Source organism: Blautia sp. An46, from assembly GCF_002161645.1.
GTDB lineage: Bacteria > Bacillota > Clostridia > Lachnospirales > Lachnospiraceae > Blautia > Blautia ornithocaccae.
Genome location: NZ_NFIF01000012.1, coordinates 1 through 106381, shown reverse-complemented (window position 1 = coordinate 106381; position 106381 = coordinate 1). Strand labels below are relative to the sequence as shown.

Genomic DNA, 106381 nt, shown 5'->3' with positions numbered 1-106381 from the left:
GGATTTGGTCTTTTGCTACTGCCATAAATAAACTCCTTTTCGATAAGAATTGTCATATCTGTAATTCTTACCAAAAAGGAGCCAGGTTTTACCAAAGCCACAAAGTTTTTTACACTACCGATCCAGGCAGGAAGGACAGGGCAGCATTTATTTCCCCTCAAACAAACCGCCTGATTTTGAAAGTTCAAAAGTAAATCCTGCAAACGAACCTTTTTCCAGAAAAGGTTTATTAAAGTTCGCCTTTTTAAAGAAATAGAATGAAAGAAGAGAATATTTCGCCTTAAAAACAGCAAAAAGATGCTGCCGCATCTATGATTTCCTAATCATTGGTGCGACAGCCCCCTACTCTTTATCTATATACGATTTCTTTCAATATAATCTCCTCCGTACAAACCCGAATATTATTCATTCTCCTAACCCATGCCATCTGATCCTGCATCTTCAATTCTTCTGTCACTCCCTGCCTTTCTTTCACCTGCTCCACCAATCTGTCCATCATCTGATTACAATCCTCATCAATCTGATGCAGATGCTCATTTAACTTTCCAGCAAGCACCAGCTCCAGATATAGTCCTTTCCGATGCTCCTGCAAATATGACTTTCTCAGCATTCCATACTTTCCAATCGGATACTCTGTCTCTTCCGGGAGGTATAGGTCTGGATAATACAGACCGTCCTCTCCTAAAGTATAACTGATTCCGTTTTCCCCCATAATGTGTTTCTCCATGATTATCCTCCTATCTTGCTCCCCGATCTTTATTCTGACTACGGGTATGCTGTTTATTTTTCTGTTCATTCTGTATTCCTTGTTTCTTTTCTGCCAGCTTCGCTCTAATACCATGTGCTACTGGCTCTTTGCCAGTTTCTTTCTTCCATTTTGCTATTGCAGTTCGATACTCGCTATACTCAGTTTGAGAAGCCTTAAAATCTTTTAAAAAATCCTGTACACTTCTATAACCGATCTTCTGCACAATCCTCGGAAGGTAATCTTTCATATCTCTGATCTGACTTTTCAGTTCATCAATTTCTTTCTGCAATTCTTTTTTCTTTCTTCCTTTAAACCATCCCGTGACCTCTGACAGTTCTTTCTTCTTTGCAGAGAGCTGTTTTTGTTTCTGTTGAATAGCACCGTTTTGATCTTCCAGTTCTTTATTCACTTTAAATAGTTTCGGATACTTTGATGCAAGCCTCGTCATTTTAGGTTGTTCCGGTTCTGCCTTTTCTTCTTTTGTTGCCTTGACTGCTGCCGTGCTATTTTCAGCAACATGCTCTGGGTGTTCTGTTTCCGTTTGCTCTGTCTGTTTTGGCACTTCCCTGGGTTTCTTAAACAGCACACTTGCTATCAAAAACTCCAATGCCTCAACAGCCACTGTTACAACTCTGGAAAATAATCGTGGTCTGTTTCCACGCCGAGCAATTGATTCCCTGATCGGCTCCGTGATTTCTTTCCGCTTCACTTCCATTATCTTCGGTTCTGGCACTCCACTAATCAATGCCATATCAACAGCTCTGTTCCATTCCCGGCGTTTTTGGTTATCTGCTTCTATTTCCTGTGCTTTTGGATTATTTTTTCCGATTTTCTTTGTTGCAAGATAAACACTGCCACGCTCAAATACCTGTAGTTTCTGTTTCTCGTCCTGCACATAAATATTGATTAAATCTGTATAAGAATGCTTTACCTCATCCAAAAATGAATTGCTCTTGAAGCGTTCATCTTTCGCAGTAAACAGCTTCTTCTCATAGACTTCTCCTTTCTTCACAATACTGCAGCCTTCTCGGATCTCGCCATCTTCTCCTAATATCTCTTTCTTGGTTCGGACATGTTTTCCATTTTCATCATAAAACATATTTCTGCTGGCAATCTTAATGATTGGTTCATCTAATAGTTTCCGTTCTGCAAATATCAAATGAATGTGATAATTGGTCTTTCTTTTATTGTGGTGCAAAGCAGCAATGCACTCTGTTCCATAATTCTGTTTAAAATGATTTGTAAAAAGCTGTAGCAATCTATCCGGCTGATATTCTGTAAAACTCTCTGGCAAAGCAATAATCAATTCCCTTGCTTCAATGCATTTGCCCTCCGTCCCACTTTTTACAAATTCTTCCTGATTACATTTTGCAAGTTCCCGCCAGAATTTCCGTTCTGTGGTTTCATAAACTGCATAGAGGTTTTCCTGTTTTACATGACTAGAAATATAAGTGATTCTGCCTTTTACATTGCTTAGTTTTGTCATTTGAATAAATGAATTTCTTCCGATAGGCACTCCCTCCTTATCTTCGGCAAAATAAATTCTGCCATATCATTTGTGAGTGGATGTATTGGCATCCGTTTACGAACTATCCGCCTGTCGGCGGAACAGCTCCCGGCAGGGCGAAATATCCTGAGTACAAATCTTTGATTTGTGCGATGGGTGTATTTCGCTCTCAAACGCCGAGGGCTTTGTGAGATGCTTCTTACATCTACCACAACTTGGCTTTCGCTTTTCATTTTGGGCGTATCCGCCCTCTTTTTCTGCCCGTATCCGGGCTTATTTTTTTCACTAACAACAAACCGACTATTACTCTTCCTGTCTGCTTTATTCCCGTATCCTTGCCCGTACATACTCCAGATCTCCACAATACGGTGTTCCAACCAAATACCATTCTCTCGCCAGATTCATTTCCATTCGTGTCTTTACCCACTGATCATCAACTAGAACTTCCAGACATTCTCCGCAGTGAAATCCTGGATCAATCCATAAGTCTGATGACAATAATCCATATCTTTTGTTATAACTGTTGTAACCTAATCTTCCTTCTCTCATGGTGTCACTCTCCCTTCATTTATCATTTCCGCAGGGACGCCCTGAATCAGGGCCCCCTTTTGAAAAGTTTTTTCTTCGCCAATCAACTACCGGCTACACCTTACAGACCTTCTCTTTGTTTGCTATCTACAGGTGCGTGCCACGCTCCTGTCATTAGGTAATCAAGCAGAACCTTTACCATCGAAAATCTTTATGCATTCCGCACTTATCCAAATATTCTTGTCTTGCCTTTTCCCGTTCTTCCTCGGTTGGTGCTGTTTTGAATGTTGTATATAACTGACGTTTTACCATACTGTCTAATTTTTCCATCAATGCTTTTTCTATCTCCGGCAAATATTCCTCATTCCCGGCAAGATGATACTGGAACAATGCCAGTAATAAATCTTTGGGTATCTGTACCTGTGATTTTCTTTCCATGTTTCTCCTTTCCGTGACGGTTGTGACGATAGTGACGATATTTTCACTACCGGCACGCTATATAAAATACCGTCACAACCGTCACATATCGTCACGCTTGTTTTCCAACAAAAGTTAATCTGATCTTTCTTCCATCATGTCCTCGTTCTGTTTTATACTGAATTCCATATTCCAGAATCAGACGTTCCAGGCTGGCATTTAATTTTCGTGATAATGCGTTCGGCTGCATTTCCACCTGCAATACTTCCACAAGCTCTGTTGCTGTTCCTGCCCACTCTGGCGTAATCTCTGTTACAAGTTCTTTGATTTTTTCCAACACTGGATCTTCTGGTTCTTTCCAAAGTTCTGTCTCTGTCTTGGTAAGTTCCCAGACACATCTCTCCCGGTTAAAGTTCAACCATAGTTTCTGATCCTGCTGGTCACGCCCTGCCACTTCCAGAACTGCTTTATTATCTGTCCGTTTTTCTTTCTGCATGACGAATGCTCCATCCGCAGCTCCAAGCAATCCATTCGTGCCAGAAATCATATCAAAACTATCTGAAGATTCCATTTTCCTTGTATGATGCACAACCAGAAAACAGATACCATATTTATCACTGAATGCTTTCAGCTTCGTTACAATCTCATAATCACTGGCGTAACTGAATTTATCTCCACCAACTTCACGCACTTTTTGAAGAGTATCAATGATAATCAATCTTGCGTCTTTATGCTCTGTCACAAACGTTACAAGCTGTTTTTCCAGTCCGTCATTGAGCGATTTGGATTTTGTAGCGAAATAAAAATTCTCACTACCTTCCATTCCAAACATCTGTGATAATCGCTTCTGCAACCTTGCATAATCATCTTCCAATGCCAGATAGAGAACCGTTCCCTGTCTGACTGAAAAGCCCCACAATGGAAGTCCTTTACTGATGTGATACCCGATCTGTGCCATAAAGAATGATTTTCCAATTTTCGGTGAACCGACAAACAGATACGTTCCGTTATATAGAAGTCCATCTACAATTGGCAGTTTTGGTGGATATGCGGTATCGTATAATTCCATCATAGAAACTGTTTCCAGATCATCTGGATTCTTTTTATTTGCTGATTTTGCTGTATTTTCCGCATTATTTGTGGCTTGCAGATTGCCCTTACCGGGCAAATCTGCTATACTTTGGTTGGTTAATTTATTACTGGATGGCTGTTCCACATCTGCGCCAACAGATGCAATCGGAACAGTCATTTTTTCTTTTACTGTCATTCATTATCCCCTTTCAATCCATACAATGTCTCTGCGACCAATCTCAGGATACTCAACAACTCTTCATTTTCCTCACTGCATTTTTCCAGACGTTTCAATTCTTCATAAATCTCTGCCATCTGATTTCGCAATGCTTTATACACTCTTGGATTTCCCTGTACCACAATTTCCCGATCAGTTAATCGTTTTGTGATATAGTCCTGCTTGCTAAGTCCTGACAATCGAACACATGCATCAATCTGCTCTACTTCTTCCGGTGATACCCGGAATGCTACGATTTTGTTTCTCCATCTTCCTTTACTGTCCAGATTTTTCTCCATTTGATTTTTCCATCCTTTCAATATCCAACTGTTCTGCCATTTGTGTCTGCTCACTTGGAAACAGATGTGCATATCGATAAGTGATATCAATGCTCTCATGTCCCATTCGGTCTGCGATTGCTAATACCGTAAATCCCATATTGATCAATAACGATACATGGGAATGTCTCAAATCATGCACTCGAATTCGTTTCACACCAGATACTTTTGATCCTCTGTTCATTTCATGATGCAGATAAGATTTGGAAATTGTGAAAATTCTTTCGTCTTCCTTCAGACCGTAAAGCATTCCCATATAATCCTGCATCTCATCACATATAAATTGTGGCATCTTGATAAATCTGTTACTTTTAAATGTCTTTGGTGGGGTAATCACATCTTCCCGGTTTAATCTTTGATATGATTTGTTAATTCGCAGTGTATGCGTTGTAAAGTCAAAATCCGCTGGTGTCAGGGCAAGCAACTCTCCTTCACGGATACCACACCAGTAAAGCATTTCAAAAGCGTAGTAAGAAACTGGTTTATCCATCATCACATCTGCAAATTTCAAATACTCTTCTTTCGTCCAGAACAACATTTCCTTATATTCCTCTATTGCTATATTTCCAGCTTTCTGTGCCGGATTAGAAGGCAAATGATAAAAATCAACTGCATGATTGAAAATGGCACTTAACTGGCTGTGGATTTTCCGCAGATATGAAGCAGAATACCCTTTTCCATTCGCTCTCTTAAATGCAAGCAAATGATTCTGCCATGCAATCACATCTTTTGGTTCAATTTCTGCAATCTTTCTCTCCCCAAAGTATGGAAGAATTTTTGTTCTGGCAATATTATTCTTAGTTCCCCATGTGTTATCCCGGATTCGTTCCTTTTTATCTTCTACATAGATTTCATAAAAACTTGCGAAAGTCATATCCAGTTTTGCATCATGCTTTAACATTTGTTCGTGTTCCCACATCTGAGCTTCTCGCTTCGTAGGAAATCCTCGTTTTGAAGTCTGTTTCGTTTTCCATGTCCAGTCGGTATACCGATAAACCACTCGCCACTTCCCAGTGACATTATCTTTGTAAATACTCATACAAATTCTCCTCTCTCTTACACTTCGCTGTAACATACTTTTTTACGGAAATAATTGGTGTTTACTCTGCCAGCTACCGTAAGATAACCCAGCTTCTGTAATTCATCATTTAACTGTTTGACAATCTTATAAGCATAAGACTTGGAAACTCCCAGTTCCGCTGCAACTTCTTCTACTGTCATAAAAGTTCTGTTCGTCACATCGCATCTCTCCTCTCTATATTAACGTAATTTGTTTAAGTTATTACATTCGCATGATACTAAACATTTTAATTTAAGTCAAGTGATTTTATGAGAATATTAAATTTTTTTGTTTAAGTTCTTCTTGCTATCCGAAATTGCTCATGCTATACTGAACCTAAACAGAATTGTTTTATTTTCTATCACAATTAATTATGACAACACGAATGACTACTATAAGGAGGCAAACAAAAATGGCAATCGGACAACGTATCAAATATTTTCGTAACCGCATCGGCATGACACAAAAGCAACTCGGAGAACAACTGGGATTCATGGGAAAAACCTCAGATGTCCGCATGGCTCAGTATGAATCTGAAGCCAGAGTTCCTAAGATTGATCTTGTAAAACAAATGTCTCAGATCTTTGGTGTCAACACACATGCTTTAACCGTGCCCGATATTGATACCCATATAGGTCTGATGCATACACTATTTGCACTGGAAGATATGTATGGTCTGAAGGTAAAAAATGTAGATGGACAACCTCATCTCTGCCTTGACTCTTCCATATCTGCTCCCGGTTCATCTGTCGATGAAATGTTTCGTGCATGGATGGAACAAGCTGACAAACTGGAAAACGGTGAAATCAGCAAGGAAGAATATGATGAATGGAGATATAAGTACCCGGAACTGGATACTTACCAGAAACGTGCCAAGGTACCATCTCAGGAACTGAGTGATTACCTTGTAAAAGAATTGACTAAAAAAGAAAAATAAGAAAAAAGAAAACCTTACCGATATTCAGTTTTTTACTTCTGAAAATCAGTAAGGTTTCTTTATATACGTTATGAAATAAAATTCTTATCTTTTGAATAATCACAAAATGTTGCCATTTCGTTGCCAATCACTAAACAAATTTGTTTGCAACCCGCATAAATACTGACTTTATCAAATTGTGTGGATTATTCAAACTCCAGACAGACGGTAAGCGATATAAACAAAGATTGGCTTATTTACAGGGGTTTTAGCGATTATAAAACGCTATAAAACAATAAAACAAAATTTAAAAATGCAATAAAAATGCAATGGAGTGTGTCAGACCGGAGGAGACCAACTGGCTTCTGCACTCTCTCAATACCTACTGACAAATCATATCATTTTGACGGGCTGACATTCGTTGTCAGCCTTTTTTATTAGGAGGCTTACTTATGGAATACCAATTAGAACTCAAACAAATCGTAGATTTTCCACGCTGCCGGATCTACCGCAACTTCATACAGACTTTATTAAATGACAGGAGCATCCGAACCACCGGAGGCTCTTTTCTTTTCTGGTATCTGATTCTTTGCTCCTACGCCAATTACAGCAATTCAAACCGGCGCATAGAGCAGCTCACTTATACGCTCTCACCGGGCGAATGGATCTGTAGTATCTCAGAACTGCAGGATTGGTTTCGTTGCCGGTTCCAGCATCAGGCCATATCCATCCTGAAGCATCTCCAGGAGGAAGGCTGCATTACCTATTCCCTGCTGGAGAAAAACCGCCTGGTCAAATTCCGGATCACTGACTGGCAGGATGATAATACTGCCCTGAAATACAATTATCCCTGTAAAAAGGATACCGGCTTTTTCTTTTTTCCAATTGGAAAAGCCCATAAATTGATCCAGGCAGGCAAATGCTCGGAAATGGACATTCTGCTCGACCTGTGGATCCACGCTGTATACAATGATCCGTCTGTCCTCTGCTCTGACACCGGCCCTGTCGTCTATTATCGGAATAATACCGGTTCCCCTCTGACCAGCTTCCAGACACTGGGAGAACGGTGGGGACATTCCAAACCTACTGTCTCCAGACTATTAAAAAAGCTGGAGAAGATGAACCTGATCACCCTGGTATCTTTCCGTGGTAATCACGGGAGCATGATTTACCTGAACAATTACCTTTCCATTATGTTTAACATCAGCGACGTACTGATTGACAAGGAGGAGATTGCTATGAAAATGAAACTGCCGATTTACATTCCAAAAGAAACACCTGCAGAGGAAACTGAAGAACCAGAGACTGTGTGCGTACCAGAAACAGTGACGGATGAGCAGATTACTGTTTCAAAACCGATTCCCTGCGTTCCAATTTCGCACATCCGCTACATGGTCAAAAAAGTCGCAAAACTCCTGGATACACAAGGGATTTCCTGCTGTCACTGCCCCCGGACCAGGTATATATTATCTCCCTTATCAGACTGCAAGGATAGTATACCTGTAATTGGTCTAAATATTATCTGCCCCTTTGGAGCCGCAAACTATCGGTTTGAGCTGAACATAGAACCCAGGCCGGAGTCTGCAAAGCTGGAGCCTGAAAAGAAGGCTGGACAGCAGCGCCGAACCGTACTGGCGAACACTCCCCTTCCGAAAGAGGGCAGGATAGGACAGCGGGCTAAAAGGATGCACAGGATGGAGCCACCGGAAATCTTACTGCCAGATCTATCCCCGCAGATACCGGAAAATGCGGGAACTGGAAGTCAGGAAGGAGGTGATCTGTATGCCGAAGCGTAAAGGACAGGACTTCCCAACACCGGAAGAAAATCCCCGGTTTCATGATACGTACCAGTTCCTGCGCCGTTACCGGGATGCTACATACAGTCTGAAAGTGGTCGTTCACCAGATGGAGAACCAGTTCAAGGTGCAGTACGGTTCCAGCATTGATGAATTCCTGGACTCCATTTATGCAGCCGGGGCAGATCTGGCCGGAAGCGACATTGCGGAACGTGCCAAAAGCATTGAGAGGAGCAACCGGATGCTGAAGCTGCTGGAGTCTTCCGTAGATCTTCTGCGGAATAACCACAAATACGGGGAGCAGTATTACTGGATCCTCTACTATGCCTTTCTCTCGCCGCAGCAGCTGAAGAACACGGAAGAGATCCTGGAAAAGCTGGAGCAGCACATTCCCAATATCTCCTACCGTACATACTACCGGAAACGCCACCTGGCGATAGAAGCTCTGAGCAGCATCCTCTGGGGCTATACGGCAAAGGAAACCATAGACACCCTGAATAAATTCTTCCCGGAGTAGGAAGTGGCACACCTCCGGCACAGGATTGTCCCGGTTCTGCGATTGCAGGGTAAATTTACCCATGCTACAATAGGTATTGCTTATAGTTTTCTTTTTACAGCACCCTCGGCGGTGCTTTTTTTGTACCCATAAACCAACGCTGACTGCTGTACGTACAGCCTACGTATATAATAAGTAGATATTTCTACGTATACTCTACGTACAGCACACGCACATTCTACTGAACGGAGGAAATCCGGCATGAAAACAAGAGATCAGATATACCACAGGGAAGGAGAAAAGCTCCTGCGCTTCCTGACCACCTACCATGCCCTCAAGTATGAGCAGGTAATGAAGATGTTTGGTAATCAGGACTCCATCAAGTCGCTGATCACCAGCCTGGTCAAGCAGGGAAGGATTTATCATGATAAGGAAGCCGGCCTGTTATGTGACAGCCCGGAGGCTGCCAAAAACCCGGATCGAGGCACGATTGCTGCCTTCTGGGTTTTACTGGATTTTGAAAAGCCCATCGTATTCCATACCAGCGGGGATTTTCCTGTTAAACTTCACTTCTTTTCAGAGAATGAGGAATATGAAATCCTCTATGTGCCGCTGGAACAGGAAATTTTGGTGGATCATGTGATGAAGTCCATTCCCCGCCACGATGTGTTGCGTCTTGTGGTGCTGGAAAATATCCAGCAGGCGGCGAAACTCTCGATTGAAGGGGTGCTTGCTTTCTGTGTCGTGGATGACTCCGGCTCTGTCAGCTACTACGGAAGGAGGTAATACACCATTTCAAACCAGAAAATTCTCTATGAACGGCTTGCGAAGCTGGAAGGAGAGATCCAGAAACTTAACAACACGGTTTTTGCACTGAAAACCACCGATATCCGTGCATATCCGGAAAACTACGGGGATCTGAGTATGAATGCTGCATTGCGGGCGGAACGGATCGCCTGCCAGATGCGGAACCTGGTCTGTCTGGCCGCCCCGGAAAAACGGAGCGGATACTTAAAAGAAGCGGCAGATGCCCAGGGGATTGAGATCCGGCAGGACGAAGATCTGATCTCCATTACGCTTCCGGGCCTGCTTCCCAAAAGAAAGCAGCACGTCAACGCTGCCTTTCTCCATGAGCCGCTAAACTATGCGCTGCAGAACTACCTGACGGTCCATTCCCTTCCCCTGTACCGGGAATGTGTGGTCTGCTTCAGCCAGATCTATGACCGGAACGGCCCATTTGACCGGGTACGTGATTACGATAACCTGGAGTTCAAACAGCTTCTGGACACGATTGCCACCTATATCATGGTGGATGACAGCGGGCTTTACTGCGACTCCTACCACACCACGGAGCTGGGAGATACGGATCATACTGTCATCTATGTGATGGGAAAATCCCGGTTTCCCCAGTGGCTGAAAGGACGAAAAAACGAGATTGAAACCATATCGGAAATTTCATGATTTTTCCGTCATTTTATCCGACATTGGTAAAACATCCTTTGAAAGCAGGAAATCCCTGCTTTTTTTGTTTGCCGGGAAGCACAACTTTTTACCCAAGTACAGACTTACATGGGTAACTACCGGAAGGAGGGGTGACTGATTTTGTATCCTTCTACCTCCCAGAAATACAGGCTCCTGGAAATGGTCGCTCTTTGCGGGGAATTTCCTGCTGACCAGCTTACCCGTCTGATCCCAAGCCCCTCTTATGGAGAAAAGCTCATTACAGAGTTAAAGGCACAAAAACTGCTGCGGACTCACTATCGGGATCATTTAAGGGGCTATCGCCTGACCGGACGGGCTAAACAGATGCTCCTTGCTCAAAATCCGGAGCGTTTCCGTGACTTCCTCACCGGGAATACCGAAACCAATCAGGTCCGAAGCGAAGTAACCCGTCGGCTGCGTCTGTACCAGAAAGCAGAAACCTATCTGACTCTCCTAAGCGCCGGCATCCCGTTCTTTGCTGACCAGAAACCGGATATTTTCAGGGAAGGCCGCGAAGCCGGTATCCTCACTATGGGAAACCTGCCCCTTTTTTACTCATCACGGGAGTTTAAGCACATCGGTTCAGAGGCAACCAAGATCAGAAATTCCCGGAGCATGGGGGTGCTGCTTGCTCCCCACTGTGCCTATGCACTGTATAACACCGGTGACCATGTACTCAAGTGGGAATACCGGACAGAGGTACGGCTGAACGCCTTCCTGCAGCATTACCTGCAGGATTTCCCCTATACGGGACATCCGAAAGTCCGGGCAATCCTGACCGGGAAGGACATGGACACCGCTTACCAGCTCCTGACCAGTACCGGCGGATACAAAAAGAGTCTGTTTGTAGCGGATACATCCTATGAACACTTTCACTATCTGCCAAACACACCGGAAGGTGAAACGCTTTTGAAACTGCTGGTCCGGCCACGGCTCATGAAACAGCTGGACCAGTTACTGTTATCCGATTTAGGTTCCCGGCAGCCAGACCTTCCCATCGACCATGATGGGGTGGACGCTTCCGGGAACCCTGCGGTTCTTGCATATGATTTTGACTTACACCGAATTAACCGATTCAATACCGGACTGAATGTATACGGCAGAAAGGGGGTGATGATCTGCTTTGATTTCCAAATCCCCTGTCTGAAACGATATCTGACCGCCGACATTCGGTTCTCCAGTATTGACCTCTCTAAATTCAGAAAGGGGTTTTTGCATGAACCGTAAATGGTGGAAGCTCATTTATCTGCTTCCCATCAGCCTCTGCACCTTATATGCAGGCGGCTATATCGCTCAGTTTATCCGAAACTATCGCATCTGGACTGCCGCCGGTAACACGCCGGGCAATGGCAGTTCCCCACAGATGCCATCCCCGCATCCGGCAGCCTGTTTCCAGGCAGTCACCGATTTTCCGTATAACCTGTATGGGATTGGGATCTGCCTTGTGGTATTTGGGCTGCTGATTTTTTTGCTCATGCGGATGGGCTATGACCGCAACGGCGAAGTCGCAGACCGGGAACGGAACCTGAACTACTCGACCAAAGGCACCTATGGCACCTCCGGGTTCATGACGCCGGAGGAGATGCATAAAGTCCTGGAGCTGACTTCTGATGTAAAGAAAAGCAAAGGCACCATATTAGGCAAGCTGAACGGCAAGGCCGTCTGCCTGCCCTACCACACCTATATGAATCGGAATGTGGCAGTCTACGGCTCCAGCGGCTCCATGAAGAGCCGTGCCTATGTCCGAAATGCTATCTTCCAAAGTGTTGCCCGCGGAATTGACGGACCAGGAGAAAGTCTCATCATTACCGATCCGAAATCCGAACTCTATGAAAGTATGTCCGTGTATCTGGAGAATGAAGGCTATACCGTCAAATGTTTCAACCTGGTCAACCCGGAAAACTCCGACAGCTGGAACTGTCTTATGGAGATTAACGGGTCTGAGACAATGGCTCAGGTCTTGGCGGATGTCATCATCCAGAATACCGGCTCTGCTAAAGGGGATCATTTCTGGGATAATGCGGAAATGAACTTGTTAAAAGCCCTGGTTCTGTATGTGGATCAGGGCTTTCCGCCGGAAGCCAAAAATATCGGGCAGGTGTACAAGCTGCTGACTATGAGTTCCGAGAAAGAATTGAACAGCCTGTTTGACCTGCTTCCGGTATCCCATCCGGCAAAAGTGCCTTACTGCATCTATAAGCAGGCCAGCGACACGGTGCGCTCCGGTGTCATCATCGGGTTAGGTGCCAGGCTGCAGGTGTTCCAGAACAAGATGATCCGGCAGATCACCTCCTATGACGAGATCGATCTGACGCTGCCGGGCAAACAGAAATGTGCGTATTTCTGTATCACCTCAGACCAGGACAGCACCTTTGATTTCCTCTCCTCCCTGTTCATGACTTTTATCTTTATCAAGCTGGTCCGTTTTGCGGATAAAGAAGGGGAGGACGGAAAGCTGCCGGTTCCGGTACATATTCTGGCGGACGAGCTGGCCAATACCGGCGCCATCTTGGAGCTGAACAAAAAAATTTCCGTTATCCGGAGCCGAAATTTAAGCATTTCCTGTATTTTCCAGAATTTGCCCCAGATGCAAAACCGGTATCCACTAAACCAGTGGCAGGAAATTATCGGGAATTGTGACAGCCAGTTATTCTTAGGCTGTACCGATGAAGTGACCGCCACCTTTATATCCAACCGGTCCGGAGATGTGACGGTTGGAGTCAGCAGCGAAGCCAAACAGCTCAATTCCTGGCGGGTGTCGGACTACACGCCGGAGTACCGGCAGACCAGATCCATCGGGAAGCGCAAGCTCTTAACGCCGGATGAGATTCAGCGGCTGCCCTTAAATAAGGCGCTTATCATCCTGCGGGGACAGAAAATCCTGGAAGTGGAGAAATACGATTATACGCTCCACCCGGATTCCAAAAAACTGATTCCAAGAAAAGCAGCAGACCACGTTCCCCAGTGGCGGGCGATGGCCGAGCAGGAAGAATACGACTATACACCGACTCTTGCGGAGAATTTAAAGAAAAAGCCCCGGCCTGGCCGCAGCGGCAGACGCCCTGCCTTTCCCTCTCAGGAGAAACCGCTTCGACGGGAACCGGACAAACACGCTTACCCTTCCGGGCAGCCGGAAGAGCTTAGTGACCTGCCGGAAGAATTTCCGGAGTTTCCAGAGGAGATTGTTCCGCTGGATAAAGATTCCATAATGTCTTGATTTATGAAAGGAGGCAGCTTATGCCAAACGAACTGAACCATGCAACATCTATCCTTACCCTGGACGCCGATGCTCAGCTGGAAACGCCGCAGTCCAAAGCGGATCTCATCTGGCACGAGATCCAGAACGCCTACCGCACCCGGAAAATCCTCACCGGGAAACTGGGCGGCATTGAAAAAACGGAGGCCGGCAGTCTGATCGCCATTGTCTATTATAAGGACTTCCGTACCGTCATCCCCATCTCCGAAATGATGCTCAATCTTGTCCAGGATAACGCCCACGATTACGGGGAGCTTTCCCTGCGGCAGAATAAAATCCTCAATAATATGCTGGGGTGTGAGATTGATTTTCTGGTGAAAGGATTAGATACCAAGACACGCAGCATTGTGGCAAGCCGGAAGGAAGCCATGCTGAAGAAACGCCAGATTTTCTATCTGGATACCGATGCATCCGGAAAGCCCAAGGTCTGCGAAGACCGCATCGTGCAGGCCAGAGTGATCGCTGTGGCAGAAAAGGTTGTCCGTGCTGAAATTTTTGGCGTGGAAATTTCCATCCTGGCAAGGGATCTATCCTTTGACTGGCTGGGAGACGCCAGGGAGCGGTTCCGTGTGGGGGATCACATCCTGGTACGGATCCTGGATGTAAAAGCAGAGTCTCCGGAGCAGATTACCGTCCATGCAGATGTCAAAAGCGTAGAAGGCAATACCAGCAAGGAAAATATGAAGAAATGCAAGGTGCAGGGCAAATATGCCGGTGTTGTGGAAGATATCCACAAAGGCACCGTATTCGTCCGGCTCTCGATTGGCGTCAACGCCATCGCCCATTCCTGCTATGATCCCCGTACCGTAGGGAAAAAGGATGAGGTATCCTTTGTCGTTACGCATATTGATGAGGAGCGCAATGTGGCGGTGGGGCTTATTACCCGGATTATCCGGCAGAACCTGTAAAAAAGAAAACGGCAGCACTGTAATATTCGTCTGCAGAGCTGCCATTTCCTACAATATATTTATTGTCAGTGGCTATATGCCATGATATACTATTCCGGTATAATTGAACCAGAAAGACGGATGCTTTTCGATCTTGCCCTCTAGTGAAAAAGGAGGGTGATGCCCATGACTATCACAGAAGTCCTGACTTTACTGTTAGTTATTTTTGCGGCTTTGACTTACATAGATAATCGACATAATAAGAAATAGCATCCTGTACCGTCCAAAGTCAAGGATGCTATCTCTGTATTACTTATAAATTGACTGAGGGCATCAGATTTTGCATCTGATTACCTTTCTGAGTTCATTATACACTGGGGGATGCGAGAAATCAAGTCCCCCAGTTTTATATTTATCCACGCCCCTGGCGAACCTGGCAATTCCAATTTTCTGCACTACAACTTAGGATTTATCATATAAAATATGCAAATCCCCGTCAACAAACCCAATACCAACCGCTAAGTATTCTTTTAATTTGCTTGCATATTTGCCAGAAGAAAGATATTCATTTACTAAATCAATAAAAACCGTTTCCATTGATTTCCAATCACTTTCGCACTCTATCACGAAAGGATTATCTCTTGTAGCAAATACTTCATCACAAGCCCAATCATCATCATCTTTATTGAAAGAAAATGTACCGACTAACTCAATAGACCATTTGTTATCAGCATCTTCATATAGGTTAAAGTTAATCGCTTTTACATCATTATTCAATTCGTCCTTTAAAATCGAATCCAGCCATACAAAAAAATCTTTATTGCCTTTATCCAATTTTAACTTATCAAATAATCCCATACTAAGACCTCCACAACTTCCAATTTTCTGCTCTACAACTTAGAATTTACTGTTTCAAATTAATTCTCATTTAATGATTGTTCAATAAAATCCTTTACTGCATATATATCTTTAAATTCCTTGTACTTTGGAAATCCGTCTATGTTATTATCCACCGAATACGTCAGCGAAAAAATATAATAAATGTCTTTCCCATTTTCACTTCCGGTAACATACAATACATCCCCATTCCCTTCGCACTTTGCCACTGCCCATATCCTTCTATTATACAGAAAATGATTATTTCCAATTTCTTTTTTTAATTCTTCAACCAAAGTTCCGTTTGATTGCGATAACGGTATCATGTGCCAAGTAAAATCTTTACCATATTTATCATACAAATCACAAAACACTTCTTCCGCTGTCATAAAAAAATTTCTCCTTATCACTTCAAATTATCTGGACTACAAATTAGGATTTTATGCTATAAGTTTATATCTGTTATTCACATGTAATTCAAGCAATTCATGCGTAATATATTCTTTATGTCTCCATTCTATCTGTTTATACTCTTCTGAAGAATAATCCGTAATAAAATCAGTCATCTCAGTATAGGGAGCTATTTTTTTAACTTTTATCTTCAGTTGTTCATATATTTTTTTCATACATTCAGGACAATCAATCCTCTTTTCTTGAGCATTATAATATCCTGTGTTTAAAAACAGCCTGCCGCGCGATATTTCTTTTCTATCATGCCATATGCGTGAGAAGTTAGCTTCAATTACAACATTTCCAGATTTGTTATATCCGCCAATTTGTTGCTTATCATCTTGTAACTGAATAAGCACCTTTTCTGTTTCTGGCAAATAGAAAAAATATTTCTTATAATCTGGCTGTACAATATCAACTGAATTGCTGCTAACAATTTTGCCATTTTCTTGTTTACCTACCATACAGCCAATATCCAATGCGTATTGGGCTAACTGTCGAAAATCATTGAACTCCATATAATAGTTTATTTGTTTTCCCATAGCCCAACCTCCTCAAATTGGAATTTGTAGACGAATGCGTTAAAACCAACCTGCTTTTTCGTCTCTGAATTGAGGCTCATTTCCGTGTTCATAAGGATCATAGTGATTGATGTTACAACCGAACTCTTTGAGGAACAAAATGTTGTTGTCACTTGTCCACTCAATAAGGGAAACTCCGTCAAACGCTTCAACCTTTCCATTTTTCATTTGATTTTTAAAGTACCATTCGACTATCGTCTTATTTTCTTTGTGAAAGAACTGTTTTATATCCCATTGAAGAACGGTGCCTCGGGTATTCCATTCGTCAAACCAAAGTTTAATTTTTGCGGAGCCATGATACTCCGGCCCCCAACTTTCAATATAGAGGGAATTGCCTGCAAATATCTCGGAAATACCTAAGTCTTTCTTTTGTAGCCACATATCAAACCATAAACGGATAATCTTTTCTCTTTCATTCATGATTAAACACCTCGATAACTTCCAATTCGACAACTTAGGATTTGTCGTCATCAAAGCAGTAAATTCATTACCGACATAATCGTTCCGGCTTCACATTCTGCGTAATCAAGAGTATTGTCTGGATATAAATATACTTTTGAAAATTCTTTTGCCTTTTCTTTTACTTCGTCGCTAATAATTACCGAATTACAGTTCTTGCAATGTAATACAGGTGCATTTATGACTTTTATACTTTTTCCGTTAATAGCCATAGAAAATTCGCCGGTTTCTGAGTGCAATGTGTTATGACATTTCATACATTTCATTGTAAATCCTCCTTGAAAAATTCCAATTCGACAACTTAGGATTTTCCCTTTAAGGCATCATCCATTTTTGCTATTTCTCTTGATGATTTTTTTGATAATCAATCACCGTACCTATAACAATTCCAATCAATATTCCGATACTTGCACAAATAGGAATGGCAAAAATATTTTGTAAAAACACCCATGCCAACACACCTATGCAGCCACCCACAATAAATCCCGTTAATAAGCCAATAGTTAAATATCTATTGTTTTTCATATTGCTATATCCCCTCTAGCTTAGGAGTTGACGTATTCTCAAAGAAGTTCCAATGCTCTTTTATACAATGGGTCTAATTCGCACCCGCAATTTCCACATTCTTTATCAGCCTGCTTAATTGCTGATACTAAAGCATTTTTATCAGCTTCTCCATCTAACCATTGTTGTGCGGGAACAGCTATTAAATCCCAATCTGACGCAGCAAATTTTTCCATGATAGATTTTAATTCTTCCATAAAGTTCTCCTTTCAGGCTTAAAAATTCCAATTTGTCTCTTCATTCCTCTGCTACTTTCTTCTTCGCTTCCTCCAATGGAAAGTTCGGGATTTCTTCCAACAGTTTCAGACCGATCTGCTGCTTCATGTCCTCATCCACAACTTTTTTCACGTTTCCATCTGGCTGTTCGATTTCTACTGTCGCCAGTTCCTCAATATAATCCGCATAATACGCCAGCACCTTCTCCAGCGCCCATTTCTCCCCGGCGACCGCCGCTTCTATTGTATTCAGATCCAGCGTACATTCCTGTTCTTTCACAAAATCACGCTCCTTTGCTTTCAATAGTCTTATCATACCATAGCCTGAACGGTTAGAACAGCGTATTTCGTCATCCCGCTATGTTCAACGCCCCGCATTATTATTCAGAGTGGAGAATTTTTTTCGGAACCGGCGTTCTTTTATCAAATGTTATTATCAGTTGACAGATTTCCACCCCTTATTGGTGGAATACTAAAGGTAGCTTTTGTTATAATTAATCCACCATAAAAGCAAAAGGGAGTGCAGAATATGAATTTTAATGAAAAATTGATTTCTTTGAGAAAAAGCAAAGGGTTATCCCAAGAAGAACTGGGAGCAGAATTGAATGTGACAAGGCAGACGATTTCAAAGTGGGAAAGCTGCCAGTCCTATCCTGATTTTCAACGGTTGGTATTGTTGAGTGACTTCTTTGGCTTGACGTTAGATGAACTCGTCAAGGACATTGATGTGCAGGAAGTGCGGGAAAAAAACTTAAATAGCGAAAGGCTAAATTCCATATACAGTGATGTGGAAAACGCCAAGAAAATCATAAAATGGGGAGCTATCATCGGAGGCGGTATTGCCGCTGTTCTTCTGATTGTCGTGGTTGTTTTAATTTTTAGCTTTGTATATTGATAGCCATATTTTAAGAAAGGGTATGAGGCATGGGAAAAGACTATTTGTTACAAGTGCAAAATGTAACGAAAAGGTATGGAGATAAAATCGCCTTGAATGATTTTTCTATGGATATATGTCCGGGTGAAATTGTTGCACTAATTGGAGAGAATGGCGCTGGAAAAACAACGCTATTAAATATCATTTGCGGATATAGTAAACCAAGTGCCGGTCAAGTGCAATATAAAGGGAAAAATATCGTTGCAAACCCATTGATAATACGAGAATTTGGCATTTTGATTGAACCGCAATTTTTAGATTACATTTCTGCAGAGGAAAATCTACGTTTGCTTTCACAACTGACTAATTTGAAACAGGACACGCGAATCAAGGAACTGCTGGAAATGACAGAACTTTATAGCAGCCGTAAAAAGAAAGTCAAAGAATTTTCTTTTGGTATGAAGCAGCGGCTCGGTCTATGCCAGTGTTTATTTACAGAAGTCGGTTTTCTGATTTTGGATGAACCCTTTGTTGGCCTTGATCCAATCGGCAAAGAGCTTTTCAAACAGACTATTTTGGATATGGCACATAAACAGAACGTACCAGTATTATTTTCAAGCCATGATTTAGATGATGTAGATGAAATTTGCGATAGAGTGGTCATGATTTCAAAAGGCAACAAGCAGTTAGACCAGCCACTTGAACATAAGCAAACTTATACCGTAAAAATCGAACGCACAATTTCTGATGATATAAAGCGGTCACTTCTTGAAAAATGTAGCGATTTGCGTTTCTTCGAGGATAAAATCATGTTTCAGGACGAAACACTTATTATAGATATTCAGAAGATATTACTGCAAAAAGGGCATTATATTTGTGGTTTCTCCGTCCAGAAAAATAATCTCAAAAGCCTGTTTGGAATGGAGGGATAAGAATGAACACTCTTGCAATTATCACAAAAGTAGAATTAAAAAAACTATTCCAAAGAAAAGATTCGTGGCTCATGTTTGCAATTTTACTTGTGCCAATTTTATATTCTGTGGGTTTAGCTTCTAATTCAGATGTTATCACATATACAGGTACAGGAAATATAACAGCCATAGGCTTTGTCAGCGCAATGTTTCAGATGAGTCAGTCTATGTTCATTTTCAATGTGATTTTATCTGCAATCATTGGAAGAAGTTTGGCATCAGAAATTGAGAATAAGAGTATTCGCTTATACATAAATCAAATCGGTATCCGAAAATTGATATATGGAGGCAAAGAATTAGCACTGTTAATTTTTTCGGTATTCATAGATATTTTATTAGTTCTAACGAGTATCGTATTTTATTATGCTGTGCTTGTTCACAATCCAAATGTTGCAAGCGGCATATTCTATGATAGTAATGTGAGTATGGAAGTCGCTCAAATCATTTGTAATTGTATGTTTTGGCTGATAACGATTTTTCTCGTAATGCTAATGGCAACAAGGTTGAAGACACTTGTATGTGTAGGCGTGTACATGATTCTCTATATCATAATGAATTTAATGTCTTATATAGACGGGATAAAATATCTCTCGCCATTACATTACATAGTTGTAACTTCTTCAAACAGCTCACAAATCGCACTCTCTACAATGCTTTTTCTCCTTTATTCTATTTGTGCGGGAATATTATTTACCCATATTGGTATTCGCAAGATTGAGAAAATGGATTTGTAAAAGAAGTAGCAAAGGCGGCCGAGCCAGTCAACGATCAAGATGAACGCGCATTGGCATTGACATCCTTATTCGCCTTTACAGATAGGCAAGCACGGGGGACAGCACAAAGTGCTGCCGCCCCGCATTATTAATCAGAATGAAATAGCTTTTCGGGATTGGCTTTGAAACATTTCTTTGACTGTTCTGATGCAGCATATCCCCCGTCTGCCCTTTGAAGTTTTGCAGAGGCCGATTGTTTCAGAATCATCATATCCACACTTTCATTTCTTTGCTTCACTTCAAAAAATATCAGAAAAATATGAGAAGCCATAAAGACATGGAATTTTCAAAATGTATCTGCAGGTTCCCGTTACTTTCTTTCCGGCGCATAGACCGCCTCCACCTCCATCCCGTCTTCCGTCTGATCCAGCCGTACATAATAATCCCTGATGTAGTAGCTGGCATGCTGCTCCTGCAGGGAATACAGCTCCAGCGTCTGAAAATCCACCAGACAAAGATCCCTGGGCTTTGGTTCCTCCCCTTCCGGTCCGTAGGTTTCCATGACAGCGAGCAGCTTATCCAGGCAGTCCTGGCAGAGAATGGTTTTTGCCTTCTCCACATCCAGGATGCTATCTTCCCCATAACTGACTTTCACCTTGGAAATCCCACGGGAGGGTGTCTGTGTGCTGGAAAAGAAATCTCCGCCTTCCCCGGTGCCTGTCATGGCAGTCCTGGTGCCACTGGTATCTGCTCCGTCCTCCTCATGAGGCAGGATGCCGAAATCCAGCACATACCACTGGTTTACACTGATAATCCCCAGATCATCAAACTGCCGGAAATATCCCATCAGGCTTTCCTTTGCTGTACCACACAGATAACAGCCCTCCGAATCCGACAATTCCGACTGGACTGCTGGCAATTCTTTATACTCCATAGAAGTGAACTCCTCCTGTTGCAGCATATCTGCCGTATCTTTCATTTTCCCAAAAGCTGTGAAAAAAAGAAGCAGGGCAGCCAGGATGCCCGCTCCCCATACCAGTTCTTTTCTCATCCGGTAATACTTTCCTTTCTGCATCGTCCTTCCTCCCGCTTTATTTATGTCTGTAACAAGCATTATTTGTGTCTGTTATGAGCATAAATAGTATGTGGTTCAGACACTATTTATGTCTTACCATAAAGGCAAACATGGAAAGGGGGTGTAAAGAACATGGAACAATCTGAAATCAGGCGGATCGGCAGGATCCTGAAGGAACGACGGCTCCAGCTCGGATACACCCAGGAATATGCTGCAGAAAAAGCAGGCATTTCCTATTCATACTATACCAAGATTGAACGTGGACAACAACTTCCATCTCTGGAAGTTGCCATGGTCCTTTCCAAAACCTTCAGCCTGTCTATGGATCGCTGGCTTTTATGCCAGGCGCATGATTACAGGATGTCACCGGCTGCCTTAAACCTCATCCAATATGTCAGCTCCCTGGATAACAAAACCATCGAAACGATCCAGGAGCTGCTCTCCAAAGCCTCCCTGGTAGAGAAACAGAACTGACCGCAGGGCCTAAGCCCCTGCGGTTTTGCAATGAATACATTGCAATTATACTCGGAATATCCAGTAGAATCAAGGAAACTGCAATGAATACATTGCAAATTCACGAGATCGGTTTCGGCATACTCCCGGAAACACGAAAAAGGAGGCTTCTTTCATGGAACAAAAACTGAAACAGGATATTCAGATTGGCGAAACCATCCGCTCCCTGCGCATGGAGCGGAAGCTGACACAGGACCAGGTGGTTTCCAAACTGCAGCTTATGGATCTGGACATCACCCGGAGCATCTACTCTCAGATCGAAGGCGGTACCTACAGCATCCGCATCTCGGTCCTTGCAGGCCTTGCCCAGATCTTTCAGGTGGACTATAACACCTTCTTTCGGGATGTCCATCTCCCAGGTTCAGAATAATTCTTCTCCCCCAAATCTTCCCGCTTTCTCTTCGTTCTGACCGTGGCACATATTCTTCCCGGTTTCGCACGAAACTGGCACGGTTTTGCGATTGTGCCGTAAATTTCCCCGTGTTACAATAGGTACTGTCAAAATTATATGCAGCGAAAACGCAGCGCATCCAAAGGCGGCAGCCTCCCGCCCGGATTGGCTGCGTTTTTTCGTGCAGGGAAAGGAGGTTTCCCTTCAACAACTTCATATGGCTTTGCAGAAGTAGTCCGCATTGACCGGGCTGCTTTTGCTTTTTGAGGCAGGAAATTATAAGCACGGGCGGGAAAAGCAATCCCGTCCGTTTTTTCAAGATCAATGAAGGAGGTCATACATGAAACAGTTACCTGCAAACTCTTCACCGGAGAAAAAGCGGACGGTCTGCTACGGGAAATACCTCTACGCAGCCTTCCTGCTCTTTACGCTTATCGCAGCGAATGTCCAGCCGGTGCTTGCTTCCAATATGTGGGACAAGGCCAATGAGATCATGAAGGATGTTTATAACCAGATCGTCCTCATATCCACCATTGCCGCCGTAGTGACCGCATCCGTGGCGCTGCTTTTGATGAATTTCTCGAAATCCGGCAAGACCGTGGATGAGAGCCGTGCCTGGCTGAAGCGGATCATCATTACCTGGGCGATTCTGAACGGCCTTGGTTTTATTATGGCATACATTACCCCGTTCTTTGCCGGAGGCACATACAGCGGATAAGCCCGGAAAGGAGGAAACCACATGGGAATACTGGACGGAATCGTGGAATGGATCGCAGAACAGGTCATGAACATCCTGGATCTGATCACCACTTCAGTCCTGGGCGCCCTCGGCTGCTCCATGGACACGTTCCTGCGCTATTTTCCTGCGGCTGAGACGATGTACGATGTGTTTCTTGCTTTGGCTCTTGGCCTCATCCTCTTAAACTGGGTGTGGCAGCTTTTCAAGAACTACTTCATGGGTGCCGGAATCGAAGCGGAGGATCCCCTGAAACTTTCCATCCGTTCTTTTATTTTTATCTTCCTGGCCTTTTATGCAGAAGACATCGTGAACCTGCTCCTTGGCATCGCAGGGACGCCTTATGACTGGATCTTGACGGAGGAGCTTCCCTCCCTGGATTTTGCCAGCTTCAATTCAGTCATCACTGTCATCCTGGGTGTATGCGCCAATGGAGCCGTGGCGATTATCGCCCTGATTTTAGTTTTGATTTTGGCGTGGAATTACATCAAGCTGCTCTTTGAGGCAGCGGAACGCTACATCCTTTTGGGAGTGCTGGTCTACACGGCGCCGGTTGCCTTTGCCACAGGTGCCTCCCAGTCCACCGGGAACATCTTCCATTCCTGGTGCCGGATGCTGGGCGGGCAGTTCTTCCTGCTACTGATGAACGCCTGGTGCCTGCGGCTGTTTACCAGCATGGTCGGCACTTTCCTCGCAAACCCGTTATCACTCTGATGAAAGGAGGAGTCCATGAAATACAAGAAACCAATCCTCACTGCCCTGATACTGGTTTCCTGCCTGGTATTGTTCTGCTCCATGCCGGTCTTTGCGGCAGAGCTGACAGAAGCCCAGGTGGAGGAAGCCGTAGCAGAACAGGGAAAGGAAGCCGTGACCGGAAATGTGTTCATCTGGTTCCTCTGTGCCATTGCTTTCCTCAAGGTTTCCCAGAAGATCGACAGCTTTATGGCATCCCTGGGGATCAATGTAGGAAACACCGGCGGGAACATGATGGCGGAGCTGCTCATTGCAGGCCGGGGCCTTGCCGGAGCCTTCCATGGGCATGGCGGTGGCGGCGGATACCGCAGGGCATCCTCTCCCGGAAGCGCAGCCGTTGGCGGCAGCTTTCTCTCCGGAGGGCTTGCCGGGGCGGTGGGACGCCAGGTACAGCGGGAAGCCGTCAATGCTGCTACCCATTATTCGGAAGGCCCCAGCGTTGGGAATATGCTTTATCAGTCCTCGCTCAAGAAAGGCGGAGACTTTGCCAATAATGTGATCAGCAATATCGCCCAGGGCAATTACGGGCAGGTCGGCTCCATCAAAGGGGAGGATGCGGCAAAAGCCTATGCCTCCTACATGGGAATCGACACCTCTGCTCCGGATGCCGCCACCTACTCGAACATGGAGATCGGCGGCGGACGGATGACCGGCGTGGAAAAAACGGATGCCGGCAGCCGGGAATTTGCCCTTTACAGTGCTGACCAGTACGCAGCTCCTACCCATGGCAGCTTTGAGACGGTCCAATCCGTGGACGGCACTGCCTGGTATAAGCAGTACGCACAGGATACGGTGGAGAAAACGCCGTATGACGCTGGCAATGGAAAAGTCGCCTACAACGAATCCATTGTCCAGAAGCTCCCGCCGGCACCCCAGCGAAAGGACCGGATGTAAATGGCGGAGCAAAGCTCCGGCCTTGGGGAAGCTGTCGATGTAGGCACCAGTGCAGCCTCCCACTTACAGGCCATGAAGACCGCCGCCCATCTGTCCAAGACCGTGGCGGGTGCGGCAGCCGGTCCCTTTACGGCAGCCATCAGTGCTGCCATCGCAAACCGGCATACTCTTTTGAAAGCCGGAGCCGTTATCCTGGGGTTTTTACTGCTTCCCGTGCTATTCATCCTGATGCTGCCAGGGCTGATCTTCGGATCCCTGACAGAAAACACCGGGGCTTTAAACAGCAATGCCCTGATCAATGAGAATATCCAGAACGCCAGGCAGGCGATTGTGGAAGTCCTGGAAGAAAGCCATGCGGATCTTTTAGAAGAGATCAACACTGCCATTGCCGCTCTTCCGGAGGGGTCCACCGTACAGATCGTAGATCCCTATGAGACAACCATAGCGGTCAATGCCCATCTTTTAATCTCCCAGTTCTGTGCGAGCCAGGATGATTATGAAAATATCAATATCGACAAACTCCAAAGCCTGATCCGGGAAAACAAGGACGGGCTTTTTTCTTATGATGTAGCGGAAGAAACCGTTTCTGTGGAAGTGGAGACGGAAGCCGCAGAAGGGGAAACTCCTCAGACGGAAACCGTTACATTTACCCGCTATACCTATACCGTTTCCTTTGCCGGTGACGCCTATTTTGCTGACCATGTATTTTACTTGAGCGAGGAACAAAAGGAACTGGCGGAAAACTACGCCAGTAACCTGACACTCTTCTTTGGCGCTGCCTCCGGCACGGCTATGGCGATCAACTTAAGTGATGAGGTGCTTGCCTACCGGCCACTGGTATCCGAGATTGCCGCCCGGTATGGGATGAGCGATTATGTGGAGCTGATCCTGGCCGTCATGATGCAGGAATCCGGCGGACGGGGAAGCGATCCCATGCAGGCATCGGAAAGCGGATACAATACCCGGTTCCCCAGAGGCCCCGGCACGATCACCGATCCGGAATACTCCATTGAGTGCGGCATCCAGGCGCTCCGGGACGTCCTGCAGAAAGCCGGATGCACCGGGCCGACGGACCTGGACCGGATCAAGCTGGCCCTCCAGGGCTATAATTACGGTTCCGCTTACATCGACTGGGCCATGGAACGGGACGGCGGCTACACAAAGGAAAACGCCATTGCCTACTCCGACATGATGTGCGCCCGGCCCGGCTGGAACTATTCCATCTACGGGGACAAGGAGTACGTGGATCATGTCCTGCGCTATTACCAGGTACTGAATACCGGCGGCACTTACCCGGCGAACGGGATGCAGATCCCCCTCTACATCCAGACGGAATACAGCCATATTCCTTACGGCACCGGCTCCATTGCGGACTGCGGCTGCGGGCCTACCGCCTTTGCCATGGTAGCAAGCTACCTGACTGGCAGCACCATTACTCCGGTGGATGCAGTCGCCTGGTGCGGCAATTCCTATTATAAGGCGGGGGAAGGCACCTACTGGTCCTATTTCCAGGCGGCGGCTTCTCATTTCGGATGCGGAAGCGTCACCCAGACCATGGATGCAAATGCGGTGCTGCAGGCGTTATCAGAAGGGAAGCCTGTGATCTCCTCCCAGAGACCGGGGCTGTTTACCAGCGGCGGGCATTTTATTGTTCTCCGTGGCCTGACCGCAGACGGGAAGGTGCTGGTAAACGATCCCAATGATAGCGACTCCAAGAACTACGTGAACCGTGCATTTGACATGATGACGGAAATCCATGCGACTTCCTCGCAGTATTGGATTTTCGAGAAGAAATAGAGGAGTGCTTATGAGCAGAATGAAACTGATCCTGTCCATCCTCCTGATGCTCTTTCTTTTGCTGGTCGCCATCTTTCTTCCTACTAAGCTCCGGGAGCGAAATCAAACACCGGATGCAAAGGCGCCGGAAGAGGCCGCCTCCCAGGAAGAAACGACACAGCCGGAGGAGCTGACCGAGATGGACTTTTTATCCTTTGAAGAGCTGAGCCAGTTCTTCTCATCCGCCCAGACTGCATCCCTAAAGGAGCAGTTTCCGGTATACCTTACCCGTATCGGGCGGACAGACGTTACTTCGGCAGAATATCTGCCGGACGAAACCGGGTATCCGGATACTACCACGGTGGAACTGCATTTTCTCCTGTCCGATGACAGCACCCTGCCGGTGTTCTATGACACCATGACGGGTGCTTTTTCTTTTGGAGAGGATCGGACAGTGCTGGGAACCTCCGGAAAAACCTATGAAAAACCGGTGGTGGATACCCTGCCCCCTGTCTCCAGCAGTGAAGTGGAGCAGCGCCAGGAAGGCGGCTATGCGGATGTGACCGCACCGGAATCACCTGCACCGGATACCGGGACAGAAGAAACGGGAACTACGCAAAGCGGAACTTCCGCAAATGCTGCGGATCCCGCACAGAACACCCAGGACGGAGAGGAGGTGCTGCCATGAGCAATCCGGATGAGCAGCGGACCTCCTTTATCCCGCCAAACTTCATCGAAAAGGGCAAGATCTTAAACGGCACCTTTGACATCCGCAATGCGATTGAAGCCATTATTTTCGCCCTGCTGATCGGGGTGCCGGTGGTCCACCTGCCGTTTTCCCTGACTACCCGCATTATCATCCTGTGCATGACTGCACTTCCGGCGGCCATGGTATCCCTCATCGGGATCGGCGGGGAGAGCATCACTGCTTTCCTTATGAACGCCCTGCGTTTTCTGAAAAAACGGCGGGTAGTTTTCCGCTCTGACGCAATGCCGGAGCCAAAGAAGAAACGGCAGAAACAGCCCGGAACGAAAGAAGCCAAAAAGCCTGCCAAGCGGGAACGGCGGAAGAAAAAGGCGAAAAAGGGCTCTTTGGAGGATTCTCCCCCTTTTGAGGGGGCCGGTCAGCAGGACGATGCACCTCCCACGAAAGAGGCGCCCCAGCAGGATCTGTCCGGCTCCCCTTCCCCCACTCCTTCTGGGAAAACGAAACGGAAAAAGAAACGGGAGCCAAAGGTTCGTGAGCATAAATCCTTCGATACCTCCACCCGGCGGGGCATCCGCAGGCAGGCCAGAGAAGATATCCGGCAGTTAGCCTATGAGCAGAAATGCGCAAAGATAGCAAAGCGCCGGGAAGAGCGGGCGGAGAAGGAAAAGCTCCGTGCCAAAAAGAAACAGGCTGCACAGGACGCCCGCCTTGCTGCACGGCAGGCGAAAGCTGCCCGCAAAGCAGAAGCCCGGAAGGCAAAGCAAACACAGGAAGATAAGGCAGTACCAAAAAGTGCTTTAAAATCCCGTCAGACAGCTTCCCAATCTTCCGCCAGGAAAAAGAAACGGAAGTTACAGACCATAGAGGACTATCTTCCGATTGAAAAGATTGCCCACGGTGTCATTTACACAACGGATGGCCGGTATGTAAAAATCCTGGAAGTCGAGCCCATCAACTTCCTCTTACGAAGTGCCAGGGAGCAGATGGGGATCATCTACAGCTTTATCAGCTACCTGAAGATCAGCCCGGTAAAGCTGCAGATCAAGATGATCTCCAAACGGGCGGACATCAACCAGCATCTGGAGAAATCCAGACAGGAGCTGGAAAATGAAACGGATCCCCGGTGCCGGGAGCTGCAGGAGGATTACCTGAAGTTTGTCCGGAACCTAAGTTCCAGGGAGGCCGTTTCCCGGCGGTTCTTCCTTGTTATGGAATATGAACCTTTTAACGTCAACCGGAAGGTGACGGAACGGGAGATCTTAGAGTCTCTTGAAACGACGGCGCAGACAGCCAAGACCTTTCTGTACCAGTGCGGCAATGAGGTGACAGAACATGAAAATCCGGATGAGTTTACCACGGATGTTTTGTACACCCTCTTAAACCGCTCCCTTTGCGCCACCCATCCCTTGCAGGAGCGCATTGCTTCCGTACTAGCACGGTACGCCAAGGAGAACCGGCCCGACGAGGACATCCGCATCAGTGAATTTCTCTCCCCGGAAACCCTGGATTTCCGGCACTCCAGCTATGTGCTGATCAACGGGGTCTACCACTCCTATCTGTACGTACCGTCATCCGGCTACAAAAGCCGGGTGGTGCCGGGGTGGCTCTCCCTTTTGGTAAACGCCGGGGAAGGCATTGACGTGGATTTTTACCTCCACCGGCAGCCAAAGGATAAGATCCAGCAGCGGCTGGGACAACAGATCCGGATCAACCGTTCCAAGATCAAGGACGCCTCGGATACCAATACCGACTATGATGACCTGGATTCCGCCATCCGCTCCGGTTATTTCTTAAAACAGGGGCTGGCGAATAATGAAGACTTTTATTACATGAGCCTTCTCATTACCGTCACAGCCTCTACTTTCGAGGAACTGCAGTGGCGGGTACAGGAGATGAAAAAGCTCCTGATCTCCCAGGACATGGACCTGAGAACCTGCTACTTTCTGCAGGAGCAGGGCTTTTTATCCACGCTGCCCCTGGCATCTCTGGATAAGAAGCTGTATCAGCTTTCCAGGCGGAACGTTTTAACCAGCGGGGCGGCAAGCTGCTATCCTTTTGTCAGCTACTCCATCTGTGATGACAACGGGATTTTATTTGGTGTCAACAAACACAATAACTCCCTGGTTATTGCAGATATCTTTGATTCCAGACAGTATAAAAATGCCAATCTTGCAATCCTGGGCTGCTCCGGTGCAGGGAAAACCTTCACCATGCAGCTTTTTTCCACCCGGATGCGGCGCAAAAATATCAAAGTATTTATTATCGCTCCGCTGAAAGGACATGAGTTCTACCGGGCCTGCAAGAATATCGGCGGGGAGTTTATCCAGATTTCCCCTGCCAGCCGCAACTGCATCAACATCATGGAGATCCGGAGAACGGATAACTCCGTCAATGAGCTGCTGGACGGTCCTTCCATGGACAACTCGGCGCTCGCCGGGAAGATCCAGAAGCTGCATATCTTCTTCAGCCTGCTCATCCCGGACATGACGCATGAGGAGCGGCAGCTTCTGGACGAGGCGCTGATCAAGACTTATGCAAGAAAAGGGATTACTCACAAAAATGAATCCCTGATCGATCCGGCCTATCCGGACCGGTATAAAGCCATGCCCATTCTGGAGGATGTCTACGATATCCTGATGGAAAGTGATGACACAAAACGCATGGCGCACATCTTAAACCGGCTGGTTCACGGCTCTGCATCCTCTTTTAACCAGCAGACCAATGTGGACCTGACCAATAAATATACCGTCCTTGATATCTCCGAACTGACCGGGGATCTGCTGACTGTGGGGATGTTCGTTGCCCTGGATTACGTCTGGGATATTGCCAAAGAAAACCGGACGGAGGAAAAAGCCATCTTCGTAGATGAAGTCTGGCAGCTTATCGGCGCGTCCAGCAACCGCCTGGCTGCAGAATTTGTTCTGGAGATTGCGAAGATCATCCGTGGATACGGCGGTTCTGCCGTCTTTGCCACACAGGATCTGAATGACTTTTTTGCCCTTGATGACGGCAAGTACGGCAAGGGCATTATCAATAATTGTAAGACGAAGATTGTCCTGAATATGGAAGATGAAGAGGCGCAGCGGGTGAAACAGATCCTGCATCTCTCGGAAACGGAGGTGATGAACATTACACACTTCCAGAGGGGCAATGGTCTGATTTCCACGAATAACAATAACATCACCGTGGAGTTTAAGGCATCCGCCCTGGAAAAAGAGCTGATCACTACAGACCGGCAGGAACTTCTGGAGATCCTGGAACGGCATAAACAAAAAGCTGCCGGGTAACGGTGCCAATGCAACTTATGGGGAGTGTCTGATACAGGGCAGACACTTCCTTTTTTCATTCCCCTGTACCTTTTTGAAAAGGAGGAGACTTATGAAACGAATCAAAACCCACATCCTCCGCCGCTGTTTCGCTTTCCTGATGGCAGCCATCGTCCTTGCGGGGACAGCGATCACAAGCCCCATGACAGCCCATGCAGCGGACGGAACCTTAAACTTTAAGACCGGGGAACTGATTTCCTACGGGGATTACTTTACCACAAAGATGTCTGTGGACGATAACGGCACTGCCTACTGTGTCCAGCCCATGAAAAAAACGCCGGCGGCGGGCAGCTATCAGTATGACCTGCTGGGAAAAGACTCTGCGCTTCGCAAAGCGCTCTACTACCTGCCCGGCGGTTACGGCTATGAAGAACAGAACATCGCCGGCACCTATTTAAGCGGCTGGTCTGAAAATGACCGCTATGTAATCGGTCATCTGGTGGCTTCCTATGTGTACAGCAATTATGACGCTGGAAGCGGTGCCTTTTATGGCGCACCACAAAATTACATTGATAAAGCTGTTGAAATTGCCAATGCGATTCAGGGACTGCCTGCTCCGCCGGAGTCCTTCCGTGCCTTTATCATCCCGTCTGACACCAATCAGACCGTTGCGGGATGCTGGTACGAAAAGCCCTACGGCTGGATCGAGATCCAGAAATCCACGGCAAACAGCTCCGTTTCTGACGGGAACGGCAATTACAGCTTAAAAGGCGCCCAGTATGGTATCTATCAGGGAAATAATCTGGTAGAGACACTGACCACCGATGAGAATGGCTACGCCAAATCCGGAGATCTTGAGGTCGGCAGCTATACGATCAAAGAGCTTTCTCCATCTCCGGGATACGCCCTGGATACCAATGCCTATGATGTGACGGTTTCTTCCAATGAAACAGCAAAAGCAGAGGTCAAGGAAATCCCCCAGAATAATCCCCTCTCCCTGGTGCTTCAGAAGCTGGATGCAGACGTAAAGGATGCCATTCCCCAGGGCGCTGCCAGCCTGAAGGATGCGGAGTTTACCGTGAAGTTCTACACCGCCATCTCCGATACGGATCCGGCTGCAGGCGGCAGTGAGCCTGCCCGCACCTGGGTATTCCGCACAGGAGAAGACGGGAAGATTTCCTTTACGGAGGAATACAAGGTCAGCGGGGATGCGTTCTACTACGCAAGTGACGGCAAAACGCTGTGCGTGCCTCTTGGTACTGTGACCATTCAGGAAACCAAAGCGCCAGCAGGCTACCAGCTCAATGATACCGTATTCGTTCTGCCCATTTCCAGCAGCGGTACGGAAGAAACTGTCTCTGCTTACCAGGCGCCGGATGTACCGGATGCTGTCATCCGGGGCGGTGTCAAAGTACAGAAACGGGATCTGGAAACCGGCGGCACCACTCCCCAGGGCGGTGCTACACTGGAAGGCGCTGAGTTTGCCATCACCTCATTAAATGAGAACCCGGTAGTCGTCGATGGAACGACCTATCAGAAGGATGAAGTCGTCCTGACCATCAAAACCGATGCCTCCGGACTGGCATCCACTGCTGCGGACGCTTTGCCTTACGGCAGTTACCGTGTAGATGAAGTGACGCCTCCCACCGGTTATTTAGGGGAAGGCACCCTCTCCGCTGAGTTTACCATCTCTAAGAACGGGGAAATGGTGGACCTGACTGGAGAAGACAACTCCATCTCGAACCAGATCATCCGGGGCGGTGTCAAAGTGCAGAAACGTGACATCGAAACCGGGGAAGCTGCCGCTCAGGGCGGTGCTACCTTGGAAGGCGCAGAATTTACCATCACCAGCTTAAATGCCAATCCGGTGATCGTGGACGGGGAAACCTACGAAAACGGGGAAATCGTCCTGACGCTTGTGACGGATGAGAAGGGGCTGGCTTCCACGGCGAAAGATGCCCTGCCTTACGGCCATTACCGGGTGGATGAGACAAAAGCGCCGGAAGGGTATCTGAACGAGGGCCGTATCTCCCTGGAATTTGACATCACGGAAGACGGCAAGATCGTGGAACTGACCGAAACCGGCTCATCCATTGAAAACCAGGTCATCCGAGGCGATCTGGAGCTTGTTAAAGTCAGTGACGGGGATCTGTCCCGTCTCGCAGGCGTACCGTTTACCATTACGTCCAAAACAACCGGCGAGAGCCATACCATCGTAACAGATAAAAACGGTTATGCCAGCACATCCGCAGAGTGGAACAAACATACTTCCAATACCAACCGGGGTGAGACTGCGGAAGACGGCATCTGGTTTGGCACCTCCGAGCCGGATGACTCCAAAGGCGCCCTGATCTATGATACCTATACCATTGAAGAGCAGCGCTGTGAAGCCAATGAAGGCCGAAACCTTCTTACCTTTGATGTGGAAGTGTACCGGGACTCTGTTACCATCGACCTGGGAACGCTGACCAATGACAAGGTGGAGATTGCCACCACTGCTCTGGATAAAGAAAGCGGCTCCCATATGGCAAAGCCCGATGACAAGGTAACGATTGTTGACACGGTTGAGTATGAAGGGCTGAAAAGAGGTGTGGAGTATCGGGTAGTCGGCACGCTCATGAACAAAGAAACCGGGGAACCTTTTGAGATTGATGGAAAACCGGTCACAGCAGAGACGACCTTTACGGCGAAAAAATCTACCGGCAGCGTGGAAGTAGAATTTACCTTTGACGCTACGGGCCTTGGCGGAACCACCATGGTCTGCTTCGAGGAACTGTGGCAGGATGACCTGAAAATGGCTGTTCACGCCGATATCGAGGATCAGGACCAGTCCATCTTCTTCCCGGAGATCGGTACTCAGGTGAAAGATTCCGAAACCGGCCTTCAGATGGCTCACGCAGATGAAGAGGTAACACTCATTGATACGGTGTCCTATTCCAATGTCCAGCCGGGAGAGGAACTGACACTTAAAGGCATCTTAATGGATAAAGAAACCGGGGAAGCATTGGAGATTGACGGGGAAACCGTGACTTCCGAACTGACCTTTACACCGGAAAACTCGGAAGGAACCGTGGATGTAGAATTTACCTTCAACGCCACGGAAGCCGCTGGGAAAACACTGGTCGTCTTTGAAACCCTGTACTATGAGGATGAAGAAATCGCCTCCCACCAGGATATCGAGGCACCGGAACAGACCCTAGTTCTTCCTTCTGTCAGCACCATCGCTGCAAATCCGGAGCTTGGAAACCAGACCGGGCTTGCAAAGGCGGAAGCATCCATTACGGATACAGCCGAATATACGAACCTCATTGCCGGGGAAACCTTCACGATCCGCGGTACGCTGATGGATCAGGAAACCGGCGAAGAGCTGCTGATCGATGACAAGCCCGTAACGGCTGAAGCAGAATTTACCCCGGAGGAGACTTCCGGAACCACCGAGCTGAGCTTTACCTTTAGTGCAGAGGCACTGGCCGGAAAAACCCTGGTGGTCTTCGAGGAGATCCTTTATAAAGATCAGGTGGTTGCGTCCCACAGGGACATTTCTTCAGATCCGCAAAGTATCTACTTCCCGCAGATCGGCACCTCTGCCACAGACGGGGAGGACGGGGATCAAGAGATCCTGGCCGACAGCGAGGTAACCATCAAGGATACGGTTTCCTATGAAAACCTGATTCCCGGGGCATCCTATCTCTTAAAGGGCGTGCTGATGGATCAGGAAACCGGGGAAGAACTGCTTCTTGACGGCAATCCGGTCACGGCTGAAACCGCATTTACACCGGAAGAGCGCAGCGGCTCCGTAGAGGTTGTATTTACCTTAGACGGCAGCTCCCTTGCAGGAAAATCCCTGGTTGTCTTTGAAACCCTCTACTATGTAGATGCAGACGGGACACAGCGGGAGATCTGCTCTCACAAGGATATTGACGATGCAGGACAGACCGTGCATCTTAGCGAAAATCCTCCGGAAGTACCGGAAGAACCGACGGAAACACCTTCCGTTTCTAATCCGGTCAAAACCGGGGATGATGCACCCATCCTTCTTTACCTTGGCATCGGGGCAGGCGCTCTTGTCCTTGCCGGAGCACTGACCGTCCTGTATCTGCACAGACGGAAACAGAAGGATAACCAATAACCCACACATTGACTCTAACAGGCGGTTCCTATTACTGGGCCGCCTGTTTCTATGGAAGGTGACAGATATGGAACGAACCCACTGTACGGCGGATGCCAAGCATATCCGCCATTTCCTGGACTGTTGCGAAGGGAACTGGCACCAGTGCGTATATGTGCGCTGCGTTTCCTGCAAAACTCCGGGATACTGCAGGCAGCCGGACTTTTTGTATCATCCGGATCCGGAGGGGAAACCCTGTGTCCTCCCCATGAGGGATGCCAGGCTTCTTTTCGCCCGGCTTCCAGAGCCCACCGAGTGCGCCGGCGCATTGACCATGGAGCAGTTTACCTCCCTGTACCGGCCCTATCTGGAAAAAGAAGGGCTGCTTGAAGCCCCCTGTCTTCCGGAGGCACTGCTGCGTCTCCAGGAGGCAGCCTGTTATGACTGGTAAAGTTGCGTTTTGCGGGGCTTCTACGTATGGGATAAGTAAGAAAACGAAAGGAGGAGCATCACATGAGTTATCTGATTCTGATTATCTGCTGGATCGACAGGGCATTTACCACCCTGATCTTTCTCCCCATGCTGTATATCCTGTACCGGAAGTTCCGCCCCACCAAGCCCTGGACGCCCCGCACCATGCGGCTGTACCTGGTCTGCAAGGTTCTGGTGATCCTGTTTCTGGTGCGTATCTTCTGCGCCGGATTCATCTTCATACCGGTCAACTATGAGCGCTTCACGGACAGCGGCCTGTTTCCGCTGATCAAAGCCATCTTTTACTCTGACTGGCCGTAAAAATGGTGAAAAGTGCCATTTAGTCCGAATCTGGGACCAGTTTCGGCGCTCATCCTATGGGCATCTGTCACCTTTATCCTTACACTATAAGTAAGCAATACGTAGAGAATGATAAACGTATGCCGTACTTATGCCATACGCATGAAATTGAGGTGAACAGACTATGAAACAGAAGAAAATCATCCGCTGCCCATACTGCGGCGGCACTGCCATCCTTCGGGACGCTTCCTTCGTCTACGGGGAAAAGTCCTACGGCGGCAAGGTTTATGTATGCAGCAATTATCCCAGGTGCGACGCCTATGTGGGAGTCCATCCCGGAACCCGGATCCCCAAAGGCACACTGGCAGACCAGGAACTTCGGAAGAAACGGATGCTGGCACATCAGATCTTTGACCAGATCTGGCTGAGGGGGATCTTGAGCCGTCCCGACGCCTATCACTGGCTGGCAGACAAGTTCTGCCTCTCCGATGAGCAGGCACACATCGGGATGTTCGGGAACTATATGTGTGACCAGGTGATCCGGGAGTCCAAAAAACTTCTGGCAAACCAGCGCCCCCGCCTTCAGGCGGCAGGCTGAAGGGAGGGAAATGCGATGGTAAAGCCCATGACACCCGCCCAGAAGCAGCTGGCGGAAGATCATATGGATCTGGTTCCAAAGATCATCCGCTCACTGACAAACGGAAGCCCTTTACCCAGCGAGCAGCGGCAGGAACTTTGCCAGATTGGATACCTGGCCCTGTGCCGGGCAGCCGTCTCCTGCGGGGAAGGGCTCCCCTTCACTCCATACGCTGCAGCTGCTATCCGCAATGCCATTTATGACTCCTGGCGTCACGAAATCCGGGGAAAAGATCTTTTCTGCCCACTGCAGGAAGATCTGCTGGATGCTATGCCGGCCCTGCAGATTGCCCAGGAGCAGGAAGCAATGCCGGATGCAGCGCCCCTGGCACTGAAAGATACGGCGGCAGGTGCTTATCTGGAGACACTCAAAGCCTCCCAGTGCAGCACCATCCAAAAAGGCATCGAAGCCCTCTGCTTCCAGCTTGAGGGCTACTCGGCCAAGGAGCTGTCCGCTCACTACCAGGTGCCTTCCAACCACATCCGGGCCTGGCAGAGCAAAGCCCGCAGATTTTTACAGCAGGATGCAGCGCTGTGCGCTCTGTTATCCTGAACATATAAAGGAGGAACTTTTATGCTTACGCTCTATACCGCTGTCGGCAGTCTTCAGTTTGTAAATGTGAACGGGAAACCGGTTCCCCATGTGATCAACAACCAGAAGGAATACGGGATGTCCAAAGAGGAGCTTCTGGTGTGGAGCTGCCTGGCCTTCCAGATCCTGACCTATCCGGAACTGGAGCGTCTGTTTGAAAAGAACTGTGCAGACTCCGGCCAGTCCATCTCCCTGCCGCTGTCCCATTACCTGAACCGTCTGCTCCTGCGGGGGCTTCTGGTAAAAGGGATGGGAGTAAGCGCCGTGGATGCCCTGTACCGGCTTCTGGGAACGCTGACCATCACGCCCGTTGAGGACCGTTTTCTCCCCCGGCTTGCCAGCGTGTTCCTGCTCTACACCAAAGGGCAGGTGCAGCTAGAAGACATCCCACGGCTCCTGCGTAAGACAAAATGTACGCCCACGGAGCGGGAAGTCCTGGCTCTTGCCGGAAAAGCGCCCCTGTCCACGGCAGAGCTGCTGCTCAGTATGGAGCGGGGCATCCTGATCCGGAAGGAAGAGGATATCCTGGAGAAGCTCTACACCTCGCCGGAAGACACCTGCAGCACCCTTACGGATACCGTGCAGATCACTCACGCCCAGTATCCCATCCTGCAGGCGGTCAGCAACCTGTACCTGAACCAGAAGATCCTGTTCCAGAAGATTTAATCCGAAAGGAGAACCCTATGCCGAAACCATTATTCACTCGGCTGGCTGCCATCTGTGCAGTCGGCCTTTTCTGTGTCCTGTTTGGATGCGTTTATGCCCTGTCTCAGAAGGATACCATCCTGCTGGTCATGAGCCTGCTTCTTGGATTGTGCTGCATCATCCGCTTCCTTCTTTTATATCATACCATCAAGACGGAGAATTACCTGATCCTGGAAGGCACCTGTGTTAAGCGGGAGAAATCGCCCCTCACTCGGAATCAGCAGGTATTGTTCCGTACTACGGAAGGGAAAGAATACCGCTTCAGCCTGGAAAAAAATACCCGGCTTCTGGCTGGCCACAGTTATCGGCTCTATTTTAAGAAAGAACGCACGCTGGAAGAAAATTCAGAAAAAGCGTTTCACGATCCGGCGCTGATTGGTTACGAAGAACTGATAGAAGTAGCTGCAGAAGAATAAAGAATGTCCTGTACAACTGGGATCAATCCGGTGTACAGGACACTTTTTAGCGTGATAAACTATCTTTTTTTATAGGTGAAGATAATCCCGATAATAGAAGCAATAAGGGCGAATGGCGCCAGTCTTACGAACAAAAATTCAACGCCATGCAGGATGGTCCCTGCAACTGCCAGCTCCGGATCATTGTAATCCCAATTCAAATATTCACTCTGCATAGCTGCAAAAGCAAGAAATACAACTATGATAACCGCACACAACGCAAAAAGCAGATAGCGGATCGTCCGAATCCTCGTCTCACTTCTTTTGGCAAATTGAAGATTAATTCTTTCCAGTTTCTCAGAGATACTCTTGAGATCCAACTCATTCACACAAGGCTCCTGTACGGTTTCTCCTAAGAGTATACTTACTGAAGTATCCAGTTCGTCTGCTAACGAAATGAGCAGATTGGAGTCAGGAACCGATAGACCTTTTTCCCATTTCGATACCGTCTGCCTTACTACATTCAGCTTTATGGCAAGTTCTTCTTGCGATAATCCTTTTGCTTTTCGTAGATTTTTAATATTTTCATTCAGCATAACCTGTGCCTCCTTTGTTTTGATACAACTATTAAATATCAAAAGCACCGTTGCCACAAGCAACACAAATTAACATTTCCATTATTACTACGAATGTTAATCTGTTGACACCTTAAATATACCAAATAAGTATTCTTCCTACTACACTTTAAGATAAAGGAATCGCAGTCAACGAATAAGTTTCTTGCTTTTGTGATAAAATTATGATAAAATAACGCCATAAAGGAGGCGATACTATGCTGAATATTCGGCCTGTTTCAGATCTGCGCAATCGCTTTTCTGAAGTTGAAGAGGATGTCCTGTCCAAAGGTGAACCGGTTTTTCTTACCAAAAACGGCTACGGTTCTATGGTTCTGCTCAGCCTGGAGCAATACGAAGAACTGACAAATGATGTGGAGCTGGCGCTGGATGAAGCGGACCGCGCCGCAGACCTCTCTGATACACGCTATTCTGCCGACGAGGTTTTTGGTCGGGTGAGGAGGCGCATCCGTGAACGAAAAGCATTATGACCTGCGGTTTCTCCCTCTATTTGAAGATGACCTCAATGAAATCGTAGACTATATTACCTATCGGCTGAGAAATCCCGCTGCGGCAGAACGACTGGTGGATGATGTAGAAGCAGCCATTTTAGAAAGGCTTCCCTGTGCGGAATCCTTCGAGCCTTTTCACTCGGCACGAGAACGTCAATACCCATATTATCGCATCCAGGTGCGGAACTTCACCGTTTTCTATGTGGTGATTGGAAACATTATGGAAGTACGACGGATCTTGTATAACCGCCGGAATTGGAAAGAACAACTTTAAGATCAGTACCCCGATCTTCTCATTCCATGAGACAGACCGGGGTACTTGGCTTTACAGTCTCCTTTTTCAGGGACTCATTCCCCTGGAACATCCACAAACTTGTATCCGACTCCCCACACGGTCTGGATATATTCTTTCTTTGTAACCTTTCGCAGCTTCTGGCGGATATTCCTGATGATACAGAATACAGCGCTGCTTACATCCACAGGCTCCTCCTTCCAGACTGCCTGATAGATCTGCTCCTTTGTGAACACTCTTCCTGGCTGACTGGCAAGGTACGCCAAGGTGTGAAATTCATAATTCTCTGTCAGAGGAATTTCTTGCCCCTGATACGATGCCTGGTGGCGGAGCGAGTCAATACAGAGTCCGGAATACTCAAGAACCGGATCAGCATCCAGCAATGCCTGGCCGCCATCCAGCCTTGCCAGGATCTGTTCCTTCACCAGACCGGAACTTTCTGTCGTGCGAAGTACCAGCTCAATCATACCTGTTTCGTACCGCCTTTCCTGCTACCTGAAATGTTACGGATATCAGCTCCTTTTTCCCGCTTCTGGAAATCTTCACGTCATACCCGATGGAATCCAGATAAGCCACCGCCAGTTTCCGACATTCTGAGGCAGCCTGTGTCAGTTCTTTCGCCTGCAGGCCATCTTCCAGATCTGCAGTCTCCACAATGCAGGTAAGACAGTTTTCTCTGCCGGATAAAGTGACCTTCATCCGGCCCCGATTCCAGATCAGGGTATAGAACAGGGAACACACTGCTGCGGGCATCTGTGCCGTGCATAAAATATCCCTGTCATCCCACACTTCCTTCAGATCCATTTTTACTGCAACGTGTTCTGTTCGCAGCTTCTGTTCCAGTTCCTCATAGATTTCCAGGCAAACCAGCAGCGTATTCTTCCGGAAAAAGTGTGTTTCCCACTGATAAAAGGGCGTCTTATTCAGTACCAGCCAGTTCTGAAAATAGTATGGAAGAGCCGACATTCTTTCTTTATCCATGCTTCATCCCCCGCAATCCGCTTCACTTATTTCCCATACGCAGTTCTCCACGTTTCAGACGGAATACCACATCCGCCTCTTTTGCAAGTGCCTCTGAATGGGTAACGACTACCACGCATTTGTTCATCTTGTGGGCGCTTTCCTTCAGGATTTCCGTAATGCCCCGTGCCGTGTCCTCATCAAGATTTCCGGTAGGCTCATCGGCAAGGATGACCGGCGCCTCACTGGCCAGAGCCCGTGCGATGGCCACACGCTGCTGCTGGCCGCCGGAGAGCTTCAGTACGTTGCGCTTTGCCTCTTCTTTTGTCAGGCCCAGCCGCTCCAGGATGGGAAGGGGCGGCAGTTTGGATGTCAGGGCCACATTTTCCGCCAGAGTCAGGTAATCAATCAGGTTGTATGCCTGGAAAATGAAAGACACATGATTCTTCCGGTGGTCGGAAAGCCCTGTCTTCGCAATATCCTGGTCCTCGAATAAGATCTGCCCGCTGGTCGGACTGTCCAGGCCGCCGATCAGGGACAGGAGTGTAGTCTTCCCACAGCCGGACGGGCCAAGGATTGCATAGAGCTTTCCCTGTTCCATCTGGACATTTATGCCACGCAATACTTTTCTTCGGTTGTCATAGGTATACCCTACGTTTTTTACTTCCATGATGCTCATACTGTTTACCTCGTTTCTTTTCTATTGCCTTACTCCATCTGTAACAAAATGGCTTTTGGTTTCATCCGCATGACCGGGATACACGACACCAGTACCGCTATGATAAGCAATCCCGCTCCGCAAGCTCCGACCAGAACAAAATGCTGGGGCGTAACAATGACGTTCTCAGCCGCCTTTCCAAACAATGTGCCTATATTCCCCGCCATTTCCCGGCTTGCCAGATATGCCAGTGGAAATGCTACGATAGCAACCAGGCAGATCTCCAGCATTTGCTGCAATAGGACTGCGTACTTTTCAATTCCCACTGCCAGCAGGATCCCGATTTCCCGTTTTCGGCTTCGGATAGACATGGAAAGGATCAGGATGATCAGTACCATGCTTACCACGGTAATCATTACAATCAGTGTTGTAACCAATGTAGTTGTGTCTGAGAGAGCACTTGAAATGTTCTGATACACTTCATCGTTGGCTGTAACAATAAAGTGGTCCCAGTTGATAGAAGAAATGCTCTGTACTTCGTTTATTACGCTCTCTAACTGTGCTGCATCAGTTACAAAGAAGTCTGCTTCCTGAATTTTGTTTCCATCACCATAATTTACACACATCGCCTCCATCGCAGCTTTACTACAAAAGGCATACTCGCTGAAATCCCACATGGTAGACGCATCATACATTGTGGCTTCATCGTTCTTGTCCGCCACCACTTCAAAAATACCCACAATTTCCATATCCACTTCAGGGTCATCGGTATAAGGGTCATTGATTCCGACAACTTTGCTGCCGACTTCCAATCCATTCTGTTCGGCACGTTCACGACTGATAATAAGGCCATTGGTCATATCCTCTGTGATATGGGAACCTTCAACCAATTCAAATCGTCCTGATGCGAATAAATCGTTATACTCCGTATTGACGTAGCCATAGGTATAAAAACTGTTGGTGTAGCCCGTTGTTACCACGCTGTCGCCCGTTTCCTTGAAGTAATAAGGCATGGAAACAATCGAAGCATCATATCCAGAAATCCCGTCTACTGCGGCAATCTCTTGAAGCATTTCATCTGAAATAAATTCCTGAGTGCTATAAGAACCATGAGCGCCACTTGTCCAACCACCTGTAGACAGATTTCTCTCCACAGTAAAACTGGCTCCGGTTGTTCCACGCATATCCTCAGTCTGCTTCTCCTGAGCATCAGCAATCGCCAGTCCAGATAATACAAGTGTCGTAATTGACAGCAGTAAGCAGAACAGAAGTAATGTCTTTTTCCATTTCCGAGCTGTATATAAAAAGGCCCGTATTCCTAAATTCATCCTGCACCTCCTTTATTCCATCTGTGATAAGATCTGTCTCGGTTTCAGCCGCATCGTTGGAATCCCAGACAGCAGCACTGCCATAATCAGCAGGATACACCCTGCAATAGCCACTAACATAAAATGCTCTGGCGTGACAATCACATTTTCTGCCGTTTTCCCAAACAGTGTTCCCAGGGTGCCAGCCACCTGCTGACTGCATACATAGGCAATAGGGAAGGCTGGTACAGCGATCAGCAATGTTTCCAGCAGATACTGCAGGACAACTGCCGGCTTTGCAATTCCCACTGCCAATAAAATCCCTGTCTCTCTTTTACGGCTTCTGACAGACATGAAAAGGATAAGCGTGATCAGCACCATGCTCACAACCGTAATCACGATAATCAGCGTGGTGATCAAGGAGCCTGTGTCAGAGAGCGCACTGGAAATGTTCTGGTATACTTCATCATTGGACGTGATGGTATAGTTATTCCAGTTTATTGAGGATATGTTCTGCACATCTTTGATCACATTATCTAACTGGGCGGCATCCGTAACATAGAAATAGGCTTCGGAAATCCCATCACCGTCCTCTCCCCAGCCCTTGATCAATCCTTCCGCTGCGTCCATACTGCAAAATACAAAGCTGGAATATTCGTAATAAGAGGAGTCATCATACATATTCACTTGGTCCTCTTTATCAGCCACCACATCAAAGATGCCTACGATCTCCATATCCACTGCAGGCGTGTTGTTCTCCGGGTAATAGATTCCAGTCAGTGTATCTCCAACCTTCAATCCATTCCACTCCGCCAGCTCTTTACTGATAATAATGCCGTCTGGCATATCATCTGTGATATGGGAGCCTTCCACCAGTTCAAATCGTCCGGATAAGAACAGCTCATGATACTGGGAGTTGTAGGAACCATAGTTATAAAAGCTATAATTGTCGTGTTCCAATTCTTCCCCGTCAGCATTAAAGATACGGGGAAGAGTAATCAGGGAAGCGTCATATCCCTGGATGCCGTCCACCGAGGCAATCTCCCGGATCATGTCCTCTGTCATAAATTCCTGGGTGCTGTATGAACCGCCGCTTCCGCTTGACCAGCCCCCTGTAGATATGTCTCTCTGAACAGTAAAGCTGGCTCCGGTGGTTCCCCTGACTTCCTCCGTCTGCTCCTCCTGTGCGTCTGCAATAGCAAGCCCTGACAATACCAGGGTGCTGATCGATAAAATAAGGCAGAATACCAGCAGCGTCTTTTTCCATTTCCGCACGGTATATAAAATTGCCCGTAGTCCTAAATTCATATCGCCTGCACCTCCTTAACTCATCTGCGACAAGATACTCTTGGGCTTCATCTTCATAATGGGATAGGCCGCCAGTGCGGTAGAGGCCACACAAAGCGCCATGCCAAAAGCCCAGACCATTGCGTAATCTCTCCCGGAGACTGCCACTTCAATCTCGGCAAGGTTCAAATCCTCGGCGGGATCTTCCACAGCTTCGTTTTCCCCTGTCAGATCCACCGTTTCATAGGTTTCGCTTGTTACCTGAGAGAGCAGGCTGCTCCCGATCTGATGGGAAATGACGGTGCTGGTGCCAAAGGAGATTACAAGGGCGATTGCCGCCACAAGAACCACCTCCAACAGATACTGCAACAAAACCGAGCCTTTTGATATGCCCATTGCCAAATAGATACCGGTTTCATGGATGCGTCCTCTCAGCCGCAGCGTCAGGAACAATGCCAACACCAGGAAACAGATCACAGATACCACCGCAATGGCGATAAACACGATATTCTGCAGCCCTTCCAGGGACTCCTTTGCGTTCTGGTAGTCGTTGTCATAGCGTGTGAGCGTACAGTCCTCCCATGCTACGCCTGGAATTTCCTTTACCTCATCCATGATGCGCTCAAGTTCATCCGGATCATCCACATAAAAATCCCCATACTGTACACTGGATCCGTCTTCTGTTCCATAGAGCAGGCTGGCGGCTGTGGAAAGGTCTGTAAATACAATATTGTCGTAGAGATCATAGGACGGTGCAATGCCGATAGAGTCCTGTTCTTTGGTGTTGGTAAAGATCCCGGCCACCGTTACCGGAATGGTACTATTCTTCCCCTCCACATCCTTCAGCAGCATCGTATCCCCTACACTCAGCCCGTTTCTCTGTGCAAATTTCTCATGGATCAGCACCTGGTTTCCGCCTTCCGTGGTAATCGGTTCGCCCTGTGTCAGTTCAAACCCGCCTTCCGTAAAATAGCTGTCATCCTGGGAGTTTGAATTTGCCACGATCTTTCCAGCGTTTTCATAGCCTTCCGGTATTTGGGCAGCCTCTTCCGTGTTGATCGCAAGAGGATTCCCCTGTGCATCACAATATTCTGCATAGGAGTAAGACCGGAGCGTGTACCTGCCGCTTAGTCCGTCAATCCCCAGGATCTGCTCCCGTACCTCCTCTGTGATCCCGCCCTCCAGCTGTTTTCCATTGATTGTGAAGTATCCCAGAAGAGCCTTTTTGATGTTGGCATTAGCCGTTTCTGTGGCAGACTGGATGGAAAAGCAGGTCAGCATCAATGTGGCCATAACCAGCAGGAACGCAAGCAGCGTAAGAGTCTTTCCCTTCTTCCGTAAGGAATAGAGGAGAGCCCGTTTACACAAATTCATTGTTTCTGTCACCTCATTTCTTCTGTTATTCTGTTGTCCATGTGTAAGTGAACATTCTAAGGATACATAAGAAAGGTGGAGTTGAGGTGGAGCTTAGATGTTTTTTTGGTGGAGTTGGCGATAATGTGTAAAAAATCGGCGGCTTTGGACCATCAAAGCCGCCGTGTTTTAATTTGGCATGAGAAAGAACTGCTGAACAGCGGCTTTTTTCTTTTACCGTCGTCTGACAGAGTATTCGTTATTATCCTCAAACACACTTTTGGAAAAAAGCACTCTCCAGTTGAGTAAAATCCCGTGGATTTTCAAGTTGAAAAATCTTTCTCTGCTTGTCGATAAAAACCACATCGTCACAGAAATTCGCAACCAGATCAAGGTTATGGGCTGAAAAAAGTACAAGTTTCCCAGCATCCCGATGTTCAAGCAGCAACTTTTTTAGAATGGCAACGCTTTCCGGATCAAGACCATTAAAAGGTTCATCCAGGATTAGATTTCCCGCGTTGGAAAGAAACGCTGCCATCAGATATACCTTTTGTTTCATGCCGAGCGAATAATTTGCAATATATTCGTTCAGCGACCGCTCCAATTTGAAAGTAGTTGCTAATCTCGCAAGCGTTTCCTTTGCTTTTACGGCATTTTGGCGATATAGCTGTATAATGCACTTCAAATATTCATTTCCAGTCAAATTCAAAAACATTTCTTTGCTGTCTGGAACATAGAAAAACTGAAACTTAGACTTAAACTCCCTATGATCAATCCCATCAATCTCCACTTTTCCGCTGTCCATGCCGGCCGGTTGTGTGATGACATTTAATAATGTGGATTTGCCTATCCCATTGACGCCAACCAGTGCATAAATCCGCTGATCGTCTAAGGAGCAAGAGATGTTTTCCAATATTATTCTGTTCCCATACTTTTTTGATACATCTGTTATCTTAATCACGAAAGCTCCTCCTGCAAAACAACCAATATAAACACTCAGTCGCAACTACACAACTGCTCACACAGACAGCAAATGGCAGCAATGAAGTAAAGTCATTGATTTGCGTTTTAAAATAGATTTCCCCAACAGTCAAAGTTATCGAAGCAAAAAGCACGATTACTTTGCTGATATTTCCGTGGAGCAGTTCATTTGTGCTATTGGGTGAGCGTGGCATTTTATAGTCTAAAAATACTCCAAGCCATACACAGCCATAATTCATTACGGTTCCATAAATGAGAAGCAAGACGGCATCCAGCGCAGATATACTGTGAAAAAATGTTGCTCCCACCCAGAACAGTAATACCGTAATTTCTCCCCAAAAGAAACCTTGCAGGGTTTTCCAAAAAAATAATCGGTGTGTGGATATGGGAAGAAATGAAATGTATGCTTTATTCGGATCGCTGGAATAGGCAGTGCTTGAAATGGTGTTCACAGCACAGCAGGACACCATCAGGAATAATTCTACGGTATATTGTTCGGACACTCCTACCCAATCAAAATTTTGCACCAATAGCCCGCACAGAACAATCACTGTCAGGATATTCTTTATGTTTGAAAAGAAAATGAGTTCCTTGTTTCTTGATACCCGTTTCCATTCCAACAGGAAGTACGGATTTTTAATTTTTGTAGGTGCTATGGCTTTCTTGGCTTTTCGGTACTGGAAGTTCTGGGTGTTCAGATACCCTCGAACATATCCGGCCTTTACGCAAAAGTAAGCGCAAAGAGTTGACAAAGCTGCGGCCAGTATTGCAATCAGGAGCCACTTGTCAGGGCAAAATACTTTATTCAGGTTTTCTAAAAATCCCGGCCGAAATAAAATCTCCGACACAAGATTTCCTGCTGATAGCGCCAACAGCAAAAATGCTCCATATTGTAAGAGGATAAATCCATATCCCACAATGGATGCCGGAAGCAAATTGCTGACAGCCGTAGAAATCAGCAAAACAATCAGATCAATCAAACAACTGCCTATCCAGCAAAACAGCATAATGGTTACTGTCGAAACCCAATCCGAAGTGTCATACAAAAAGCAGGCCCAAAATGCAGAAATGGTGACGCCTAATTGTAAACAGGCAAGACGGCCAATAACTAATAGGACTAATCTGCCTGACGATAGTGGAAAGCACAGAAGATCTTTTATCCGCCGGTTGGTAAAAAGCTGATCGGGTATTTTATATATTCCAATAAATGCACTGATCCAAATTGCAAGGATGGACACGAATACACGATAGTCAGATATTGATCCGGGCAGGTAGTGACCCAATACATACCATATCAAGTACCCCACATAAATACCGATCATGGAAAATGAAAGCGTAATAATGGGAGTGCTTCTGCTTTTTAAGATTGCTTTATAGAGTGTGCGCTTCATAGTTCATCCGGCTTATATCTGTGAAATATAGGATGCCATCATGATTACCAAAAGAACAGCAAACACAATACTATTCATTTTTGAAAGCCGCTTCTGCTTGATAAAGCCGATGTTTATAACCAGCGCAATGATTGGGAGCAGCCAGACAGCTAAAACGCTGGGTAAGGGATAATAGGTATCACCTGTATGCAAAATAGAAATCTGCTCCGGCAGGAAGAACAGCATAATGCCGGACAGGAGAAACATCAAAAGAATAATCGCAAAATTGACGGTTGCCAGCTTTGCATTATTTTCGGTGAAATTCTCACCAAGAAGGTTTTTTAACAGTTTGCGAATCATTTTATTAGCCTCCGTTACTAAACCGGCTCAACCATTTTCTTCAAGGGTTTTCAGCCGCTTTATGATATTTTGAAAATGAACATCGTCTTTCAACGGTTCAAAGGTCTTGCAGTTAATAATGGCTTCTACCGCGCTTTTCTTAATCGTCATCTCATTGCGCGGCATATCGCTCCCCATTGTGAGCGTGTTTTCCAGCCAGCCATCTAAAAGGTCAAAGTATTCATCGCCGTGTAAGCTTAAGGGATAGATATTGCTGGTTGCCAGTTGTGTATAGCGTTCCAGCAGCTCCAATGCTTTTTCAGGGTTTCCCAATTTCATATATCCTTGTGCAAGCGTGAAATACAGCGGAAGTATAATCCCTGGGTGCAGTTTCTCCAAATCAAAAGCCTCTATAATTGCATAGGATTTTCTTGCGGTTTCTTCAAAGACTTCTTTGCGCTCCAAACACAGTCCCAGATAGATGGACAGTAGATTGATAAGCACAACGGTATGTTGAAAAATTCCCACTTGTAAAATACTTTTGGCCTCTTTTTTGTTGCCTAAAAAGTGGTAGGCCGAAGCCAGCAATGGCTCTGTGGATGTCATAGAAAAATCTGGCTCGCCCAAAAGATTTAATACTTCTGATGGATTGCCCAATGTTAATTGGCATAGAGCCTCCATATTGAGAGCCTGTTTTGCCAGATCCACATTGACTGTTTCGGACTTTACCCGTTCAAATAACCTGCTGGCATCCTCTAACATTTCTTTTGCGGCAGCCTTATCCTCAACGAATGGGCTATGGTTTACATACAAGCTCCCAATCTGATACAAAAGAGGAAAACAGGAGAAATACTTTTTCGTAATTTCCTGACACTGTTTCCGCACCTGTTCTATCGGCTGCATAGAAAAGTCAGCCGCCAATTTTCGATATAGGACTCGAATCTGCTCCTTCGTCATTTGTGGCTCGTACCCAATCAGTTCGTCAATACTGATATTAAAATAGGTGGCAAGCTGCGGTAACAAGGTAATATCAGGATATGTCATTCCGGTATCACATAGTTAAAGATATTGGTGTCATTCAATCAATCTTGCCGATAAAGCGGTAGAAGATTTCTACCTCCTGTTCCCTGCTTCCGTCCTCACCTTTGACCGCTTCATGGACAACGATTTTTTCAATCAGCGTATTCAAAAGTTCGGCGGTCAGTTCCGTTGGATTGACGCACTCTTTCATCAAGGCAATCCATTTTTCTGCGTCTGCGGCGTTCTGGCTTTCAGTGGTGATAGCGGATTGAAGCCGCTCAATCTTTTCGTCCAGTTCAGCCTGTTCGCTTTGGTACTTCCCGGACAGCATAGAGAAGTTGTATTCCGTGATACGCCCCGCAACCCAGTCCTCATACATACGGGAAAACAGCTTGTCCACCTCGGCTTTCCGCTTCTCCGTCCGCTTCAATTCTGCGGCCTGCCGCTTCCTTGCGGCGGCCTGTTCCTTGTCGCTGGCGTTCAGCAGACGCTTCATCAGTTCCCCCTCGCCATTCTGCACCAGTCCAGACCAGTATTGCAGACGGGAGAGGACATAGGCGTAAAGCACATCATAGCGGATATAGTGCATGGAGCATTGGCGTGTGCCCTGCCCGTACTTGCTACAATGGTAATGGCCGTAGGGCTTACTGTTCTGCCGGTTCTCCCCGTAGGACAGCGACCAGCCGCAATCCGCACATTTTACCAGCCCGGAAAAAATCTGTGTCGTACCGTCCTTGCACTTCCTGCGGCGGCTTGCTATCTGCTCCTGCACTTGATTGAAAACCTGCTCGCTGATAATCGGCTCCTGCGTATTCTCCACCCGCACCCATTCACTTTGGGGCTTGCGTACCCTCCGCTTGTTCTTAAAGGAAATATTTGTTTCCCGGTAGTGGATGGTATGGCCGATATAGGTTTCATCTTTCATAATGCTCTTGACCTGCGCTATCGTCCATGCGTAGCTTTTTTCCTCCGGTGCACCCGCATAGATGTTTGCGAAAGTCCCGTCACGCTGGAAGTTGATAAATCCCGGCGTGGGAACCTTTTCCGCAATCAGTATTCTTGTGATACTGGCCGCCCCTCTGCCATGAATGGCAAGGTCAAAAATCTTCTCCACTATCCAGCGGGTTTCCTCGTCGATTATCAGCTTGTTTTTGATTTCCGGGTGTTTCCTGTACCCGATGGGAGCATAGGCGCCGATACGCTGTCCTGTGGCAAACTTCGCTTTGAAAGCGGCCTTTACCTTGCGGCTCGTATCTTTCGCAAACCACTCATTGAACAGGTTTTTGAACGGGACAAAATCGGAAAGCCCTTTTTCTGTGTCCTCATTCTCCGCAACGGCGATGTAGCGCACCCGTTTTTCCGGGAACAGAAATTCCAGATAGTAGTCCATCATCACATGTTCCCGCCCGAAACGGGAAAGGTCTTTCGTGACAATGCAGTTTACTTTTCCGGCTTCCATATCGTCCATCATGCGCTGAAAATCCGGGCGTTCAAAGTTCGTCCCCGACCAGCCATCGTCCACATACTCACCGACTACATGAAGCCCCTGTTCCTTTGCGTACTGTTGCAGGATTGTCCGCTGTGTTTCAATGCTTACGCTGTCACCATAGTTTTCATCGTCCCGGCTCAATCTCATATAAAGCGCCGTGTTGTAAATCGTAGTATTGTAAGGTTGTTTCACCGTTAAAAATCCTCCTTCTAAAGAAACAACCCACGCTTACAATACTTTTGCTCTATGGCAATTATATCATAAGCGTGGGCGTGTTATCAATGATGGGCTATCAGGTTGAAGCGGCTTTTTCTGCGGTATGCCGCACCACATCTACAATCAGATCACCGAGGGGCTTCCCGACTGCGGCGAAGTGTTCGGAGATTTTTATACGGTTGTTCCCACATACAAAATACTGCGTCCCGTTCTCTGTTCGTATGACCTGCCCTGTCCGGGGTGTAAAAATATCGCTTTCGCTTTTTGCCATCCAGTGTCCTCCATATTCAGTTTTCAAGGTACAATGCCGCACAGGGGCGGCGAAAATTTCTGCTTATATCTATCACCTTTCCTTTGCCGTGTGCCGCTGCTGCCGTTTCAGTTCCGCCAGTATATCCGGCGGGATACGGTCAACCAGCCTCTGTAAATTGTCCAGTTCGCTTTTCAGCTTTGCCCGTTCCATCGTATCTTTCATCTTGCCTTTTTCACTGGCCTTTGCTCTTGCTTCCAACTTCTCATTCTCCGCCAACAGGTCATTGATTGTGACCTTGTACTTTTTCAACTGCCCGGAGAAGTTTTCCATCTGCGGGAACCACTTTTTCAGCATGGAAAGGGCTTCCTCTTTTTTCTTTCCGGCGTTCAGCGGGTTAATGCCGTCAAGGGCGGCTTCAATGGCTCTGGCCTGTTTGGAGAGGGAAACCGCCTGTTTGAAAAGCCGGGTGGGGATATGCTTCCGGCCTGTCTTGCTGGCGCTTTCCCCACGCTCCAAGTCAGGATATTTCTCCACCATATAGGCGTGAAAATCGTCCTGCCACTTCGTCAGGTTTGCCCGGTTGCCGATAATCTCCTTTGCACACAGGCGGTTGTCCTTTGTCAGCGGAACAAAGGTCAAATGCAGGTGGGGCGTTTTCTCGTCCATGTGTACCACCGCCGACACGATATTTTCCCGTCCTACCCGGCCAATGAGGAAAGCCGCCGCCCTCTGGAAAAACGCCTGTATCTCCTTTGGGGATTTCCCCTTGAAAAACTCCGGGCTGGCAGTTACCAGTGTATCGACAAACCGTGTGCTGTCTTTCCTCGTCCGGCATCCGGCCTGCTCGATACGGCTCTGAATGAAGTGGTAATAGCGTCCCTCCGGCTTGACGATATGGAAGTTGTATTTACTCCGGCTTGTGTCAATGTCGGGATTGCTGGCATATTGTTCTTTCTGTCTTTCGTGATGGGCTTCCAGCGGCCTTGCCGGGTTGCCCTTGTGCTTCTCAAACCGCAAAATTGCGTGTTGTGCCATTCTGCTCCTTTCCCCATTCCTTTCCTATCCAGGGTTTTCCACAGGGAAAATCCCGCCAGAATTATCTCTGATACGATAGGAATGGAATGGATATAAATAAATCATTTTAATCTTTGTATTTCTATATACCGTCTGGTTTTCCTACTTCTCAAGATTGATTTCCGTACTTCAAGGGTACGGTTTTCAGTCCTCCGGCGTACCAGAACGGGATTTCTTGAAGTCGGTGTTTGGAACCGCTTCATAGGATTTTGGGAAAATGCGGTTGGGCTTTCCACAGCCCTGCTTCTGGATTTCCACCAGTCCGGCGTATTGCAGTTCCCGCAGGGTGTTCACCGCTTTTTGCCGCCCACAATGGAGCAATGTGACCACTTCACAGATAGGGAAATACAGGAAAATCCGTCCGCAGTCATCCGCCCACCCATTTTTGCGGGATAACTCTGTCCGGCGCAGAATAAAGGCATACAGAACCTTTGCCTCGTTGGACAGGAGCTTGAACGTGGGGGCTTCAAAGAGGAAATTCGGGAGCCGGGTGAAGCTGAACGCCCTTTCCGGCTGATGGATATAGATGGTATTTGTCATAGTGCGTTTTGTGGACGGTTAGAAGCCCGTTTTCCGGGGCGGGCGATACTTTATACCACCTGCCCCGGTTTGGGGCTTGCGAAGCCTGATAAATCAAGGCTTTTTTCGCTCCTAACTGTCCACAGCAGACCTCCTTTTCCGTTCACTTTCTGTTTTCTGCCGCCTGTGAACTCTGGCGGCACAGCCGGGGCAGTATTTTGCCCGGTTGGATTTGGGGACGAACACACCGCCGCAGACCTCACAGCGTTTCAAGTCCTTATCCCGGAAAATCTCCGCTTCCAGCGTCCCGTCCAGCGGCAAGACCGCCCAGCGGAACCACTTACAGCAGACCGAGAAAGAAATCGTCTGCGGACAGGTGCAGGTGTCCCCATCGTCAAGGACAATGCAGTTGCCGTCCTCACAGCAACAGCACTCCCGGCGTATCAGGCTGGCCGCCTGTTTTCTCTGCGCCGGGGTCATGCGGTAAAGGGAACCGTCCGGCCTGCGTTCCAGCGGCGGCAAGTCTTTATAGGGGTTATCTCTCATGCGTTCCCTCCATTTTGCTTTCCGTTGCCGTTCCCCCCCCCGAAAAGGCTTCCTGCCTCATTCCTGCGGCGTGTTCCGGCGTTGGCACGCTCCCCGCAGCTTCGGGACATTTTGTCCCGAAGTCCGGTTCCTTGCGGTGCTTCCCCAGCCGGGGTATTCCTTTTCGGACGGTCATTCTGTTTTCAAGGTGCTGTCCATCGATGAACTACCCTAAGTCTACACGAAAAAAATGCAATCCCCGGAATTTTGCGAGAATTGCATTTTGATGAAGTTTACACTTTGGAAATTGCATTTTTTGCAATCATCCTGTATAATGGAAGTATGCGGAGGAGGTGCGTGTCTATGGCTTTACCCGGAACACCCGGACAGCGGATTTCCGATTTATGCAACGGAAACCATATCACACAAAAGGAACTTGCGGAGAAGATAGGCGTTTCCGCTTCCCAGTTGAGCCGCATTGTCAGCGGCGAAACGAGAACGGTCAGCAGTGATATTCTCATAGGTGTGGCAAAGGAATTTAAGGTATCGACAGACTACATACTGGGCTTGTCTACCGTGAGCGTCCGCAAAAGCTACGATATTTCTGAATTAGGCTTGTCCGAGGGAGCCGTGAGGGGGCTCGTGACGGGTGCTGTTGATGTGCAAATCCTCAACCGCCTGTTGGAACACAGGAATTTTCCTAAGCTGATAGATTTGATACGGATTTATTTTCAGGACACAGCGGCAAAAGGCATAACAGCAAGAAACCAGCTTATCGAGATAGCAACGGCTTCCCTGTCCGACCTGATGAAAGAACACCCGGAACACCGGGCGGAAGCAAAGCAGGATTTACAGCTTTTGAACGCCCAGAAGATGGGGGAACATGAGGCGGAGATTGAGAAAATCAAAAATGTGTTCCTTGCTATCCTGCGGGATATTAAGAAAGACATTGACAACGGGGAACAGCCGGGAGAAGCTGTGACCGCCGCGATGTTCCAAGCCATGCGGGACGCATTGGCGGAACAGAAGCAAAACCCGCTTTCCATTGACGATGTAGCGGCGATGGTTGCCGGACAGATCGGACAGCTTACGCCGATGGATGAAGAAACTGCCGACCTGTTCAAGCAGTTGGCAAAAAAGATGATGAAAGGAATAGAATAATAGCCTGTTATTCGAGATAATAATATGCCATTAGTAAAGCATGACTACCCTGTTTTAGAGTACGATACCGCATCAAAAGCTGTTTTTCAGCCGGGAAATGGGAAAAAATGTTTTCCTGCAAAAGCAGTGTTTGCTTTTTTAGGAGACGAGGTTGAAAATTATGCACATACCCATGATGGAATACAGATAGATGAATTTGAAAGTGCAACAAGACGATATCCTATTTATGAATGTCTTTATAATCAGGAGAAAATATGTCTATGTCCGGCTCCTGTGGGAAGTGCTGCTGCCGTCCAAGTTTTAGAATATTTAATTGCAGGGGGTGTAACAAAGATTATTTCCGTCGGCTCCTGCGGCGTATTGGAAGACATCCCGGAAAATAGATTTTTGATACCTGTTTCTGCATTGAGAGATGAGGGAACATCTTACCATTATCTTCCTCCCTCCCGAGAAGTAGAGATTTCAAAGGCTGGTATAAATGCGATTGAATCTGCTTTAAGCCAAAAGAATATACCATATTGGGAAGTTAAAACATGGACAACAGACGGTTTTTATCGAGAAACAGTAGAAATGGTTCAGTATCGGAAAGAAGAGGGATGTCAAGTAGTAGAAATGGAATGTTCCGCATTGGCGGCGTGTGCAAAATTTAGAAAAGTTACATGGGCTATGCTGCTTTTTTCAGCCGATACTCTTGCAGACCCTCATAAATACCAAGAAAGAGAATGGGGAAAAACAAGTATATCCATAGCCTTAGAATTAGCCTTAGACGCTGTTTTATCAGTTGTTGAGGAGTAAAAATAAATACATATAGGAGTTACAATGAATATAAATGAATTTCCACAACAAGTAAATCAAGTTATTTCAATAGCAGAAACCATATTACAAGGTCAAATATTGGGGATATATTTATATGGTTCAGCAACAATGAATGGGCTGCGTCCAGATAGTGATATAGATATACTGATAATTACTAAACAAGAATTGAGTAATTCAATCAGAGCAGATCTAACAAAGCAATTATTGAAAATTTCTGGCTCCGTAGGCTGTATTGAAAAAAGACCTTTAGAGGTAACTATTATCAATCAATCTGATATTGTTCCGTTGCAATTTCCGCCAAAATGTCAGTATATGTATGGTGAATGGCTAAGGGGAGAGATGGAAGCAGGAGAATATCCGCAAGCCTGCAATGACCCAGATATAATGATTTTATTATGGCAAGCAAGAAAAAATAGCATAACTTTGAAGGGGGCGGAAAGCAAAGAGCTTATTCCCGCTATCCCATTTCACGAAATTAAAAAAGCAATTCGGTTTTCTTTACCTGGTTTGATTTCCAGCTTTAAGGGTGATGAAAGAAATGTGTTATTAACCTTATCACGAATGTGGTTTACTTTAGTAACAGAAGAAATCACGACAAAAGATGTTGCCGCAAAATGGGTAATTTTAAAATTGCCGGAGAGATTTTCCCCCCTGCTAACAACGGCAAAGGAAGCTTATTTGGGAAATTTGTCTGATGAATGGGAGACAGTAGAAAAGGAAGCGATGGCACTTGTAGAATATATGAAAAAACAAATTGAGGAATTACTTAGAACAGAGTAGCAAAGTTAGCGGGGCCAATCAACGGTCAAGATGAACGGCGCATAAATGCGCCGCCGTTGACAGTCCCGCCCGTCTTTGCTGATGGGCAATCAAGGCGGGAAAGCCCTAAAATGGCTTCCCGCCCATTTCAATCTTGAGAGAAGAAACGCTCCAAAATCAGAAAGAGAGCGGTAAATCTAAATTGCGAGGGAGAATGTAGATGAATCAAGGAAGAATTATTGTGATTACAGGTTCGCCGGGAACAGGAAAGACAACAACTGCGTCGATTGTCGCAAAAGAATCGAACATGGATAAATCTGTGCATATGCACACAGACGACTTTTTTCATTAGGCTCTGTCACAACAAATGGTTGATTTTTGACGAGAAATAGCGTATAATAATAGTAAGAAACAGTACCACCGAAGGAGGTAATTGGATATGCCTACTATCAAAGACGCATTAGATATTATCGGTAAGTTGACTGTCGCAGAGCAGGAAAGCCTTAAAACAATGCTTTTAAGTCCTGCCTTTGTAAAGTCTTTGAATATTGAAGATTTCGTAGCAAAGGAACGCTTTGCAAATGGTCGTGTATGCCCTCTTTGTGGCTGTATCCATGTGGTTCGCAATGGTCATCGTAAAGATGGCACACAGCGATATGTATGTAAGGATTGTGGCAAGTCCTTCGTGATTGCTACGAACTCCATTGTGTCTGGTACAAGAAAAGACTTGTCCGTGTGGGAGCAGTACATTGATTGTATGATGAATGGCTTATCCATTCGTAAGACTGCTGTTGCTTGTGGGATTCACAGAAACACCGCATTCCTTTGGAGACACAAGATTTTGGATGCACTTCAGAATATGGCAGACGATGTTACCCTTGACGGCATTATTGAGGCTGACGAAACTTTTTTCGCCATCTCGTACAAGGGCAATCATAGCAAGAGTAAGACATTTGCTATGCCACGCAAGGCTCATAAGCGTGGTCATTCTACACATATCAGAGGCTTGTCCCAAGAAAAGGTATGTGTTCCTTGTGCGGTTAATAGGAATGGCTTGTCTATCTCCAAGATTACGAATACTGGTAGAGTTTCTACAATAGATTTACATCATATTTATGATGGTAGGATTAAGACCAATTCCACTCTTGTTACGGACAAGATGAACTCCTATGTGAGATTTACAAATGCCAATGGCATTGACCTTGTGCAGTTAAAGACTGGCAAAGCCAAGAAAGGCATTTATAATATCCAACATATCAATAGCTACCATAGCCAGCTAAAGAGGTTTATGCGTGGCTTTAACGGTGTTTCTACCAAGTATCTGAACAACTATCTTGTGTGGAATAACCTTGTAAATTACGCCAAAGAAAGCGACATGGAGAAAAGGAACATCTTCTTAACTTTCGTTTTGGCAACATTGAAAACTGCTAAATGCAGAGATTTATCAAACAGACCAGCAGTTCCTCTGGTCGCCTAATTAGAATTTGTGGAGATGATAAGATGGTCAATATAACAGATGTAAAACAGATTCTTCAATTTGCAATAGATGCGGAGATTAAAGTCTTTCTTGATGGTGGCTGGGGTGTAGATGCTCTTCTTGGATATCAGTCAAGAGCCCATAATGATATTGACATTTTTGTAGAAAAGAACGATTATCAGAACTTTATAGAAATAATGAAAGCTAATGGCTTTTATGAGATTAAGATGGAATATACAACATTGAACCATACTGTATGGGAAGATTTGAAAAACAGAATTATTGATTTGCATTGTTTTGAATATACGGACGAAGGTGAAATTCTTTATGATGGGGATTGTTTTCCGGTAGAAACTTTTTCGGGTAAAGGAAGAATTGAGGAAATAGAGGTTTCCTGTATTGAACCATATAGTCAAGTAATGTTCCATCTGGGATACGAGTTTGATGAAAATGATGCACATGATGTGAAGTTATTGTGTGAGACACTTCATATCGAAATTCCAAATGAGTATAGATAACTGCAAATAACAGTTTGTAGGGGAGTTCTGATACTCCCCTATAAAAATGGCTATTTATCAACTGTTTGTTGTGACATAGCCTTTCATTATTTAAGCAAAGGAGCAATACCGCCGCATTTACCAGAGTCCAACGAACAAAATTTAGTTGTCATTGAAGCCTTTTTAGAAGCTGCAAAGCGCTATGCCCGCGGCGGATATGATGTAATTGTAGATGGAATTGTCGGGCCGTGGTTTTTAGAACCATGGAGAGCCCTTGTTCGAGAAGATTATGAAGTACACTATATTGTTTTAAGAGCCAGTAAAGAAGAAACTATGAAACGAGCTGTGGAACGTTCAAAATTAGACAGAAAAACAAATGTTGAATTAGTAGAAACAATGTGGGAGCAATTTTGTAATTTGGGGATATATGAATCGAATGTTATAGAAACGACAACCTATTCTATCCAAGAGGCTGTTTTTGCAGTAAAAGAAAAAATTTCAAGTGGAGCCGCATTGCTATCTTAAACGATTTCTAAAAATCGAAATTTCATTTATCAGAGAAATAGCAAAGCCAGTCAACGGTCAAGATGAACGGCGCATTTCATGCGCCGCCGTTGACCGTCCCGTCTGGCTTTGCTGATGGGCAATCAAGGCGGGAAAGCCCTAAAATGGCTTCCCGCCCATTTCAATTATGAGAAAAGAAACACTCCAAAATCAGAAAGAGAGCGGCCAAGCACTTTGAGGAATTGGTCGCCTTGTTCACCCATTCAGCGGGACGGCGGGTGGCGGTCAAGGCCGGGTGTAAGCCCGTTCATTTCAGCCTTGACGGTTGCCCGCTGTCCTGTTACTTTTCCAGGAGTGTAGCCACAACTTCGGGACACTTTGTCCACAAGTCGGAGCGTAGGACGAGGGACGGGGGCTTTCATATACGCCCAGTCTGCTGTTGAAACCAGACCTGTGCTTACGGCTCTACGCCACGCAAGCACAGCCCTGTTTTCCTGCCGCTTCAAATGCCCTTGCCCTCCCCGGCGGCAACGGCATTTTCACGGCAACGCCGACAGAGCGTATAACACACTACACTTTGCTTCGCAAAGTCGTGTGCCAAATGGGGGCGTTGCCCCCTTTGGAAACCCCCACAAGAAAAGGCGGTACGCTACCCCTCCACGGGGCGCATACCGCCTTTTCTTGTTATCCAGCCCTCCGGCTGTATCGGTTGAGCAAAAGTCAGCGTGGGATTGATGTGGTATCTTTATCTAAGTGAACCCCCTGTCTCCCATTTTGAAACAGCAGCTTTCGATACTCCCATATATGCGGCCAGTTCATCCTGGGTAATCCCGCGCTTATGGCGGTTTTCAACCAGAATGCGGCCAAGATTGATTTCTTTCATTATCCCTACCTCCTGATAATAGTATAGAAAACTGGAATCCAAAAAACAATGGAGCATATTTTAACTTCTTGAAGAAAAATCAACCTGCAGGAAACAAGCAATTAAATCTATTGTACTTCATATCTAAAGCAGCAGCAAGCAAAGCCATTCTGGTACAAAAAATCCCGTTCTTGTCTACTCATTTAGGACGTTAAAAGCGCATCCGTAGTAAGACTTTCCCGGCGTAGTCGGCAGGTAAGTAGGTCAGATTATCCAATCCCCGCCAGCAAAGGCTTCTAAATGCGTAGAGGAAAATCCATAAGAAAGCACCGGGCGCAGGGCCAGCAGGCCGCCGCGTCCGGCGTTTTCTTATGGGCTGTCCTTTAGGATAGCCCGGATCAGCTTGTTTTACAAGTGGTGTTTATTTTATCGTTGAATAGTTCGGCTGGCTTTGCCATTCATTCCTCTATGTTTTGTATTTGATCGGTTATCTCTGGCTGATTGCTCTGAATGCCTTCATTGAGGTTTGGAACGCTGAAAAACACGGCAATGAAAATGTTTATTAAAACGATAGCCGCCAATATAATGGTAACGATTTTCCAGATACGGCGTGAGCGGCGATTTTTGATTGCAAGCTGCTCATTTATCCTTGATAACTGCTCTGCGACATCACTGGCGGTATTTTCATTTTCAATTTTTGCCCCCAGCAATTCGCTGACAGATACTTCCAATATTTCAGCCAATCGGATAAGGGTATCGGCGTCGGGAACAGATAAATTTTTCTCCCACTTAGAAATGGTCTGTCGGACTACATGGAGCCTTGTTGCCAATTCTTCCTGTGAAAAGCCTTTTTGCTTTCTGAAAGTTTTTAAGTTTTCTCCAAACATTGTGCGTTACACTCCTTTGCTTTGATAAATCCAAAGTAACACATTAGCCCTCATACGGCAAGCAACGCAGATTAACAATAACGCAACTTCCCGTAAAAAAAAGGCTTACATTCAAAAGGCGCTGCGAGCATAAGAAATTAGGCTGAATGGCACCGGAAAATAAACTTGTTATCCACCCAAAGGCATAGATAATCCATAATAAAGCGCCGGATGTGCCACCCCATGAGATACGCATCCGACGCTTTTGGATAATAATATGGTGCCATCACCATAGGAACGCCGTAAACTTCACACCGTTTTCCGTATTGACCATGTTGTGGATGATTTCGTGGTGGTCGAGGATGGTTTTGGTGATATACAGCCCCAGGCCGCTACCGCCGCTATTCCGGTTCCGGGATTTGTCCACCCGATAGAAGGGAGTGAAGATACGCTCCAAATCTTCCTCTGCAATGTGGACGCCGGTATTCTCTACGGAAAACACCTCGTCTTTTTGGGTGACAGTAATCACCGCCCCCGCCGGCGAATATGCCACGGCATTTCCGATCACATTGGTGAACACTTTCTCCATAAGCCGCCGGTCCCCTTGGTAGTGGTATTCCGGCTGGATGTCCATGCGAAGTTCCATCTGCTTATCCTCCATCCGGCCACGGAACTGCTGGCAGACCTTTCGCAGCATTTGGCTGATGTCCAGGTCGGTGCGCTCCAGGTGGAAATCGCTGCCGCCCATCCGGGCCGCAGAAAGGATTTCTTTCACCAATGTCTCCATGTCATTGGTGGTTTTCATACACCGGCGCAGGTAAGTATCGCGGTCTTTGTATTCGCCCACCTGATAGATCATGCCCTCCAGTTGCCCCTTGATGATGGCGATGGGAGTTTTCAGCTCATGGGAGACGGCGGTGAAAAATTCCACCCGCTGCTTTTCCTGTTCGCGCTCCCGCTCAATATCTTTCTTCAACTGCCAGTTTGCCGCCTTCAAGCTGTCCATCGTATCGCTCAAACGCTGGGCCATTTCATTCAGGCTGGCGGCCAGCACACCGATCTCGTCTTGCCGGTTGACTTCACACTTCCAGGTCATGTCCAGGGTGGTCATTCGCTTCGCCACGTTGCTGATACTAACCAGCGGCTTGGAATAGTACCGGGAACAAACCACCGCCCCCATGACGGAGATCAGCAGAATCACAACGGCGATCAAGGGGATGAGCTTCAGCAGGATGTCATAGGACTGCGCCACTGCGACCAGGGCGGCATTGGCAAATACATGGTAGGTCTGCCCACCTTGCTGGAATGTTGCGGAACAGCTCATAGAGGGAGCAGAAGTGTCCATGTTCTCCATGTCGGCAAAATTCACGGAGAACAGGTTGTTCCCATAATTATCGTTGACTTTCACCGAAGCGTTGTTCCTCATGGAAAATTCCATCAGGCTGTCCGAGCTGGCCTCCCAGCCGTTCTGCTCCAAGACCGCCATCAAGTCATAAAAATCGGAAGTGACCTGGCCTTCCAGCTCCGTATGGTAATTTCTCGGCAGAAAGATCATTACCATGCCGTAAATGAGGATACAGCAGACCACCAGCAGCGCCAGCATACTGAGGAAGGTTTTGGCCTGAATGCTTTGACTAATCTTCCTTCTCAATTTTATATCCCGCCCCTCTCATGGTTTCTATGTAGTCCACACCCAGCTTCTTGCGGATGTTCTTGATGTGGGTGTTAACGATTTTTTCGCCGCCAATATAGTCGTAGCCCCAAACCGTATCCAGCAGTCTTTCTCTGGACACCACCCGGCCCTGATTCTCCAGAAGGAGCTTCAAAATCTCAAATTCCCTGGTGGTCAGGGAAACGCTTTCTGTTCCCACAAGGACGGTAAGGCTGTCCGTATCCACTGTGATTTCCTTATAACGGATCACGGTATTGGGCGCAGCGCCGCCCTGTTCAGCCCGGCGCAGCACCGCTTCGATGTGCTTCATCACAACCGGCATGGAAAAGGGCTTGGTAATGTAATCATCTGCCAGGGCGTCAAAGCCCTTCATCTGGCTGGCGTCATCATCCCGTGCCGTCAGCATGATGATCGGCGTCCGGCTTTCTTTCCGCAGGATCTCACAGACCGCAAATCCATCAATCTTTGGCAGCATCAGATCCAGCAGCACCAGATCCGGATTGCATTTCCGGAATATTTCAATCCCTTCCAGACCGTCACCGGCACAAAACACCGTATATCCTGCATCCTCCAGAAAGGCCCGGACAATGTTCTGGATGGAAATTTCATCTTCTATAATCAAAATCGTCTTTGACATTGCAGCACCTCCGCTATTTGGACAACAGTGTATCATACAAAGATGGAGTTTTGGTGGAGTTACCTGATTTTTCATACGGATTTTAAACTTTTCATAGTTTTCCATTTTCTACGGAAAAAGCCCAGGAGATTACTCTCCTGGGACATCAACAAACTTGTATCCGACTCCCCAAACGGTCTGGATATATTCTTTTGTAGTAACTTTTCGCAGCTTCTGGCGGATATTCCTGATGATACAGAACACCGCACTACTTACATCCACTGGTTCCTCCTTCCAGACTGCCTGATAGATCTGTTCTTTCGTATAGACTCTCCCTGGCTGACTGGCAAGATAAACAAGAGTCTGAAATTCATAAGTCTCTGTAAGAGGAAGTGTGTTCCCCTCGTAAAAAACCTGATGTTGGATCGGGTCAATACAAAGGCCGGAATACTGAAGAACCTTATCACTCCCTATCGCTGGATCCTCTGTATCGAATTTCGCCAGGATCTGTTCTGTCACCTCTCCAGCTGGATCCGTGGTGCGGAGGATAATCTCCACCTGTTCCATCCACTTCCTCCTATTTCAAATATTATTTGTATATTTTTAAAAGTAATTTATATATCATTTTTCTTCGTATTAAATACTTTAAGCAGAAGTATTGAACAAACTAAAATAACAACAAGCACACAAATGCTTAATAACGGAGAGTATACTATTCTTTCTTCATGCGTATAATTCGAGAGAACTAATCCTGTAGTCACCGGATATAAATTAATAAAATTCCCATCAGCAAGAAAAATTCCACAAAATCCATAAAAAAAAGAAAATATTACTCCAGAGAAAAACTTATTTTGTTTTTTTGTAGAGATAATAACAACTGGAAGAACTGCAATGTAACAGCAGGTACTTACAATAAATAACTGTTTAAGGCTTGTTATGCAAACTATAATATTTATATCTGTGCACCGCATAAAGACTGCAAGCATTAATGTAACAGCAAAGCTGAACAGCCATTCAACAATTACTAAGCCATAACCTACTATAATCTTGGATAGAATCATCTCAAATTTTGAAATAGGGATGACCAAAATATTCTTTATTGTATAATCCGTATATTCACGGTTAATTGAATAACCTATTACCAATGCGAATGTGAAAGGAAGAAACAGGCTAAAGTGATTCCATACGACTCCCTCCGACAATCCTGTATAACTTACTATGCTGTTATTCGTGCCAGCTAATTGAAATGCTGCCAAGACAATTGAAAAAAATACGGAAACTATTCCAATCCAAAGGATGTTGTATCGCTTATATTTTAAAAATTCTGTCTTTATTATTCTCAACATTTTTATCCCCCTATACTTCTTGTCTTTTCTTAAAGACAATCGAAAGGCCAACAGAAGCAACAATAGTTAGAATTAGGACACCAACACAAGCTGGAGTGCTTAAAAACCAATCATCTAATCCGTAAGTAGGACCTGTAGTCATATGGGGCAAAGCCCACCTAAAAACGGCCGACAGAGGCGATAATATATTTGCCATAGCAAAAACAATAGCAAAACTTGCGATTGAATAAACAAACGAAATAATAATTGAAAAAATATAGCCTTTTTTGCTGAGACATTCGACGGCAACAATGGGCAAGACAGAAACTGCCACCAAAGCTCCAATAATAAGCCCTATGAAAAGGCGATAAAAAATCCGATCTATGCTTCCTATCACTATGCCTCCAATTAATGTGGCCCCGTTAGTTGCCAGGGAATATATAATTGAAAATATCAATAATGTAAGCACCTTTGCAACAATTAATGCCGCAGTAGAAATAGGAATTGTATCAATATTCTTTTGCGTTCCATTATTTTTTTCAGAGAAAAACAGGATAGCACCTAAAACACCTAAAACTGTTGGCAACAACAAAAAATACCCATATACTCCTATATTCAAGTAGAGCCAATTAAACCCCAGATTACTTTTTGCTGCAAACATAGTCATTGGAATAGGAAATAAAGCAGCCGCAATAATTGTTAAAAGAATAAATTTTCTGCGTTTTAGCTTTAGAAACTCACAGTAAACCAGTTTAAGCAATTCCTTCACCTCCTGTTACACGCTTGAAATAATCTTCAAGACTTTCCTCACAGGTATGGGCTTCCGATACCTCCAGTCCATTTTCCACAAAAACGGCAACAATCTTGCTGACTGGCAATTCAAGATTATAAATCTGCAGATTATGCTCGTCCTGTATAGAGAAATTCTTTTCATAAAAAACACGTTCTAAAATTCTTGCCGCCTGAGCTGTATCAGAAACAGTAAATCGAATATGCTTACTGCTTTTTTGCTCCAATTCAGCCAGACTTTCTTCTTCTAATAATACTCCATGATCAATAATTCCAATATCATCTGCCAACACGGAAATTTCTGAAAGAATATGACTCGAAATTAAAATTGTTTTCCCTTTCTTTTCACATAACTGACGGATAAAAGAACGTACTTCTGCAATTCCAATGGGATCAAGACCGTTAATCGGTTCGTCTAAGATTAACAATTCCGGATCATGCATGATCGCAAGCGCAATCGCTAAACGTTGTTTCATTCCCAGAGAATACTGCGAAAATAACTTTTTATCTTTATATGGAAGTCCCACTAAATCTAAAGCATCCTTAATTGCATGACGATTCGGTACACCTCGAAGAGTTGCAAAAATACGTAAATTTTCAGTAGCCGTCAGATTAGGGTAAAATCCTGGGGCTTCTATCAGACTGCCTATTCTTGGTAATATTTTCTTTTCATTTCCTTTCAATGGTTTTCCCCAGATAGTTATTTCTCCGGAAGTTGGCTGTGCCAGCCCAAGAAGCATTTTCATTGTTGTGGTCTTACCGGCTCCATTTCTTCCGAGCAGTCCATAAATCTTTCCCTTTTCTACATGGATATTTAAGTCAGCTACACTCTTTTGTGTGCCGTACTGTTTTGTAAGATGATTTGTTTCAATGATGTACTTGCTCATATGAATACCTCCTAGTTTTACAGGGTATTATACTCCTCTGGTCTTGCATAAACCTTGCATTAACCTTGCATTAACCTTGCAATTCAAGCCTAAAAGCTTCGAAAGTCCTCACCTTGAGGAGAGGACTTTAATCAGCCAGAGGAAAGAGTACCTGAAAAACAGTTCCTCTCCCCTGTTCACTTTCTGCGGTTATCGATCCGTGCATTTTTTCGACAAGCTGATATGCAATAGACAAACCAAGTCCGCTGCCTTTTTCTGAGCGTCCTTTATCACACTTATACAGACGTTCAAAAATATGCTTCAGATCTTCTTTGCCAATTCCAATACCATTATCCCTTACAAGAATTGCTATCTTATCATTCTGCTTTGATAAACTGATACCTATTTTATCTGCATGACTATGAGAAATCACGTTTTGTATAAGATTGTTTAATATCCGTAAATATGCATCTGAATCAAGATTTACCCGGAACGGCTGCTCAGGAATATCAATACTGTAATCAATCTGCTTATCTTCAAATATCGGTATCCAGTCGATCAATATATCCCTTGTTAACTCAACAGCTTCAACCTGATTCATAGTAATAGCAAATTCATCAGAGTTCAGTTTAAACCAATCAAAAAGAACATCTATATAATCTTTCAGGTCATGAGCTTTCCGACGGGCAGTTTCGATGTAGTCATCTTTATCTCTTCCTGTAACAATACCTTTCTGAGCAGCGTCAAGATATCCAATCAGTGTTGTTAATGGTGTTCTTACATCGTGAGAAAGGCTTGTCATCAACTGCCTGTTATTCTCTTCTGTTTCCCGGAATGCAGACAATCTATTTTCATAGGATGTAATGATGTCATTCATTTCATATGCAAGTGGTGCAACGATTTCATGTGTTTCTGACAGAATACGCCTATTTCCATTTCCATTCTTTATATCTTCCAATACTTCAGCCATTTCATCAATCTGTTTCCGTATACGTCTGATCACAAAATAAAATATTAAACCAGAAATGACAACAATCATGGCTAATATAACCACAGCCAGTCTCATAAAGATCACACCTCCTTATTGAAGCGATATCCAATTCCTTTTATCGTCTGAATATATTTCGGATGTCCCGGATTTTCTTCCAGTTTTTTTCGGAGACGGCTGATAATCGCCATAATATTGCTGTCATCATAGCAATATTCTTCTCCCCATACTTCTTCATAAATTTTCTGCTTCGTTAATATTTTCCCTTGATATTTAACAAGAAATAAAAGTACGTCAAACTCCTTGGGTGGAAGTTCAAATGTACCATTTACCGTGATTATTGTACGATTATCAATGTCAATTCTCAGGCCGTCAAAATCAAGCTGCTGTGGAGTTCCCTCTGACTGATTAAACCGGGTATACCGGCGAATCAATGAAATAATGCGAGCTATCAGCTCATCCATATCAAAGGGCTTCGTTAAATAGTCGTCAGCTCCCGCCCGTAGTCCACGCACCTTAGAAACGCTATCATTTTTTGATGTAAACATCAAGATGGGCAGACTGCTTTCCTTTCTGATTTCTTCCAGTGTTTCAAAGCCGTCCATGCCTGGCATCATTACATCCAGTATCACTAACTGATAATCCTTCTCTTTCAGCTTCATCAATCCTTCTTTTCCCGTATTGCAGCAGTCAGCTTCAATATTTTCCGATAACACACTGTGTTTAATTAACGCACAAAGCTCTTTGTCATCATCTATAATCAAAACAGTGTTCATTGTAAATCTCCTCCAAATCATCCGGCGTCTATTCCTGATTGTCTTGTTTTGTTTGTCTATGATAGTTATTATATAAAGAAGTTATGGATACATCAACTAACATTTATGCACGAACAAACCGGAAAACAACAGCGTTTATTATTCTCCTGCAGCCACCTGATAATCTTAAAACATACTTATAAAAACATCCCAGGGGCTCACTCCCCTGGGACATCTACAAATTTGTATCCGACTCCCCACACTGTTTGGATATATTCTTTCTTTGTAACCTTCCGCAGCTTTTGGCGGATATTCCCGATGATACAGAACACAGCACTGCTTACATCCACCGGCTCTTCCTTCCAGACTGCCTGGTAGATCTGCTCTTTCGTGAAGACTCTTCCTGGCTGACTGGCAAGATAAACAAGTGTCTGAAATTCATAAGTCTCTGTAAGAGGAAGTGCGCTCCCCTCGTAAGAAACCTGATGTTGGATCGGATCAATACAAAGTCCGGAATAGTTAATCACCTCCCTTCTTCTCTTTTACAGTTTGTATGGCATCAAATTCTGCCAGAAGCCGTTCTGTTACTTTTCCAGATGATTCCGTAATACGTAGGATGATTTCGATCTGCTCCATCGCTCTGCCACCTGCCAATTATTATCATATTTTTGAATTAATTTCTTTCAACGTTAATTACTTTCTGAGTCCAGTCGCGGTAAAAATCTTCCTCATGTGATACAATTAATACAGTTCCAGCAAAATCCATAAGTGCTGTTTTCAAAGCTTCCTTTGCTTGTACATCCAGATGATTTGTAGGTTCATCCAAAATTAGAAAATTACAAGGTGTTAAAGTCAGCAGGCACATTTTTACTTTTGCCTGTTCTCCTCCACTTAATGTTTCAACAGGCTGCATTGCGTGTTTGCTTGATATTCCACAACGTGCTAACTGTTTACGGACATCTTTGATTACCATATCGGGATGAGCATTGGAAACAATTTGTATTGGTGTCTTTTCTGGTTCATCCCATAATAAATCCTGTTCAAAATATCCAATCGTAACCTGATCGGAGAATTTAAACTTCCCTTGCATTAACGGGATTTTCCCGATTAAGGTTTTTAACAAGGTTGATTTTCCAATTCCATTGAATCCTGTAATAACAACTTTTTGCCCTCCCATAATACTAAATTCTATATCTGACAATACAGGATAATGATAGCCAACCGCCAAATGCTTCACAAGAAGATGTTCCGTATTCGTCAAGGGCAAAACAGGAAAATGGAAATAGGGGATAATCTCTTTTTGATCTATCGCCTCCAATTTCTCCATACGATCGAGCTGCTTTTGCCGTCCCCTTGCCATTTTTGCTTTTCTTCCCGCTATATTCTTTCGTATAAATTCTTCTGTCTTTTTAATTTTCTTTTGCTGGGCTGCATATTGTCTTACATAATCTTCCCGAAGCAAGGTTTTCTTCCGCAAAAATTCAGAATATGTGCCATAGTATTTCGTAATCGTATTGTTGTCTATATCACAAATGCGGTTCGCTACCTTATCCAGAAAGCTAAAATCATGGGAAACAACTAAAAAAGCGTTTTCTAAATTAGATAGATATTCTGCCAGCCATGATATATGCTCTTTATCTAAAAAGTTAGTCGGCTCATCTAATAATAATACATCTGGTTTTTCAAGTAATAACTTTGCTAAAATCACCTTGGCTCGTTGGCCTCCACTCATTTCCGCAATGGATCGTTCAAGACCAATGGCAAGCAACCCTAATCCATTTGCGACACGTTCTATCGCAGTATCAATAGAATAAAAGTCATGTGTTTCAAGCTGCTCCTGATAACGAGCGGCAAGCTCCATGCTTCTTAAATCTCCCTCAGCAGCCTTTTCATATAACTGTATCGTCTGCGCCTCCATCTCAAACAACTTTGCAAACGCTGATTTCAAAAAATCTTTCATCGTCACTGTACGGTCGATTTCTGCGTATTGGTCTAAGTACCCAATCGTAATATCCGGCTGCCAGATAATCCGTCCATGATCAGGTATAATCTTTTCTATACAGATTTTAATTAAAGTGCTTTTCCCTGTCCCGTTCTGTCCAACAATACCAATGTGTTCTCCTTTATTCAATGTAAAACTGGCATTTCTATAAAGCGTATTTTCTCCAAAAGAATGTGATAATCCTTCAACTTCTAATAAACTCATTTCTTTGATTCCTTTCTACATAAAAAAATAAAAAAGGCAGAAAGTCATGATACAAATGGTATCCGCCTTCTGCCTTTAATATGGTAATCCAAAATAACAAAAGGCTACAGACAAAACATTGCCTATAGCCTTATACACATCATAGCTACACGGAAAGCCAATTTCTAAAAATGGATATAGTATTCCCTTGGCTTTCCGATGAAATCTAACTGCGTTATTTATACGCTATACTCTGTACAATGTTTCATCGGAATGGATTGTACAGAGTTGATTTTCTTTTTTCTCCGATCAGTCAAATGAAAATTCATGGTTTATCTCCTTCTCAAGAGGTGTCATCTCAGTTCCAAATAATACTATGAGGAACATTTTTTGTCAATCTCTAACTTTAACTATCTACAGACTTATGAATATTACTTTCCGACATTAGAGCAATCCATAAATCATATATGAAAACCCCAGGAGATTACTCCCCTGAGACATCCACAAATTTGTATCCGACTCCCCACACAGTCTGGATATATCCGCCCGGCAAATCTATATCTAGTTTGCTTTTGCATTTGACACCCACTATATCTTGTGCTACTATAATCTTGTATTTGAGTTTTTGTGTCATCCCGAAATGGGAGTCTGGGCCATTCACCCAGGACACATGCTATTAAAATTAGAATATGAGCATACCTTCATACTGAAAACATCCCAGGGGATCACTCCCCTGGGACATCAACAAACTTGTATCCGACTCCCCAAACGGTCTGGATATATTCTTTTGTTGTAACCTTCCGCAGCTTCTGTCGGATATTCTTTATGATGCAAAAGACAGCACTGCTCACATCCACAGGTTCTTCCTTCCAGACTGCCTGAAAGATCTGTTCTTTCGTATAGACTCTCCCTGGCTGACTGGCAAGATAAGCAAGAGTCTGAAATTCATAAGTCTCTGTAAGAGGAAGTGTGTTCCCCTCGTAAGAAACCTGATGTTGGATCGGATCAATACAAAGACCGGAATACTGGAGAACCTTATCATTCCCTGTCGCTGGTTTCTCTGTATTGAATTTAGTCAGAAGCTGCTCTGTTACTTTACCAGTTGTATCCGTGAAGCGAAGGATGATTTCGATTTGCTCCATTGCTTGCCACCTATTCAATTATTCGTAGTGATTTATTTCCCCTTTTTCTTAATCACATGGACGATCACAACAATTACAATGATTGCGGCAACCACTCCAATCAGGGGTAGCCATGTGTCAATAATACTCTGGAACACGGCATCTCATTTGATGTTCTCAGGCAATAGTTTACACCTCCATTATTTTTTGCTCTGTAACCATCCGTTTGCCTGCTGAACAACGGCTTTTTCTTTTGCCGTTGTCCGGCAGGAAATAGATATATTTTCTTAAAGTGCTAAATCTTTTCGTCTAAATCCCAGCAATCCAATAATCAGGAAAATAGCAGTTAATCCCAGCAAAACCACAAGACTAATAACCGAAACAATATTTCCATTGATAAGCTGCTGTGGGTTGAACAAACTCAATGGATTGCAGTACAGAAGAATTTTGGCACTATCATATACGGAAAAAAACATCTGCATTATGATGAACAACGAAATAACCCCGGCCCCACAGCCGATTGAATATTTAACATCAGTGAATAAGCAAGCAAACATAAAGCAGAACGCCGCAATAAATAATTGCAGGACGAGCAAGCCTAAATTGAGTATTAAAAACCGGGGTATATCCAACGCACCTTTGAACATCATGGAGCAGCATACAATCATCAATCCTGTATTGAATGAGATCATCACGACTAACCCCAAAAATAGATTGACCCATTGTGTTAAAACAATTTTCGTTCTTCCATGCTTTGAATTTAGCAGATAGGCAAGTGATCCATTTTCCACATACTTTGCAAGTAGGCGATAGCACATTACGATGCTGTAAATGAACGGTGTAACAATCAAAACAAATTTATACAGATATGTAATGATGAAATCCAGCAAGGTCGTCCCCATATCCTGCATTCCGAAAGCAGCAAGAACAACCGGCATACTTTCCTCTAATGATTTCAGGCTGTCCTTTAGCGATGGGTCATACATTGCCACCAATGTGACAGCATACATTGCGATGATACTCAAAAAAACAATATATAATTTGTAGTTTACTTTTACTTCCTGCTTCATCAATGAGCGGATCATGCTTTGGTTCCTCCATAATACTGCAAAAATACTTCTTCGATTGTTTGGTTTCTTACTGCTATATCCTGCACATCGTAATGTACTAACTCATGCACAAGATCATTGACAGAGCTATCCAGCAGAAAAGATACCTTGTAATTTCCATCGAATGTACTGCCAGCATGAACCTGTGTAAATGTCTTTGCAAGTTCAGGGGTTGCAAAGGTAATCGTGTAATGTTTTTTGTTCGTATCTCGAATACTCTGGATACCTTTATCGGCAATCAAGTGTCCATCCTTAACCATCAGCACTCTATCACAAGTATTTTCAACTTCTTCAAAAATATGGGATGACATAAATATCGTTTTGCCTTTGCTTTTTTCTGATTTTATAAGCTCGACAAACTTATTTTGCATAATAGGGTCTAATCCGCTGGTCGGTTCATCTAAGATTAACACAGATGGATTGTGCATAAATGCAACGACTAACCCTAATTTCTGTTTTGTCCCCTTTGACATTTTTTTGATCTTGATACGAGTATCCAATTCAAAGTAATCTACGAGGTGTCGAACCTGTTCTGCGGAAACATTCTCTTTTATTTCCATCATAAATCGGATGAACTCATTGCCAGTCATTCGATCATTCAAAAATGATATTTCTCCCGGTAAATAGCCAACCTTTGACTGTATTTGCTTTGCCGCAGAGAACGTATCCATATCAAATACTTTAGATATACCCTGCTGGGGATGGATAAAACCCATCAAGTGTCTTATGGTCGTTGTTTTGCCCGCACCGTTTGATCCCAGAAATCCAACAACCTCTCCTTGGTCAACAGTAAAACTTAAATCAAAAATGCCTCTATGGTTTCCATAATCTTTTGTCAAGTTGTGTGCTTCAATCATCTTCATAGGTATTCCTCTTTATAACTAATCTGTTTAATCATTGCTTTCCATTTTTCAAATTCCGCAATAGCCTCATCAAACACAATCGGTTGATTGGTTCGATGCTTTTCAGACAGATAACCCTCGGATAACCACGAAAACATTTTGTAAATGTACTTCGGATCAATGTCCTCTTTGAATAGCGAAAAGTCAATGTGCTTGAAGTATTCATCGAATGTGGTATTAAAATTTTCAGCGAGATAATCATTAACCGAAGCCGAAACTTTTTCGTCTTGAAAAAGAACCATCCGCAACGAAAAATCATACATATAAGGATAGTCAGACCATATTTTCAATTTGGTTCTTATCCCGAAGTCCAACATATCGAAAAAATCAGTTATGGCACTCATTTTCGCTACATCTACTGCTTCCAAAGAAACTTTACTGCAAAAATCGCACAAGTAAAGATAAAAGGTTTCTTTATTTTTGAAGTAGTAAAATAACAGTCCTTTAGATATTCCTGCTTTTTCCACAATCAAATCAGTGTTTGCCTTTTTATATCCGTATTGCCCGAAACATTCCAGTCCTGCGTTTATAATCCGCATTTTCTTTTCAGACGGTAATTCTTCAAACTTCTCCGCAGACAATTTTTAGACCTCCTTTGACTGTTTTAGTCAATTCTATTCTAATACGTTGACTATTTTTTTCAAGACCCCAGCGACCACTTCTTAAGTTCTTCTCTATATTTTCTCAACAATACCTTTGGTTTTAAAATATCAATATATCGTTTCTTTCCATTTGACACCCACTATATCTTGTGCTACTATAATCTTGTATTTGAGTTCTTGTGTTATCCCGAAATGGGAGTCTGGGCTATTCACCCAGGACACATGCTGTTTAAGTTGGAAAATCGTGTCATTATAATGCCGTTTTTTACGGCACTGTAATGGCACTTTTTTTATTTTCACTATTATTTATTTTAACGCCCAAAGAGGCAGAAAGGAGAATTTCTATGTCAGCAATCATCTTTTTACCAGGGAGGCCAACATCGGATCCTCAGATCATGCAGGCAAAGAACAGCAACACGACCTATACGACTCTGGACATCTCCTGCCCCCAGCGGGGAGCAGACGGAAAGAAAGAAACTGTATTTTATTCCTGCTATTTCAATTCATTTCTAGCAGACCGCCTGATCAAAGCAGGAGTAAAAAAGTCAACCGGTCTGATTATCATTGGAGAGCTGGAGCTGCATCCCTTCATTCATCAGAAAGGGAAAAACCAGGGGAAACCGAACTCCGGCCCCAGCGTGGTTGTCAAAGACTGGCAGTTTGCACCTATGACTTATGACGATGCAAATGGAGCCAATCCCGGTGTACCTGGAGGCGTTCCTCAGAACGGCTATGGACAGCCCGGAGGAGCTCCTGTTCCCAATCAGCAGGGCGGATACCCGACACCTGCACAGGGCGGCTATCCACAGGCATCCGGTGCTCCTGCCGGCAATTATGCTCCTACAGGCGCCGCACCGCAAAACCAGAATGGATATGCACGGGGAGGACAGGGAAGAACAACTACTCCACAGGGGAACGTACCACAGAACGGTTACAGACAGCCCCAGAACGGCTATACTCCAAATCCTGGAAACGCACCCAATTACGCACAGGGCAATCCGAACCAGCAGCCTTCCGGCGGCTATGCTCCTGCAAGCGGGGCAGCTCCGGGAACACAGGGAGGCTATCCGGGAGATGGGTTTACCCAGGTTACAGAACAGCAGGCAGAGACACTTCCCTTTGTCGCTTGATGCTGAACACAAAAAATCACATAAGAAACGATCCATGTAGAGAATTGCACCCGGAGACTACTCCGTACAGGCAGTTCTTTTTTTGTGTCCGCACAGGATCCAGGAGAGCGCCGATCATCGGCTCTCCCGGGTGCGGCACAGCAAGTTTAGGAAGAAAGGAAGAATTTACATGAAAGCAAAGAAAACCAGAACGATCAAAAAGATCTTACAGATCACTGTACTGTGCCTGTTTGCGGCGGCATTTCTGCTTCCAAAGGGAAGCCAGTCCTATCTGATGACTGGTATTGCCGCTGCGGGAGTCATTGTTTCCCTAGCAATCCTTATCATCCCTCCGCTTGCTTCCGGACTCCGGAAGCTCCAGATCCCGGCTGGTAGGGCAACAGATACTGGAAACGGGAACTCGGATTTGGAAACCATCCTGATCCGGCAGATCAGCTATCAGATCACAGACACACTTCAGTCTGCTTTTCCGGAAGCCACCTGGGAATTTGCAGAACCCCTGCGTCTTTCCCACCTGTTGGATGGAGATGCGATCCGCTTATCCACCAGAAACACCGGTGACCATAACTTTGCGGAAGTGTCCATGGATGAATACGGCAGCCTGCATCTTCAGATGCTGACTGTCTCTGCGTTGAAACGGAAAGGCGACAAAGCCGCATCCCCGGATACGCCAAAGGTTGATCCTGCGTCCTGGTACTCCCTGATCGGGAAACCATTCCTTGTGGAAATGATCGGGAACCTGCAGGCAAAAGGACACCAGAAGCTGTTCATCGGAGAACAGGGGGATGTTTATATCCTCAACGGGAAGGAGCCGGAAGTAAAGGGAAAGCTGGAGCATTTCCCGCCGAAAGCCTACTGGCCTGCACTCCTGCAGGTGTTTGCCGATGATGAACTGGAAGCGGCAGAAACAGAAAACGCAGTAGAGATCACCTGGGCATAAGGAGGAAAAGCAACGATGGCAAGAGGAAAATTAGTGGAGAGCTGGACCTTCCAGCGCACGCTCCCGGACCCTTTCAAAGACTATACGGATGACGCCGTGTTTAAGAATATCGCATCCAAATACTGTACCCAGCCGCAGAAGAGAAGCACCCTCCATGCGGCTACCCTGCAGGCCGTCCTGACCTACATGGAACTGGAGGAGTCCGCAGGCGGGAAGTCGGCAGAGGAACTGGGCGCAATCGGGAGCCAGACCAATACCTATACAGTGGCAGAATATCCCAGCCGTACCGGAGAACTTCATGTGGTGGTCTATAACCCTGCAAACGGGAAATTTATTGCCGGGAAGTACACGGTGCCGCCGGATACAGAAAATACACCGGAGAAATATGTATTCAAAGATTCCGAGAATACAGGAACTGCTTTGTTATTCGCTCTGATGCCTACGTTTCTTTCCGATGAGGAGTTCAATGAGAAATACCAGCAGTTAAAAGAATACCGTGCAGCCGGTTATCCGGACATGGACGAGGCGGCAGAAACGGCGGCTGTCCTTTGTGACAATGCTTACCGCCGGATCCGATACAGTGATACGCTCGCAACGGGAGGAATCCGCACGGATATTGCTGCCAATGGTGTCATCCCGCTTTTGAAGCCGCTGGCTCTTCAAACGGGAACCTATGCGCCTACGGAAATCATCCACGGGGCTTTCCAGGTACTGAAACCCGGCAACACCTTTAAGAAGAAAGCGGAAGTCATAGCGAAAGCGGATTTTGTGGGACAGTATATCCTGTCACCTGCCCGTGTACTGACTCCGGAGGAGGAACTGACCGTCCCGGTACTGCCGGACTGGTATATCATCCCGAAGGAAGTCAAACGGATCTGTGAACACGCAAAAGTCACTACGGACACGGTACAGCCCATGCGGAACTTTCTCCTTCGTGGCCCTGCCGGTACGGGAAAAACGGAAGGAGCCAAAGCAGTTGCTTCCGGGCTTCATCTTCCTTACCGGTGCCTGACCTGTTCCGCAAATACAGAGGTATTCGATCTGCTCGGGCAGATCCTGCCGGATGTGGACGGGAAACGCACTGCCCTGGAGCGGCAGTATCCGTCTTTCCAGGATATCATGCTGGACCCGGCAAGCGCCTATGAAAAACTGACCGGAACCTACGATGAAAATGTTACAGAAGATCAGGTCTACAAGCAGCTCATTGATACTATTTTTAATGAAATGCACGAATACTATGCCTCCAAAACCAGCCAGCAGCATTTCCGCTACGTGGATACGCCGCTGGTGGAAGCAATACGGAACGGATACCTGATTGAGATACAGGAGCCGACGGTCATTGCAAATCCCGGTGTGCTAGTGGGATTAAACTCCCTGATGGACCGATGCAACAGTGTGTTTCTCCCCAACGGTGAAACGGTACAGCGGCATCCGGATATGGTGATCGTCGTAACAACAAACAATGACTATGCAGGCTGCAAGCCCTTAAACCAGTCCGTAATCTCCCGTATGAGTGTGCTCATCGACCTGATGGAGCCGGATGATGAGACACTGGTGGAACGTGTACTTGGCGTTACCGGCTGCAAAGAGAAAAAGACCGTTCAGACAATGGCACGGATTGTCCACTCCATCTCGGAATATTGTCGGGAAAACCTGATCACAGATGGATGCTGCGGTGTCCGGGAACTGATTTCCTGGGTGCAGTCCTATATGGTCTGCGGCGATATCCGGGAGGCGGCCCATTACACCATCCTGCCTTCTGCTACGGCAGATGCGATCAGCCGTGCGGAGGTTGAGGAAAGCTGTCTGGATACTGTCCTGCCATCCTGAAAAGAGAGGAGGCAAGCCAGTGGGTAAAACGCCTCTTACAGAACCAGAAATGTATGCACTTCTTGCAAAAAACCTGTCCTACTTACGCAAATCTCAGGGCGGGCTTTCCCAAAGAGCGGTGGCACGGATCTTACACCTGCCGCCAAAAACCATTATGAATTACGAAAACTGCAGGGCCACTCCGCTTGCCTATGCTGTCCTGAAACTGGCAGATTATTACGGCTGCTCCGTGGAAGACCTGCTGACAAAAAATCTCACAGAAAGGAAATAGAAGATTGAACAGTAACCAGAAAAAATTAAAGCAGATGATCCGGGAAGAGGAATCTTCCATTACCGATCAGGAATTTTTTACGTCCTCTGCCTTCCATCAGTATCTGACCTCCCAGGCACGTGCTGCTACCGGGCGTTACTGCTACGGTCTGCAGGCACTGATTTCCTGGGACGAATCTGATGGTGCGGCACTGGCTTACACAGACTCTTATAAGATCTACCTGAATGCGGCAAACCATGTTACCCAGAGCTTTCCGTCCCGCTTCCTGCGGGCGCTGAGCCTGGTAGGGATGACCGGACATGAGACGGCACATCTTCTGTTTACGGATTTCACCACCCGGAACCTTTACCTGACAAACCTGGGGAACGGCTCTTTTTACCCGGAAGATCCTTCCGTAGAACTGCCGGCCTATCAGAAAAACCAGACGGAAATCCTGGACGCCCTGCAGGAAAAGGACAAGGCCGTATCTCTGACCTTGCAGACCTGTGCGGCTTCTCTTCAGAACATCCTGGAAGACATCTATATTGAAGCAAGGATGTGTGCTGCCTTTCCCGGCAGCTTCCGAAAGGGTATCCAGCTCAATAACCTGCGGATGCTGGAGCAGATCCCGGATCTTCACGAACAGCTCAGCCGGAACTACCAGCCGTTTACGATTGCCTCCAACCTGCTTCTGGCTTATTGCCGGTCCGGCACCATCAGTAACCGCTTCCACAGCGACAGCGAATACCTGGATGTGCTGGCCGATGGTATGGAGTATATCGACACGGCGCTGGAAGCACCATCGATCAAAGAACGGCTGACTGCGACAAACTGCCTGCTTGTCCTGTTCTGGGACTTTATCAAACCGCTGGTAGAAGAAATGCGGGAGAAGCTGGAACACCAGGATGAAACGGAAGCAACAGAGGAGCTTCAGGATCTTCTGGATCAGCAGATTGCAGGCGGCACGCCCATTCCTCTGGGAAAAGGCGGTGGAGAGGTAAAGAATATCCCTGCCGCCAAAGGAGGCGCAGGCACCGATCCGCAAGACGCAGATTTCTTTTCTTCCAAAGGCCGTCAGGAAAGCCTAAAGGAAGCGGAAAAAGTGATGGCGGAGGAAGGCGGGCGGATTGCCCTTGCCAAGACCAGCGCTATTTTAGACGGCAATGATCCGGGCGTAACCTACGCATCCCAGTATGCCGGCACCGGCTATGAGGATGCGGCATCAGATATTGCCCGTGTCTTAAATGAAGCCGCAACAGAAAAAGCACAGGCAGCCTATGAGCAGCAGCTGACAGAAGAATTACAGAAAGCAGCAAATGATATCCATTACGGAAATGCCCATGCCGGTATCCATGTGACCATTCATCGGGTTCAGGACATCCCAGACCAGCTGATCCGGCAGTATGAGGAAGTTGCACCTCCTCTTCTCCGGGCTTCCAAGCGCCTGCAGAGTTCCATCCTGCCCCTCTTAAAAGAGGAGGCGGAAGGCAGAAAGCAGAAGAACCTTCTGTATGGACGGCGGCTGGATATGCGCTCCTTTCATCACCAGGACGGTTCTTTCTTCATCCGGACCAGGCTCCCAGCCGATGAACAGCGGCTGGCAGTAGGGCTCCTGATTGACGAAAGCGGATCTATGGGCTGGGGTGACCGTATCACTCACGCCAGAAAGACAGCCATTGTCCTTTATGACTTCTGTGTCAGCCTGGGGATCCCGGTAACCATCTATGGCCATTCCACGGATTACCGGGGCGTAGCCCTCTATTCCTATGCGGAGTTTGACTCTGTGGACGAGAATGACCGCTACCGGCTGATGGATATGATAGACCGCAGCGGCAACCGGGACGGCGCAGCGCTCCGCTTTGTTGCAGAGCATCTGGCGAAAAGACCGGAGAACCGGAAACTTCTGATCCTGATCTCCGACGGTCAGCCAGCCGATACCGGTTATCGCGGCACGGAGGCAGAGGCGGACCTGCGGGGAATCAAGAAGGAATACGCCAGACAGAATATTGTTCTGTTTGCGGCAGCCATTGGAGAGGACAAGGATGCCATCCAGCGCATCTATCAGGAAGGGTTTCTGGACATTACCCGTCTGGATGACCTGCCGAAAAACCTGACGCTCCTCGTTAAACAGTACCTCAAATAAATCATAGAAAGAAGGGATAACTTATGAGCCAGTCTTATCAGAATCTGGCATCGGACCAGATCTGTAAGGTCCAGAATGACAAAAAACTGATTTCATTCCATGACCGGCTGCGGGCCGCTTTGCCTGGCAGCTATGCACAGATACACGCCAAGGGAGAGTTCTCAGAGAACAATCATAAGGTTCACTCGCTCATCGGCGTGTCTATCCAGGATTATTCCAACGGCACCGGGGAACGCAATATCATCACCCGGTTCCATTTAAGCCCGGAGCAGGTGCAGTTTTTCCTCACCCGCCTTACCGCAGGCTTTCAGGAATTTGAATGGAGTATCAGCAAGATCTTTGGGGAACCCGATCAGTACGGGTACTCCACCGCACAGCAGTTTTCCATTTCCAGGCACGCTCGGGCATCCGACGGCAGGGAAATGAAGAACCCGTGGCGGATCCAGATCATAAACGGAAGGGGGATCAAAGTACAGAATCGAAACGGCGGCTCCTATATGCAGTCGGGCAGCTTCCAGATGGACAAATCTGCCTTTATCCAGCTCACGGACATGGATCTCTACCTGCTCTTAAAGCGGGTGGATGCCTATGTGACCGAATGGGAGCGCTGCATTGCCCCGCCGCTGATCTCAAACGGGAAAGAGATGCTCGCAAATCAGCAGGCCCAGCGCCAGCAGATGCAGCGGCAGCCTTACCCATACGCAGCATAGAAACATACGATACAACCATGCAGGAAAGGAAGCGGAAGCCCCGCTTCTTTTTCTGTTCCGGCGTAAAAGAAAGGACGGTTTTTATGAGTATTGCCGTGATACGAAACATGGATACCCAGGGGCGCATCATCATCCCTGCGGATATCCGCAAAGAAACAGGCATCCGCAGCGGCAGCACCCTGGAGATTGCCACGGACGGGACAACCATCCGCATCCGGAAGTGTACGCCCCGGAATACCGGTTCCAAAGAACTTCGGGATTTCCTGGAGCCTCTCTATAAGAACATCCGCTGCGGGCTTGCCATCAGCAGCACTGACTGCATCCTGGCATCCAAAGGCTGCTATCTGCCAGAAGGCGCACAGATCACAGAGGAACTGCGCTCTCTTATCGAGGAGGGCAGAGAAATGTTTTCTCAATCAGGCCTCTGCCCTCCAGTTCCCGACTGCTCCCGGAAGGTTGCCGCACTGTTTCCGGTCACTTTAGCTCTGGCTTCTAAAAAAGCAGCGCTATTGCTGATCCCGGAGCCAGGACGGTGCTTATCGGGCGCCGAGTGTAACTGCACACGCCTGATAGCAAACATGATTACCCGGAAATACAAACCGAATGAATAGAAAGGACGAATGATTATGAAAGCATTGCACCCATTAACAGAAGAACAGAGAATTTTCGCAGAGAAGCACCACGATTTTATCTATCAGTATCTGAACGGACGCCACCTGAATATCGAGGATTACTACGATACCGCTGTCTTTGGCTATCTGAAAGCCGTACAGGATTATCTGGAGAAACCGGAACTTCAGCAGTACCGCTTCTCCACCATCGCCCGCATCGCCATGCGGGATGCACTGGCAACGGAATGGAAAAAACAGAACCGTCCCATGCGCCGGGCTTATCTGGAAGAGTATCAGGAAGATACCGCTGAACTGGACGTTTTCCTTCCTGTCCGGCAGGAACGTCTGGCAGAGGCAATGGATGACCGGAACCGCCTGCTGGCGCTTCTGGCTTATCTGACGCCGAAGGAGCGCCAGGTGGTCCATCTGCAGGCGGACGGCTACACCTACCACGAAATTGCCGAGATCTGTAATATTACCTCCCATGGGGTACACAGCCGGTTCTACCGCCTCCGCAGAAAAGTACGGAGTCTGGATGGAATGGAGGTGTGACTCTTTTATGACGAATGAAAAAATCACGACTATGCCAGTAAAAAAGAAACAGATCCATCTGACCGCCACCCTCAGCCTGCCCCTGCGGCTGCATGAGCGGGCCTGGATCCTAACAGGCTCCCGGTCCCTGTCTACCTCCCTGGTCCAGCAGATCCTGGAGGTATCGCAGGACGGAGTCGTATTTGAAACTGAAAACACCGTTTACCATTTGACCTATGCACGCCGTCCGGCAGAGATTGAGGTGATGTGCGCTTGACTGATATTTATGAACGGGGGAGCAGCCTGCAAAAGCTGCTCTCCACCCTGAAGCTCAACCGGGAACGGGTTCCTCTGGAAACTTTAAAGAGCGTATACCGTATTCCTTATGAGGAGCTGAAGGCACAGATCCGGGAAAGCGTCCAGGAATTTGTCCTTCTGGTCGCCTGCCACCACCTTCTGATCAATCCGAATTTTTCTCTGGAGGAACAGACAGCTGTGGTACAGGCTGCCATTGACCGCTCCCGGATGCCAAAGGAGATTGGCAAAAGCCTGACCAGAGACTATGACGTGTCGAAGATCCACCGGATGGCACTGAAGCTGCGGGAAGAGATCGAAGCGGCACTCTGGCCCTATATTGACCGGGAAACCTGTCTGGTGGCTGACCTTGCGGATATTGAAAAAACGCCGGTCATCTATAATACCCTGACCAGACAGATCTACCAGGACGGAGGATGGATAGACCAGCCGCTGGATCTGCGGGGAACATTACTGATTTACAGGAAACAGGAGGATGCTGTGCTGCCAGGCGCAGCCCTCCTTCAGAAAGGAGAACAATAGTTATGATATTAGAAAGAAATGAAACACCAGAAGAACTCGCTTTTGCACTAACTTTTCCGCAAATACGGGAAGCGCATGAAATCTACAAAAAGCACTGCTTTTTCCAGGATTTTATCGGGCAATGCGAAGACCGGCGACAAGACAGGATCGGACTTTGTAACCTTCCTTATCAGACACTGGAACATGAGACAGATATCCTGTGTACAGCCTATGAACTGTATGAGAAACTGGAGGACAGCAATGTTTCCTATCATGTTACGATGGAGAACGTGATCGATGCAATCGAGAAACAGATTTTAAACGGTGAACTGCGCCCGCATACAGAATCGGCGCCCCGTTTGGTGCTGGTCATCGAGGATGGCATTGTCACCGCCTCTTATGCAAATGATCCGGCTATCCAGCCAGAAATCATCAAGCTGGATAAAGAATATGATTCCGCCAAAGAGCGGGAGGCAGTTTACGGAGCTTTAAAGCACGATCCGGAGCTGACCGAATGTGAGTGCCATATTACCTGGCCCGGATGTGAAAAGGAGGCCGCCTGATGACAAATGTCCGCAAGAATACGCAAGGAAATACACCGATAAAGATTTATGTTTTACACGGGTATACGGACGGTCTGACAGATCCCATCGTCAGCACCGACTACGAGGAAGTGTACGCAGCAATGAAAGCTGCCTATGAAAGCGCCCTGGACGGGGTAGAACAAGAAGATTCTGACCGGGAATACAGCTTTCTGGAAGGTTGGTCTGCTACTGCTGTCGTTCATGGAGACTGGATGGAATGGCAGATTGCGGAACTGGAGCTACAAATCCCCAACGGATAGCCTGCATCCCAGGCTTGAGATTTCTGTCAGATCCGACAGAAAATCCCCTCTGTATCTTGTCGAGGCAGTATGGTAAAATAGACTCATTGAGAATAAGAAGGAGCGATTTCCTATGAAGAACGAAGAACTGATCCGGCGTTTCCGGATTGAGCGGAAGAAATTTGACCGCTCCGGTATCTACGCCTATACCCAGCGGACGCTGGCTTACAACTCCAATAAGATCGAAGGCTCCACACTGAATGAGGAGCAGACAGCCTCTCTGTTTGACACCGGTATGCTGCCCCGCAGTGATGATTATTACCGGGCCAAAGATGTAGAGGAAACCAACGGTCACTTTCTGATGTTCAATAAGATGATCGACACGCTGGATGAGCCTTTGAGCGAGGAACTCATTAAGGCGTTCCACTTTGAGCTGAAAAGCGGTGTGTTTGAAGACCGAGCCAACGGCTATGCCATCGGGGATTATAAAGAGCGTCCCAATATGGTGGGAATGTATGAAACCGCCCTTCCTAAAGAGGTGCCGGAAAAAATGCGGGAGCTTCTCGCCTGGTATCACGGAATTTCAGTCAAGACTCTTTCCGTCATGGCTCAGTTCCACGCCCGGTATGAGGCGCTGCATCCCTTCCAGGACGGCAACGGCAGGACCGGCAGGCTGATCCTGTTCCGGGAATGCTTAAAAGCTGATCTGATGCCGGTGGTCATTGAGGACAAGTTCCGTGGCAGATACATCGAAGGGCTGAAGGAATACCGGGAAACCGGAAAGACCGGACTTCTGGAAGAACTGTTTATGGAAGAGCAGGAAGAATATGCTAAGAAAGTGGACTATTTTCTTAGCGAAGACTAAATGATTTCGAGCCGCCCGCACGGACGGCTCCTTTTCGTTTGCAGCCTGAAAAGGCGAGTTCAAGCAATAGTTATATGATACCTTGTTTGCATACAAGCTCTTATGTTTCCAAACAAATTAGGATTTGATATTTTTCCTGTCTCGAATATAAGCGATTACAGCAAGCAAAATGTAGCAGAAAACAATAGCTATTGTACCGATAATAGGAATGGCTATCATTGTATAGAAATTATAAGTTACCAATATTATAATTATTATAGTCCACATAGCTGCCAGACCAGACGAAAGAGCACCTGACATCTCTATACTTAATGAATTTTGTCCAGAGCGTTTTTTTGAAAAACTACTATGCGTAAACATGGATAAAAAAACCAATAATAGCATTACCCATAGAATCCATTTTCCGGTAGAATTATTTGGAACTCCTGCGCCACTCCAATGTATAACTAAATTATCATGAATGGAAAAAGTACCGATCAGGGTAAAAATTACCGCTATCAAAAATATTATTACCGAGATTTTTCTCCACAATTTTATTGGTGACAATCGAAACATTCAACACACTTCCTTTCAGGCAGCTACAAAAAGATGAATGTAAATTTGTTGATATCTCAATTATACCTAATCCTTTCCATTAACACCATATCATCATAATTAACATCATAATTAATATAACAGCAACTGCTCAGATTCCGCACTTACATAGTGTCAATTTTCCTTTTCAGCTTTCTCTTTAATTTGAAGAGGAAACCTGCAGAATACTGTTCATTATTAACCAACAGCTCATACGCTTCCATCACACCTGCAGAATATACGAACCCTAAAAATCCAATGCTAAACCCAAGGAAGACAAACGAATGATATTCTGTCCATGAAAAGTACCCTCTTGCGGTTAAAGCAAGAATAAGAAGACCTAATACAAACAAAACCGTACAAGGGATAGCAACAGTACTATAATTTTTCTTCTTTGATGCATACTCTGCTTTCAGTTCTTTTATATACTCGTAATCAAACAGCAAAGGCTCTTGTTTTAAGATCGTATATTGCTGCTGGTCAGAAAATATCCCAAGAACAATAGAGATAATTCCTGCAACGCCGCAAATAGCCATGCCTAAATAACGCCAGGTAGTGCCGGCAGGGAACATCGTATAGGGTATACCTGCCAATGCAAATGCCATAAAACCTATGCTGATATAACGGCTTATTCTTTTCTGGTTAGCGATATATCCTTTTGCCAGTTCTTTACTTACATAGTATCCTCTTTCTTCTGCCGCATCTTTTACAGACTTTTCCTCTTTCAATAGAAAATCTGTTGATACTTCAAAAATATTGGACAACTGCAAAAGTTTCTCTGTTTCTGGAAATCCTTGATTATTTTCCCATTTACTAATCGCTTGTCGAGTCGTTCCAATTTGTTCTGCTAAAGCCTCTTGCGATAATCCTTTTTCCTTTCTCAACTTAAAAATCTTTTCTCCGAAATTCATTTTGTTATACCTCCTGCGATTTGATGAACAGATCTTATCAAACCGCACTGTAATTTTCCATATTTCTTGAAATGCACATTGTCAACTTCACGTTGCACCCCTGTTACATCAGCACAAAAAAGGATTTTTGCTGAAATAGCTCCTAATTTTGAACCTCCACATTATAACAGCTACTATTCAACCATTCAATAAAATTCTAATATAGTATTTGATATTTCTCCATACCCGTCTTCTTGAAGCCCGTTTAGGTATGAGAAAATCCCCCCTTAAACAATTTAATTTCTTTTTGCTTTAGTAAATGCTTCAGAGCCGCCCTCACGGACGGCTCCTTTTATGTTCCCGGATCAAATGTGTATCCTACTCCCCAGACAGTCTGGATATATTGCCTGTCAGTATAAGCCCTGAGTTTCTTCCGGATACTGTAAATCATACATTCGACCTTTGCATACACACTTATAGGAATATCATCCCAGACTGCTTCGTGGATTTATTCTCTTGTAAGTAGCTGATCATCCGTACCTACTTACCTTGTAATATACAATCAGCTTTATCCAATTTTTTTCAAATGTCTTACCTATATTTTTCTACATCTATTACTCTGGAAAAATAGTCGCACAAGTTCAGGTTGTGAGTTACCATAATTATTGTAACTCCACTTTCATTCAATTTTTTTAGAAGTGACATCACAACTGCTTCATTATCTTTATCAAGTCCAGAAGTGGGTTCATCAGCTAATATGATTTTGCTTCCTTGCAGAATCAATTTAATAATAGCGACTCGCTGCTGTTCACCTCCGCTCAACTGATATATTTTCTTATTAAGCATATCACCTAAACCAAACTGGTTTAAGTACTTGTTGATTTTTCTTAATTTCTCGCCTTTACCTATTTTTTTATATTCAAGGGCCAATTTCAAATTCCATAATACACTTTCATCTTCTACCAACCCATAATTTTGAAAAAGATAACCTATGGTATGCCGTCTAAGGAGCATAGCATTTTTGCTTTTCATGGACAAATTTTTATAATTTCCAATCGTTATCGTTCCCGCCGATATATCAGTAATCAGTCCGATTATATTTAGAAGTGTTGTTTTACCTGCACCGCTTTTTCCAATAAGGCCAACAAATTCTCCTTGATCTATCTCTAAAGACAAATCATTAAATAAAACTTGTTTTTTTCCATATTCCTTTTTAATATTTTTCAACACGATCAATGACATAGTTATGCCCCCTTTTCGATTTCATGTAAAGCCCTTTTGATATAAGTCCGGTATAACAATTCACAAAACAGAAAGTCCAGCAGCATGATTGCAAAAAAACACGCAAAGTAATAATTTATTGCAGTCAGGGCTGCTGATACGATTGTTTCTATTGCCAAAACAATATAACGGCTCTTTAGTATTTTTAAATGAGAAAAGCCCATAATCTCTTTTAAAGCATATCGTTTCCGGTTAACAAAAACATCTACATAATTTGAAATATATAAAATAAATACCAGTGAAACCACAAATACGATAGCGAACATCGAAAGGGTTTTAAGGACAAACGTTACGCTTTCTAGTTGTGTCAAGTACGGAGTCAGCAATGTTCCTGCCACAACCAACTTTTCCAGATCATATTTAGTTAACAGGGCAGAAAATTCTTCTCTTGATTGTACTGAAAAGAACAAACTTCTATTATTTAAAGAATCTAAATAATAAAGGCCTCCAAAATCTCCTGTATCGACAATGATAATACCGCCAGTTATATCCGAAAAGCCTTCCTCTGTATTGACCTTTATAGTAGAATTATCATCAATATAAACAATATTAAAATCATTTGTGCGTGTTTCTTCTTGTATCCCGTAATTTTGATTATAGTTCAGCAACAAATCATATTCTCCGACAAGATGTTCTTTTATAAGGCTTTCGTCATTTTTATACATATCAGGAATCAATACAGTCGGTGTGGCAAAAGCACTTTCGTCTAATGAAGTTCCGTCTACATGTATATTTGCAAATTCTTTTAAATAGTTTTCGTTTGCAATTATAGTTTGCTGTACATAATATGGACGAGAGTCACCAAATGGCCCTTGCGCTTCACTGCTACCGGCATAATCACATAACAATGCGTGATGGTTATTATACAGTTCTAACATCGAATTAGAATATTCTTCAAATCGTTCTGGATTTTCTAACGCATAATCATGTTCTGCTGAATTAAACCCATTGGCCGTATAATATCCATCAAGATATTTGTAATCTAAAACCGCCTGTTGACTTTTCGTAAATTCCCCGCTTTGTTCAAGCAAAGAGATGATAGTAGTAGCAATTACAACAGAAAACACAACTTTTATAAACTGGACAATCACATTGGTACTTTTGTTTAATGTTCTATTTTTTATCATTGCTTCCAAACGAACAAATTTTATTAAAACGCTCGTAAGAAGCAAACAAAACACATTTACAACTAAGATAATTCCAAAGAAGAATATGCTCATAATCAAGTAGGAAAAATCAAAGCGGTTTGTAAAAGCGTAATACAAATTCAATACAGCCAACAAGGCAAAACACACAATAGAGTAATACCTTACTATGCTGATGATCTGTTCTTTCAATATACGCAAGGTGGAAAAACCCAGACTCTTTTTGATGCCGATTCTTTTTAAACTATAAGATGTATAAATACCGTATATTATCAGAATGACAATGAATAAAATGAGAAAATTAAAAAGATTTAACTCTAATATCATACTATACGGAATAGATTCATCTTCATATTCAATTATTTGTGTAGATAGTTGTGTTGCGAGCTGACTTATTTCTTCATCAGATAAATCTGTGTAAAAGATACCGACACTATCCAAAAAATCCTCTTTTGTAAGTTCGTAAAACTGCAATTCGATAGTGCTGGATATGGGTAGCTTTTGTGAAAATTCATCAATGGGATAACAATATAAATCATAAACAGATTTATCTGTCGTAGTAAGTGTATTGTTTATGATTTCTAACTTGTTGTTTGGATAATTCTCAATGAATGTATTGTAAAGTTGATTGAGTATTTCCGGAGATGGTTCTTCAAGCATATAACCACTTAAATTGCCAGTGGCAATATTGTTTTTTTCATATATATTGTAGATTGAGCTATTGAAAATGTATGCGAATAGCAATATCTCAAGGAAAACGAAAATCTTCAAAAAGTTTTTCATACGCTGTATCCCCCTCAAAAAAAAATGATGTCCTTCTTAATATTATAGCAGTACACCTTAAATTTCTGCTGTCATAAGTCTTAAAAGTTTTTTAATATTGATTGCTTTCGTTAGTTTCATCCTGCTCCAACTCAATCACATCCAAAATGCCACAATTCAGGGCTTCGCAGATACGAACCAGCGTTTCCATGCTGATATTCTTGCTTTACTCATGTTGGCAATCAAATTCGTGGTAGATCGTCGGCACGCAAGTCCTCTTTCCTGATGTTGCGCTCAATCAGCGTATGCCAGAGGGCCTTATAGCTTATGTTCATTTATTACTCCTGCCTTTTAGCCGTATCCTGCTCGCTTGCATGACCGACCTGGCCTGTCACCTTTACAATAGCATACCCTGTCTTTTGAATATTCACATTATAACAGCTACTATCCAGCCATTCAATAAAATAGTAGTATCCATATATCCCCACCGCATCCGTCTTCTTGAAATTGGTTTGGATATAGCAAAAGCCGTCCATTTGAACGGCTTAAATCTTTATGTTGTTTATATCTTTTTAAAACAGTTTCATCTGCTCATACTCTGCGTGCGCCTCTAACAGCACCGGCGTCTTATGCAGCAAATATTCTGTCTCCCCGTCATCCAGCACCCAGTCTTTCAGCTCCTCTGGCTCCAAAATCAGCGGCATCCGATTATGAACCGGTGCCACGGAAGAGTTTGCGTCCGTTGTCAAAATGATAAACCTTTCCTGATCCTCATACCAGTTATAGCACCCTGCCATAAACAGAACCGGTGTTTCTTTCCGCTCGTATGAAAATTTCTCCTTGCTTTTATTCCATTCGTAAAACCCCCGTGCCGGAATAATACAGCGCCTGTGCCGCACACTGTCCTGGAAGGTTCTGCGCTCTAGGGCGCTTTCTGCCCTTGCATTGATCAGCAGTTTCCCTTTCTCGAACCCTGGAAAGCCCCATCTCATCTGCTCTGCAGCCAGATGATTTTCCTCGCCTTTTAGGATCATAGCATTTTGCGAAGGGACTACATCTCCGGTGCGCTCTATCTGCAGTTTCCTATCCAGATCCCGCACCAGCTTCTCAATTTCCCTGGCAGTCTCATCATCCACATAATAACGTCCACACATCGGTTTTTTCTCCTTTCGCCTGCAGGCTTATATTCCTTCCCAGCTGATCTTCCAGCAATTTTCTTCCAGATAGTAATACAGCCGGAATAGATACTTTTGATTTCCCAGAACTGTACTGCACCGGTATTCCTGGATGGGGATGCCGCAGTAGTATTTCTTTTCCTGTGTCAGTATATGGATCTGACTGATCGTATGAAGCAGACCTTCATCATCCTGGTACTTGACCAATTTTGGCATGACGGATCCGGTGCTTGTAAACCAGACACCGCAGGCAATCTTTTCTAAATCCCTTTTCAGCTCCCCTTCATCGGGATTTTGTGTATTTGTACCTATTCCCATACTCATACTTCTTCACCTCTAGTTTACCCTGACTTTCTTATAATCAACAGTCCTTTTTTCCCTTGAGATGCCCCCGCTCATGTGGTCAATCGGACTTCCCACAAATGCCGCCCGCTTCACCGAGTCAATCCCATACCGTCCACGGATCCGGTCCACCGCAGCATCCATTTTCTCCAGCTTTTCATAGTCCGTTGTATCAAACATATCAAGCTAGCGCATATTAAAACCGTCCTTTACCCGGCTGGTGTGGATCCCCAGATGCCGGATGGCTGTCCCATCCCATAATTGGTCAAAAAGCTGGCAGGCACAGCGATGGATCTCAATGGTAATGTTCGTAGTGTTCCGCAGCGTCATCTGGTGGCTGGCATAACGCAGGTCATGAGATTTGATTCCCACAGCAATCACTTCCGCCCGCACCTTGGCTGTCCGCAGTCTGGTTCCCACCGTCTCCGCCAACGCCAACAACACCAGCTTCGCAGTGGACGCATCCGTTACATCAAAGGCAATGGTGGTGGAGTTCCCGTATCCTTTATTGGCCGGGGCTTCAGACTGCACCACGGATACATCCATCCCATTGGCAAACGCCCAGATGACCTCCCCGTGCTTTTTCAGATGGACTTTCAGCAGATGCGGGTCCGCATGGGCCAGTTCCCCTATGGTATGGATCCCCAGGTTAAACAGCTTTTTTGCAGTCGCCCGCCCGACAAAAAACAGATCACTCACCGGAAGCGGCCACATTTTATCTTCAATCTCATTATGCCACAGCGTATGCACCCGGTCTGGCTTCTGGAAATCTGATGCCATCTTGGCCAACAGCTTGTTCTCCGAGATCCCGATATTGACGGTAAATCCCAGCGTATCCCGGATCTGATCTTTCATCTTATATGCTGCCGTCACCGCATCGCCCCAGAGTCCTTCCGTACCTGTCATATCCACAAAGGCTTCATCCACGGAATACTGCTCTACGGTCGGAGAATACTGGCGCAGGATATCCATAAATGCCTTCGAGCACTTTTCATATAGCCCATAGTTAGGCGGAACCAGGATTAACTCCGGGCATTTCTGTTTCGCCTCCAGAATAGTTTCTCCCGTTTTTATATGAAACTTTTTCGCCGGAATGGATTTCGCCAATATAATTCCGTGCCGCATTGCCATATCGCCGCCAACAGCAGACACCTTTTCCCGCAAATCCTCCTTTCCGCCTAAATGGTGGAGGCGGTAAACAGCTTCCCAGCTCAGAAATGCGGAATTTACATCAATATGAAAAATAACGTTTCTTCTTTCCAAACTCATGTTCGCCTCCTTTTTCTCTTATTATGGCGAACATACGTTCTTTCGTCAAGAGGATTTTTCTGTCAGATATATAAGGAACTTGGATTTTTTAGGATATTGAGACTATCATCTGGCTGAAGATGCCGCTCAGAATAGCTTGAGTACCGCACACTTTACGACGAGAACGGTAGTCCTCATGTGTTTGGTGCATTTGTTTTTGAGGAAACAAGAGAGCAATCCCAAGTAACCAAAAAAATCGGCGTAGCCTAACACTACGCCGATCTTCCATAAATGTTTTCTTACGGAACCTTGTCATTATGGACAGTTCCATTTTTATGATGGATCAAATTTATATCCCACACCCCAGATTGTCTTGATATACTCTTTAGCAGCATACTCCCTTAACTTTTTCCGTATACTGCTGATGATACACTCAACTTTAGCATCCACATGAATAGGAAGATCCTCCCAAACAGCCTCATAAAGCTGTTTTTTCGTAAATACCTGCTGTGGATGACTAGATAGAAAGAGTAACAGGTCAAATTCATGTAATGTAAAGGAAACTTCTTCTCCTTCCACCATTACCTTACGCTCAAATGGAAAGATGGTAAGCCCGGGAAAATCAACTTTGACAGACTGCTCTGGCTCAACTAGCGTAATTTCAAAAGTATCTGACAAAAATGATAATATGCTCTTTAAAATCTGCTCTTCTCCATCCTGCACAGTTAAAATCAATACTTTCCCATTTTATCACCTACTTACAGTTTAAACACAATATCATTATGCAAATTTCCACCGTTTAATACGTATAAAGCAGGATATTTGCATACCAACTTTTATCAAAATCATAAAGATAAAAGTAAAACCTATATTAGAGAAAAATGAGTGAAAGAAAAAGGCATTTGTTGAATATAACGTACTTAACGTATTCTGTATATTCAGATTATTTATAGGAAACAAATACAAAATCTTATTAACCAAACCTGTTTTGAAAATTTGCATCAGTAACAGTGGTAATATATATAAGCCTAATGAAACTGCCAGTGCCGACATTGGTGAACGCATAAAAGCCGATACTAATAATGTTACTCCCTCAACAAAGCCTAACCCAATCAGTTGCATGATAAGAATTAAAAAATATATTTGCAAATGATTCCATTTTAAAGGAAAATCAAATAAACATAATGATAAATTAGTTTGTATATCTGTATTCCAGCCATTTATATCATACATTACAGAAAATACACCGATATTTATCATATGAAAAACAACAAACAAACCATCTGTAATTATAGTTGTTGCAATCAATTTACTAAATATTAGTTTGCTTCTACCATATTTTGTAACCAACAGAATTTGATTTATGTTTTTAGAATTGTCATCTGAAAACACTACGGAAGATACCAATATAACAATAATAGACAAAAGCGCATATATATAACCAAGCACTCGATACAAATCTGCCCAGGGGACATAATTTCCTAATATAAGAGGCGTATCAAACTTTTTAAATCCAACCTCATCCAATGAATAAAGTTCTACATCTTCAATTGTTAATCTTTGTCCTTTATTTACTTTTTCAATCATTTCTGTATAAACGTTCTCAGTATCATGGGAAAAAAATGTATCTCCCATCTCCCAGTAAAATAGATAAAATGGCTTATTAACAACTTTTTGTTCTTCGTAACTTTGAAAATTATTCATAGAATCAGCCAAAATCATTTTCACTTTTTCATCTGTAAAATCTCCATAATACTGTGAATCTATAATTTCATCAATATTTTTTTTAAAGCCATTTTTTTCGTTACTTGTTTCGCTCATTAATAATTGTGAATAATGATATCCAACCAAAAATATTCCAAAAAGGACTAAGAACCCTACAACGATCCCACCAAACACTGTACGATTTTTCAATATTTTTCCAAGCTCATATTTAATCAACAATGTCATATTTTCATTCCCCCTCTCGAAAATAAAACAAGTATAAGTCTTCTAGTGTCGGAACAACTTGTTTTGCATCTATAAAAGGTTTTTCCTTTGAAACAATCCGCAGGACAACCCCATCTTCTCCATATTTGCGATTACTCACGGTATATAATTGCTCTATCTGATTTACATCTTTTTCAGATACTAAACATTCCCACACACAATTCTGAATCTCTTTCAATAAATATGTAATTGATCCGGAATTTTCAATTCTTCCCTTTTTAAGAATAATGATTTCATCCGCTATGTATTCTACATCTGACACAATGTGTGTGGATAGCAATACAATTTTCTTTTCCGCAAACGAACTTATTAGTTTTCTGAATTTAACCCGTTCTTTTGGATCAAGTCCTACCGTTGGTTCATCTAATATTAAAACTTCCGGATTGTTAATCATTGCCTGTGCTATACCTAATCTTTGTTTCATTCCCCCGGAATACTTTCTGATTTTTTTATTCTTAACATCATCTAAACCAACTTGAGCTAATAATTCTAAGCATCTTTTTTTTGCATATTTAACGTGTAAACCTTTTAATGAAGCGATATACATCATAAAATTTAGTCCTGTAAAATCTGGATAATATCGAAAATCTTGAGGCAAAAATCCTAATATCGAACGATATTTTTCTGCTTGCAGAACAATATCTTTATGATCATATTGTATACTTCCATGATTTGGTTTCATCAGTCCGCATATAATACGAAATAATGTTGTTTTGCCTGCTCCATTTGCACCTAATATTCCATAAACCCCTGGAGTAAATGTAAATGACACATCATTAAGTACAGTTACATTACCATATTCTTTTGTTATATTTTTGATATTCAATTCCATGATGAAGCCACCTCCCACCTAATAATTTTAGTTTGAGAATAAATAATAGAACCTAATATTGTTGTTGTAATAACATACGCTATTCCCCAATAAAGCAATCTTATTTCATAAATTTTAAATATATTAGCAATTAAAATAACTGCAACACAAATACTTCCCGATAAAAGCCAGAGCAAATAATTATGTAGTCGTTTTCTCCAAACAGTTATAAGAGAAAACAAAATAATGCATACAATGTTATACGGGACGAGTAAGTAGACTAATATTTGATACAAAGGCAAACATACAGTAGATTTAGTCATAAAAGATAGCACTATAACAATTCCCATATCAATAAAGCCAAAAATCAATAATTTTACCATAGTATGCTGTCGCAAATCATATTTGAATGTTTGCTCCAACTCCCACATTCCGGATGTAAAACTTTTAAATAATTCTTCTATAAAAAACAGAACTGAAATAAATACTACTCCAGTAAGGCATAGCATAATTTCACTTATCGACTGCAAATATGAGAAATTTAATACCATAGCTATTCCAGATAGAAAAACAAGAAATTGTATTATCCAAGTATGAACATGAATAAATCGAAATGTAGATAAAAATAAACTCAAATAGGAATGTCCACTCATTCCATTTATTTTCATTCTCTCTTGACCTAATGCAATAATTTTTTCTCGTTGTTCTATATCCGGTTCTACTTTATATTCATTCAATTTTGAAACAATATTCTCTTTCATTATAAAAAATCCTCTCTTTCTAAAACTTTTTCTAATTTTTTAAGGCCTTGATATATACGTGATTGTGCAGTAGAAACACCCACACCTGTAATTATTGCAATATCTTTTACTTTTAAATTATGATAATACTTCAATATCACAGCTTCTCGTTGTACATCAGGAAGCGAATCAAGTGCTTTTTTTACCAACATTTTTTCCTCATCATGCAACACTTCATTTAACAAAGAATTCTCTGAATCAGATACTAAAGAATCCGTTAGTTCTATCTGAGTAATATGCTTCTTCTTAAAAAAATTATTGCATGTGTTTACAGCAATCGTGTAAAGATAATTGTAAAATTTCCCCGTGAAACGATATCTTGATATATTTTCTACTAATTTCAAAAAAATATCTTGTGTTAAATCGGAAGCCAAATCACAATCTCCATAACATCTACGAACACAATAAAAATATATTTCATCATAATATTTATGTACTAACGCTTCCCAGGCATCAAGATCTCCCATTTTTATTTTATTTATTATTATCCAGTCTTGTATCATATCCATCACTTTCTCTTAATTACCCTTCTATTATATATAAACAACTCACTTGAACAAATCATTTAAAATCATAAATATTTTTTATATTCTCTATAGTGAATTAGAATATTTCTATGTTATTGGGATATTGAAACTATACTTGCATTTTATATTAGAAATATCACATATTTCTAAACCTGTTTTTGACTTATTATAGAATTATATATTTTCATAACCCCCTTTGACACCCACAACATCTAGTGTTATACTTTCTTTGTACCATATATTTTGTGTCTATCCGGAAAGGATGATCACACGCTGTTTAGGTTTGTAGTCAGTCAGAGGGATATTCTGCCATCAGGGCAGTGCCTTCTGGCTTTTTTATTTTGCAGAAAACTGCACGCGGTTAGAGAATGAACATCTTGCGTCATTCTCTTTTTTTATGCCTGAACATGGGAAAGGAGGGTTGTTTTTTTCAATGCTCCGGATGGACATGGTAACAGAAAGGAGAAGCAGAACAATGAATAATGCAGACAAAATCAAGGAACTGGTTCAGACGCTCAATCGGCACCAGCACGCCTACTATAACCTGAACGCACCGGAAATCTCTGATGCTGAGTATGACCGGATGTACGAGCAGCTGGAAAGTCTGGAAGCGGAGACAAGGATCATCTACTCCAATTCCCCAACCCAGACCGTGGGCTACCCGCCAGTCAGCGAACTGAAGGAAGTGCCGCATCCTCACCCACTTCTGTCCCTGGATAAGACAAAGCAGGTGGAAGACTTATGCCGTTTCTGCGGAGGTCATGCAGCTTTACTCATGCTGAAGCTGGACGGTCTTACGGTAAAACTCACCTATGAAAACGGCAGACTGGCAGAGGCATCCACCAGAGGAGACGGCGAGATCGGGGAAGATATCACCCATAACATTCCCACCTTTGAGAATGTACCGCTCGCTATCTCTTATAAAGAGCGGCTGGTTGTCACCGGGGAAGCCTTCATACACAGGAAGGATTTTGAACGGCTGAACGTTACGCTCCGGGACAGGAACGGGGAACCTTATAAAAACGCCCGGAACCTGGCTGCCGGATCTGTGCGGAGCCTGGATCCGGAGAACTGTAAGGGCCGCTGTGTCACCTTCCTTCCCTTCAACGTACTGGAAGGGCTGGATGAGGGAGAACACAGCAACAGCCGGGAGGAACGTCTGTACCAGTTATCAAAGCTGGGCTTTGGTTCCTGCCCGTACATTCCTCTAAATCCGGATCAGATTTCACCGGAATATCTGGAGCTTCGTATCCAGGACCTGAAGGAGAAGGCAGAAACACTGGATCTTCCCATTGACGGAATGGTACTGATCTTCGATGACCTGGCGTATTCCGCAAGCTGCGGAAGAACCGGACATCACTACAAGGACGGACTTGCCTATAAGTTTGAGGACGAAACCTATGAAACCGTTCTCCAGAGTATTGAATGGACGCCTTCCCGTTTCGGGGAACTGGCACCTGTGGCAGTCTTTGACACCGTGGAGATTGATGGGTGCTCCGTATCCAGGGCCACGCTTCATAACCTCACCTTTATCCGGGAACTGGAGCTGGTGCCGGGATGCCGTATCCTGGTATCCAAACGGAACATGATCATTCCCCATGTAGAGGAGAACCTGGACCGTGGACATTACCGGGATGCAGCCCCTGCTATCTGCCCGTGCTGCGGCGCTCCAACAGAACTCCATCGAAAAAAAGGAGAAAAAGGACGGATCATTGAAACCGTACACTGTAGCAATCCATCCTGTGAAAGCCAACAGTTGAAAAAATTCGTCCATTTCGTATGCCGGAAAGCCATGAATATTGAAGGGTTAAGTGAGGCTACCCTGGAGAAATTCCTGAATCTGGGATACCTTCAGACCTTCCATGACATCTACCATCTGGATCAGCACCGGGAAGAAATCATCCGGCTGGAAGGGTTCGGGGAGAAATCCTTTGACCGGCTCTGGAACGCAATCCAGGCCAGCCGCAGCACCACCTTTGTCCGCTATCTGATCAGCATGGATATTCCCATGGTAGGCCGTACAAAAAGCCGGGTATTGGATACCGTATTCTCCGGCAGTCTGAATGCCTTCCGGGCGGCTGCCACCGATGACTATGATTTCACACAGTTAGAGGATTTTGGCGCCACACTGAACCAGAACATTCACGACTGGTTTGCGGATGAAGAAAATCTGATGCTCTGGGACACGTTACAGAAAGAATTTACATTTGAAGAAAGAAAGGAAGAAAACACTATGGCAAAAAATACTGAATTTGCAGGAAAGACTATCGTAGCAACCGGAAAGCTGGAGAATTTCACCCGCGCAGAGATCAATGATAAGATCCTGGAGATTGGTGCCAAACCGGGCAGCTCTGTAACAGGCAAAACGGATTATCTCATCTGCGGCGAAAAAGCCGGAAGCAAGCTGGCAAAAGCCAAGTCTTTAGGCATAACCATTCTGTCAGAAGCAGAGTTTTTAGCAATGATTGCATAAGATTGTACATGATCCACTTGGGGAAGCTGGCTGACAAGCAGCTTCTCCAAAAATTACCTGTCTGGCAGTATGGAAAGGGCAGATACGCTTGTTTTTTGCGTTGAACATCCCGTTTCCTTTGGGTATAATAGAGGCAAATGGAGGCAATGATGAGTATGAGTATTCAATCCGATGTGGAAATCTTATCTGTACAAGCAGTCGAGTATTACGCACAAAAGCATCATCTGTCTGAAGGGGACGTCTTTGATCTCTTCTGTAAGCATCAGGTTTTTGAAAAAATCCTGATACAGCACGAAATGCTTCATCAATTAGATATGGAAGAGACTTTTCAATATGTGGAGGAAATCATCAAAGAAAATGCTCCGGAACTGGTGCTTTACCACGGTTCCAACATCGCATTTGATGAAATTGACCTGGGAAAATCCCATGACCGCCGTGACTTTGACCGGGGATTTTACTGTACCGTCTTGGAAAGCCAGGCGGAGGAATGGGCCAAACGTCTTTATCTGCGCTCCCACAAAGGCGGCAGATATGTTTACCGTTACCTGTTCCGCCAGACAGAGGACCTGAAGATCAAGCACTTTGCTGCTCTGGATCAGGAGTGGCTGGAGTTTATCAAAGAAAATCGCACGAAAGGCGGCATCCAGCACGCTTATGATGTGGTGGTAGGGCCTGTTGCAGATGACAATACAATGGAGACTGTGCAGTTATACCTGTCAGGTATTTTAAAAGCCGAGGAAGCAGTGGAAAGGCTTCACTATAATAAAGTCAACAACCAGGTGTCTTTCCATACGCCCCTTGCCCTGGAACACCTGACACTGGAATCCCGAAGGGAGGTTTCGTAAACTATGGAAGGAAAATATTTTTTTAATAACAAAGATATCACGATGAACCTGTGTATCCAGATCCGGGATGTGATCGACATCATCAAGGAACGGAGCCATCTTTCTTTCCAGGATGCCGCCGGAGCCTTTTACCATTCTAAGACGTATCAGGCTCTGCAGAATACCGAGAATACGCTTTGGGCGGAGTCAGCGGGCTATATCGCAGACCGGTTCTACGAAGAACAGGAACAAAAAGAATTACAGACAAACTGAAGATTTAAGCACTTTGTTTAAGAAGGGAACTACCTATAGGATAGGCGGTTCCTTTTTTTGTGCGGAAAGGAATGTGCATGAAATCCAATGATCAACCAAAAGAAACTATCCATAAACAAACTCACGGGAATGTTATCTCCTCTTTTACAGGAAAATACGCATTTCTCAGTAATTTTTATCCGGCTCCTGTTACCTACATGGGGCAGACCTACGCCAATAATGAAGCCGCTTTCCAGGCGCAGAAGACCTGCTGTGCAAAAGAGCAGCAGCAATTCTCTATTTTCCGCCTGCACAATCCGGCAGAAGCCAAAAAGCGTGGGAAGAAACTCACGCTGCGCCCGGACTGGGATAAGGTAAAGATTTCCCTGATGTACGAAATCTGTATGTGCAAATTCATGCAGAACCCAAAGCTGCGGGATGCCCTGCTTGCCACAGGAAACAGTGTTCTTGAGGAAGGCAATACCTGGGGCGATTACTTCTGGGGCAAAGTCAACGGCCACGGGGAAAACCAGTTAGGGCTTATCCTGATGGACGTGCGTGAAAAGCTGAAATGGAGCATGGGAATGGAAAATGAGATTGCATAACGAGGTGAATGAACTATGGAAGAAAAGAAACAGACGGTCTTGACGCTGAAATTCATCGGCATAGATGATTTTTCTTGTCCAACTTATGAGGATCAGTACGGACGGTTTTGGAAAGACCTTAACCTGGGGAAATCCGAAAAGCCGGACTTATATTCTACTACGAGGAACGACCTGGATGGGGAGCCAGTATCCCACATCCAGCAGGAATATACCTTTGAGTCAGAACCGTTCCGTAGAAACCCGTATGAGTTCCAGTATATGATGTTAAGCCGGATGCAGCGTGACTGCGAATATTTTCTCGGCTACGGGAACCGGAGCGTTACCATCTTATCCGGGAATGATCCGCAGCATCATATGAACCGCATGAAAGAATTGTGGAAGGAGCTTCCTGCTGACGGGAAGCCGGAATGGCTGACCTGGGAGCAGCTCCTGAACTATGAAAAAGAATTGTGTAACGAATAACCATAATGATTACGAAGGATCTTCCAACCAGGGAGGTCCTTCTTTTGCAAAGGAGGACGATGCCTTATGAAAATAACGATCTATCAGATCATCCCGGAATTGGATCAGGACAGGCTGATGTTTATGCCCCTTTCCTATTTTCAAAAAACCGGGTATCCATCACCGCCTGCAAAAATTTATGAATCCGTATTCTGCGGAGAAACGGAAGTCGCCACACCGGAAGAAATCTACCGGATATTCAACCGCAAAGATGAAGCGGATGCCTGCTATCTGGAAAAGATCGGTTTCACCGGACATTCCATGTCAGTCTCTGACATTCTGGAAATACAGCACTCACCGGGAGAAAGCCGTTTCTATTTCTGTGATACATTTGGTTTTTCTCAAATAGCATTTCAGAAGGAAAACGCCATGCTGCCAGTTCAGAACCATGACAATATCCCTTTTGAGCAGGTCAATCGGTCCAAGCCCGGTTATCTGGCCTATATGGATAACGGGGGAATTTCTATTCATCCCTGTATCCAGGTTCAGCTCCAACGCTGCAAATACAGTCAGTGCCAGCTCGGATACCGGCTCCGTTACCAGGAGAAGGAAGAGTCCCCTTGGCGGCAGCGAGATTTTCTGGAACGTCCTGCTGTCCTTCTGTTCGAGGATACGCAAAAAGAACCTTGCCATGCAGCAGACCGACCAGACCAAGAAGCAGCAGAAACGTATCCCGCAAATCACGACACGCCTTGAACAGATTGACAAGGTGCTGAATAAGCTCTATGAGGACAACGCCCTCGGCACTATCCCGCAAGACCGCTATGAGCAAATGTCGCAGAAATATTCGGAAGAATACTACACACTGAAAACGGAGCTTGCCACACTCCAAGAGCAGCTATCCGCTTATGAGAACGCGGGAGGGCGGGCGCAGAAGATTTTGAAGCTGACGGAACGCCATGCCGCCTTTACAGACCTCACCCCCGCCATTCTCAACGAGTTTATCAACCGGATTGAAGTGCATGAGCGCGACCAGAAAAGGGCGAGATACGCAATCCAACACATCAGCATATATTTCAACTATATCGGCAGGTTTGAGAACGAAGTAACGCAGCTTGCAGAGCCGACCGAGCAGGAAATCCGGCAAATGCGGGAGGAAATCGAAGAAGCCAAAAAGGAAAAGAGCCGCGCCTACCACCGGCAGTATTCAAGGGAGTACCGGGCGCGAAACCTTGAAAAGCAGCGGGAGTATGAGCGTATCAAGGCGCGGGAATACCGGGCAAGGAGAAAGGCGCAGACCGCCGCCGCACAGCCCGCACAGTAAAACAGAATAACCGACAGCCGAGAGGGGATTTTCCAACTACGGGAAATCCTCTTTTTCGCGCCCGGAGAAAGGAGCCGCCTATGGCAGAACAGACCCCCGACAGTATCATCACGACGCAGAGGAACGGGCAGACCATTGTTGCGGAGTTATTTTTCAATCACAGCAGCACAGAAACATTCCGCGACAAGCTGCTCAAACTGGTACTTGCCGACAGTTCGCATTTATCCGTGTCTGACGGTCAAGAGCCGGAAAAATCGGAAATCTTGCGATAACAGCCGCCCCGACGATACATTCCCCGTCCGGGCGGTTTTTATCGTCAAAAACGCTGTTTTCTCCAAGTCAAGAGCCGGAGAAAACACCCGAAAAATGCCCCTACTCAGTAACAGGGGCGCAGAAAGGAGCTTGCATGAGAACAGGGCTTACCAAGCAGGAAAAGACCACCGATATTTGGTTTGACGAGAAAGACCCCCTTATCCATATCCGCACCCACAACACCGCCTTGAAAAAGCGTCTGCTTGCATACAGCCGCCGTTATCCGGCGATCTGCCAGCAGACCGACGCAGACCCGGAAACGGGCTGCATGGAGTTTGATATTGAGAAAGGCCGCTTCTCTTTCCGTCTGACCGCCCCATACAGTGAGGAACGCCGGAGAGCCGCCAGTGAAGCGGCGAAAGCCGCCGCGAGCAATCTCACACGAAGTATGGTATAATTTTTTTGAAAAAGTTTTGGATTTGATGTAGTATTCGCCGCTAAAACCGTAGTATATAGGTGAAGCCGGAAAGGAGGCGGTGAGATGATAGATGATGAAAAAATCATAGACCTGTTTTTTGAGCGTTCCGAGCAAGGCATACGGGAACTGGATAATAAATATGGAGCAGTCTGCCACAACCTCTCGTATAACATCGTGAACAACAGACTGGACGCGGAGGAATGTGTCAATGACGCTTACTTAAGCGCATGGAACGCCATTCCCCCGGTACGGCCTAACCCGTTGCTCAGTTACATCGTGAAAATCGTTCGGAACATTTCACTCAAAATCTATTGGAGAAAGGAAGCAGCCAAACGAAGCGGGCACTATAAGATTGCCTTAGAGGAAATCGAGGGCTACATCGCAGACCAGAAAACCGTAGAAGATGAAATCGAAGCCAGGGAATTAGCCCGTATCATTGGGGAATTTTTGGACACGCTGACCCTCGAAAACCGCGTTATCTTCATGCGTCGCTATTGGTTTGCTGACAGTTACAAGGACATAGCCGAGTTTATGGGGCTTTCGGAGAAAAACATCTCCGTCCGGCTGACCCGTATCCGCGAAAAGATGAAACAATACTTGATTGAAAGAGAGGTATTTGTATGAACGCGAAAAAGTTTTCCGACGCTATGAGCGAGCTTGACAACAAATACATTGACGAAGCCCTCAATTACAAAAAGAAAGCCAAAAAGCCTTTCTGGATTAAATGGGGAGTTATTGCGGCCTGTTTGTGCTTGATAGTACCATTAACCGCATTTGCTATTGATACAATTCAATATAATGCGGCTGTTGATTATCTTACTTCTCTCGGTATTCCTGTTGAAGATTTAAGCGATTATTCTCGAAAAGAAATAAAGGAAGCCGCAAAAACGATTGACGCCGGAGAAAGTAGTCCATTGACCGAAGAAATACTTAACCGATTGCCAGATAATAAAGAACCGATTGAAACACCAACACAGGTAACATCTGAACAGATAAGAGAATTAACACCGACCATGACAAGAGAGGAAGTCCTTTCATTCTTAGGTGATACGCAAGACATCGGTTCTGGTATTTATGTATATGTTTATGAAGTAGACGGAGAATATTTGTTGCGGATTCCATTTGCAAGTGATGATGCTCAGTTAGGTGTTACAGGCGAAGATTTATTAAAGGCATTGACCCCTATTTCTGAGGATATAGATTCTAATGAAACCGTTGAATTTAATGGACAGCTATTCAACAAATCTGACTTGACCGAGGGCAAAAAGGTAAAACAGGTTCCCGTGATCCGGCGCAAAGACTGAACAGAATACCATTAACAAAGGCGGCCTGCAGATGCAGGCCGTTTTGCTTATAATCTATGTTCAACAGACAATAGACACACATTTAACTTTTCTGCGAAAAGTTTCCAAATAGGAAACCTTATATCCAAGGTATAATAATCTCCCAGGTCATATTCGTATAAACAGCTGTAGTCTGCTCGCTTGCATGACCGGCCTGATTTGCCACCTCTGCCATGGTGTAGTCCTCAAATGGCGCATACAAACGGCTCGGAGCCGCCCTCACGGACGGCTCCTTTTTCGCTGATTTATATATCCTTCTCATCCAGCAAAAAGTCAATGATATTATAATGGACAATACCATTCCTGCTCAGATCTACAATGTCGCTGCTGATCACATATTTTGGATAATTGTCATCTATCTTCTCCAGATTGCCAAATTCTCTTGCAATGCAGTCCTCTGACAATACATAGGCCACCTGGATATAGAGTTTCTTCTGTCCTTTGTAACATACAAAGTCAATTTCCTGTGTATCCAGTTTCCCTACCTTTACCTCATATCCCCGGCTTAACATTTCCAGGTATACCACATTCTCCAACAGCTTACTTGTGTCGATCTGCTCGCTGGCTTTGCTCACATTGCGAAGCCCGATGTCACCGGCATAATACTTTTCTGTTGAAGCCAGGATGTTTTTCCCCTTAATATCATATCTTTCCGCTTTTGAAAGGATCATACCTGCCTGCAGCTTATCAATATAGTTCAGCACCGTGTCCACTGTGGTCGATTGGCCGGCTGACAGCAACGAGCGGCTGATTGAGCGTGCGGAGAACGGATTTCCGATATTGTCCAGCAGAAATTCCAGAAGTTTCCTCAGAAGATTTTCATTACGGATCGCATACCTGGAGAGAATATCTTTCATCACGACAGAATCATAGACATCCTCCAGATACGTGCGGACGGAATGTTCATCCGGCAGCACCAGGCGCATCGGCAGGCCGCCGTATTTCAGGTAATCCGTAAAAAGCTGTTCCCTAGTATAAGGAAGCCCATTGATCTCATAAAATTCCTGTATCTCGGACAGTACAAAAGGATACACATGAAAAGAAACATATCTTCCTGCCATATTGGTCGCCAGTTCTCCGGACAGCAATTTGCTGTTGGAGCCTGTCACATAGATATCGCAGTCAAAATCAATTCGGAAGGAAGGGATGACTGAGTGCCACTCTTTCACATGCTGGATCTCGTCAAAAAAGAGATATACTTTTCCATCCGCCTGCTCTGCCCGTTCCGTGACGTACTGATAGAAGTTATCTGCATCCTCCAGCTTTTTAAAACGCCGGGACTCAAAATTGATCTCTATGATATTTTCCTTTGGGACTCCACGTTCCAAAATAACATCACGGATCTGCGAAAGCAGGATCGTCTTTCCACTTCTTCTGAGGCCAATCAATACCTTGATCAGATCCTGGTCAATGAATGGACGTATCTTATTCAAATATAAATTTCGTCTTATCATCTCCATACATTCCACGTCCTTTATTAGTTTTGTCATTATTATACCTCATACTTTTATTATAATCAACTTATTGTCTGTTTATACAAGGACAATTATATTCTTATAGTTACTTACAGCAGGTTCGATTTCTCCTTCATCTTTTCACGGCTCGTATTAGTATAAATCAACGTTGTCCGCTCACTGGCATGGCCAGCCTGATTTGCGACTTCCGCAATCGTATATCCCATCTCCAGGGCATGAGAGCAGAAGTAGTGTCGGAGCTTGTGCGGTGTGATCTTATTTGAACACTGATTGAAAAATCGGTTCACACTGCTACGGTGGAGCTTTCCACCATTCCGGCTGACAAACAGATACTCAGACTGGGAGTTTCTTACTTTCAAATACTCCCGGACTGCATGGATGATCTTGTCATTGATGAATACGATCCGCTGCTTATTGCCTTTTCCAGTCACCAGCAGTTCCCTTGCCTGAAAATCAATATTTGTCAGGCTGATGCTGATGCACTCGCTGACACGCAGGCCGGCATATGCAAGGATCACCGCAATCGCATAGTTTCTCTTTCCAGTATCAACAAGTACCTTCTGGAGAAACGCCTCCACATCTTTCTTTTCTATTTCCGCCGGGCTTGCAATTTCCTGCTGAAATTTCAGCCGGTCCTCTGCCGTAATGACCAGATCTTTTTGAACTCCGATCTGCACCAGGAACTCATTAAAACTGGTCAGAGAGGACAGTTTCGTATCAATGCTTTTAAACTTCAGTTTCTTAATGTTCTGCAGGTATGACCGAAAATCCAAAATGTTAGTATGGTAAAGCAGCGTCGGCTCCTCCCCGAAGGTATCTTTATACCACCGGTAATATTCATTTACGTGACCGCTATAGGTCTTAATGGTATTCTCTGACTTGCCCTGTTCTCTCAGGAACTTTTTATAATCATCCAGTAATGCCACGGTACTTCTTCCTCTCTGCGATTATGTTGCGCTCACTTCTCCGTGAGATTTGCGTAATTATGTTGCGTCCAGATAGGATTTCTTCTGTCTTTCATGCCTCCAACACAACATAATTGCTATTATGTTGTGTTCAGAAAATGGCACGGTTCTGACACGCTTCCTATATATATTCCATACGTTTCACAGCATAAAAACGCAAAAAGGACAGCAGATTTTTTCCGCTGTCCGATCTGGATGATTTCAGGGGGCAGCTTAGGTGCCGCTCACCCTTTTGAAAATCAGCTTCCCGTCCTTTACCTCAACGGTGAAGCGCTGGGCTGGTTTGGACTGTTTCTTCCGTCTCTGACATTCAAGCAGTTCTTCGTTCCTCAAATATTCACACCGGAAGTCATTTAGATGATAATACCCCCAATATATGTGGAATAAATGTATATAATACTCCTTCTTCCATGTGAAGATGAAATCAGAGTCCCTGTTGATAGAATTTAGAAGACTCCTCAGCTGTCTGGTGATCCGATAAGGATTGCCATGCCGGTTCGTATAAGGTTTTCCATATTTGGCATAGATCTTTAAAACATTCCTCCCGGAAAGGTCACTTTTCCGCAGCTTTATCGCATCCCCTATCCGAATCGGCATCTGGTACATAAGCCCGATAAACGCTGCTTTTTCCAGTTCCCCTTCCGCAATGAATTGTTTCATCAGCTGCTTCCCCATTTTTGCTTTTTCATAGGAAATCATCCACCATCTTCTCCTTTCCTGACAGCTTCCAGGATTTTCTCTCCCTGCTGTACAAACACCTGCTTTTCCGGTTCTTTTTCATATATCTTCCAGAGCCGCTGATGCAGAGCTTCCAGATCCCTGACATCTCCCTGCGTGTTATTTGCCAGCATCCGGAGAAAAGGGAAGATCATCGTATGCCGGATATTCTTCCCAGCCAATACAGACTTCTGTTCCTGTCCATACACTTCATAGAGGCATCCCAGGATAATATCCGGATCCGTGATAAACTTGATCTCAGGTTTCACCCATTCCTTTTTCATGTTCGCCCTCCTGACAAGATTATTCGTACCAATCCGCCCGAACTGTCAGGCCGTCCAGCCGGATCTTCGGAACTCCCACAAGATACCAGTCGTCATCCATTTCAATCCGGACTGGCACCCAGTCTCCATCCATCTCCACATCAAAGCAGTCCCCACAATGCAGGCCACCGTAATAGCTCCCGTTTCCAAAATAGATGTCATACCTCCCAGACTCCCGGTCATAACATAAAACGCCTTTTTTCTTTACCATAGTAATTTCCTCCCTATATTGTCAAGTGATTTTCCTTTAAAATAAAGGTTTTTCAAGTTACTATCTCAGATGAATGAGCCATGGAGATGGGCATTTCTCTGTATCTGATACGAAAATAGCTGG

Annotated in this window: 126 protein-coding genes and 3 pseudogenes; 59 read left to right on the top strand and 70 right to left on the bottom strand. The window is 45.1% G+C overall.

The window, feature by feature from the left end; translation table 11 throughout:
- Nucleotides 1-349: 349 nt before the first annotated feature.
- From B5G00_RS11390 to B5G00_RS11350, 8 genes are all read right to left on the bottom strand, one after another.
- The gene (locus tag B5G00_RS11390; protein WP_087272802.1) at nt 350-727 is read right to left on the bottom strand and encodes a TnpV protein; all 378 of its coding nucleotides are present in this window, start codon (nt 725-727) and stop codon (nt 350-352) included.
- 10 nt (nt 728-737) lie between these two features.
- Nucleotides 738-2234, bottom strand: a complete 1497-nt coding sequence (locus tag B5G00_RS11385) for a MobA/MobL family protein (RefSeq protein ID WP_087272800.1) — start codon at nt 2232-2234, stop codon at nt 738-740.
- A 342-nt stretch (nt 2235-2576) separates the two neighbouring features.
- The gene (locus tag B5G00_RS11375) at nt 2577-2804 is read right to left on the bottom strand and encodes a DUF5348 domain-containing protein (RefSeq protein WP_087272793.1); all 228 of its coding nucleotides are present in this window, start codon (nt 2802-2804) and stop codon (nt 2577-2579) included.
- A gap of 174 nt (nt 2805-2978) precedes the next feature.
- The gene (locus B5G00_RS11370; RefSeq protein WP_087272789.1) at nt 2979-3221 is read right to left on the bottom strand and encodes a complexin-2; all 243 of its coding nucleotides are present in this window, start codon (nt 3219-3221) and stop codon (nt 2979-2981) included.
- Nucleotides 3222-3312: 91 nt separating this feature from the next.
- On the bottom strand, nt 3313-4467 hold the full coding sequence (locus B5G00_RS11365; protein WP_087272786.1) for an AAA family ATPase: 1155 nt from the start codon (nt 4465-4467) through the stop codon (nt 3313-3315).
- Nucleotides 4464-4787 carry a plasmid mobilization protein gene (locus tag B5G00_RS11360; RefSeq protein WP_087272783.1) on the bottom strand — a complete coding sequence of 108 codons (324 nt, stop codon included), beginning with the start codon at nt 4785-4787 and terminating at the stop codon, nt 4464-4466. The genes B5G00_RS11365 and B5G00_RS11360 overlap by 4 nt, the downstream gene beginning before the upstream one ends.
- On the bottom strand, nt 4765-5865 hold the full coding sequence (locus B5G00_RS11355; protein ID WP_087272780.1) for a site-specific integrase: 1101 nt from the start codon (nt 5863-5865) through the stop codon (nt 4765-4767). Before B5G00_RS11355 ends, B5G00_RS11360 begins: the two co-directional genes overlap by 23 nt.
- Nucleotides 5866-5882: 17 nt before the next feature.
- Nucleotides 5883-6065: a transcriptional regulator gene (locus tag B5G00_RS11350; RefSeq protein ID WP_026650251.1), complete on the bottom strand. Its 183-nt coding sequence runs from the start codon at nt 6063-6065 to the stop codon at nt 5883-5885.
- A gap of 233 nt (nt 6066-6298) precedes the next feature.
- On the opposite strand from B5G00_RS11350, the gene B5G00_RS11345 reads away from it, so the two are divergent.
- From B5G00_RS11345 to B5G00_RS11310, 8 genes are all read left to right on the top strand, one after another.
- Nucleotides 6299-6823, top strand: coding sequence for a helix-turn-helix domain-containing protein (locus B5G00_RS11345; protein ID WP_087272777.1), 525 nt, complete (start codon nt 6299-6301; stop codon nt 6821-6823).
- Nucleotides 6824-7254: 431 nt separating this feature from the next.
- Complete coding sequence (locus B5G00_RS11340; protein WP_242971340.1) at nt 7255-8598, top strand: MarR family transcriptional regulator; 1344 nt, start codon at nt 7255-7257, stop codon at nt 8596-8598.
- Nucleotides 8585-9115 carry a hypothetical protein gene (locus B5G00_RS11335; protein WP_015574567.1) on the top strand — a complete coding sequence of 177 codons (531 nt, stop codon included), beginning with the start codon at nt 8585-8587 and terminating at the stop codon, nt 9113-9115. The genes B5G00_RS11340 and B5G00_RS11335 overlap by 14 nt, the downstream gene beginning before the upstream one ends.
- A gap of 240 nt (nt 9116-9355) precedes the next feature.
- Complete coding sequence (locus B5G00_RS11330; RefSeq protein WP_087272774.1) at nt 9356-9880, top strand: DUF5697 family protein; 525 nt, start codon at nt 9356-9358, stop codon at nt 9878-9880.
- 6 nt (nt 9881-9886) lie between these two features.
- Entirely contained in the window at nt 9887-10555 is a 669-nt protein-coding gene (locus B5G00_RS11325) for a DUF6100 family protein (protein ID WP_087202401.1), read from the top strand.
- 141 nt (nt 10556-10696) lie between these two features.
- Complete coding sequence (locus B5G00_RS11320) at nt 10697-11803, top strand: hypothetical protein (protein ID WP_296101851.1); 1107 nt, start codon at nt 10697-10699, stop codon at nt 11801-11803.
- Nucleotides 11793-13793, top strand: coding sequence for a VirD4-like conjugal transfer protein, CD1115 family (locus B5G00_RS11315; protein WP_087272769.1), 2001 nt, complete (start codon nt 11793-11795; stop codon nt 13791-13793). Before B5G00_RS11320 ends, B5G00_RS11315 begins: the two co-directional genes overlap by 11 nt.
- Before the next feature lie 20 nt (nt 13794-13813).
- On the top strand, nt 13814-14740 hold the full coding sequence (locus B5G00_RS11310) for an RNA-binding protein (protein WP_087272766.1): 927 nt from the start codon (nt 13814-13816) through the stop codon (nt 14738-14740).
- A gap of 441 nt (nt 14741-15181) precedes the next feature.
- On the opposite strand, the gene B5G00_RS19335 is transcribed toward B5G00_RS11310, so the two are convergent.
- From B5G00_RS19335 to B5G00_RS11270, 8 genes are all read right to left on the bottom strand, one after another.
- The gene (locus B5G00_RS19335; protein WP_087272764.1) at nt 15182-15577 is read right to left on the bottom strand and encodes a hypothetical protein; all 396 of its coding nucleotides are present in this window, start codon (nt 15575-15577) and stop codon (nt 15182-15184) included.
- Between the two features lie 59 nt (nt 15578-15636).
- Nucleotides 15637-15984 (bottom strand): hypothetical protein, encoded by a 348-nt coding sequence (locus B5G00_RS11300; protein ID WP_087272761.1) that lies wholly within the window; start codon nt 15982-15984, stop codon nt 15637-15639.
- A 51-nt stretch (nt 15985-16035) separates the two neighbouring features.
- On the bottom strand, nt 16036-16587 hold the full coding sequence (locus B5G00_RS11295) for a hypothetical protein (RefSeq protein ID WP_087272758.1): 552 nt from the start codon (nt 16585-16587) through the stop codon (nt 16036-16038).
- 39 nt (nt 16588-16626) lie between these two features.
- Entirely contained in the window at nt 16627-17046 is a 420-nt protein-coding gene (locus B5G00_RS11290; RefSeq protein WP_087272755.1) for a conjugal transfer protein, read from the bottom strand.
- A 50-nt stretch (nt 17047-17096) separates the two neighbouring features.
- Nucleotides 17097-17351, bottom strand: a complete 255-nt coding sequence (locus B5G00_RS11285; protein WP_087272752.1) for a YgiT-type zinc finger protein — start codon at nt 17349-17351, stop codon at nt 17097-17099.
- Between the two features lie 70 nt (nt 17352-17421).
- A complete protein-coding gene (locus B5G00_RS11280) occupies nt 17422-17610 on the bottom strand; it encodes a hypothetical protein (RefSeq protein ID WP_087272749.1) in 189 nt (62 codons plus the stop codon).
- A 38-nt stretch (nt 17611-17648) separates the two neighbouring features.
- The gene (locus B5G00_RS11275) at nt 17649-17846 is read right to left on the bottom strand and encodes a hypothetical protein (protein ID WP_087272746.1); all 198 of its coding nucleotides are present in this window, start codon (nt 17844-17846) and stop codon (nt 17649-17651) included.
- Between the two features lie 40 nt (nt 17847-17886).
- Nucleotides 17887-18144 (bottom strand): helix-turn-helix domain-containing protein, encoded by a 258-nt coding sequence (locus B5G00_RS11270; protein WP_206423789.1) that lies wholly within the window; start codon nt 18142-18144, stop codon nt 17887-17889.
- Nucleotides 18145-18393: 249 nt separating this feature from the next.
- Here B5G00_RS11270 and B5G00_RS11265 point away from each other — a divergent pair, with 249 nt between their 5' ends.
- Genes B5G00_RS11265 through B5G00_RS11255 form a run of 3 tightly spaced genes read left to right on the top strand, consistent with a single transcriptional unit; the run spans nt 18394 to nt 20443 of the window.
- A complete protein-coding gene (locus B5G00_RS11265; protein ID WP_087272740.1) occupies nt 18394-18759 on the top strand; it encodes a helix-turn-helix domain-containing protein in 366 nt (121 codons plus the stop codon).
- A 29-nt stretch (nt 18760-18788) separates the two neighbouring features.
- Entirely contained in the window at nt 18789-19670 is an 882-nt protein-coding gene (locus B5G00_RS11260) for an ABC transporter ATP-binding protein (protein ID WP_087202385.1), read from the top strand.
- A 2-nt stretch (nt 19671-19672) separates the two neighbouring features.
- Nucleotides 19673-20443 carry a hypothetical protein gene (locus B5G00_RS11255; protein WP_087202383.1) on the top strand — a complete coding sequence of 257 codons (771 nt, stop codon included), beginning with the start codon at nt 19673-19675 and terminating at the stop codon, nt 20441-20443.
- A gap of 349 nt (nt 20444-20792) precedes the next feature.
- On the opposite strand, the gene B5G00_RS11245 is transcribed toward B5G00_RS11255, so the two are convergent.
- Nucleotides 20793-21497: a hypothetical protein gene (locus B5G00_RS11245; protein WP_087202379.1), complete on the bottom strand. Its 705-nt coding sequence runs from the start codon at nt 21495-21497 to the stop codon at nt 20793-20795.
- Between the two features lie 132 nt (nt 21498-21629).
- Here B5G00_RS11245 and B5G00_RS11240 point away from each other — a divergent pair, with 132 nt between their 5' ends.
- The 15 genes from B5G00_RS11240 (at nt 21630) to B5G00_RS11165 (ending at nt 37763) form a co-directional block, all read left to right on the top strand.
- Nucleotides 21630-21971, top strand: a complete 342-nt coding sequence (locus tag B5G00_RS11240) for a helix-turn-helix domain-containing protein (RefSeq protein ID WP_087202377.1) — start codon at nt 21630-21632, stop codon at nt 21969-21971.
- A gap of 154 nt (nt 21972-22125) precedes the next feature.
- Nucleotides 22126-22380, top strand: coding sequence for a helix-turn-helix domain-containing protein (locus B5G00_RS11235; protein WP_054352600.1), 255 nt, complete (start codon nt 22126-22128; stop codon nt 22378-22380).
- Between the two features lie 361 nt (nt 22381-22741).
- The gene (locus B5G00_RS11225; protein ID WP_015574505.1) at nt 22742-23119 is read left to right on the top strand and encodes a hypothetical protein; all 378 of its coding nucleotides are present in this window, start codon (nt 22742-22744) and stop codon (nt 23117-23119) included.
- A 21-nt stretch (nt 23120-23140) separates the two neighbouring features.
- Entirely contained in the window at nt 23141-23851 is a 711-nt protein-coding gene (locus B5G00_RS11220; protein WP_087162270.1) for a hypothetical protein, read from the top strand.
- A 15-nt stretch (nt 23852-23866) separates the two neighbouring features.
- Nucleotides 23867-24784 (top strand): hypothetical protein, encoded by a 918-nt coding sequence (locus tag B5G00_RS11215; RefSeq protein WP_087202374.1) that lies wholly within the window; start codon nt 23867-23869, stop codon nt 24782-24784.
- The gene (locus B5G00_RS11210) at nt 24785-26581 is read left to right on the top strand and encodes a lysozyme family protein (protein WP_087202372.1); all 1797 of its coding nucleotides are present in this window, start codon (nt 24785-24787) and stop codon (nt 26579-26581) included. It abuts the gene before it with no gap.
- A gap of 10 nt (nt 26582-26591) precedes the next feature.
- Nucleotides 26592-27248: a DUF5038 domain-containing protein gene (locus B5G00_RS11205; RefSeq protein WP_015574509.1), complete on the top strand. Its 657-nt coding sequence runs from the start codon at nt 26592-26594 to the stop codon at nt 27246-27248.
- On the top strand, nt 27245-30556 hold the full coding sequence (locus B5G00_RS11200) for a VirB4 family type IV secretion system protein (protein WP_087202369.1): 3312 nt from the start codon (nt 27245-27247) through the stop codon (nt 30554-30556). The genes B5G00_RS11205 and B5G00_RS11200 overlap by 4 nt, the downstream gene beginning before the upstream one ends.
- Before the next feature lie 91 nt (nt 30557-30647).
- Nucleotides 30648-34664 (top strand): VaFE repeat-containing surface-anchored protein, encoded by a 4017-nt coding sequence (locus B5G00_RS11195; protein ID WP_087202367.1) that lies wholly within the window; start codon nt 30648-30650, stop codon nt 34662-34664.
- Between the two features lie 67 nt (nt 34665-34731).
- On the top strand, nt 34732-35094 hold the full coding sequence (locus B5G00_RS11190) for a hypothetical protein (protein WP_087202365.1): 363 nt from the start codon (nt 34732-34734) through the stop codon (nt 35092-35094).
- A gap of 62 nt (nt 35095-35156) precedes the next feature.
- Nucleotides 35157-35435 carry a hypothetical protein gene (locus tag B5G00_RS11185; protein ID WP_087202363.1) on the top strand — a complete coding sequence of 93 codons (279 nt, stop codon included), beginning with the start codon at nt 35157-35159 and terminating at the stop codon, nt 35433-35435.
- Nucleotides 35436-35598: 163 nt separating this feature from the next.
- Entirely contained in the window at nt 35599-36012 is a 414-nt protein-coding gene (locus tag B5G00_RS11180; RefSeq protein WP_087202361.1) for a DUF3268 family zinc-finger domain-containing protein, read from the top strand.
- A 15-nt stretch (nt 36013-36027) separates the two neighbouring features.
- Entirely contained in the window at nt 36028-36603 is a 576-nt protein-coding gene (locus tag B5G00_RS11175) for a sigma-70 family RNA polymerase sigma factor (RefSeq protein WP_087202359.1), read from the top strand.
- 21 nt (nt 36604-36624) lie between these two features.
- Complete coding sequence (locus tag B5G00_RS11170; protein WP_087202357.1) at nt 36625-37308, top strand: hypothetical protein; 684 nt, start codon at nt 36625-36627, stop codon at nt 37306-37308.
- A 17-nt stretch (nt 37309-37325) separates the two neighbouring features.
- Nucleotides 37326-37763, top strand: a complete 438-nt coding sequence (locus tag B5G00_RS11165) for a hypothetical protein (protein WP_087202355.1) — start codon at nt 37326-37328, stop codon at nt 37761-37763.
- A 59-nt stretch (nt 37764-37822) separates the two neighbouring features.
- On the opposite strand, the gene B5G00_RS11160 is transcribed toward B5G00_RS11165, so the two are convergent.
- On the bottom strand, nt 37823-38338 hold the full coding sequence (locus B5G00_RS11160; RefSeq protein WP_087202353.1) for a helix-turn-helix domain-containing protein: 516 nt from the start codon (nt 38336-38338) through the stop codon (nt 37823-37825).
- 236 nt (nt 38339-38574) lie between these two features.
- Between B5G00_RS11160 and B5G00_RS11155 the strand changes: the two genes are divergently transcribed.
- Nucleotides 38575-38847 (top strand): type II toxin-antitoxin system Phd/YefM family antitoxin, encoded by a 273-nt coding sequence (locus B5G00_RS11155; protein WP_015573205.1) that lies wholly within the window; start codon nt 38575-38577, stop codon nt 38845-38847.
- Entirely contained in the window at nt 38828-39142 is a 315-nt protein-coding gene (locus tag B5G00_RS11150) for a type II toxin-antitoxin system RelE/ParE family toxin (RefSeq protein WP_087202351.1), read from the top strand. Before B5G00_RS11155 ends, B5G00_RS11150 begins: the two co-directional genes overlap by 20 nt.
- Before the next feature lie 74 nt (nt 39143-39216).
- Here the strand turns inward: B5G00_RS11150 and B5G00_RS11145 are convergent, their stop codons facing one another.
- From B5G00_RS11145 to B5G00_RS11075, 15 genes are all read right to left on the bottom strand, one after another.
- Nucleotides 39217-39627 carry a winged helix-turn-helix domain-containing protein gene (locus B5G00_RS11145; protein WP_087202349.1) on the bottom strand — a complete coding sequence of 137 codons (411 nt, stop codon included), beginning with the start codon at nt 39625-39627 and terminating at the stop codon, nt 39217-39219.
- Nucleotides 39620-40141, bottom strand: coding sequence for a hypothetical protein (locus B5G00_RS11140; RefSeq protein ID WP_087202347.1), 522 nt, complete (start codon nt 40139-40141; stop codon nt 39620-39622). Before B5G00_RS11140 ends, B5G00_RS11145 begins: the two co-directional genes overlap by 8 nt.
- Before the next feature lie 22 nt (nt 40142-40163).
- A complete protein-coding gene (locus B5G00_RS11135; RefSeq protein ID WP_087202345.1) occupies nt 40164-40799 on the bottom strand; it encodes an ABC transporter ATP-binding protein in 636 nt (211 codons plus the stop codon).
- A 29-nt stretch (nt 40800-40828) separates the two neighbouring features.
- Nucleotides 40829-42106: an ABC transporter permease gene (locus B5G00_RS11130; RefSeq protein WP_087202343.1), complete on the bottom strand. Its 1278-nt coding sequence runs from the start codon at nt 42104-42106 to the stop codon at nt 40829-40831.
- 12 nt (nt 42107-42118) lie between these two features.
- Nucleotides 42119-43393, bottom strand: a complete 1275-nt coding sequence (locus tag B5G00_RS11125) for an ABC transporter permease (RefSeq protein WP_087202341.1) — start codon at nt 43391-43393, stop codon at nt 42119-42121.
- Between the two features lie 15 nt (nt 43394-43408).
- Entirely contained in the window at nt 43409-44746 is a 1338-nt protein-coding gene (locus tag B5G00_RS11120; protein WP_087202339.1) for an ABC transporter permease, read from the bottom strand.
- Nucleotides 44747-44993: 247 nt separating this feature from the next.
- On the bottom strand, nt 44994-45686 hold the full coding sequence (locus B5G00_RS11115) for an ABC transporter ATP-binding protein (RefSeq protein ID WP_087202337.1): 693 nt from the start codon (nt 45684-45686) through the stop codon (nt 44994-44996).
- Nucleotides 45679-47097, bottom strand: coding sequence for a hypothetical protein (locus B5G00_RS11110; protein WP_087202335.1), 1419 nt, complete (start codon nt 47095-47097; stop codon nt 45679-45681). Before B5G00_RS11110 ends, B5G00_RS11115 begins: the two co-directional genes overlap by 8 nt.
- Nucleotides 47098-47109: 12 nt before the next feature.
- Nucleotides 47110-47436 (bottom strand): hypothetical protein, encoded by a 327-nt coding sequence (locus B5G00_RS11105; protein WP_087180074.1) that lies wholly within the window; start codon nt 47434-47436, stop codon nt 47110-47112.
- Between the two features lie 27 nt (nt 47437-47463).
- A complete protein-coding gene (locus B5G00_RS11100) occupies nt 47464-48459 on the bottom strand; it encodes a transcriptional regulator (protein WP_140403147.1) in 996 nt (331 codons plus the stop codon).
- Between the two features lie 34 nt (nt 48460-48493).
- Complete coding sequence (locus B5G00_RS11095) at nt 48494-50071, bottom strand: recombinase family protein (protein WP_087272807.1); 1578 nt, start codon at nt 50069-50071, stop codon at nt 48494-48496.
- Between the two features lie 145 nt (nt 50072-50216).
- Nucleotides 50217-50411: a hypothetical protein gene (locus B5G00_RS11090; RefSeq protein WP_087258079.1), complete on the bottom strand. Its 195-nt coding sequence runs from the start codon at nt 50409-50411 to the stop codon at nt 50217-50219.
- A 72-nt stretch (nt 50412-50483) separates the two neighbouring features.
- Nucleotides 50484-51428, bottom strand: coding sequence for a MobV family relaxase (gene mobV, locus B5G00_RS11085; protein WP_087258076.1), 945 nt, complete (start codon nt 51426-51428; stop codon nt 50484-50486).
- 183 nt (nt 51429-51611) lie between these two features.
- On the bottom strand, nt 51612-52007 hold the full coding sequence (locus tag B5G00_RS11080) for a replication initiator protein A (RefSeq protein WP_087231432.1): 396 nt from the start codon (nt 52005-52007) through the stop codon (nt 51612-51614).
- Nucleotides 52008-52118: 111 nt separating this feature from the next.
- Nucleotides 52119-52532 carry a cysteine-rich VLP domain-containing protein gene (locus tag B5G00_RS11075; RefSeq protein ID WP_002588751.1) on the bottom strand — a complete coding sequence of 138 codons (414 nt, stop codon included), beginning with the start codon at nt 52530-52532 and terminating at the stop codon, nt 52119-52121.
- A 342-nt stretch (nt 52533-52874) separates the two neighbouring features.
- Between B5G00_RS11075 and B5G00_RS11065 the strand changes: the two genes are divergently transcribed.
- From B5G00_RS11065 to B5G00_RS11035, 7 genes are all read left to right on the top strand, one after another.
- A complete protein-coding gene (locus B5G00_RS11065; RefSeq protein WP_002578724.1) occupies nt 52875-53672 on the top strand; it encodes a helix-turn-helix domain-containing protein in 798 nt (265 codons plus the stop codon).
- Between the two features lie 24 nt (nt 53673-53696).
- Nucleotides 53697-54467, top strand: a complete 771-nt coding sequence (locus B5G00_RS11060) for a nucleoside phosphorylase (protein ID WP_002578723.1) — start codon at nt 53697-53699, stop codon at nt 54465-54467.
- Between the two features lie 24 nt (nt 54468-54491).
- A complete protein-coding gene (gene ant(9), locus B5G00_RS11055; protein ID WP_052084611.1) occupies nt 54492-55268 on the top strand; it encodes an aminoglycoside nucleotidyltransferase ANT(9) in 777 nt (258 codons plus the stop codon).
- A gap of 199 nt (nt 55269-55467) precedes the next feature.
- Nucleotides 55468-55599, top strand: a complete 132-nt coding sequence (locus tag B5G00_RS11050) for a zeta toxin family protein (protein ID WP_132587467.1) — start codon at nt 55468-55470, stop codon at nt 55597-55599.
- Nucleotides 55600-55686: 87 nt separating this feature from the next.
- Complete coding sequence (locus tag B5G00_RS11045; protein ID WP_058962567.1) at nt 55687-56724, top strand: IS1595-like element ISSag10 family transposase; 1038 nt, start codon at nt 55687-55689, stop codon at nt 56722-56724.
- Between the two features lie 23 nt (nt 56725-56747).
- Nucleotides 56748-57242, top strand: a complete 495-nt coding sequence (gene lnu(C), locus B5G00_RS11040; RefSeq protein ID WP_019543803.1) for a lincosamide nucleotidyltransferase Lnu(C) — start codon at nt 56748-56750, stop codon at nt 57240-57242.
- Nucleotides 57243-57746: a phosphotransferase-like protein gene (locus B5G00_RS11035; protein WP_441169890.1), complete on the top strand. Its 504-nt coding sequence runs from the start codon at nt 57243-57245 to the stop codon at nt 57744-57746.
- Between the two features lie 724 nt (nt 57747-58470).
- Here B5G00_RS11035 and B5G00_RS11020 read toward each other — a convergent pair.
- The 16 genes from B5G00_RS11020 to B5G00_RS10945 form a co-directional block, all read right to left on the bottom strand.
- Nucleotides 58471-58608, bottom strand: coding sequence for a helix-turn-helix domain-containing protein (locus tag B5G00_RS11020; protein ID WP_087272731.1), 138 nt, complete (start codon nt 58606-58608; stop codon nt 58471-58473).
- Between the two features lie 437 nt (nt 58609-59045).
- Nucleotides 59046-59474 carry a helix-turn-helix domain-containing protein gene (locus B5G00_RS11015; protein WP_087202330.1) on the bottom strand — a complete coding sequence of 143 codons (429 nt, stop codon included), beginning with the start codon at nt 59472-59474 and terminating at the stop codon, nt 59046-59048.
- Nucleotides 59475-59739: 265 nt separating this feature from the next.
- Nucleotides 59740-61104, bottom strand: coding sequence for a sensor histidine kinase (locus B5G00_RS11010; RefSeq protein ID WP_204244062.1), 1365 nt, complete (start codon nt 61102-61104; stop codon nt 59740-59742).
- A complete protein-coding gene (locus B5G00_RS11005) occupies nt 61088-61762 on the bottom strand; it encodes a response regulator transcription factor (RefSeq protein ID WP_087202328.1) in 675 nt (224 codons plus the stop codon). The genes B5G00_RS11010 and B5G00_RS11005 overlap by 17 nt, the downstream gene beginning before the upstream one ends.
- A gap of 129 nt (nt 61763-61891) precedes the next feature.
- Complete coding sequence (locus tag B5G00_RS11000) at nt 61892-62308, bottom strand: winged helix-turn-helix domain-containing protein (RefSeq protein ID WP_087202326.1); 417 nt, start codon at nt 62306-62308, stop codon at nt 61892-61894.
- A 47-nt stretch (nt 62309-62355) separates the two neighbouring features.
- A complete protein-coding gene (locus tag B5G00_RS10995) occupies nt 62356-63087 on the bottom strand; it encodes an ABC transporter permease (RefSeq protein WP_087202324.1) in 732 nt (243 codons plus the stop codon).
- Nucleotides 63088-63097: 10 nt separating this feature from the next.
- Nucleotides 63098-63835, bottom strand: a complete 738-nt coding sequence (locus tag B5G00_RS10990; protein WP_242971339.1) for an ABC transporter permease — start codon at nt 63833-63835, stop codon at nt 63098-63100.
- Nucleotides 63819-64742 (bottom strand): ABC transporter ATP-binding protein, encoded by a 924-nt coding sequence (locus B5G00_RS10985; protein WP_087202321.1) that lies wholly within the window; start codon nt 64740-64742, stop codon nt 63819-63821. Before B5G00_RS10985 ends, B5G00_RS10990 begins: the two co-directional genes overlap by 17 nt.
- 127 nt (nt 64743-64869) lie before the next feature.
- On the bottom strand, nt 64870-65760 hold the full coding sequence (locus B5G00_RS10980; protein WP_442856332.1) for a sensor histidine kinase: 891 nt from the start codon (nt 65758-65760) through the stop codon (nt 64870-64872).
- A 32-nt stretch (nt 65761-65792) separates the two neighbouring features.
- The gene (locus tag B5G00_RS10975; RefSeq protein WP_087202317.1) at nt 65793-66485 is read right to left on the bottom strand and encodes a response regulator transcription factor; all 693 of its coding nucleotides are present in this window, start codon (nt 66483-66485) and stop codon (nt 65793-65795) included.
- Between the two features lie 197 nt (nt 66486-66682).
- Nucleotides 66683-66991: a winged helix-turn-helix domain-containing protein gene (locus tag B5G00_RS10970; RefSeq protein WP_242971338.1), complete on the bottom strand. Its 309-nt coding sequence runs from the start codon at nt 66989-66991 to the stop codon at nt 66683-66685.
- Between the two features lie 146 nt (nt 66992-67137).
- Nucleotides 67138-68670 (bottom strand): ABC-F family ATP-binding cassette domain-containing protein, encoded by a 1533-nt coding sequence (locus tag B5G00_RS10965; protein ID WP_087202315.1) that lies wholly within the window; start codon nt 68668-68670, stop codon nt 67138-67140.
- A gap of 704 nt (nt 68671-69374) precedes the next feature.
- Entirely contained in the window at nt 69375-69791 is a 417-nt protein-coding gene (locus tag B5G00_RS10960) for a winged helix-turn-helix domain-containing protein (protein ID WP_087202313.1), read from the bottom strand.
- 266 nt (nt 69792-70057) lie between these two features.
- Nucleotides 70058-70855: an ABC transporter permease subunit gene (locus B5G00_RS10955; protein ID WP_087202311.1), complete on the bottom strand. Its 798-nt coding sequence runs from the start codon at nt 70853-70855 to the stop codon at nt 70058-70060.
- Nucleotides 70852-71742 (bottom strand): ABC transporter ATP-binding protein, encoded by an 891-nt coding sequence (locus tag B5G00_RS10950; protein ID WP_087202309.1) that lies wholly within the window; start codon nt 71740-71742, stop codon nt 70852-70854. The genes B5G00_RS10955 and B5G00_RS10950 overlap by 4 nt, the downstream gene beginning before the upstream one ends.
- Nucleotides 71739-72362: a TetR/AcrR family transcriptional regulator gene (locus tag B5G00_RS10945; protein ID WP_087202307.1), complete on the bottom strand. Its 624-nt coding sequence runs from the start codon at nt 72360-72362 to the stop codon at nt 71739-71741. The genes B5G00_RS10950 and B5G00_RS10945 overlap by 4 nt, the downstream gene beginning before the upstream one ends.
- A gap of 365 nt (nt 72363-72727) precedes the next feature.
- On the opposite strand from B5G00_RS10945, the gene B5G00_RS10940 reads away from it, so the two are divergent.
- The 13 genes from B5G00_RS10940 (at nt 72728) to B5G00_RS10880 (ending at nt 83032) form a co-directional block, all read left to right on the top strand.
- Nucleotides 72728-73513 (top strand): hypothetical protein, encoded by a 786-nt coding sequence (locus tag B5G00_RS10940; protein ID WP_087202305.1) that lies wholly within the window; start codon nt 72728-72730, stop codon nt 73511-73513.
- A gap of 169 nt (nt 73514-73682) precedes the next feature.
- Nucleotides 73683-74453, top strand: coding sequence for a hypothetical protein (locus B5G00_RS10935; protein ID WP_242971337.1), 771 nt, complete (start codon nt 73683-73685; stop codon nt 74451-74453).
- Nucleotides 74454-74468: 15 nt separating this feature from the next.
- Complete coding sequence (locus B5G00_RS10930) at nt 74469-76283, top strand: AAA family ATPase (protein ID WP_087202304.1); 1815 nt, start codon at nt 74469-74471, stop codon at nt 76281-76283.
- Between the two features lie 19 nt (nt 76284-76302).
- Nucleotides 76303-76554 (top strand): helix-turn-helix transcriptional regulator, encoded by a 252-nt coding sequence (locus B5G00_RS10925; RefSeq protein ID WP_330396353.1) that lies wholly within the window; start codon nt 76303-76305, stop codon nt 76552-76554.
- A gap of 4 nt (nt 76555-76558) precedes the next feature.
- A complete protein-coding gene (locus B5G00_RS10920; protein ID WP_204244060.1) occupies nt 76559-78676 on the top strand; it encodes a nitric oxide reductase activation protein NorD in 2118 nt (705 codons plus the stop codon).
- A gap of 23 nt (nt 78677-78699) precedes the next feature.
- Nucleotides 78700-79386: a hypothetical protein gene (locus B5G00_RS10915; RefSeq protein ID WP_087202300.1), complete on the top strand. Its 687-nt coding sequence runs from the start codon at nt 78700-78702 to the stop codon at nt 79384-79386.
- 83 nt (nt 79387-79469) lie between these two features.
- Complete coding sequence (locus tag B5G00_RS10910) at nt 79470-79997, top strand: AbrB/MazE/SpoVT family DNA-binding domain-containing protein (RefSeq protein WP_158095413.1); 528 nt, start codon at nt 79470-79472, stop codon at nt 79995-79997.
- A 15-nt stretch (nt 79998-80012) separates the two neighbouring features.
- Complete coding sequence (locus B5G00_RS10905; protein WP_158095412.1) at nt 80013-80549, top strand: sigma-70 family RNA polymerase sigma factor; 537 nt, start codon at nt 80013-80015, stop codon at nt 80547-80549.
- Nucleotides 80550-80556: 7 nt separating this feature from the next.
- The gene (locus tag B5G00_RS10900) at nt 80557-80805 is read left to right on the top strand and encodes a hypothetical protein (RefSeq protein WP_087202294.1); all 249 of its coding nucleotides are present in this window, start codon (nt 80557-80559) and stop codon (nt 80803-80805) included.
- A complete protein-coding gene (locus B5G00_RS10895) occupies nt 80802-81365 on the top strand; it encodes a hypothetical protein (protein ID WP_087202292.1) in 564 nt (187 codons plus the stop codon). Before B5G00_RS10900 ends, B5G00_RS10895 begins: the two co-directional genes overlap by 4 nt.
- Before the next feature lie 2 nt (nt 81366-81367).
- A complete protein-coding gene (locus B5G00_RS10890; RefSeq protein WP_087202290.1) occupies nt 81368-81907 on the top strand; it encodes a hypothetical protein in 540 nt (179 codons plus the stop codon).
- Nucleotides 81907-82188, top strand: coding sequence for a hypothetical protein (locus B5G00_RS10885; protein ID WP_242971336.1), 282 nt, complete (start codon nt 81907-81909; stop codon nt 82186-82188). The genes B5G00_RS10890 and B5G00_RS10885 overlap by 1 nt, the downstream gene beginning before the upstream one ends.
- Nucleotides 82189-82300: 112 nt before the next feature.
- The gene (locus tag B5G00_RS10880) at nt 82301-83032 is read left to right on the top strand and encodes a Fic family protein (RefSeq protein WP_087202288.1); all 732 of its coding nucleotides are present in this window, start codon (nt 82301-82303) and stop codon (nt 83030-83032) included.
- A 117-nt stretch (nt 83033-83149) separates the two neighbouring features.
- On the opposite strand, the gene B5G00_RS10875 is transcribed toward B5G00_RS10880, so the two are convergent.
- The 15 genes and pseudogenes from B5G00_RS10875 to B5G00_RS10805 form a co-directional block, all read right to left on the bottom strand.
- Entirely contained in the window at nt 83150-83587 is a 438-nt protein-coding gene (locus B5G00_RS10875) for a hypothetical protein (RefSeq protein ID WP_087202286.1), read from the bottom strand.
- A gap of 143 nt (nt 83588-83730) precedes the next feature.
- Complete coding sequence (locus tag B5G00_RS10870) at nt 83731-84516, bottom strand: helix-turn-helix domain-containing protein (RefSeq protein WP_087202283.1); 786 nt, start codon at nt 84514-84516, stop codon at nt 83731-83733.
- A gap of 331 nt (nt 84517-84847) precedes the next feature.
- On the bottom strand, nt 84848-85003 hold the full coding sequence (locus B5G00_RS19960; RefSeq protein WP_087202281.1) for a helix-turn-helix domain-containing protein: 156 nt from the start codon (nt 85001-85003) through the stop codon (nt 84848-84850).
- 83 nt (nt 85004-85086) lie between these two features.
- A complete protein-coding gene (locus B5G00_RS10860) occupies nt 85087-85737 on the bottom strand; it encodes an ABC transporter ATP-binding protein (RefSeq protein ID WP_087202279.1) in 651 nt (216 codons plus the stop codon).
- 2 nt (nt 85738-85739) lie between these two features.
- Nucleotides 85740-87704, bottom strand: a complete 1965-nt coding sequence (locus tag B5G00_RS10855; RefSeq protein WP_087202277.1) for a hypothetical protein — start codon at nt 87702-87704, stop codon at nt 85740-85742.
- A 91-nt stretch (nt 87705-87795) separates the two neighbouring features.
- A pseudogene (locus tag B5G00_RS10850) lies at nt 87796-88018 on the bottom strand (helix-turn-helix domain-containing protein).
- Nucleotides 88019-88021: 3 nt separating this feature from the next.
- The gene (locus B5G00_RS18895; protein WP_158095410.1) at nt 88022-88171 is read right to left on the bottom strand and encodes a hypothetical protein; all 150 of its coding nucleotides are present in this window, start codon (nt 88169-88171) and stop codon (nt 88022-88024) included.
- 84 nt (nt 88172-88255) lie between these two features.
- A complete protein-coding gene (locus B5G00_RS10840) occupies nt 88256-88837 on the bottom strand; it encodes an SOS response-associated peptidase (RefSeq protein WP_087202273.1) in 582 nt (193 codons plus the stop codon).
- A 27-nt stretch (nt 88838-88864) separates the two neighbouring features.
- A complete protein-coding gene (locus B5G00_RS10835; RefSeq protein ID WP_087202271.1) occupies nt 88865-89182 on the bottom strand; it encodes a hypothetical protein in 318 nt (105 codons plus the stop codon).
- A gap of 12 nt (nt 89183-89194) precedes the next feature.
- Nucleotides 89195-90469 (bottom strand): annotated as a pseudogene (locus B5G00_RS10830) (DNA polymerase Y family protein).
- A gap of 312 nt (nt 90470-90781) precedes the next feature.
- Entirely contained in the window at nt 90782-91183 is a 402-nt protein-coding gene (locus B5G00_RS10825) for a winged helix-turn-helix domain-containing protein (RefSeq protein ID WP_087202267.1), read from the bottom strand.
- Nucleotides 91184-91228: 45 nt separating this feature from the next.
- Complete coding sequence (locus B5G00_RS10820; protein ID WP_087202265.1) at nt 91229-92398, bottom strand: ABC transporter permease subunit; 1170 nt, start codon at nt 92396-92398, stop codon at nt 91229-91231.
- A gap of 4 nt (nt 92399-92402) precedes the next feature.
- On the bottom strand, nt 92403-93269 hold the full coding sequence (locus B5G00_RS10815; protein ID WP_087202263.1) for an ABC transporter ATP-binding protein: 867 nt from the start codon (nt 93267-93269) through the stop codon (nt 92403-92405).
- Entirely contained in the window at nt 93260-94009 is a 750-nt protein-coding gene (locus tag B5G00_RS10810; protein WP_087202261.1) for a hypothetical protein, read from the bottom strand. The genes B5G00_RS10815 and B5G00_RS10810 overlap by 10 nt, the downstream gene beginning before the upstream one ends.
- Complete coding sequence (locus B5G00_RS10805; RefSeq protein ID WP_204244059.1) at nt 94009-94557, bottom strand: RNA polymerase sigma factor; 549 nt, start codon at nt 94555-94557, stop codon at nt 94009-94011. Before B5G00_RS10805 ends, B5G00_RS10810 begins: the two co-directional genes overlap by 1 nt.
- Before the next feature lie 493 nt (nt 94558-95050).
- Between B5G00_RS10805 and ligA the strand changes: the two genes are divergently transcribed.
- The 11 genes and pseudogenes from ligA to B5G00_RS18695 all read left to right on the top strand — a co-directional run bounded on the left by ligA (nt 95051) and on the right by B5G00_RS18695 (nt 102528).
- On the top strand, nt 95051-97048 hold the full coding sequence (ligA, locus tag B5G00_RS10800) for an NAD-dependent DNA ligase LigA (protein WP_164496695.1): 1998 nt from the start codon (nt 95051-95053) through the stop codon (nt 97046-97048).
- Between the two features lie 155 nt (nt 97049-97203).
- A complete protein-coding gene (locus tag B5G00_RS10795; RefSeq protein WP_204244044.1) occupies nt 97204-97893 on the top strand; it encodes a DUF3990 domain-containing protein in 690 nt (229 codons plus the stop codon).
- Nucleotides 97894-97896: 3 nt separating this feature from the next.
- Complete coding sequence (locus tag B5G00_RS10790) at nt 97897-98145, top strand: hypothetical protein (protein ID WP_054353166.1); 249 nt, start codon at nt 97897-97899, stop codon at nt 98143-98145.
- 77 nt (nt 98146-98222) lie between these two features.
- Nucleotides 98223-98729 (top strand): NADAR family protein, encoded by a 507-nt coding sequence (locus B5G00_RS10785; protein WP_087200910.1) that lies wholly within the window; start codon nt 98223-98225, stop codon nt 98727-98729.
- A gap of 15 nt (nt 98730-98744) precedes the next feature.
- Nucleotides 98745-99191, top strand: a complete 447-nt coding sequence (locus tag B5G00_RS10780; RefSeq protein WP_087200885.1) for an LPD11 domain-containing protein — start codon at nt 98745-98747, stop codon at nt 99189-99191.
- A 66-nt stretch (nt 99192-99257) separates the two neighbouring features.
- The gene (locus B5G00_RS10775) at nt 99258-99926 is read left to right on the top strand and encodes a YodL domain-containing protein (protein WP_087200884.1); all 669 of its coding nucleotides are present in this window, start codon (nt 99258-99260) and stop codon (nt 99924-99926) included.
- A pseudogene (locus tag B5G00_RS10770) lies at nt 99847-100494 on the top strand (DUF4368 domain-containing protein); the annotation flags it as partial. The gene B5G00_RS10775 and the pseudogene B5G00_RS10770, both read left to right, overlap by 80 nt.
- 80 nt (nt 100495-100574) lie before the next feature.
- Nucleotides 100575-100766 (top strand): transposon-encoded TnpW family protein, encoded by a 192-nt coding sequence (locus B5G00_RS10765; RefSeq protein WP_054353167.1) that lies wholly within the window; start codon nt 100575-100577, stop codon nt 100764-100766.
- 134 nt (nt 100767-100900) lie between these two features.
- On the top strand, nt 100901-101203 hold the full coding sequence (locus tag B5G00_RS10760) for a hypothetical protein (RefSeq protein ID WP_087162992.1): 303 nt from the start codon (nt 100901-100903) through the stop codon (nt 101201-101203).
- Between the two features lie 84 nt (nt 101204-101287).
- Entirely contained in the window at nt 101288-101848 is a 561-nt protein-coding gene (locus B5G00_RS10755; RefSeq protein WP_087200882.1) for an RNA polymerase sigma factor, read from the top strand.
- Nucleotides 101845-102528, top strand: a complete 684-nt coding sequence (locus B5G00_RS18695; RefSeq protein WP_140403146.1) for an outer membrane protein assembly factor BamE — start codon at nt 101845-101847, stop codon at nt 102526-102528. Before B5G00_RS10755 ends, B5G00_RS18695 begins: the two co-directional genes overlap by 4 nt.
- 118 nt (nt 102529-102646) lie before the next feature.
- On the opposite strand, the gene B5G00_RS18890 is transcribed toward B5G00_RS18695, so the two are convergent.
- The 6 genes from B5G00_RS18890 to B5G00_RS10725 form a co-directional block, all read right to left on the bottom strand.
- Nucleotides 102647-102790: a hypothetical protein gene (locus tag B5G00_RS18890; protein ID WP_158095389.1), complete on the bottom strand. Its 144-nt coding sequence runs from the start codon at nt 102788-102790 to the stop codon at nt 102647-102649.
- Between the two features lie 22 nt (nt 102791-102812).
- Nucleotides 102813-104057 (bottom strand): ATP-binding protein, encoded by a 1245-nt coding sequence (locus B5G00_RS10745; protein WP_087200880.1) that lies wholly within the window; start codon nt 104055-104057, stop codon nt 102813-102815.
- Between the two features lie 74 nt (nt 104058-104131).
- Complete coding sequence (locus tag B5G00_RS10740) at nt 104132-104968, bottom strand: tyrosine-type recombinase/integrase (RefSeq protein WP_087200878.1); 837 nt, start codon at nt 104966-104968, stop codon at nt 104132-104134.
- Between the two features lie 252 nt (nt 104969-105220).
- Nucleotides 105221-105706: a hypothetical protein gene (locus B5G00_RS10735; RefSeq protein ID WP_087272724.1), complete on the bottom strand. Its 486-nt coding sequence runs from the start codon at nt 105704-105706 to the stop codon at nt 105221-105223.
- Nucleotides 105703-106008, bottom strand: a complete 306-nt coding sequence (locus B5G00_RS10730; protein WP_087272721.1) for a hypothetical protein — start codon at nt 106006-106008, stop codon at nt 105703-105705. Before B5G00_RS10730 ends, B5G00_RS10735 begins: the two co-directional genes overlap by 4 nt.
- Nucleotides 106009-106027: 19 nt before the next feature.
- Nucleotides 106028-106258, bottom strand: a complete 231-nt coding sequence (locus B5G00_RS10725) for a DUF5348 domain-containing protein (protein WP_087162982.1) — start codon at nt 106256-106258, stop codon at nt 106028-106030.
- Nucleotides 106259-106381 lie beyond the last annotated feature (123 nt).

What these genes read in the sequence shown, in the direction of transcription:
- B5G00_RS11205 (WP_015574509.1), top strand. Translation starts at nt 26,592, where the DNA reads ATGAGCAGAATGAAACTGATCCTGTCCATCCTCCTGATGCTCTTTCTT.
- B5G00_RS11340 (WP_242971340.1), top strand. Translation starts at nt 7,255, where the DNA reads ATGGAATACCAATTAGAACTCAAACAAATCGTAGATTTTCCACGCTGC.
- B5G00_RS11015 (WP_087202330.1), bottom strand. Translation starts at nt 59,474, where the DNA reads ATGTTTGGAGAAAACTTAAAAACTTTCAGAAAGCAAAAAGGCTTTTCA.
- B5G00_RS10950 (WP_087202309.1), bottom strand. Translation starts at nt 71,742, where the DNA reads ATGAAGATGATTGAAGCACACAACTTGACAAAAGATTATGGAAACCAT.
- B5G00_RS10870 (WP_087202283.1), bottom strand. Translation starts at nt 84,516, where the DNA reads ATGAATTTCGGAGAAAAGATTTTTAAGTTGAGAAAGGAAAAAGGATTA.
- B5G00_RS10880 (WP_087202288.1), top strand. Translation starts at nt 82,301, where the DNA reads ATGAAGAACGAAGAACTGATCCGGCGTTTCCGGATTGAGCGGAAGAAA.
- B5G00_RS11020 (WP_087272731.1), bottom strand. Translation starts at nt 58,608, where the DNA reads ATGAAAGAAATCAATCTTGGCCGCATTCTGGTTGAAAACCGCCATAAG.
- B5G00_RS11365 (WP_087272786.1), bottom strand. Translation starts at nt 4,467, where the DNA reads ATGACAGTAAAAGAAAAAATGACTGTTCCGATTGCATCTGTTGGCGCA.
- B5G00_RS10840 (WP_087202273.1), bottom strand. Translation starts at nt 88,837, where the DNA reads ATGTGTGGACGTTATTATGTGGATGATGAGACTGCCAGGGAAATTGAG.
- B5G00_RS11220 (WP_087162270.1), top strand. Translation starts at nt 23,141, where the DNA reads ATGGGAATACTGGACGGAATCGTGGAATGGATCGCAGAACAGGTCATG.
- B5G00_RS10935 (WP_242971337.1), top strand. Translation starts at nt 73,683, where the DNA reads ATGAAAGCAAAGAAAACCAGAACGATCAAAAAGATCTTACAGATCACT.
- B5G00_RS11125 (WP_087202341.1), bottom strand. Translation starts at nt 43,393, where the DNA reads ATGAATTTAGGACTACGGGCAATTTTATATACCGTGCGGAAATGGAAA.
- B5G00_RS11235 (WP_054352600.1), top strand. Translation starts at nt 22,126, where the DNA reads ATGGAACAAAAACTGAAACAGGATATTCAGATTGGCGAAACCATCCGC.
- B5G00_RS11280 (WP_087272749.1), bottom strand. Translation starts at nt 17,610, where the DNA reads ATGAAAAACAATAGATATTTAACTATTGGCTTATTAACGGGATTTATT.
- B5G00_RS11370 (WP_087272789.1), bottom strand. Translation starts at nt 3,221, where the DNA reads ATGGAAAGAAAATCACAGGTACAGATACCCAAAGATTTATTACTGGCA.
- B5G00_RS11045 (WP_058962567.1), top strand. Translation starts at nt 55,687, where the DNA reads ATGCCTACTATCAAAGACGCATTAGATATTATCGGTAAGTTGACTGTC.
- B5G00_RS11225 (WP_015574505.1), top strand. Translation starts at nt 22,742, where the DNA reads ATGAAACAGTTACCTGCAAACTCTTCACCGGAGAAAAAGCGGACGGTC.
- B5G00_RS11260 (WP_087202385.1), top strand. Translation starts at nt 18,789, where the DNA reads ATGGGAAAAGACTATTTGTTACAAGTGCAAAATGTAACGAAAAGGTAT.
- B5G00_RS11105 (WP_087180074.1), bottom strand. Translation starts at nt 47,436, where the DNA reads ATGATTCGCAAACTGTTAAAAAACCTTCTTGGTGAGAATTTCACCGAA.
- B5G00_RS11315 (WP_087272769.1), top strand. Translation starts at nt 11,793, where the DNA reads ATGAACCGTAAATGGTGGAAGCTCATTTATCTGCTTCCCATCAGCCTC.
- B5G00_RS11130 (WP_087202343.1), bottom strand. Translation starts at nt 42,106, where the DNA reads ATGAATTTAGGAATACGGGCCTTTTTATATACAGCTCGGAAATGGAAA.
- B5G00_RS10955 (WP_087202311.1), bottom strand. Translation starts at nt 70,855, where the DNA reads ATGATCCGCTCATTGATGAAGCAGGAAGTAAAAGTAAACTACAAATTA.
- B5G00_RS11335 (WP_015574567.1), top strand. Translation starts at nt 8,585, where the DNA reads ATGCCGAAGCGTAAAGGACAGGACTTCCCAACACCGGAAGAAAATCCC.
- B5G00_RS11390 (WP_087272802.1), bottom strand. Translation starts at nt 727, where the DNA reads ATGGAGAAACACATTATGGGGGAAAACGGAATCAGTTATACTTTAGGA.
- B5G00_RS11275 (WP_087272746.1), bottom strand. Translation starts at nt 17,846, where the DNA reads ATGGAAGAATTAAAATCTATCATGGAAAAATTTGCTGCGTCAGATTGG.
- B5G00_RS10910 (WP_158095413.1), top strand. Translation starts at nt 79,470, where the DNA reads ATGAGTATTGCCGTGATACGAAACATGGATACCCAGGGGCGCATCATC.
- B5G00_RS10985 (WP_087202321.1), bottom strand. Translation starts at nt 64,742, where the DNA reads ATGAGCAAGTACATCATTGAAACAAATCATCTTACAAAACAGTACGGC.
- B5G00_RS11290 (WP_087272755.1), bottom strand. Translation starts at nt 17,046, where the DNA reads ATGAATGAAAGAGAAAAGATTATCCGTTTATGGTTTGATATGTGGCTA.
- B5G00_RS10775 (WP_087200884.1), top strand. Translation starts at nt 99,258, where the DNA reads ATGAAAATAACGATCTATCAGATCATCCCGGAATTGGATCAGGACAGG.
- B5G00_RS10820 (WP_087202265.1), bottom strand. Translation starts at nt 92,398, where the DNA reads ATGACATTGTTGATTAAATATGAGCTTGGAAAAATATTGAAAAATCGT.
- B5G00_RS10995 (WP_087202324.1), bottom strand. Translation starts at nt 63,087, where the DNA reads ATGTTGAGAATAATAAAGACAGAATTTTTAAAATATAAGCGATACAAC.
- B5G00_RS11265 (WP_087272740.1), top strand. Translation starts at nt 18,394, where the DNA reads ATGAATTTTAATGAAAAATTGATTTCTTTGAGAAAAAGCAAAGGGTTA.
- B5G00_RS10785 (WP_087200910.1), top strand. Translation starts at nt 98,223, where the DNA reads ATGAAATCCAATGATCAACCAAAAGAAACTATCCATAAACAAACTCAC.
- B5G00_RS10760 (WP_087162992.1), top strand. Translation starts at nt 100,901, where the DNA reads ATGAGAACAGGGCTTACCAAGCAGGAAAAGACCACCGATATTTGGTTT.
- B5G00_RS11195 (WP_087202367.1), top strand. Translation starts at nt 30,648, where the DNA reads ATGAAACGAATCAAAACCCACATCCTCCGCCGCTGTTTCGCTTTCCTG.
- B5G00_RS11215 (WP_087202374.1), top strand. Translation starts at nt 23,867, where the DNA reads ATGAAATACAAGAAACCAATCCTCACTGCCCTGATACTGGTTTCCTGC.
- B5G00_RS10795 (WP_204244044.1), top strand. Translation starts at nt 97,204, where the DNA reads ATGAGTATTCAATCCGATGTGGAAATCTTATCTGTACAAGCAGTCGAG.
- B5G00_RS10855 (WP_087202277.1), bottom strand. Translation starts at nt 87,704, where the DNA reads ATGAAAAACTTTTTGAAGATTTTCGTTTTCCTTGAGATATTGCTATTC.
- B5G00_RS11240 (WP_087202377.1), top strand. Translation starts at nt 21,630, where the DNA reads ATGGAACAATCTGAAATCAGGCGGATCGGCAGGATCCTGAAGGAACGA.
- B5G00_RS11185 (WP_087202363.1), top strand. Translation starts at nt 35,157, where the DNA reads ATGAGTTATCTGATTCTGATTATCTGCTGGATCGACAGGGCATTTACC.
- B5G00_RS11155 (WP_015573205.1), top strand. Translation starts at nt 38,575, where the DNA reads ATGCTGAATATTCGGCCTGTTTCAGATCTGCGCAATCGCTTTTCTGAA.
- B5G00_RS11145 (WP_087202349.1), bottom strand. Translation starts at nt 39,627, where the DNA reads ATGATTGAGCTGGTACTTCGCACGACAGAAAGTTCCGGTCTGGTGAAG.
- B5G00_RS10915 (WP_087202300.1), top strand. Translation starts at nt 78,700, where the DNA reads ATGAGCCAGTCTTATCAGAATCTGGCATCGGACCAGATCTGTAAGGTC.
- B5G00_RS10780 (WP_087200885.1), top strand. Translation starts at nt 98,745, where the DNA reads ATGGAAGAAAAGAAACAGACGGTCTTGACGCTGAAATTCATCGGCATA.
- B5G00_RS11170 (WP_087202357.1), top strand. Translation starts at nt 36,625, where the DNA reads ATGCTTACGCTCTATACCGCTGTCGGCAGTCTTCAGTTTGTAAATGTG.
- B5G00_RS18695 (WP_140403146.1), top strand. Translation starts at nt 101,845, where the DNA reads ATGAACGCGAAAAAGTTTTCCGACGCTATGAGCGAGCTTGACAACAAA.
- B5G00_RS10735 (WP_087272724.1), bottom strand. Translation starts at nt 105,706, where the DNA reads ATGATTTCCTATGAAAAAGCAAAAATGGGGAAGCAGCTGATGAAACAA.
- B5G00_RS11330 (WP_087272774.1), top strand. Translation starts at nt 9,356, where the DNA reads ATGAAAACAAGAGATCAGATATACCACAGGGAAGGAGAAAAGCTCCTG.
- B5G00_RS11345 (WP_087272777.1), top strand. Translation starts at nt 6,299, where the DNA reads ATGGCAATCGGACAACGTATCAAATATTTTCGTAACCGCATCGGCATG.
- B5G00_RS11110 (WP_087202335.1), bottom strand. Translation starts at nt 47,097, where the DNA reads ATGAAGCGCACACTCTATAAAGCAATCTTAAAAAGCAGAAGCACTCCC.
- B5G00_RS10810 (WP_087202261.1), bottom strand. Translation starts at nt 94,009, where the DNA reads ATGAAAGAGAATATTGTTTCAAAATTGAATGAATATAAAGTAGAACCG.
- B5G00_RS10885 (WP_242971336.1), top strand. Translation starts at nt 81,907, where the DNA reads ATGACAAATGTCCGCAAGAATACGCAAGGAAATACACCGATAAAGATT.
- B5G00_RS10805 (WP_204244059.1), bottom strand. Translation starts at nt 94,557, where the DNA reads ATGGATATGATACAAGACTGGATAATAATAAATAAAATAAAAATGGGA.
- B5G00_RS11355 (WP_087272780.1), bottom strand. Translation starts at nt 5,865, where the DNA reads ATGAGTATTTACAAAGATAATGTCACTGGGAAGTGGCGAGTGGTTTAT.
- B5G00_RS10940 (WP_087202305.1), top strand. Translation starts at nt 72,728, where the DNA reads ATGTCAGCAATCATCTTTTTACCAGGGAGGCCAACATCGGATCCTCAG.
- B5G00_RS11140 (WP_087202347.1), bottom strand. Translation starts at nt 40,141, where the DNA reads ATGGATAAAGAAAGAATGTCGGCTCTTCCATACTATTTTCAGAACTGG.
- B5G00_RS10890 (WP_087202290.1), top strand. Translation starts at nt 81,368, where the DNA reads ATGATATTAGAAAGAAATGAAACACCAGAAGAACTCGCTTTTGCACTA.
- B5G00_RS11165 (WP_087202355.1), top strand. Translation starts at nt 37,326, where the DNA reads ATGCCGAAACCATTATTCACTCGGCTGGCTGCCATCTGTGCAGTCGGC.
- mobV (WP_087258076.1), bottom strand. Translation starts at nt 51,428, where the DNA reads ATGGCACAACACGCAATTTTGCGGTTTGAGAAGCACAAGGGCAACCCG.
- B5G00_RS11005 (WP_087202328.1), bottom strand. Translation starts at nt 61,762, where the DNA reads ATGTCAAAGACGATTTTGATTATAGAAGATGAAATTTCCATCCAGAAC.
- B5G00_RS10960 (WP_087202313.1), bottom strand. Translation starts at nt 69,791, where the DNA reads ATGGAGCAAATCGAAATCATCCTTCGCTTCACGGATACAACTGGTAAA.
- B5G00_RS11175 (WP_087202359.1), top strand. Translation starts at nt 36,028, where the DNA reads ATGGTAAAGCCCATGACACCCGCCCAGAAGCAGCTGGCGGAAGATCAT.
- B5G00_RS11090 (WP_087258079.1), bottom strand. Translation starts at nt 50,411, where the DNA reads ATGGCAAAAAGCGAAAGCGATATTTTTACACCCCGGACAGGGCAGGTC.
- B5G00_RS11160 (WP_087202353.1), bottom strand. Translation starts at nt 38,338, where the DNA reads ATGCTGAATGAAAATATTAAAAATCTACGAAAAGCAAAAGGATTATCG.
- B5G00_RS10980 (WP_442856332.1), bottom strand. Translation starts at nt 65,760, where the DNA reads ATGATTGTTGTCATTTCTGGTTTAATATTTTATTTTGTGATCAGACGT.
- B5G00_RS11385 (WP_087272800.1), bottom strand. Translation starts at nt 2,234, where the DNA reads ATGACAAAACTAAGCAATGTAAAAGGCAGAATCACTTATATTTCTAGT.
- B5G00_RS10975 (WP_087202317.1), bottom strand. Translation starts at nt 66,485, where the DNA reads ATGAACACTGTTTTGATTATAGATGATGACAAAGAGCTTTGTGCGTTA.
- B5G00_RS11360 (WP_087272783.1), bottom strand. Translation starts at nt 4,787, where the DNA reads ATGGAGAAAAATCTGGACAGTAAAGGAAGATGGAGAAACAAAATCGTA.
- B5G00_RS11375 (WP_087272793.1), bottom strand. Translation starts at nt 2,804, where the DNA reads ATGAGAGAAGGAAGATTAGGTTACAACAGTTATAACAAAAGATATGGA.
- B5G00_RS11135 (WP_087202345.1), bottom strand. Translation starts at nt 40,799, where the DNA reads ATGAGCATCATGGAAGTAAAAAACGTAGGGTATACCTATGACAACCGA.
- B5G00_RS10875 (WP_087202286.1), bottom strand. Translation starts at nt 83,587, where the DNA reads ATGTTTCGATTGTCACCAATAAAATTGTGGAGAAAAATCTCGGTAATA.
- B5G00_RS10755 (WP_087200882.1), top strand. Translation starts at nt 101,288, where the DNA reads ATGATAGATGATGAAAAAATCATAGACCTGTTTTTTGAGCGTTCCGAG.
- B5G00_RS11210 (WP_087202372.1), top strand. Translation starts at nt 24,785, where the DNA reads ATGGCGGAGCAAAGCTCCGGCCTTGGGGAAGCTGTCGATGTAGGCACC.
- B5G00_RS11000 (WP_087202326.1), bottom strand. Translation starts at nt 62,308, where the DNA reads ATGGAACAGGTGGAGATTATCCTCCGCACCACGGATCCAGCTGGAGAG.
- B5G00_RS10790 (WP_054353166.1), top strand. Translation starts at nt 97,897, where the DNA reads ATGGAAGGAAAATATTTTTTTAATAACAAAGATATCACGATGAACCTG.
- B5G00_RS10835 (WP_087202271.1), bottom strand. Translation starts at nt 89,182, where the DNA reads ATGAGTATGGGAATAGGTACAAATACACAAAATCCCGATGAAGGGGAG.
- B5G00_RS11120 (WP_087202339.1), bottom strand. Translation starts at nt 44,746, where the DNA reads ATGAATTTGTGTAAACGGGCTCTCCTCTATTCCTTACGGAAGAAGGGA.
- B5G00_RS11065 (WP_002578724.1), top strand. Translation starts at nt 52,875, where the DNA reads ATGGCTTTACCCGGAACACCCGGACAGCGGATTTCCGATTTATGCAAC.
- B5G00_RS11080 (WP_087231432.1), bottom strand. Translation starts at nt 52,007, where the DNA reads ATGACAAATACCATCTATATCCATCAGCCGGAAAGGGCGTTCAGCTTC.
- B5G00_RS11310 (WP_087272766.1), top strand. Translation starts at nt 13,814, where the DNA reads ATGCCAAACGAACTGAACCATGCAACATCTATCCTTACCCTGGACGCC.
- B5G00_RS10765 (WP_054353167.1), top strand. Translation starts at nt 100,575, where the DNA reads ATGGCAGAACAGACCCCCGACAGTATCATCACGACGCAGAGGAACGGG.
- B5G00_RS11295 (WP_087272758.1), bottom strand. Translation starts at nt 16,587, where the DNA reads ATGGGAAAACAAATAAACTATTATATGGAGTTCAATGATTTTCGACAG.
- B5G00_RS11255 (WP_087202383.1), top strand. Translation starts at nt 19,673, where the DNA reads ATGAACACTCTTGCAATTATCACAAAAGTAGAATTAAAAAAACTATTC.
- B5G00_RS11180 (WP_087202361.1), top strand. Translation starts at nt 35,599, where the DNA reads ATGAAACAGAAGAAAATCATCCGCTGCCCATACTGCGGCGGCACTGCC.
- B5G00_RS10905 (WP_158095412.1), top strand. Translation starts at nt 80,013, where the DNA reads ATGAAAGCATTGCACCCATTAACAGAAGAACAGAGAATTTTCGCAGAG.
- B5G00_RS10815 (WP_087202263.1), bottom strand. Translation starts at nt 93,269, where the DNA reads ATGGAATTGAATATCAAAAATATAACAAAAGAATATGGTAATGTAACT.
- B5G00_RS11200 (WP_087202369.1), top strand. Translation starts at nt 27,245, where the DNA reads ATGAGCAATCCGGATGAGCAGCGGACCTCCTTTATCCCGCCAAACTTC.
- B5G00_RS11190 (WP_087202365.1), top strand. Translation starts at nt 34,732, where the DNA reads ATGGAACGAACCCACTGTACGGCGGATGCCAAGCATATCCGCCATTTC.
- B5G00_RS10900 (WP_087202294.1), top strand. Translation starts at nt 80,557, where the DNA reads ATGACGAATGAAAAAATCACGACTATGCCAGTAAAAAAGAAACAGATC.
- B5G00_RS11050 (WP_132587467.1), top strand. Translation starts at nt 55,468, where the DNA reads ATGAATCAAGGAAGAATTATTGTGATTACAGGTTCGCCGGGAACAGGA.
- B5G00_RS11095 (WP_087272807.1), bottom strand. Translation starts at nt 50,071, where the DNA reads ATGAGATTGAGCCGGGACGATGAAAACTATGGTGACAGCGTAAGCATT.
- ligA (WP_164496695.1), top strand. Translation starts at nt 95,051, where the DNA reads ATGAATAATGCAGACAAAATCAAGGAACTGGTTCAGACGCTCAATCGG.
- B5G00_RS19335 (WP_087272764.1), bottom strand. Translation starts at nt 15,577, where the DNA reads ATGGGATTATTTGATAAGTTAAAATTGGATAAAGGCAATAAAGATTTT.
- B5G00_RS11075 (WP_002588751.1), bottom strand. Translation starts at nt 52,532, where the DNA reads ATGAGAGATAACCCCTATAAAGACTTGCCGCCGCTGGAACGCAGGCCG.
- B5G00_RS11300 (WP_087272761.1), bottom strand. Translation starts at nt 15,984, where the DNA reads ATGACAGCGGAAGAAGTGTTTTGTGATTTGTATGATAAATATGGTAAA.
- B5G00_RS10745 (WP_087200880.1), bottom strand. Translation starts at nt 104,057, where the DNA reads ATGACAAAACTAATAAAGGACGTGGAATGTATGGAGATGATAAGACGA.
- B5G00_RS10725 (WP_087162982.1), bottom strand. Translation starts at nt 106,258, where the DNA reads ATGGTAAAGAAAAAAGGCGTTTTATGTTATGACCGGGAGTCTGGGAGG.
- B5G00_RS10860 (WP_087202279.1), bottom strand. Translation starts at nt 85,737, where the DNA reads ATGTCATTGATCGTGTTGAAAAATATTAAAAAGGAATATGGAAAAAAA.
- B5G00_RS10730 (WP_087272721.1), bottom strand. Translation starts at nt 106,008, where the DNA reads ATGAAAAAGGAATGGGTGAAACCTGAGATCAAGTTTATCACGGATCCG.
- B5G00_RS11100 (WP_140403147.1), bottom strand. Translation starts at nt 48,459, where the DNA reads ATGACATATCCTGATATTACCTTGTTACCGCAGCTTGCCACCTATTTT.
- B5G00_RS10965 (WP_087202315.1), bottom strand. Translation starts at nt 68,670, where the DNA reads ATGAGTTTATTAGAAGTTGAAGGATTATCACATTCTTTTGGAGAAAAT.
- B5G00_RS10930 (WP_087202304.1), top strand. Translation starts at nt 74,469, where the DNA reads ATGGCAAGAGGAAAATTAGTGGAGAGCTGGACCTTCCAGCGCACGCTC.
- B5G00_RS11245 (WP_087202379.1), bottom strand. Translation starts at nt 21,497, where the DNA reads ATGCAGAAAGGAAAGTATTACCGGATGAGAAAAGAACTGGTATGGGGA.
- B5G00_RS11285 (WP_087272752.1), bottom strand. Translation starts at nt 17,351, where the DNA reads ATGAAATGTATGAAATGTCATAACACATTGCACTCAGAAACCGGCGAA.
- B5G00_RS11060 (WP_002578723.1), top strand. Translation starts at nt 53,697, where the DNA reads ATGCCATTAGTAAAGCATGACTACCCTGTTTTAGAGTACGATACCGCA.